The sequence below is a fragment of the Flavobacterium sp. AED genome, assembly GCF_000812945.1.
Taxonomy (GTDB): domain Bacteria; phylum Bacteroidota; class Bacteroidia; order Flavobacteriales; family Flavobacteriaceae; genus Flavobacterium.
This window is the reverse complement of sequence record NZ_JSYM01000002.1, coordinates 1-115343: the sequence shown is the minus strand read 5'-3', so window position 1 is coordinate 115343 and position 115343 is coordinate 1. Positions and strand designations below refer to the sequence as shown.

The following is a 115343-nucleotide window of genomic DNA, read 5'->3' as shown; positions in this document are numbered from 1 at the left end:
GCAAAACTAACTATTTTTGTATTGTCCAACAATAAAAAACCCCATAGATATGAAAACTAGTACTTTTTCCCTCAAAAACGCATCAATTTATTATATTGTTGGTTTTTTGAGCATTCTGTTAACCTCATGTGGCTCTTATCAAAACAGTTCTTACTATGATGGGGATGGAATTTATGGAAATAACAGCAAAAGAGTGATTGAAAGAGAGAATCAAAGCCCTCAAAATAATTATTATAAAAATTATTTCGGTTCTCTACAAGACAACGACCAACCCGTTGATGTTTTTACCGATATCGATAATTACAACACATATAACGACAGTATTCCAAATAACAATCAAAGCTATGGTGGCTGGGGAAGTAATTCTAACCAAACAATTATAAATGTATCTCCTAATTACTGGGGTCTTTCATTAGGATATGGGTACGGTTCACCTTATGGATATGGATATTCAAATTACGGTTATAGCTATCCAAATTATGGTTATGGTTATGGTTACGGTTATCCTTATAATAGTTATGGCTATTCTAGTTTCGGCTGGGGATTCCCTTATTATGGGTTTGGATTTGGATACTCAAATTACGGATATCCTTATTATGGTGGCGGATATTCTTCCGGATATTATAACAATAATAATTATTCTTACAACCCTAGCAGAAGAGGTTCCTCTTATTCTAACATCATAAACAGCAATAGAACATCTAGAGATTATTCTCAAAATCAGATAAACAATACCAATAGAAGAGGCAGTTATTCAGATTACGGAAGAAATTCTTCAAATCCTGTAACTAGAACAAGCCCTACTTTTACAAGAAATCAATTTCAGAATCAAAATAATTCTTATAACAATCCAAGCCGAAGAGCAAATACAAGCAACAATTACTCTCGAAGCGAAAGCAGCACTCCTACTAGATCCTACTCCCCTAATTCATCTACTTCAAGATCTTATAGTCCTAGTTCAAGTGGTTCCAGTTATGGTGGTGGCGGAAGATCATCTGGTGGCGGCGGTGGCGGAAGAAGATAATTCCCTTCTTAATAATTGAATAAAAAACTAAACTTTACCTGAAATAAAATGAAAAAATATTTATTCCTACTATTGACTGGCTTCACTTTTAGTGCTGTACAATCACAAGAAATAACAGATGCGATGCGATATGCACAAGACAACTTAAATGGTACTGCACGTTTTAGAGCTATGGGAGGTGCCTTTGGAGCACTTGGTGGAGATTTATCGTCTTTGAATATAAATCCTGCTGGTTCTGCAGTTTTTTCAAACAATCAAATAGGTGCTACTTTGAGTAGTTACAATACAAAAAACAATTCCAATTATTTTGGCTCTACTACAACTGATAAAAACAATTCCTTTGATCTAAACCAAGCTGGAGGTGTTTTTGTTTTTAAAAATCAGAATTCAAATAGCAATTGGAAAAAGTTTTCTTTAGGAGTCAATTATGACAACGTAAACAATTATAATAATTCTATATTTTCTGCAGGAACTAATCCAACCAACTCTGTTGACGGCTATTTTTTGAGTTATGCAAATGGAGTACCATTAAGCGACTTAAGAGATTCCAGTTATGGAAGTTTAAATCATGGAGCGCAACAAGCTTTTTTAGGATACCAAGGATATGTAATAAATCCAGAAAGCACAAATTCTAATAATACACAATACACTTCAAATGTTCCTGCGGGTGGAAATTATTATCAAGAAAACACCATCAGCACTAATGGATATAATGGAAAATTGTCATTTAATGCGGCAACTTCATACAAAGACAAACTATACATAGGACTGAATTTAAACTCTCATTTTACCGATTACAGACAATCTACCAGTTTTTATGAAGACAATAGTGCTCCATTGACTACTGATTACACAATAACGAGACTGCGTTTTGATAATGAATTGTACACTTACGGAACAGGATTTTCATTTCAAATAGGTGCTATTGCAAAAGTTACGAATGAAGTTCGCTTAGGACTGGCTTACGAATCATCAACTTGGTATCACTTAAGTGATGAGTTTTCTCAAAAACTAGTTGCTGTGAGTAGTGCTGCAAACCTACCTGATACGAACGATGTTGTTGATCCACAAATCACAAATGTTTATGCACCTTATAAGCTACAAACACCAAGTAAACTGACTGGAAGTTTTGCTTATGTTTTTGGTAAATCTGGGTTAATAAGTATTGATTACGCCATGAAAGATTACAGCAATACTAAATTCAAACCTGAAAATGATTCTTATTTCCGTGATGTAAACAGCTATATGAATTCAGTTTTAGACAAAACCAACGAAGTGAGAGTAGGTGCTGAATACAAAATTGAGCAATTAAGTTTAAGAGCCGGATACCGTTACGAACAGAGTCCTTATAAAAACAAAACAACCGTTGGTGATTTAACTGGTTATTCAGGTGGTTTAGGATATAATTTTGGTTCAACCAAAGTTGATTTATCCTATTCAACAGCAAAAAGAAATTCGCAACAAGGTTTTTTTAGTCAAGGTTTTACTGATGGAGCTAAAATAAATACTATGAATAATAATGTTTCTTTGACTTTATTATTCGAATTGTAATTCCTAAAACTACTATAGAAAATCCGTTTCGTTATTATGGAACGGATTTTTTTTAGCCCTGATGGCAGTGTAAATCCTCCCGATTTTTTTTCGGGAGATTGCAACGTACAGCAGGAATAGCTCCATAAAAAAATTGAAAAAAAACTGAAATAAGTTCAGTTTGAATAAAAAATTGTAATTTTGCAAAATTCCCAAATTATCGGGATTATAATGTTATGAGAACGAAGTCTTTAAAAAAGAATAAAATCAACGTAATCACTCTAGGGTGTTCGAAAAATGTATATGACAGTGAAGTCCTTATGGGGCAGCTTCGCGCAAGCGGAAAAGATGTTACTCACGAAGCTCCAGAAGCTGAGGAAGGCAATATTATTGTTATAAATACTTGTGGATTTATTGATAATGCTAAGGCAGAATCTGTAAACATGATTTTACAATATGCGGATAAAAAAGAAAGAGGATTAGTAGATAAAGTTTTCGTTACCGGATGTTTATCAGAACGTTACCGACCTGATTTAGAAAAAGAAATTCCAAATGTGGATCAATTTTTTGGAACTACAGAGTTGCCACAATTATTGAAAGCTTTGGGAGCTGATTATAAACATGAATTATTAGGCGAACGATTAACTACAACTCCTAAAAATTATGCCTATTTAAAAATTTCTGAAGGTTGCGACAGACCATGCAGTTTTTGCGCGATTCCATTAATGCGAGGAAAAAACGTTTCGCAAACTATTGAAAAATTAGTAAAAGAAGCGGAAGGTTTAGCTAAAAATGGCGTAAAAGAATTGATTTTAATTGCTCAAGATTTGACTTATTACGGTCTGGATCTTTATAAAAAGAGAAATCTTGGTGAATTATTAGAAGCTTTAGTAAAAGTGGAAGGAATCGAATGGATTCGTTTGCACTATGCCTTCCCTACCGGATTTCCTATGGATGTTTTGGAAATCATGAAACGCGAGCCTAAGATTTGTAATTATATTGATATTCCGTTGCAACACATTTCAGATTCTATTTTGAAATCGATGCGTCGCGGGACCACTCAAGAAAAAACAACAAAATTATTAAAAAATTTCCGTGAAGCAGTTCCCGGAATGGCAATTCGTACGACTTTAATCGTAGGTTATCCAGGAGAAACGCAAGAAGATTTCAACATATTGAAAGATTTTGTTCAAGAAATGAAATTTGACAGAATGGGTTGTTTTGCTTATTCTCATGAAGAAAATACACATGCTTACTTATTAGAAGATGATGTTCCTGATACCGTAAAACAAGAGCGTGCTAATGAAATAATGGAATTACAATCTCAAATTTCTTGGGATTTAAACCAAGAAAAAGTAGGTCAAACATTCAAATGTATCATTGACCGAAAAGAAGGTGGTCATTTTGTGGGACGTACTGAATTTGACAGCCCAGATGTAGATAACGAAGTTTTGATTGATGCTTCAAAACATTATGTAAAAACTGGTGAATTTGTAATGATAAAAATTATTGAGGCTACAGAATTTGATTTATATGGTGAGCCTGTTTAAATTTGTAATATAGTTTTTGAAACCCTGTTTAAAACATTAAATATGAAAATAGTTCCGTCTTTATTTGTGACCGCATTTATGTTATTGTCTATTAATACTATTTCAGCGCAATATGGAAATAGTGGTTATGGTGGAGGTGGCTATGGCAGAAATGGTTATGGTAGCGGCCGCATGAATAGCGGAATGGATCAAAATAGAACACCGGACAAACCAAGAGAAGTCCCAGTTGAAGAAACTGTAGGAAAAATCATGGAAAGACTAAAACCTGCACTGGTACTTGATGAACTTCAAGAAATTGCTATTGCAAACATATTGACAGAAAGCATTAAACAGCAAGGAGTCATATTAAAACAAGACACCAATCAAAGTGACCAAATGAAAGACATTCAAATACTTTCAGAAAATACAGAAAGAAAGGTTGTAGAGTTATTGAACGACGATCAAAAGGAAAAATACAAGGTTTTTAAAGAAGAAAGTAAAAACCCGAAAAAATCAAAAAGGAACAGATAATTTTTTGAATAAAAACTAAAGACAAAAGTATGACTAAACATTTTCAGATTTTAATTTTAGTTATTCTAATAACTTCCTGTTCCACTAACCCTTATAAAGCTAGTGAGAAAGTATACGATACGAAACTCAAAACATTAAAGGAAACTATTTCAGACAAAGAGCCACATGTTTTGCCTTCTGTTCCAGTGACATCAATAAGTATCGATACTTTATACGCAAAACAATTACATATTTTTAAAGATTCCATTTCAAAAATGGGTTCTACTCCTTTAACAAATGGAATTAACACCGAATGGATAGGCACCGTAAATTTTAATTTACGAAAACCTAATTTCATAATTATACATCATACTGCTCAAGATTCATTGAAACAAACCGTAAATACATTTACAAAAATAGAGTCTCAGGTAAGTTCTCATTATGTAATTTCAGATAATGGTAAAGTAGTTCAGATGCTAAATGACTATTTAAGAGCATGGCATGCAGGTATTGGTTCCTGGGGAAAAAACACGGATATCAACTCTGCGTCAATAGGAATTGAACTAGACAATAACGGAATAGAACCTTTTACTGAATTACAGATCAATAGCTTACTAGCCCTTTTGACTAAACTAAAAAAAGATTACAATATTCCTACTCAAAATATTATTGGTCATTCAGACATTGCTCCTACCAGAAAAAAAGACCCGAGTGCTTTATTCCCTTGGAAAATTTTAGCAGAGAAAGGATTTGGAATTTGGTCTGATGAACCCTTAGAAACTGCACCAGCTGACTTCAATATAGAACAAGGATTGCGTATTATTGGCTATGATACAAAAAACCTTTCGGCTGCTATAACAGCATTCAAATTGCATTATATCCAATCTCAAGTAGATGAAACAGTAGATGAAAACACCAAGAATATAATCTACTCGATATATAAGAAACAATAATTTATCAGTTTTAAGAAATAAAGAAATGGGCTTTTTGAATCTTTCAAAAAGTCCATTTCTTTTATACAGTTATTATTTTATAAACTGTACAAATCAATTAACTTATGGATAACTGATTTTCCTGAAAGCCTTTTTTTTACCTAATAGGTATGTAAATCTAAAGATGACACCTACAAGGTTTTAGAAACCTTGCAGGATTATAAATAAACAGTAATAAAAATAAATATTTTAATAATCTAACTATTAAACAACAACAAAATACTGCAAATGAGCTTTTATTGAAAGGTTCTATTTTTGGGCTATTAAAACATTACTCTTAACTCAACCACTTTTATTAAGAAATCCATTTTGATTCCATAAAAAAAGCTGCCAAAACACTTAAAAAGTATCTTGACAGCAAAAAAAAATATTGTCTTATTTAATTAGAAACTATAAGTTGTTCCTAATAAAAGATATGCATTAGAACTTGATGGGCTTGAATTACTATCCATAAATACATCTTCTGATGAAAGATCAACTCTAACCTCAGGAATAATCGTTAAATTCCCAACTTTGTAGTTTAATGAAAGTGTATTCCCTACAATACTAGATCCACCTAAAGCAGAAAGAGTAACAGCAGCATCTGTTGCATCAAAATATTCTAATCTGTATGCTAAACTAAGGTTATTTTTTGGAGCATATGTAGCATATCCAACTAAAGCAAACCATTTTTCGTCATTAGCACTAATTACATCATCGTTTATCAAAGCGTAAGTCCCATTAAATCCTAAAGAGAATTTATCAGAAATCTTTTTAGACGCTACTACATCAAATTGTGTTTTATTCACAGTAGTTGCAGGATTTGAGCTACCAGAAGTTACGTTAAAGTAAATACTTCCTGAATCTCCAACATAAGCAACTTGTCCGATGAAAGTTTTTTGAGTAGAACCCGCCTCAAGAGCAGTTTTGAAATCTGTAGGATTTGTTACTCCAGCCATAAAACTAACTTTACCTGAAGTATATTGCGCTTTTACACCTGTATTAAAAAATGGTCCGTTTGTAAAAGCATAAGACATACTATAGTTTTTATTATCTACAGCATCCAATAGTTCATATCCTATATGAGTACCAAAGCTACCTGCGGTAACTTTAAATTTATCTGTAATTTCATAAGTGAAATTCAATTGTTTAATCATAAATGAGCTTGCATTGTCATTATAGGTAAATTCTTTTGCTCTGTTTCCAAAACCTAAATCTACAAAAACAGATGCTTTACCCATTTTATGAGATGCCTCAATCGAAGCCATTCCTAACTCAAACGAGTTATGAGAATTAGTAAAACTAGTTTTTCCATTTCCTGCTAAGTTAGCAAAATCATATTTATAATACATATCAGCTGATCCTCCAAAAGTAGTTGCTGGTGCTGGCGCATCTTGTGCAAATGTCATGCTTGTCGTTAGTAAAATTACTAAAATAGTTAATGCTTTTTTCATGTTTAATTTAGTTTTAGTTATTAATCTGGTTGGGTATTACTTTGGTTAAATAGGTATTAAATATTTTGATTTGCCATTTTTATTATATGATCTAAAAAAGAAATAACGTCTTAATCATTGTTTTTTAGGAGTCAAATACTTTTTCCTTTTGGCGAATTTATTAACTTTTATCTTACTTGAATAATTAATAATTACTTTTTTGGCTCTTTTCGAGAAGAATTATTGATAACAAAAAATCATTAGAGAATAATAGATATTCCATATTATTACTGTAATATTTTAAAAATTTCATAATCAACAAATCTAACAACACCCCTGTTTTTTATACAATATATACAAAATACCTATAAAAAAAAGTTATTTTACTTGTATTTTAATCAAAAACAAACAACAACCCCCTAATATTAAACAGCATTTACACAAATAACTATTTTAAACACATTCGTTAATTACTCACATAAATCAACAAAACATAAAGATTGTAACAATTCTAATTACTCCTTCTATAAAAACAATACAGATGTTAATTTTGTTTTAAATTTCATAAAATAGTATTTATTTCATTTGTTAAATTCTACTTTTGCAGCAATGAAGCTAATTGCAAGAATATTATTGTTTGTTTTTATTGCTTTTCTTTTGACACCAACAATTGTTAGTGCTATAGAGAAAAGTACTGATACTTCTATTACCTATAGTTTTTTTGAAGAAGAACAATCACACAAACAGATTAAAGCAATTTTTCATTTTGAAATGGCATATGAAATAATCAATTTATCGGAGTTAACTTCAAGTCTTATTCTATCAGAGAACTTGTCTAAACACGATATAATTGCTTCTACTATATTCATTCCCCCACCTGACCAAGTTTAATACAACGTTGATTTTAAAATTTTAAAATCTAATTCTCACATTATAACAATGTGAACAAATTCTTTGTATTCAATTTTCAGTAAGGTATTATGACAAAAAAAATCAATCTTTTTGCTAACCTCAAATCCGATTTTGCATCAGGTTTAGTGGTTTTTTTGGTGGCGCTTCCATTGTGTTTAGGTATTGCAATGGCTTCAGGTGCACCGTTATTTTCGGGGATAATTTCAGGTATTATAGGTGGTATCGTGGTAGGTTATTTAAGTAAATCTCATTTAAGTGTCTCGGGTCCAGCTGCTGGATTAACTGCTATAGTTCTTACTGCAATAACGGATTTAGGTGCTTTTGACGTTTTTTTAACTGCAGTTTTTATTGCCGGTTTAATCCAATTAGTATTGGGATTTATCAAGGCAGGAACTATTTCAAATTATTTCCCAACCAATGTAATTGAAGGAATGTTAGCCGGAATTGGAATTATTATTATTCTCAAGCAACTGCCCCATGCTTTTGGTTATGATAGTGATTTTGAAGGGGATCAAGCCTTTTTAGAATTGGGAGGAAGCAATACATTTTCTGCGTTACTGGCCGTTTTTAATTACATTCAATTGGGTTCCATTATTATAACATTACTTTCATTGGTAATATTAATTGCTTGGGATAAAGTTCCTTTTTTGAAAAAATTAAAATTAGTTCCCGGTGCACTTGTAGCTGTAATTGTTGGTGTTATTTTGAACGAGATTTTCACATCAGCTGGAAGTTCATTAGCTATAGCCAAAGAGCATTTAGTTTCGTTACCAGTTCCAACGTCTTTAGAAGAATTCAAACAAATAATTGTAACCCCTAATTTTTCTGGAATTACAAATTCTAAAGTTTGGGTTGTTGCCTTTACCATTGCTATTGTTGCTTCGATAGAAACGCTATTAAGCATTGAAGCAGCTGATAGAATGGATGTCCAAAAACGTTATACAGATACCAATGTAGAGCTTAAAGCTCAAGGAATTGGAAATATGGTGAGCGCTCTTTTAGGTGGTTTACCATTAACATCTGTAATTGTACGTACGTCTGCAAATAGTAATTCGGGAGCCAAATCTAAAATGTCTACCATCATTCATGGTTTATTTTTATTGGTAAGTGTTGTAACTATTCCATTCATTTTGAATAAAATTCCATTGGCAACATTAGCAGCAATATTACTGTTAGTAGGATATAAATTAGCTAAGCCATCAACATTCAAACATTTCTGGGAAAAAGGAAAATATCAGTTTGTTCCTTTCATCGCTACTTTATTAGCAGTTGTATTTACTGATTTATTAAAAGGTGTTGCGCTAGGAATTATCATTAGTATTATATTTGTTTTGAGAGGAAACTTGAAACGAGCTTATCATTTTAGAAAAGAAGAATACGCGGATGGTGATGTCATTCATATCGATTTAGCACAAGAAGTATCTTTTTTAAATAAAGCGGCAATTAAATCTACACTGAATGATATTCCGGAAAACTCAAAAGTAATTATAGATGCAAAAGACACAGTTTATATAGCCCATGATATCTTGGATTTAATACATGAATTTAAAACTACTAGGGCAAAAGATGAAAATATAAAAGTGAAGCTTAGAGGATTTAAAAAAGCCTATCAGTTAGAAAATAGTGAAGAAACACCAAACAAAGTTACTTTCGAACATTATTATGATGTTGCAAAAAGAAAAACAATACAAAGAGAAATCAATTCTGAGGATTTTCAAAAATAATTAATCTTTAATAGAATCTGTTTAAGAGATTCTTAAAATTTAACAAAAACAAAAAATGAGCGATTTTTATAAAAAAATATTAGATAACAATAAAGAATGGGTCGAAACTTCTCTAGCTAAGGATCCAAATTATTTTCAAGATTTAGCCAAAGGTCAAACTCCACCCTTATTATGGATCGGTTGTTCAGACAGTAGAGTTCCTGCTAATGAGATAATTGGAGCTAAACCAGGTGAAGTGTTTGTGCATAGAAATATTGCCAATATGGTAGTCCATACTGATATGAATATGTTAAGTGTATTAGATTATGCTGTAAATGTTTTGAAAGTAAAACATGTCCTTGTTTGTGGACATTATGGTTGTGGTGGTGTAAAGGCTGCAATGGGAAATGATTCCATTGGTATTATTGACAATTGGATTCGACACATAAAAGATGTTTATCGATTACATGATCAATACCTAAATTCAATTACTGATGAGACAGAACGCTTCAATGCTTTTGTTGAGATCAATGTAAAAGAACAAGTTTTTGATTTAGCCAAAACATCCATTGTTCAGGCAGCATGGAAAAACGGGCAAGATTTAACACTTCACGGCTGGGTTTACGGATTAAATTCAGGTTTTGTAACTGATTTAAAAGTAAATATCAGCTCCGAAAAAGATTTAGATGAAGTATATCAATTGAGATTCTAAAATAAAAAAAATCGCCATATGGCGATTTTTTTTTTATAAAATTATTAAACTAGGCTATCAAAATAAAAAAAGGTAATCTGATAGAAAATGAATTATTTAATGTTAAAGGTAACACCCGCAGAAAAGAAATTTCGAACCGTTTTAGTCAGGTTATCATTACTATCAAATTTTTGAATTCCGTAGTCATTATTCGTATATCTGACAAAAACCGGCAAACTAAATTTCTCCGTAATTTTCAATTCTTTAGCAACATTTACCCCTACATTCGAGAAAGTAAATCCTGCTTTGCCACTCGCATCAACACCATAATACCCTCCATTAATGACTACAGCTCCTACAAAAGGTCTAATATCCAAACCTGCACTTTCTAAAGAATACGTATATCCTATTTCAGCATAACTAGAAAAAGCTCTTGATCTTTTACCATTATCATCATATTTATAATCTCCCCCTCCAATAAACGTGTTCCATTGAAAATCCAACGGCACCCCTTTTTCAGAAAAGTCTAACAATACAGAAAGATCTAAACTCTGTGCCGACCCTTCTGAATAATCAAAATAACTGCTTCTTTCCCAATCTGGATTATTTTTAGTAGCTGGCCAATAGTAATCACTCAACATTACTTTCACAACAGGAGATACTTGATAGGCTATATTCCAATCAAACTCGTTGTAAGCATCGGCAGCATTAGAAAAATTTGTTGTTGCCCATACTCCAACCGATAATTTATCTGTAATAGCATAAGCCATATATGGCTGAACAGCTATTTTATCTCCATAATATTTTATTCCTCTCCATAAGTAAGGATACACAACATCCACAGCGGCTGTGAATTTAGGTTCTGGAGCTTCTGGTTCAGCCACAGGAGTAGCAACTGGTGTGTCTTGTGCAAATGCCAAACCGCTTGTTAACATTAATGCTAAAATTAATACTGCTTTTTTCATTTTTTGGTTGGTTTTGGTTGTTAATTTTAATTTAATTTTTATTCTTAATTATAATTATTCGATAATTACCGATTTCATATTCATAAATTCTTTGATACCAATTTCAGACAATTCTCTTCCATACCCTGATTTTTTTGTCCCTCCAAAAGGAATTCTGGAATCAGAACGTACCAATGAGTTTATAAAAACATTTCCGGCTTCAATTTTTCGTGCCAATCGGTATGCATTTTCACGATCTTCTGTCCAAATAGCCGATGCTAAACCGTATCTGTGGTTATTTGCAATAGCGACAGCATCGTTTTCATCTTTGGCTCTTATAATTGTAGCCAATGGTCCAAAAGTTTCCTCTTGAAAAGCAATATTATTAGCATCCACAAAATCAATTAATGTCGGTTGGAAATTGCAATCTTCACGCTCTCCTCCCAGTACTAATTTTGCTCCTTGTCGCAATGATTTTTCTAATTGATGGCTTAGCTTTTCGGCCAAATCCAATCGGGCTAATGGTCCCATATTAATTCCGTCCTGCAAAGGATTTCCTTGATGTAAAGCATTTATTTTTTGGGCAAAAAGGGAAGCAAATTCATCCGCAACTTTTTCGGTAACGATAAAACGTTTGGCACAAATACAAGCCTGACCTGCATTTAGCATTCTGGATTGAGTAGCAACAGTAGCTGCTTTTTCAATATCGGCATCATTCAAAACAATAAATGCATCTGAACCACCCAACTCCATAACTGATTTTTTGATATGCTTTCCAGCCAATGAAGCCACAGAAGAACCTGCCATTTCACTACCAGTCAACGTAATTCCATGCACAATATCCGAAGCGATTACACTTTCGACTTGGGCAATATCAATGGTTATTTGTTGGAAAACACCTTCTGGAAAACCAGCTTCCAGAAATGCATTTTCGATAGCTTTGGCACAGCCAATAACGTTTGGTGCATGTTTTAATAGTGTCACATTCCCCGCCATAATTGCTGGCGCGGCATAACGCAATACTTGCCAAAAAGGATAATTCCAAGGCATAATCGCAAAAACTGCCCCCATCGGGTCATAGACAGACATGCTGGTAAAAGGCGTATCATACTTTTCGTCTTTCAGCATTTTCTCTGCATTCTCCGCATAGAAATCACAATTCCCTGCTGATTTTTCGACTTCACTAATTCCTTCAGGTAAAATTTTACCCATTTCATTAGTAATCAATAAACCTAACTCGTCCTTCTTTTCTCTCAGAATATTAGCCAGTTTTTTCATTTTATCAGCTCTTTCCTGAAAAGACGTATTTCGCCAATTTTTAAAAGCACTTTCTGACAGTTCCAATTTCTGATTCAATTGTGCGTTCGTCAACACTTCGTGTTCCGCAATAATTTCTCTTGAAAATGGATTTATTGATTTGAATATCATTTTGTTTTTTGTTTAAAATTTTTACTTTTGAACCATTAAGATAGTACCCTTATTAAGTTCAATAATAAATCGAAATTTGTTTAGCCGTTAACTGCGACTGAATACTTCGAACTGAACACTTTTTTAATGGTTCTCACTTAATTTAGTGTTTGAATCCAAAGGCCAATACATCAACACCGAACAATTTCCGCTTCTAGGATCATCTAAATAATCAAACAATGGTTCCACTAGAATGAATCCGCATTTGGTTTGAGCCGTAACAGTTGGGTCAATAATTTCTCCTTTGATTAATTTATCACAATATTCCGCAATAGTCATTTGATCTTTTACTTTGTCATAACCAATAGGCATCCCAGCCGTCATTTGTCCTTTGCAACCTAGCGATTTGGCAACGTCCTGACGGGCATTATAAATTTCTCTTCCAATACCTTTCCCTTGGTAATCCGGATGAACAGAAACATCCAACCCATAAATCCAATCGGCTTTAGGATCGTGAGTTCCCAACCATAAATCATCAGAAATCTCCAAAAAAGTATGATGTCCTTTGTGGTAATTTTGAAGTAAAGTTGTACAAGAAGCGATTACATTATCACCATCCAAAACAATAAATTGTCCCTCTGGAAAAATCTCCAAATGTCTTTTATATTTTTCTTCCGTAATTAATTCTTCCGCAGACAAAGTTGGAAAAACAATTTCTTGTAATTCCGCTTGCTGTTTTGCATGTTCCGGTAAAGGCGTTTGCAACGTATATTTACCTAAAATTTCTTTTTTCATGTGTTGGTTTTTGGGTGTTCCTTTTTGGTTATTAGTTTAAAATTTTATGACATATTGCCGTAACTGATTAGTTTCAATTCCATGTATTCTTTTAATCCTTCAGAACCGGACTCATGACCTATTCCACTACTTTTCCAACCTGAAAATGGCAATTCAGTTCCTTGAGGAGCCCATTCATTAATTCCTACCATTCCAAATTCAAGATTTTCAGCATAGAAATTAGCCGTTTTTATGTGATTGGTAAAGGCATACGAAGCCAAGCCGTATTCGGTATCATTTGCCCATTCGATCACTTGTTCTTTGGATTCAAAAGGAATCACAATCATCAATGGTCCAAACATCTCCGTTTTGATAAAAGATTGGCTTTGTCTTGCTTCAACCAAAGCTGGATGTACAAAAAATCCTTTCTCAGTTGGTTCACCGCCAATATGAATAGTTGCACCTTCGCTTTTCGCTTTTTCTAGCATAGCCAAGGAATGTTCCTGTTGTTTTTTATTAATAAGCGGACCCAGAAAATCAATATCACCACCGTTAATTCCTGTTTTCAATTTTGAAATATCATCCTTCACAATAGCAGTGAATTGCTCAAAAATGTCTGCATGAACATAAAACCGTTGCGGTGAAACACAAACCTGACCGCAATTTCTCAATTTGGCAACTAAAGCTTGATGAGCAATTACATCTACATCTACATCTTTTTCGATAATTACCGGAGCATTTCCACCTAATTCAAGTGATAATTTCGTCGATGTTTTTGAAGCACCGTCCATCAGAATCTTTCCAACTCTTGTGCTTCCCGTAAAACTTATTTTTTTCAATAAAGGATTATCAATCATTTCGGTTCCGGTAGAAACCGGTTCCGTGTTGATTAAATTGAAAACTCCTTTAGGAATTCCAGCTTCGTGTATGGCTGTAGCCAAATTAAAACTCGACAAAGGCGTAAATTCCGAACCTCTCATAACTACAGAACAACCGGCGGCCAAAGCAGCTGCAACAGCACGTGAGGGATTGTAAGCAGGAAAATTCCAAGCCGTAATCACTCCCACAACTCCTACTGGCTGATAAATAACCATCGCTCTTTTATCGGCTCTGTTCGTAGGAACTACTCGCCCATAATTTCTTTTTCCTTCCTCAGCAAACCATTCGAAAAGATTAGCCGAAACTTGCCATTCCCCTCTTGATTCCAGCATTGGTTTTCCAGTTTCCAATGAAGTTTCCTTTGCGAAAGTCTCTACGTTTGTCCGAATATAATTAGCTGCTTTTTTTAATATTTCAGCTCTAAAATATGATGTCGTACTTTTCCATTCTTTGAAAGAAGCATCAGCGGCTGCAATAGCTAACGTACAATCAGCAGTGTTTCCAAAAGGGACTTTATCAATTATTTCTTCGGTAGCCGGACTTTGTAGATCCCAAGTTGCGCCATCAATTGCGTCGCACCATGCTCCATTTATATATTGCTTTCTCATGATAGTATTTCTTCTATTGTTTCTTCCAAAATAGATAAGCCTTTTTCTAAAATTTCATCTTCTATAAATAATGGACTTAAAATTCGGATGCAATTTCCGTATGTTCCAGAAGTGATTACAATCAATCCTTTCTCTAAACATTTATTGACAATGGCTTTTGTGGCATCACCATCAGGCATTTTAGTTTCTGGATTAAAAAATTCTATAGCCAACATCGCTCCCAATCCACGGACATCCGTAATATTTTTAGGATACTTTACCTGCAACTGGTTGAATTTTTCTCTAACAATTTGTCCGACTTTTTCACCAGCAGCATTGATGTTATTTTTTTGCATGTAATTGATACTTGCTAATGAAGCCACGCAACTCAACGGATTTCCTAAATACGTTCCTCCGATAAGTCCCGGTTTAACGGCATCCATAATTTCCTGTTTTCCAATAACAGCACCAATAGGCATTCCGCCCCCCATAGATTTTGCCCAAGTCGACAAATCTGGAGTTACTCCATAATGTTCAAAAGCGGCCCATTTTCCAGTACGACCAAAACCGGACTGTACCTCATCAAAAATCAAGAAAATGTTATTTTCGGTACAGAATTTACGCAAGTATTGAACATATTTTTTGGAAGCAACAGTAAAACCACCTTCGCCTTGTACTAATTCCAAAATAATTGCAGCGGTTTGACTCACTGAAACGGTTGATGAAAAAGTTTTATGCAACTTCATAATCATCAAATCATCGAATTCGGCTTCAGTCATTCTGGCGCTCATACTCGGTTTGTAATACGGAAATTCAAGACGATATACTTCAGGAGCATAAGGTCCGGCACCTTCTTTGTATTTCACATTAGATGTCAAAGTCATCGCCATCATTGTACGTCCGTGAAAGGAACCGTCGTAACAGATAATTCCTGATTTTCCGGTTACGGCACGAGCAATTTTAATGGCATTTTCAACTGATTCAGCACCAGATAACGTCAGCATTGCTTTAGTAGATTCACCATGCGGCAAAATCTCACACAACTTTTCCGTTAAGTCTAAATATTGTTCGTAAACGGAAACATTGAAGGAAGCATGAATGAATTTATCTGCTTGACTTTTGATTGCTTCAATAATTTCTGGCACACCGTGTCCTGCATTATTTACCCCAATTCCTCCTGCAAAATCAATCAGCTCTCTACCATCAGCATCAATAATGATGGCTCCTTTGGCAGATTGAATGCTGGATGGATTGAAAATTCCTAAAGCGTTTGGAACACTTTTTTTTCTTCTTTCGTATAATTTGTCTGTATTATTCATTTTGCTTGCTTGATAATTTTGCTAATTCTAAATCGGGTTGCGCGAATTTGTAAATTTTCATATACATATTTGTTTTAGTGTCAAAAACACCTTCCATCGCATGAATTTTATCTCCTAATAATTCATTCAAATGCTCCATATCCCGACACATAATATTGGCTTCAATATCATAATCCCCCGAAACAGAAGCCAAGAAACTAATTTCAGGCAACTTTGCTAATTCCTCAAAAATGGTTTTCATGTATGATTTTGGTTTAACCGAAATCAAAACACTTGCATAAGCATTAAAACCAATTTTATTAGGATCGACCCTTCCAATAATTTGCAAAGTCCCATCTTCAATTAAGTTAATATAACGGTGTCTAATGGTACTCACAGCCACATTAATTTCTTTAGAAATTTCAGTAAACGACATTCTGCCGTCTTTTTGAAGGAGTTTCAATATTTGGTAATCTAATTCATCATCTAATGCACTCATCTTTTATTTTTTTTAAAACGGTATCAGGATTTAAAACCCTGATAACGTATGATTTTCTATTCTTTTTTATATTTTAATTCTCCATTTACCCAAGTTTCATTGGCTTCAACGGTAGAAACATCGTCTAATTTAAATGGATTTTTATTCAAAACAATAAAATCAGCATATTTCCCTATAGAAAGACTTCCTTTTATATTTTCTAAATTATCCGCAATCGCACTTCCTACAGTGTAAGCGCGTAATGCTTGCTCAAAAGTTATTTTCTGGCTTTCGCCAATGACAAAGCCATCCATCGCTTTTCGAGTTACTGCCGTTTCCATATTAACCCAAGGATTAATCTCTTTTACCACGGGACCATCGGTAGATAAGGCTAAATTTATTCCGTTATCCAAAACCGTTTTGCAAGGATAAACCACATCTAATAATTCGTCTGGCAAAGTGCTTTTGAAATTGTTTGCCAATTCGTAAATGAAAATGGGTTGCATCGCTGCAGTCATATTCATGTGTTTAAAATCTTTTATATTTTCATTGGATAAAAATCCAACATGCTCAATCCTGTGTTTTAAAGTATTATCAATTTTGAACAAATCACGATACACTTTCAAAGTCAAATCAACTGCTTGATGCCCAATTGCATGTGTGGCAACTGAGAATCCTTTTTCAACAGCTTCTTTGGCTGTTTGATAAAACTTATCGTAATCCAATCTCAAAACGCCTTTATATCCATCGGTATTTTTATAAGGAACATTTAATGCTGCTGTAGCCGAACTTAAACCACCATCAGAGAAAAACTTCACGGTTTTTATTTGTAAAAATTCCGATTCATATTGTTTCGGTAAAACCTGAATTTCATCGCTTCCGTCCGGAATTCTAAGCGGGAAAACATTCATTCGCACTTTCAATAATCCTTCTTGTTCCAATTTAATGTAAGCTGCCAATAATTCTTCATTTGCAGCCGGATCAGTCGCACTTGTAATTCCTAAACTCAATAAATACTTATGCGCTTCCAAAATCATGTTTTTATATTCTTCGAAAGTAAATGGAGGAATAGTATTCATGATTAATCCCAAAGCTCTTTCGGTAAAAATACCTTGCAAACTACCATCTTTATTTTTGCGAATTTCTCCTCCAAAAGGAACTTCAGTAGCTTCATCAACTTCTGAAATTGCTATGGCTTTTGAATTGGCAATTCCAATATGAGCACAAGTTCTAATTACAAAAACAGGCCTGTCAGAAATAATTTCATCTAAATCTTCTTTGGTTGGCAACCGTTTTTCTTCGAGTACCATCTCATTAATTCCACGAGCCATAATCCATTCGGAATTCGGGTTTTTCTCGGCAAACTCTTTTAATAATCTTTTGAATTCCACAATGGATTTCACACCCCGAACATCTAACATATACGTTCTAAGATGTCCAATTTTCCAAACATGGATATGTGCATCATTCAAACCTGGAACAACTGTTTGTTCTTTAAAATCAAATTCATTGGAAAAAGAACCAAATTGATTTCGCAATTCAGTTTCCGTTCCTATAGCTTCAATTTTTCCCAAATGGTTAATTACCATGGAATCCGCTTTTGCAAAAGCAGAATCCATAGTAATAATATTGGCATTATATATCAGTTTAAAAGTCATAAAGTCTAATATCATAAAGTCTAAATATCGAACTAGTCTTTATGACTTTCGACTTTTAGGCTTTCGTCAAAATTATTTTCTTTCGTTCAATACTTCTTGGATTGCATTTTCAATCACATCCAATCCTTCGTGCAATTGTTCGTCAGTGATAACAATTGGAGGTAAAAAACGAATACAATTGGTGTACAATCCTGCTCTGATTAAAATTAATCCATTTGCGACTGATTTTTTGATTACTGCCATCGCAAAATCCATATCAGGCTCTTTGGTTTTTTTATCTTTTACAAATTCAACTACCAGCATCGCTCCTATTCCACGCACATCACCAATACAAGAAAATTTATCTGCCATTGTATTTAATCGTGTTCTAATGGCATCTCCCACATGAACTGATTTTGCTAAAAATTCCGGTGTGTTAATTTGTTTCACAGTAGCAAGTGCAGCAACCACAGCAATTGGACTTCCAGAATATGTTCCTCCAACTCCACCTAAATGAGGAGCATCCATCATTTCTGCTCTTCCGGTTACAGCACTAATTGGCAATCCAGAACCTATCGATTTTGCCATCGTTACCATATCAGGAATCACTCCGCTGTGTTCGATAGAAAGGAATTTCCCAGTTCTTCCTGCACCTGCCTGAACCTCATCGGCAATAAAAACAATACCATGTTCATCACAAACTTTTCTGATTTTTTCCAAGAAACGTTTTGGAACAGGAATAAAACCACCTTCACCTTGAACAGGTTCGATAATAATTGCTGCAACTGATGAAGGATCTACGTGTGAAATTAAGTTCTGGTCGAAACGTTCGATACAAAAATCAATATATTCTTCTTCCGTAAAATTATCCGGTTTGCGATATACATTTGGAGAATGAAAACGATAGATATCCTGAGCATAACTACCAAACCCTTTTTTAAATAAAGCGTATTTACTGGTTAAACTCAATGTTAGTAAAGTTCTACCGTGATAAGCTCCTTCAAAACAAATAACTGCAGGTCTCTTCGTATAATATCTTGCAATTTGCACTGCATTTTCTACCGCCTCAGATCCGGAACAAGCCAATAATGTTTTCTTAGGAAAATCTCCCGGAGTAATTTTATTAAGTAATTCTGCAAACTCTAAATACGGTTCAAAAGTAGTTACCAATGCACCTGTATGAAGGTATTTATCCATTTGGTCTTTTATGGCATCAACAACTACTTGAGGTCTGTGACCCAAATTTACCATCCCAATTCCTCCAGCAAAATCAATCAATTGATTCCCATCTACATCCCACACTAAAGCGCCTTCAGCCTTTTCAACAACCACTTCGGTAGATTTTCCTAAACCGGCAGGTAAAGCAGCTGCTCTTCTTGCTAACATTTCTTTGCTCTTTGGTCCAGGAATTTCTGATACTTTTTTAATTTGAGTTCCCATTTTTTTTTATTTAATTATATTCTGAATTTTAATCTAACTTGTTATTCTTCTTTTTGCAGAGAAATTATAAACTATAATTTTCATCGACCGGATAGTACATTAAAATACTGGCATATCCCGCTTCTGGGTCATTGATATAATTGTATAAAATTCTTATCCATCTAAACCCTGCATTTCGTTGCGGTGTAATAGTTGGATCCGTAAATTCTTTTTTCTCCAATGCTTCGCAATATTCTGCAATGGTCATTTTATCTTTTACTTTTCCGTAACCAATAGTCATTCCCGCAATAATTTGTCCTTTGATTCCAAGTATTTTACACACTTCATGTCGCGCTTTATACAGTTCTTTAGAAAGTCCTAAACCTCTGTATTCAGGCAACACACCCATATCAATACCATACATCCAATCGCCATCCGGTATTTGAACATTAGTAAGCCATAAATTATCTGTTTCTTCCAAAAAAGTACTGTCGTGTTCCGGGAAATTGCATCTGAAAGTACTTGCTGACGCTACAATCTTTCCTTCTTTTTCCACTACAATTTGACCTTGAGGAAATATTTTAATATGATTCGCAAAATGATTTCTGTCCAATATCTCCGATTTATGCAACGTTGGATAACATTCTGATTGAACATATTCCATTTCAATAACATCATCAAGAATTGCATTTCTTATTATAAATTTATCGTTTAAAATTTTTCTATTTATCATCGATTTAATTCTAATTAATTAATACAATTCAATTTCAGATAGAATCCTATATTTTATAATCAACATCAACTGGAAAATACATCAGTATACTAGCATATCCAGCTTCAGGATCATTAATATGATTGTAAAGTGGCTTTATCCACCTGAATCCCGCTTTCTTTTGAGGTGTTACGGTTGGGTCAGTAAATTTCTTAATCTCCAATGCATAACAATACTCCTCAATTGTCATTTTATCTTTTACTCTGCCATAACCAATAGTCATTCCTGCGATTATTTGACCTTTCAATCCAAGTGATTTGCAAACTTCTTGTCTTACTAAATACATCTCTCTTGAAAGCCCCAAACCTCTATATTCTGGTAAGACTCCCATATCTATTCCGTACATCCAATCACCATCAGGTACATGCGCACTGGTTATCCATAAATTATCAGTAGTTTCTAAATAGGTTTTATCTGCAATTTGAAAAAAACTTCTCATTGTACTTGCTGAACCAACAATAATTCCATCTTTTTCGACTACTATCTGACCTTCAGGAAAAATTTTAATATGATTGATAAAATGATTCCTGTTCATTAATTCTGATTCATGCAAAGTGGGATAACACTGTTTTTGCACATACTCCATCTGAACAGCATCTTCTACCGTTGCATTTCTCACATGAAACTCATTGTTTAAAATGTCTTTTTTAATCATACTATCAAATTACATTATAAAATAAACCCTGCTATCAAATACATTATGGATGATATTCCAAATATTACTAACTGATATGGAAATTGTGAAATACCATGTTTCATCATATCTATTTTACAAGATTGCGCTGTAAGAACTCTATTATCTGAGAAGAAACAAGCTGCAGCTCCCCAAACAGTTCCAGAAGCCAACGCTCCTTGGGTTAGCCAAAAATCAGCTCCTATTGTACGTGATAAAATAGCAGTCGTTGGAACTAAAATCGCATATATTCCCCAGTTTGAGCCTGTAGCCCAACAAATCCATGCCACTAATGCAAAAACAACAAAAGGAAGTGTCGCACTATTCAACCAACTAATTCCTTGCAATTTCTCTGCTACAAATTCATTAAATCCCAATCCGTTTTGAACATCTTTTAATAAATAGGTCATTCCTAAAACCACTAATACGAAAGTGATTGATTCCATCCCTTTAACGAAGTTGTTTGATATTTTATTGAATTTAATTACCCCTAATACTAAATAAAACAAGTACGTAAAAACACAAGCGGTGGCTATTCCACGAAGTGCATCAATACTACTGAAAATTGATTCAGAAGAAAAAGTTACACTACCCCAATATTCTGAATCATACGGATAAGGAAAAATGGTACACCAGATTAGAATAACCAAAGGCAAAATGAAATAGACTAACTTCCCTTCTTTCGCTGGTTTTTTCTTAACTTTTACAACATCAGCATCAATTACTTTTACATTTGCCTCTGCTTCCTTTATTGCTTTTGAGTCCGGGATTAACTGAAACACTACTAATGCCCCAAGAATTAAAGAAATCCAAGCCGAAAAATTATACGGAATTGTTCCCAAAAATGCTTCGATAGGACTTGTTATAACTTTTCCCGCACTATTTAAAACACCTCCTTCAATAGCTGCTATTTGAGTTCCATAAAAAATAGTCCAAGTCGAAATTGGAAATATTATAGTCAACGGTACACAAACAAAACTCAAAACCAAGGCTAATTTTTCTCTTGAAACACCAAATTTATCTGTAATGGGTCTCATCGTATTACCAATAGACAATGCACTTAAGTAATCATCCAGGAAAAAGAAAAAACTTAGAAAATAAGTCATAATTAACGACTGTTTTTTATTTGTAACATGATTTTCAGAATATTTTCCAACTGCATTAATTCCACCGGAAGCCACTAATAATTGTACAAATGCGCCATATAATATACATACTAATATTACCCATATTAATCCTTGGTCATGTGCATCTCTAGAAATGGAAGAAAACATACCGTCAAACATATTCAAAGGAAAAATCATCCCTTCTCCTTCAGGAAAAAATTCTTTGGATCCACCTTGCATTGCTAATAAAACAAATCCCACAGCACAACCAATAATTAAAGGTTCTAATGCTTTTCTTGTCATTATTGCAATTCCTAATACAGTAAATGCAGGAACTAAAGCATGCCAATTAATAAAATAACAAAGTCCTGCCAGAAATAGTAAGGCGACTCCAATAATAGTTGAGATTGATTTCATTGATTTTGTTTTTGGTTAATAGAATAATTTAAACTGGTTAGTTTTAAACTTACACTTAAAACTAATTTAAATACACATTGTAAATAAATTAATAATTAGGTTATTATTTTGTAAATCTAACAATATTTTTAATACACACAAAAAATATTATTGTTTTTTTGATAAAAAGTGTATATTTGAAAAACTAAAAAAGTAAAATCATGGTATTTGATGAAGTAAAAAACTTTATAAATGGAGCTTTTAAGTCTGGCAGCTCCAGTAAAATTCATACAGTTATATCGCCATTAGACGGTAAGGAATTAACTACTTTCAATGAATCTACTATGGAAGATTTGAATGAAATTATCGATTTTGCTCAAAAAGCACAAAAAGCCTGGCAAAAAGTTACCTTAAAAGAACGCGTGCAAGTTTTCTATAAATACAAACAATTACTGGAACAAAACAGTACTGAACTCACCGAAATTATTTACCGTGAAAACGGAAAAATACACGGAGAAGCCAAAGCCGAAATTGACAAAGCAATTGAACTGACCGAATTTGCCTGCTCACTACCACAATTTGTAAATGGAGAGAATATGGAAGTCAGTAAAGGAGTTTATTGTTCTTCTACTAAATTACCATTAGGAATTGTGGCTTCGATTGTTCCTTTTAATTTTCCAACTATGGTTCCGCATTGGACCATTGTAAATGCAATTGCATTAGGGAATGCCTTTATTTTAAAACCATCCGAAGCAGTACCCATAAGTAGCCAATTCACTGCAAAACTATTGAAAGAAGCCGGACTTCCTGATGGTTTATTCAATATCATAAATGGTACACAATCTACTGTTGAAAATTTGTGTGATCATCCAGATATCAAAGCCATCACTTTTGTAGGTTCTACGAAAGTGGCAAAAATAGTGTATCAAAGAGCCACTCATAATTTGAAACAAGTTTTAGCACTTGGTGGAGCAAAAAATCATATCATTCTTCTTCCAGATGCGCATCCTGATATGGCGTCCTCAAATATTGTGGCTTCCATGAGTGGCTGCGCAGGACAACGATGCATGGCAGCGGCTACTTTAATAGCAGTAGGGAATTGCGATGCTATTTTAAACAAACTAATCGATGATGCCAATAAAATTCAATGTGGCACAACATTGGGTGCTGTAATTTCGAAAGCAGCCAAAGAAAAAATTGAAGCCTATATCACTGAAGCCGAACAACAAGGCGCCAAAATCATTTTGGATGGTCGAAACACTATTGTTCCCGGAAAAGAAAATGGTTTTTATGTTGGACCAACTATTATAGATTATGCTACTGCCGATATGCGTGTGGCAAAAGAAGAAATCTTTGGGCCAGTTCTTACTATTGTTCGCGTTAATACGATTGACGAAGCTTTAGCAATTGAAAACGCCAATCCTTATGGAAACGCCTGTTCCGTATTTACACAAAGTGGCGGTTTAGCCAATTATGTTACAGAGAATGCCTCCGCAGGAATGTGCGGTGTAAATATTGGTGTTCCTGTTCCTAGAGAACCTTTTGGTTTTGGTGGATGGAATGAATCAAGATTTGGTTCAGGAGATATTACAGGAAAAAGTGCTATTGGATTTTTTACAAAAGAAAAGAAAACGACAACCAAATGGAATCCTGAAGCAGGTACCAACTGGATGAGTTAAATCCTTCATTCAAGAAGTTATATGGACTCCCCAAAGGAGAAGAGGATGGAAATTAAATAATAATTTGTATTTTTAATGTTCAAACCATTTAAAAATAAACAATTATGATACGAAAAGCTACTTTACAAGATTTGGATCAATTGACGCCATTGTTTGATCAATATTTGGTTTTCTATAAAAAACCATCTGATACCGAAAAACACAAAACGTATTTAAAAGAACGATTAGAGAATGATGAAGCTATTATTTTTTTAGCTTTTGATGAAGATAATATCGAAAAAGCCATAGGTTTTACGTTAATCTATGTCACGTTCTCTTCTTTGGCATTGAATAAAATACTGATTTTAAATGATTTATTTGTTGATTCTACTATTCGAAAAAAAGGAATTGGAGAACAATTAATTCTAAAAACCGTTGATTTGGCAAAAGAATTAGGTTCCGATTTAATTCGATTGAGAACAGCAAAAAACAACATCACTGCACAAGGACTCTATCACAAAATGGGGTTCATAAGAGACGAATATCTTTACAGCTATGACCTTGTTGTAAAATAAACTAAAACTATATAAATAACGCATGTTGACTAAAGAACAAATAATAAGTGATAGTAAACAATACAGCTTGTTTACTTGGGTTGCCCAAAAAAATGTAAATCCTATTCCAATCGAAAGAGCCGAAGGCGTTTATTTATATGAAACTGGTGGTAAAAAAATTATTGATTTCTCCAGCGGATTAATGTCAGTGAATATAGGTCATTGCGACCAGCGTGTTACGGATGCCGTAGTCGAACAAATGCAAAAAGTGAGTTACGTGACGCCTTCTTGTACCACCGAAATTCGAGCCAAATTAGCTAAAAAATTAGCATCCATTTGCCCTGGAGATTTAAACAAAGCTTTTTTTACACTTTGTGGTGCTTCATCAATTGAAAATGCTATAAAACTAGCCCGTTTATATACTGGAAAACATAAAATATTTGGCAGATACAGAGGCTTTCACGGAAATTCATCGGCAAGTATGTCAGTGGGTGGTGATCCCAGAAAACAATATACGGACGCACAACAATCGACTAATATTTTTCATCTTGACGATCCTTATGATTTTTATGGTTTAAGCGATCAAGATGAAGAAACGAGATTAAAATGGAGCTTGGATTCAGTAGAACGAATTATTCGTTATGAAGGCGGTCATACCATTGCGGCTTTTATTTTCGAAGGAGAAAGCGGATCTTCGGGTTGCCTTCATTATCCAAAAGGATATTTAAAAGGCATTAAAGCTTTATGTGAAAAATATGAAATTTTATTTATTGCGGACGAAGTAATGAGTGGTTTTGGGAGAACAGGAAAATGGTTTGGATTTGAGCATAGTACTATTGTGCCCGATATGATTTGCATGGCAAAAGGGTTGACTTCCTCTTACCTTCCATTAGGTTGTTTGATGGTTTCGGATAAAATTGCCGCAAAATTCGACGATTCTCCATTATGGTTGGGATTAACATATAATTCTCATCCGGTTTCTTTAGCAGCTTCACTGGCGGTTGTCAACATTTACGAAAGCGACAACTTGATAGCAAACACAATTAAAATGGGAGCATATATGGAGAAACGCATCAATGAAATGCGCGCAAAACATCCTTCAATAGGTGATTTTAGAAACAAAGGATTATTAGGTTGTTTAGATGTTGTAAAAAGCAAAGAACCGTATCAATTGATGGCTCCTTTCAATGCTAATGCTGCCGAAATGGAAGTGATGAATAAAGTGGGTGCCAAATTAAGAGAACTAGGATTATATACGTTTGTGCGTTGGGGTTATATTTTTATTGCTCCACCTTTAATGATAAATGAAGAACAAATTGATGAAGGTTTAGCTATTATTTCCCAGGCATTAAGTATTGCTGATGAATATGTAATTTAGTCCATCTATTTTATATCATAAAAAAACTCCAAACTTGCGTTTGGAGTTTTTTATTCATGCACTACAATCTATTTCGGCTGAAGGATAAAATTAATTGCAATTTTAACGTTTTCAGCAATCTTATTTTTCACGAGACTAGGAATCTCAATATTGTAATCCTGCGGTTTTACTAAAAAATTACTTGTAACATTAACTTTATCTGCAGTTCCAACCAAAGTAATTTTAGTTTTGATTTTCTTAGTAACGCCATGCAAAGTTAAATCTCCTTCTAAATCATATACTGTCTTTGCTGCCGACAATTTTGAAGCATCAAAATTTAAAATTTTCCCTTTAAAAGTTGACTTGGGAAACTTAGATGATTCGATATAATTTTCATTAAAATGCTCTTCCATTAAAGGAGCTTTAAACTTAAATGCTTTCACCAAAGCCAATGCAACAAAATCTCCTGTAGATTCATCAAGAATACACGATACCGTATTATTTTTGGCGGCTATTTCTTCAAAAGCAGGCATTGAAGCTTCAAATTTTATTTCTCCTGTACGCGTCATCACTTTTTGAGAAAACATCACATTCCCTACAAAAACCAACAATCCAAAAAACGCTATTTTTTTCATAATTTTTATTGATTTATAAAACCATTAGCTGTCCATAACTTAATCATATCTATTGTTCCTTGTGGCATTTTACCTCCTGTAGGCATTATGGATCCGCATGAACCATCAATTTTACATATTACCTTTCCGGTTACAATAGCCGTCTTTAACTGGTCATAAGTTCCTAAATTAGGGAATTGACCACCTGAGTTATGGCAACCGGTACAATTTGCTCTAATCACTGGTTGCACATTTGCAACATAGGTTGGATTAGTAACAGGAACTGAAATCTGATCATACGTATTCGATTCGCATGAAACTACAAATACAGTACCAATAATCATTAAAAATATTTTTATCTTTTTCATAATTTATTCTTTTAACTTTTAAAAAACGCGGTACATATTAAATCCAAAATAAATACTTCCACCATTCCAATCTCCCGCTGTATTAGAGAATACCGCAACATCATTCATAGGTTGGCTATTGGAGAAAACCAGTTGAAAAACGTGACCTCCAGTTTCAATATCAAGACCTACTGAAAGTGGATTATGATAAGGAGACACAAAATTTTCAGGCATATTTACTCGTGCTGCATATTCCAGATTCACACTTAATCTTTTGGCTATTTTATATCTCGCACCAACACCTGCCAGCAAAAGATCTTTTTGTTCTAATCCTCCTTCATATAAGTTTTTATGAACATAAATTGGTGCCATTTCTAATGAAAACTTATCTGTAAACTTTCTGGAAACTAGTATTTGAGTTGTAAAAGCTAATCTGTTATTGAATTTTAAATACGGATATTGAGACGTTTTCAAAGCACTATTAATATCCATCGTATTATAACCAACTATAGTTACCGGAAAACCATTTATTTCTTGATTTGCCAATTTATATTTTGCGGTTAACTCATAGGTTTTATTATACGTTTGTCTTGAAAAACCTAATGATAACCAATCGGTTGCTCCATAGATTCCACCAATTTTTGTGTAGGCATTATCCAATCCAAAAAAATTATCCAGCCCTTTAGTCAAATCCCCAAAACGGTGTGAAACAACCATATACCACTCTCCTTTTGTCGGTAATTTGGTCGATTGCATGTTGACTATTTGTAACCCTTTGAAAGCGGACGTTTCAATTTGCTTTTCTTTTGATTTAACAGTATCCAACTGATTTAATAAATCATCTTGTGCAAAGACATGTCCAACCATAAAAAACATAAACACAAAACCTAAAAAGTTTTTCATTCTCATTTAATTTAATTATTAATTATTATAAAACATTGATCCAGTTTTAATTCTCCCATTAAATCATCATAGCCAACAATTCTACCTTTTACGGTTACAGTTTGGCCTTTTTTAGTGGAAGAATCCAGTTTTTTTAAATTACAAATAATAGTATTGTCTATTATAACCTCAGTTGCATTCACACTAGTAATTATTCCTGTTATTGCAACCGCTTTTTCTAGGTATTTTTTATTTGATGCATCTATATTTTTTGTGAATTCAGCAGTAATATCTGCAGAGGTAACAGTGAAATCAGTCTTTTCTGTAGTTAAATTTCTTTCGCCGCCATGCATTACATAATTATATCCCAATAATCCAACAACTGCAATTACAATCAGTGAAACAAAAATTATTTTTACTTTTTTACTCATCATTTTATTTAAATGGTTATTAATTCCTTGATTATTTTATTCAAAAATTAAAAAGATCGATTTTCGATAACCGAGAGTTATTATGAAAAAATCCTTAGCGTGCTTCCGCTTAATGAAGTATTGTATTTTGTCAAATTACGGGTTGCCGGACCTAAAGTTACAGTTCCTGTACTACTAAATTGTGCACCATGATTTGGACAAACAAATTTATTTCCGCTTGAATTATAATTCACACTTGTTCCCTCATGTGTGCATGAAGCCGAAACTGCTATAAAATCTCCTGCTAGTGTTCTGGCAATAACAATTCCTTGCGAAACCATAAATCCTCCATTCGTAGCCAAAGTTCCTGAACTCACATCCACAGTAAAATCTACTCCAGTTGTTGTCCCTGACGTTGTTCCATCGCTGGAACAACTTGTTGCTAATCCGGCAACACAAGCTGGCAATAAAACTGCAGCAGCTCCAAATCCTACTCTTGCAAAAAACTCTTTTCTATTCATAATTTAATTTTTATAATTCAATACTATTACTTATTTTTTATAATTATAAACTCAATTTCGTTAATAACGCTTCAAATTATCATAAATTACATATAAAATCATTTAAATTTAAAATCAATAATAATTTTACCAAATCTAATCAAACCGTTTACTTTTGAATCTTATATTCGCTTAAAAATTGCTTAAAAAAAAACTCCAAACTTGCGTTCAGAGTTTTAATGAATTATTTTTTGACAGCGTACTTTCGCAAAAGTTCCCGAACCTTTATTCCTGATTCTTTCAGGTCCTCCTCTTTCCAATTACCTTCTGAATTGGCAGATTTTTTTAGAATAGAACAACTCTCCTCTTTATCAGAAACGGACCAAGTAATCCAACTTAATTTTCTAGCTTCCATCCAATCAATATATTCTTGCCAAGACACGTAATTCAAAGGCCCGTCACCAGTAGCTTCCATTCCGGCAGATTCTGAAACAAAGACCGGCAATCCGCTTTTTATAGCTTCATCGGTTCTGTCCCGCAACCATTTTCCATGCGTGCCTGCATAAAAATGCATCGTGTACATTAAATTATCATAGCCCTTTATAGGATTTGCAGCAGGAAGATGAATATCCTGATCCCAATGCGGGCAACCCACAAGAATAATATTATCTGGGTCATTCTCCCTAATTACTTTGATCACTTCTTCAGAATAGCTTTTTACTTCCTCCCAAGTTTCATAATCCGGTTCATTGTAAACTTCATAAATCACATTTGGATATTTACCGTATTTCTTTGACATTTCTGCAAAAAATTCCTTCGATTCCTTTAGATTAATATTATGACTGTGCCAATCTATAATCACATAAATTCCAGATTTAATAGCGCCATTTACAACTGCTTCTATTTTTTCTTTCGAAAAAACGGGTTCTTTTATATAAGACCTATCTCCCACTTCAATGCCCATAGCAGCTCGTACTACATTGCATTTGAAATCTTTTTTCAACCAATTTACTGCTAGTTCATTATAGAATCTAGGCCAGAAACTATGCCAGCCAAAACTCAGACCGCGAAGCACGACAGCTTCTCCGTTTTTGTCTACCAATTGTGTTCCTACAACTTGCAACTGCCCATGATGTTTTACAAATTGAGCATTAGAAAAATAGCAACAAAACAAAAACAATAGTATTATAATTTTAGATTTTACATTCATCTTTATATTTTAATTAATTTCAAAGTAATTACATCGTGCGACGCTAAATTAGCAACAAAAGCTTTTTTAGTATTTCCTGCTTCTTTGTTTTCCCAAAGGTTTTTAATTTTATAAGAAGTGGTATTAAAATTTGCTTCTAAATTAAAATCGGCATCTTTTATGAGTTGTTTTTTCCAATCGAAATTTACTTTTTTAGTAACATCGCTTCTGTTTACAAAAGTGATTGCCCAATTATCATCAGATAGCGGTTTTACCCAAACTTCCAGTCCATCTTCTGATGAATATTTAAACCCTTGAATCCCTAATTTATCTTGGTTCACTGCAATCAATTCCTTGTTGGTTAAAATAGCCAATGTTTCTTTTGACATTTTTCTGAAATCATTTCCTGCAATAAGCGGTGAAGCCATCATCGACCACATCGTAAAATGAGCTTTGTCTTCTGTATTTGTCATTCCATCACCCACTTCGAGCATGTCAAAATCATTCCAATGATCTGGTCCGGAAAACTTACGAATGTCTTTGCGCATTTCGAGAATTTTCATAAATCCCCATGACGACCAATTTCCTTCTTCGTGGTGGAACTCACAATCAAAACAAGGATAAATATCTCCTGAAATTCGCCAGAGATTCCCAATTGGCTTCGCCCAATCCCATGGCTTGTTATCTCCCCATTCGCAAAGACTAAAAACTATAGGTCTTCCCGCAGTTTTAAGTGCGTTACTCATAGTGGCATAAGCTTCCGGAGCATTTATTCCTGCTGTATTACACCAATCGTATTTTAGGAAATCAATCCCTAAACTAGCATAAAACCTAGCGTCTTGGTATTCGTATCCTCGTGTTCCTGGATATCCGGCACAAGTGCTGGTACCTGCACAATTATACAATCCAAATTTCAATCCTTTCGAGTGAACATAATCAATTAATGCTTTTATACCGCTTGGAAATTTTACTGGATCAGCAACAAGATTGCCGTTTTTATCTCGTTCTTTTGCCATCCAGCCATCATCAAGAACTATGTAATTGTAACCGGCCGCTTCCATACCCGAAGTCACCATAATATCTGCCGTTTCTTTGATTAGTTTTTCATCAATATTGGTTTCGAAAGTATTCCAGGAATTCCATCCCATAGGCGGAGTCATAGCAAGACCATCGAATTTTCCACCAATTTGAGTAACTTTATTTCCTTGGCTAAAGCCTATAAAAGGGAGAAGTAATAATAGAAAATTTATTGTTGTTTTTTTCATCTTAAGTAGTGTTATTTAATTGTTTTAATAGAAATGACTGCTTGTTTTAATCCTTTTGAAGTAGCAGTAAGTTTAACTTCTCCTGCTTCTCCTGTCGTTTGAATAATTACTTGAGCCAAACCATTAAATAATTTGCGCTTATATTGTTCAGCCGAAGTAAGAATTTGAATAGAACCAGCATTTTGATTTATGACATCCCATGGTTTTACTTTTAATAATGGCTCGGTAAGAATTGCAATGGTATTTTTACCTGAACGCAGCATTGTTTTGTCCAAAACAAATGTGTCTCCATTTTTATTTTCAGGAATTGCATTTGCTATTTGTTTACCATTAATAAAAATAGATTGCCGTTTTCCCAAACTATTATAAAAGAATGTAATTATTGATTCCTTATAATTTGAGGACAATTCAAAATCAGTTCTATACAAGATTGCTTTTACTTTTTTTCCAAAAACACTATCTCTTTCCTCTCTAAAAGCATTTTCCCATGAAACAATCGCGATGTTATCTTTTATTTGTTCTAATGAACTAATACTTTCAACTTCTTTCTCTTTAAGATTTTCAATATTCAAAACTGTAATCGTTTCTAAAAATTTATCTGCTTCTAATGACGTAGGATTTCCGTTTCCAACACCAATTATTTCTGCAGGTCCAGTGATAGAAAAAGTTACTTCATCATCTGCAATAGGAACTTGCAATCCTTTTTTGTCCTGTGTACTTGCCTTGATTACAGCCACATCATTTTTATTGGCGTCAAGAACAATTTTATCCGATTCTAATTTTAAACTGACAGCAACTCCTGTTGTTTTTACAACATCGATTAGATTTTTTTTACCGTTTTTATATCCAATAGCTTCCAGAGTTCCTGGATTATATTTTACATTCCACCCTAAATGGCCGTCTTTTTCAACTGTTTTTTTACCTAAACTTTTTTTGTTTAAAAAAAGTTCTACTTCATCACAATTACTGTACGCCCAAACTTCTATATCTTGATTTTCTTTTCCAGCCCAATTCCAATGCGGTAATAGATGTAAAACTGGCTCGTCTTGCCACCATGCTTTTAAATACCAAGCAGTGTCTTTATAAAAACCACATTGGTCTACCATACCAAAATATGATCCTACAGAAGGATACTCAAAAGGAGTTGGTTCTCCACGATAATCAAAACCGGTCCAGATAAACATTCCCGCTAAATAAGGCCGTGAATTATAGTGTTTCCAGCCTTGTTCTATACTAATAAAACTACTGCTTGGCGCTTTATCATAAGCTGGCATAATGTGTTTTTTATTGTCTCGATAATACTCGCCACGAGTTGCATTAGTACTTCCTTCTTCGGTTCCCCAAATAAATTGATTGGAAAATAATTTGTGTTGTTCGTCAGTACTTTTATTCACGATATAATTGATTCCTAACAAATCCATAACAGTCGTAATTCCATCACTACCTATTCCTCCACTAAATGCTGCAGTTACATATCTGGTCGAATCAATTGACTTAACATAAGACTGCATCGTACTTGCAATTCTGGCTCCAACAATATTGTTTTCAATTCCCCACTCTTCATTTCCCACACTCCAGCTAATAATTGAAGGATGATTTCTATCTCGTTCAATCAACTTTTTCACATCTCCTAATTGAGTTTGAGTACTTCCCATGAGACGATTTTCATCAATAACAAGCATCCCTAAGCGGTCACAGATATCTAATAATTCAGGTGTTGGCGGATTATGAGAACATCTGTAAGCATTACTGCCAAATGACTTTAAGGTTTTAATTCTAAACTCTTGCAAAGCATCCGGTATTGCTGTCCCTACTCCTGCATGATCTTGATGATTATTGGTTCCTTTTATTTTAAGATGTTTTCCATTAAGAAAAAAACCTTCATTGGCATCAAACCGAATTGTTCTTATTCCAAAAGTGGTTTCGTAGTTATCTACTAATTTATCCTCCTCATAAATTGAAGTAACCATTTTATATAAATACGGATTTTCAATTGACCAAAGTCTAGCATCTTGAACCTTCATATCTGAAGTAAAGTCTTTTACTTCTCTAGGTTTTAAACTGCATGAGTTTATCGTATTTTCTGATATTTTCTTTCCTGATGCATCAAAAACAGTTTGAAGAATTTTGAAGAATTTTGGAATTTTATCTTCATTTGTAACCGAAACTAATGCATTTATTGTTGTTGCCTTATCTTTAGTTTTTGTTTGCACAAAAGTACCATTGACAGGAACATGCAGATTATTTGTTTTATTCAACCAAACATGACGATAAATTCCAGCACCCTCATAAAACCAACCTTCTTCCATGCTTGCATCGACGCGAACTGCAATTGAATTTTCTCCTCCATAATTAATATAATCGGTAATGTCGTACTCAAAACCTAAATAGCCACTATCTTGATTTCCTAAATAATGTCCATTTATCCAAACAATTGAATTTCGAAAAACCCCATCAAAAGCAATATAAATTCTCCTTCCTAAATCACTCTCAGGGATGGTTATTTTCTTGCGATACCAGCCAATAGTTTTGTTTGGAAAGTTTCTTCCAATCGCTTTAAACCCATGACTAAAACTGGCTTTACTACTAAAATCCTGTTCCACAGCCCAATCATGTGGAACATTTAAATTTCGCCAAGATCGATCATCAAAATTAGCACTAGCGGCTCCATCGCCAAAACCTGCTTTTGCTAAATAGGAAAAATAAGCCGTTCCGGTATTAAAATCTTTTTTTGTATCTGATGGATGACCAAATGCAAATTTCCAATTACGATCAATTGAGATATGTTCTCTTCCCTGTACTATTGCTTTAGATTGCGAGAACATTACAAAATGAAGTAAAAAGAACAATACTGTAATTTTTTTTCGTTTTTTCATTTTTAACTATTTATAACCCTATTAAAATTTAATAAAAAAATTCCCTAATTGCTCAATTAGGGAATCTTTTAAAACAAACTCAAAAAAACAAATTATTTTATTCTAATGTATCCCGAATACATATGCTTTTAAGAATGAATTCATGTTATAATCCAATTATTGAATCACAAATTCATTCAATGAAAAACTGTCGTTGCTTTTCTCAATTGTACAAAAGGGGATAAACTGTATTAATTCAACTTATAAAATAGGCTGTCTTTATGAAACAGCCTATCCCTAAAAAATATTTAGTAACTAGTATTTTGTACCAAATTTGGATTTGCATCAATTTGTGATTTTGGCAATGGCATCAATTCTCTACCAGCCGGTATTGTAATGTTATGTCTCAATTTGATATATTCAGTGGCCTTTCCAGATCTTCTATACAAATACCAAAGTGTAAATTCTCCAGCCATTTCATGACGGTATTCATCCAATATGTTTGTCGTTGTAATAGCAGTAAGAGAAGCTAAACCAGCTCTGGTTCTAATCTTGTTTATAGTTGTAATCGCTTCCGCAGTTTTACCTAAATTCAAATAACATTCTGCTAGACTTATCAATGATTCTCCGTAACGAGCCAGAATAAGATTTTGACCACCAAATATTTTTCCATTTCCATTTCCTGTTAACGCTGGATCTCTCCATGTTTTCACACAAAAATAACCTGCATTACTTACAGCAGTCCAAGGTTTTGCAACTGTACCGGCAGTGTTCATTTTTATTGTATTTGCGGGAGCATCAGTATAAATATTGTTATTTGGAAAATCTTTTATTTGGCATAATGGATCTGGATGTACATCTCCAGGACCAATTACAGTTGCAAATTTTCTTTTATCACCAGATTCAAAAGAATCATAAAGTACTTTGGTAGCGTTAATATAACCTCCCCAACCACTAATTTCATTTGGCATACAGAACGATTGCAAAGCAGTAACGTTATCATTACGTCCCCAACCCATATCCGATGCTTTATCATAAAACTGAATTTCAAATAAGGATTCTTTCCCATTTCTATTTGCAGCAGCATGAACGTTTAAAAAATCTGCCTCTAATTGTGCATGACCATCAAGAGCTTCAAATGCTTTTGCAGCTTTATCGTATTGTTTCATCCACATATAAGCATTTCCTAAATAATGGTATGCTGTAGCTTTAGTCGCTCTACCTTTATCTTCCGGACCATAACTCCAAGGTAAATTTGGAATTGCAGCTTCCATATCAGCAGCTACTTGAGCAAATGTCTCATCCTGTGTATTTCTAGGAGCATAATCATCTACTGCAACATCACCACCAGACGGATTTACCACAACTGGTACTCCTCCAAAATTTTGTGCTAACATAGTGTACAACAAACCACGAAGAAATTTACTTTCCGCAATAAGTCTATTTCCTAAATCTTTACTAATTGAACCGCTTTCAATAGATTTTGGTAATTTTTGTAAAGCAATATTAGCTCTTCCAATACCTTTGTAATTTATAATCCATAGGTTATTAAATCGTCCGGAATCAGTACCTATATTGTAGGTTTTAAATTCAGTATCCGCACCAGAATCTTCATAATCTTGGGTCGTATAATTTGCAGGTACAAATAGTGATTTTGTATCGTATTCTCTACCGTCAGAATCTGATTGCAAGACATCATAAATCCCACTTATTGCTGCAGTTGCAGTAAGATCACTCCCAAAAACAACTTCGTCAGTAATCCCTTTAGTATTTTTATCTTGTAAAAATTCGTTAGAACAGCCAATTGCTATCAATATTGCAAATCCTGCAGTAATTTTTAAAAGATTTATTTTATATGATTTTTTATTCATGACTAATAATATTATTAAAATTGTAAATTAACTCCAACGGTTAGAGATTTAGAAACTGGATAAGCTCCTATATCAATTCCTGTTGCTTGAACAGTATCAAGTGTTTTTCCATCTATATTAGATCCAAGTTGTCCTACTTCTGGGTCAATACCACTATATTTTGTAATGGTAAGTAAGTTTTGAGCACTTACAAAAACATTTAAATTCGTCATCCCAATCGTTTTAATCATTGAAGAAGGGAATGTGTAACCAAATTTCACATTTCTTAATCTTACATAAGAACCATCTTCAACAAAGTGGTCAGACACTCTATTGTTTTTAGTATCTACATCATCAACAATTGCTCTTGCATATTCATTAGAAGGATTTGCAACAGTCCAACGGTTGTTATAGTAATCTTTACTAACGTTTGTGTAGGTTTGACCTAAATTAAAACCACCTGCAGTCTCTTGTTCAACTCTTGAATAATTCAAGATATCATTTCCAAAAGTTCCATAAATATCTATCCCTAAATCAAAAGATTTATATTTAGCATTAAAGTTAAAGTTCCCAAAAACTTTTGGTATTGGACTACCAATAACAGTTCTATCTGCATCAGTGATTCTACCGTCTCCATTCAAATCTTTAAATTTTCTATCTCCAGGAGATGTTTTTGGATTTTGATATGCACCACCTGGAGCATTTGCATTAAGAGCATCAATTTCTCCTTGTGTTTGGAAAATTCCATCCGCTTTGTAACCATAGAAAGTACCTACATTACCCCCAACATAAGATCTTGTAACATCTTTCCAGTTAGTTGCCCAAGTTGGTATAAAGTTTTCTTCCAATAAAACAAACTTGGTATTCTCATCCGCTAGTTTATCGATATTATTTTTGATTGTCGTTAGATTCACAGAAGCATCCCATGTAAACTCTCCTTTAGTTTTTCTATATCCAACTAAAAGCTCCAAACCTTTATTTGAAATTTGACCTGCATTTACAGCTCCTGTAGAAAATCCGCTTTGAGCTGGAGTAACTTTGTTAAACAAGAAATCAGACGATTTTTTAACGAAGTAATCAACAGTAAAATAAAGGCTATTATTAAACAATTCTCCTTCAAAACCTACGTTCGTTTGAACTTGTTTTTCCCATGTTAAACTTTTATTCTGTGTATTATCAGGAGTCAAACCTGAAGACAAGTACGGTGAATCACCCAAAATATATCCTGAATCATCTGTTCCGCTTGTTCCATTGCTGTAATTAGCAAGATATTGAAAAGGAGAAACACCCAATGCATTACCAGTTTGTCCCCAAGAAGCGCGTAATTTTAATACATTAAAAACACTTCCATCCATAAATGCTTCTTCATCAATATTCCAACCTCCGGCAGCAGAAAAGAAATTAGCTCTTGAATTTTCTATAACAAAACGATTTCCAATTCCATCGTTTCTCCAAGTACCTGTAATATAATACTTGCTATCATAATTATAGTTTAATCGTGCCAATGCTCCTACTAAAGTTTGCGTTGAAGAATACCCTTGATTGCTATCTACTGTTTGTGCTTGTGACAAATCTCTAATGTTATTGGTTAAGAAACCAAGTCCTCTAGCTGACACTATAGAAGCAGCCTCTTTTTGCGCAGTATAACCAGTCAACACAGAAAACTTGTGCTTGTTGAATGTTTTAGTATATTCTAAAAATGCTTCCGCTAACCATTCCTTTGAAGTATTTTGGCTTACATTATATATCGCTTTGTCACGTTGGTCATTATTTATAACAGATCTTTTATATTTTGGAAGAAATGAAGATCCTGCATAATTTCTAGTTGTAAAACCAAGATTCGTTTTAGCAACAAGACCTTTCAATATATCATATTCTAATCCTAAACTTCCTTGAAATGTGTTTCTACCATTGTTATTTGATTGCTCTAACGCCTGTGCAATATAATTTGTACTGGTTGAAGTTGCATCAGCATCTGGAAATGCTCCATATAAACCATTACTAACAGGTAAATTAGTTCCAGTAGTGTTTGATAAATAAGGAACGTTTGTATACATTTGAGATAATCCAAAATAACCAGGACCTAATGGTTGGTACGTTTCTTGATATCCGTATTTCAAACTGGATTTAGCTCTGAATTTGTCAGAAATCGTAAAATCCCCTTTCATCCCAACATTATATCTTTTTGAAGAAGAACCAATTACCGTACCCTCTTCATTTAATACTCCAGTTGTAAAAGCTAATTTTGACATTTCATTTCCACCTCTGATGCTTATGTTATGCCCAGAACGTATAGCAGTTCTAAATGTAGCATCTTGCCAATCTACATTAGTTAATGCACTTGGATTATCCCATTCCGGTAAATAAGAATCTTTTAAGGCTGTACCTTTAATTTCTTTAGCAAATGCTGCAAATTCGTTAACATTTAATAATTGGATTTTTTTAGGAACTGTATTTGAACTCATCCATGAATTAACATCAACCGTAATAGCGCCTTTTTTACCACTTTTAGTTTCAATAATCACAACACCATTACTGGCTCTCATACCATACAATGCAGAGGCAGAGGCATCTTTCAAAACAGTTAATGATTGTACATCATTAGCATTTAGATACGAAATATCAGTAGTTGGAAAACCATCAACAATATACAAAGGTGTAGTTTTACCAAAAGTACCCACACCACGGATATTAACCTGCATCGAAGAACCAGGAGCTCCTGAATTATTAGTCACCTGAACTCCAGACACTTTTCCTTGCAAAGCTTGATCTATCGAAGAAACTGGGATTGCATTTAATTTCTCTGCACTTACTGATGAAACGGCTCCAGTCAAGTCTTTCTTTCTACTTGAACCATAAGCTACGACAACAACTTCATCTAAATTTGCTGAACTTGATTGAAGTTTTAAATTAATGATTGATTTTCCTGCAACTTTTATTTCTTGGGAAACATAACCAAGATACGAAAAGATTAAAATATCATTATTTGTAACGTTATTCAACTTGAATTTCCCATCCAAATCTGTTGAAGTTCCATTAGTTGTTCCTTTCACCAAAACGTTTACCCCTGGTAAATTACCGCTAACATCCGATACTGTACCTGAAACACTTTGGGCCTGAATGAAACCGCAAATCATAAAAGCTCCAAATAGGAGTAAATTTCTAAATAAATAGTTTTTCATAATTAATTTTTAGTTTGTTAAATGGTTAATTGATTAGTTTGTTAATAGTCTTCTAAATATACTTTTGGTAAAAAATTTATTCTTTTTTTATACATAATATATTTTTAAATAGATATAAAAACAGATTTTCAAATGTAATAACAATGAAAACCTTTGATTAATACAAAATTATCTTTTGTTAATAGTATTTTAGCATTGTTAAAATAATCCATCAGTTATTTTTTTACGCAACTGAAAAACATAACATTACCTCTAAAAACAACTAACCGAAGATTTATTAATTTACTGTACAGAATTGAACCAGGCATTTATAAATAAAAAAAGAGTTCAAAAAACTATTCTTTTTTATAAATACCTGTACGGTTTAAAAAAAACTTATTCTTTTTTAATTTTTAAAGACCAAATAGTAACAAAACACATAGTTTTAAAGAAATATTTTATGCTTTAGAAATACTCCTATTTTCATGTGCATACAAATTGAAATTCATTTCAAATAGCAATAGTTGTACTGAAATATCAATAAAATCGAAGAAACTAATCCTAGTAATTCCAAATCGTACTTTTTTTAGAAAACAAGACAAAAAAGATGGGACTGTAATTATTTAACTGATTTATGAAAAAAAAGGATCAGTTTTTTTAGCGGCAAAATAAAAGCTTAAGTAGTCTCAAAAATAAATTTATTGCCTCAAAGCGCTAAGTTTATTATTAACCAATATAGTTTCTGCAAAACAAATTCTATTCTAAAAATTATTTATTAAGTTTAAATATTTTAGGAATATTATCATTTATAACAGCCAATAAAGAAATAGTATTGTTTTTATTTTTTATTGTCCTAACATGTTTCACTTCTCCTTTGACAAAGAAACCTGATTTATTATAAGGCAACCATGAAAAAATTCCATTTTTAGCACCTAGAAGAATACTTCCATAATTAGAATCTAATCTTGAAAATTGTGGTTTAAATTCATATTGATTGCCACCTAGAATAATATCTAAAATTCCATCATGATTTACATCCAAAGTACAGATCGTATTAACACAAGAAAACTGAACTTCTTTTGGTAAAACTTTCACTTTAAACATTCCATTTCCAGCATTAATTGCAATTATACTTTCCTGAATAGTAGCGGTTTTTTGTATGGTTTTACTCAGGATTTCTGGTGCAAATAATTCTTGAAATGTCTTTTTTGAATAGTCTAAATAGCTTAGATTTTTCTTTTTCAACATTGGAATTTGAGTTGTTATTTCTTTTTTTAGATGGATTGGAAAATCTTTACCATTAATCGATCGAGTGGCTACTTGCTCAATAGTTCCGTTATCATCAAAATCATTAATAAACAATCGCATCGGGTTTGCATTGGATGCTTTATAAGAAGTATTGATCCCTTTATTCCCCAGAATTAAATCTTTCTTGCCGTCATTATTGACATCTACACAACTAACTGCATTCCAAAAACCGGAGTATTCTGTTAAATTAGATTTGTATTCAACCAATCGTTTCCCCGTATTTTTTAAAATTTTTGGTGCCATCCAATCACCTACAATAATTAAATCTTTTTTGCCATCATTATCAATATCTTCCCAAACTGCATCCGCAATCATTCCTAATTCATTCCCTTTGAAAACTTTTTTATCTGTAGCATTGCTAAAATTACCTTTACCATCATTCTCTAATAATAATTGTTTTGGATCTACACCGTAAATACCTGGAACACTTCTGCTTCCTATAAAAACATCTATATCACCATCATTATCAAAATCATTTGGAGCTATTACGGAGACATTCGAATTGGCTGTTGGAATAATTGTTTTACTTTTTATAAAAACTCCTTTCCCATTATTCAAATACAATCGATTTTTATAATTTGCTTGGTCCTCTTTTTCATTTCCACCGGAACCAACGAATAAATCTTGGTCTCCATCACCGTCAACATCAAAAAAACTAGCCGCAGTATCTTCATAATTAGCATCGCTGTCTATATCCTTTTGATCACTAATTGTATAATTATCATTTCCATTATTCAAATAGATCTTTCCAGCCTGCCCTTTCGCCCCACCAATAAAAACATCATCATTACCATCACCATTAATGTCTGCTACAGCAAGACTAGGTCCTTCTTGTGAAAGCTCTTTAGAAATTAAACCTTCATAATCAAAATCGATATAATCATTTTCTTTATGCGCTAAAAAGGTCGCTTTCTTTTCAGAAAAAAACGGTTTTGATTCCTGTTTTTTCAAGCTATAATTTAATTTTGCATCAGTAACATTTAAATTATAAGTAGTGTTATTAACCACCTTTTTTATAGTTTGAAATTTGCTGTTTGGCCAAATTACCCGTAAAGAATCGATTTTCTTAGAACCGATACCAAAAGTCATTGCATAATCTACAGACGACTGAAAACCTCTTGACGGAACTAATTCTTGTCTTATTATTTCTTTCCCGGAAAATAATTCTACCACGCTTCCTATTGCAAATTTATTTTGATTATCTCCTTTTAATTTTACTTTAACAAAATGATTTTTTGGATTTTTTTCTGAATTATTTTTATAAACAAAAGCTTCCATATTGACATTATTGACAATCAAATCTAAATCTCCATCATTGTCAAGATCTCCATAAGCAGATCCATTTGAAAAACTTGGTGTATCTAATCCCCAATTTTGCGCCTCATTTGTAAAGGTTATATTTTTATTATTTTTATAGGCATAATTTGGGATTGGAGTGGAAGGCATTTTAGCAATAATCATTTCCATCTCATCTTTTTTACCTGATGTTGCCAATTTTTGAAAAAAACTATTCGCAAAAAAGTCCATAAAATCTTGATTGGTCAGATCATTGTAAATCCCGTTACTTACAAAAATATCTTTATATCCGTCATTGTCCATATCAAACAGTAACGCTCCCCAACTCCAATCGGTTTTCGCAACACCCGCATAATGAGCAATTTCGTTAAATTGATTGTTTCCGTTATTGAGTTGCAATGTGTTTTGCATGTATTGATAATAGAAATCTAGATTTAACTTTCTGGAAAACAAATCATAGTTATCAAAACTGGTTACGTTTTTAGTACGTTCATCATTTTCTGGAAGCATGTCTGTAACAAATATATCGGCTTTACCATCATTATTAATATCCGCCATATCTGCACCCATGGAAGACTGGCTTGTGTGGCTTGCCCAATCTTGTATTTGTTCTGTGAAAGTCCCGTTTTTATTATTAATGTATAAATAATCTCTCTCAAAAAAATCATTAGATATATAAATGTCCGGGTATAAATCTCCATTTACATCCCCAACGGTTACTCCTAAACCAAATCCTATAAGACTGCTATATATTCCGGCTGATTCACTTACGTCGTTAAATTTACCGTTATCATTACGGAGCAATTTATCGCCTCCTCCTTTTAAAGCTTCAGGAACATTCCAATCTTTGTCGCGTAATTCTCTTTTATTCGAATAATTCAAACTACTTACAGGAATGAAACTATTATTCAAAATATAGCAATCTAAATCTCCATCCTTATCATAATCAAAAAAAGCGGCATGCGTAGTTATTCCTGTATTTGCCAGATTATATTCTGCAGCTTTTTCAGTAAAAGTAAGGTTCCCATTATTGATAAAAAGCTCGTTTTCTTGATTTTTACTTTCGGTATTCCCAGCATTACAAACATAAATATCCAGTAAACCATCTGCGTTAATATCAACCATTACAACTCCTGTTGACCAAGATTTAGTTCCTTCAATTCCAGCCGATTTAGAAATGTCTTGAAATTTAAAGTCTCCTTTATTGAGATATAATTTATTAGAACCCTGATTAGACGTAAAATAGACATCTGACAATCCATCATTATTAATATCCCCAATTGCAACTCCTCCCCCATTATAAAAATTTCTGTATTTAAACAGATTCATTTTTGGGCCATTCAATACTTTATTTACAAACTTAATTCCTGTATCGTCTGATTCTTGTTTAGAAAACAAAGCATCATTGTTGAACTTTGAGCAATTGGAAAAAGAAACAATAAATAATAAAAAAACAACAATTCGTTTTAACATAATTAAACTACTATTTGGTTTGCAACTAGATGTTGATTGATAAACCTTTCTTTTTCAATTTTCAACCGAATCAAGAAAGTTTTTATAAAAAATACAAGGATTTTTAACCCTATTAATTGAAATCATTACTAATCAACAAATCTATACCAGATGCAAACATCTAATTAATAGTATTATGTCATTTTATGATAATATTTTTACTTTTTACCCAATAAGCAATTAATTCATAAAAAATAACAACTTTAAATTACACAAAACGCAATTTATTCTCACAAAAAATTACGATAAAACAAATACAAATACAAGCTCCTGAAAGGAATTTAAACCATAGAACTAAAAACATCCGTAAGAAACAACAGCAACTCCAAGAAGCAGAAAATCCATAAACAATCCAAATAGATTATCTATAAATCAATTTAAAAGAAAAAACAAGAATCATAAACTTTAGGTAGTTTACAATATTCTTTTCAAGCCAGAAAAATCTTCTCTATATTGACTTGGGGTACATTTTTTTATAGACTTGAAACTTCTATTAAAATTAGCAATATTATTAAATCCGGATTTGAAGGCAATTTCCGAGATACTCAAATCTTTTTCAACCAACCATCTGGCAGCATACCCAATTCTGATATCATTTATATAATTAACAAAGGTTTTTCCAGTTCTCTTTTTGATAAATCGGTTAAACGAAATACTGGTCATACTCGCCACACTAGAAACGTCTTCTAATGTTATTTTCTCAGCAAAGTTTTTTTGCACATACTCATAAACCAATTTCATTTTATCGTAATCATCAAACGTATCATAATCAACAGTGAATGTTGACAAAAGCCTTTGATTTCTGGAAATAGCTAAATCATATAGTATGGAAATAATCTCAAGAAAATAATCCATCCCGTCCAATTTTGAAATTTTAATCAGCCGTGGTGCCAGTTCTTCTGTAATTTTTTTTGAAAATAAAATCCCATGAATAGATCGATTGAACATATCTCTGATAGGATGCATCAATCTTCTTGACAATAAGGCTTCATCAAATAAATCGTTATGAAATTGAGTTGTTATTTCGTGAATTTGTGCATTTGTGCATTTATTTAGCTCCCAACCGTGGTACAAATTAGGACCAACCAATACCAATTCTACATCATCAATTTCTTCTATATTATCTCCCACAACCCGCTTTACACCTTTGCCATTTTGAATAAAATTGAGTTCAAATTCAGGATGATAGTGTACTGGAAAATCAAAATTATCTTTAACCCTATCAAAAACTAAAAAACTATCTCCGGAAGAAAGTGGTGGTATCTCTCTGTAAAAATTTTTCAAATTGCTCATAGTACCTTTTTTATTTGCAATAATATGATATATAATTGATAAAATAATATTAATTAAAAGCGAGTCATCCAATTATCTTTGAAAAATACATTTATCAATATTTTAAAAACAACATCAATATTAAATACGAATCATTTTTAATACTTACTATTTTTATAGTTTTGACAATAACAAAGCCAAAATGATCTTTTTTTTTATTTTTGATATCATAATGGATTATAAATGCAATTTTCAAATAAAACGTACTTCTAAAATTTAGGTACTCAAATTAATTACCACTAAATGAAAAAAACTCTTTTCGCCCTAATAACCTTCTTTTATGTTGGTATTTCATGTTCTTCTAAAGCACAAACCATTGATACAAAATCGTCTCTTTCTGATAAGAAATCTACTCCAGAAACCATAATCTTATACAAAAAACTAAAACAATTGACTCAGAAAGGAATCCTTTTTGGTCATCAGGATGATTTGGCTTACGGTGTAAACTGGAAATATGAAGCTGGAAGAAGCGATGTAAAAGAGGTTACTGGAGATTATCCTGCAGTTTATGGATGGGATCTTGGTGGATTGGAAAAAAAATCACCAAACAATATTGACGGTATCCCTTTCGACAAAATGAGACAATTTATTAAAGAGGCTCATGCAAGAGGTGGTATTATAACCCTCAGCTGGCATTTTGATAATCCTTTGACCGGAAAAAATGCGTGGGATACTACTCCAAAATCATTGGCTTCGGCTTTACCGGGAGGAGAAAGTCATGAAAAATTTAAATCTTGGCTAGATGAAGCTGCAAAATATATTTTAACTTTAAAAGATAAAAACGGAAAATTAATTCCGATGCTATATCGCCCTTATCACGAACTTACAGGAAACTGGTTTTGGTGGTGCAAAAATAATGGAAGTCCTGAAGAATTCAAGCTTTTATGGAAATTCACTATTGATTATTTGCAAAAAAAGGGCGTTCATAATTTAATCTATGTTTATAATACGGCTGATTTCAAAACGAAAGAAGAATTTTTAGAATACTATCCAGGTTCTGATTATGCGGATATTTTGAGTTTTGACAATTACCAATACAATGATCCTACAAAAGACAATTCTTTTGTAGAAAATTGCCAAAGACAATTCAAGATAATGGATGAAGTTGCCAAAGAGCAAAATAAAATTATGGCTTTTGCCGAGACCGGTTATGAAGCGATTCCTTATGATAAATGGTGGACCAATACACTAATGAAAGCGATTGGGGATTATAAAATTTCCTATGTGCTAGTTTGGAGAAACCACGGATGGCAGGAAAAAGAAAAGAAAATGCATTATTACGCCCCTTTCAAAGGGCAAGTGAGCGAAAAAGACTTCGTAGATTTCTATAATCTTGACAAAATTTTATTCGAAAAAGATGCTGCAAAAGAAAACCTATATAAAAAATAATTAATTAACCTTTAGACCTTTAAACCCCAAAAAATGCATAATAAAATAAGTATAAAAGAAAAAGTTGGTTACGGCTTGGGAGACGCTGCCTCATCCATGTTCTGGAAAATATTCAGTATGTATCTTATGTTTTTTTACACCGATGTTTTCGGTTTGGCACCTGCTGTTGTGGGAACTATGTTTCTGATTACAAGAATCTGGGATTCTTGTTTTGATCCATTGGTAGGAATTATTGCTGACCGCACAAAAACACGTTGGGGAAAATTCAGACCGTATCTTTTGTGGACAGCCATACCATTTGCCATTATAGGAATACTAACCTTTTACACCCCTGATTTTGATGAAAAAGGAAAGATAATCTACGCCTATGTAACCTATTCGTTAATGATGATGGTGTATTCTATAATCAATGTTCCTTACGCATCTCTTTTGGGCGTACTATCTTCGGATAGAAAAGAACGCACTACGCTTTCCTCCTATCGAATGGTTTTTGCGTTTGGCGGAAGTTTATTAGCCCTTTGGTTAATTGAGCCATTGGTAAATCATTTTGGAGGAAACATGAATTCAAAAACAGGTTGGTTGTACACCATAATCGTTTTTGGAATTATAACTACTCTATTTTTCTGGGGCTGTTTTTTCCTGACCAAAGAAAGAGTTCAACCCATTTCAGATGAGAAAACTGATTTGAAGGAAGACTTGAAAGACCTTTGGAAAAACAAGCCTTGGTGGATTTTACTTGGAGCAGGAATTGGAACGTTAGTCTTCAATTCAATTCGTGATGGTGCAGCTGTGTATTACTTTAAATATTATGTGAGCAATACAGTAAGTTACAGTTTCAACCTTTTTGGAGAAACCTTTGCCATGACACCCACTTCTTTGTACTTAGTTTTAGGTCAGGCAGCAAATATCATTGGTGTGATAGCGGCAACTCCAATCGCGAATAAAATTGGTAAAAAAAACACCTTTTTCGGAGCGATGTCTTTAGCGGCTATTTTGAGCGTTATTTTCTACTTTTTCGGAAAAGAAGATGTGCTGCTCATTATGGTTTTCCAAGTTTTAATCAGTATTTGTGCAGGTTGTGTATTCCCATTAATATGGTCGATGTATGCTGACAGCGCTGACTATTCAGAATGGAAACAAGGAAGGCGCGCTACTGGACTCGTATTCTCCGCTTCTTCGATGTCTCAAAAATTTGGATGGACTATTGGAGGCGCCGCAACAGGATGGCTTTTGGGATATTACGGTTTTCAGGCAAATATTGAGCAAACTGCAGTTACCCAAAACGGAATTCAACTGATGCTAAGCATTCTTCCAGCGGCCGCCGCAGTCATTTCAGTACTTTTTATCTTGTTCTACCCGCTTACTGAAGAAAAACTGCAGACTATTGAACAAGACCTTAACAACAAAAGAAATTTAACTAATTAATACTTGATTTAGAACTTTCAATCATGAATACAAAAACAATAAATACCGATTTCCAAAAAAGAAAAATTGAAATTGAAAATGAATTTCAACAACTAATTGAGCAAAAAAATGAGCCTCAATCTTCTGTTGGGAACGGTATATTCGAACGCTATAAAAACCCTGTTTTAACAGCCAAGCATGCTCCAATTGAATGGCGATATGATTTAAATGAAACTACCAATCCTTTGCTAATGGAACGAATTGGTGTTAATGCCACTTTAAATTCCGGGGCAATGAAATGGAATAATAAATACATTCTGGCTGTTCGTGTAGAAGGTTTTGACCGAAAATCATTTATTGCTATTGCCGAAAGTCCAAATGGAGTCGATAATTTTAAATTTTGGGATAAACCTTGTGTCTTACCACAAACGGAAGAACCGGATACGAATGTGTACGATATGCGTTTGGTAAACCACGAAGATGGTTGGATTTACGGTATTTTTTGTACCGAAAGAAAAGACCCAAAAGCTCCTAAAGGAGATACTAGTTCCGCAATTGCCAATGCAGGAATTGTTCGTACCAAAGATTTAGTGAACTGGGAACGCTTGCCTGATTTGATTTCGAATACAGGACAACAAAGAAACGTAGTATTTCATCCTGAATTTGTAAACGGAAAATACGCCGTTTATACACGTCCGCAAGATGGATTTATCGACATCGGAAATGGTGGTGGTGTAGGACTTGGTTATATTGATGACATGACAAATCCAATTGTACAAGAAGAAACCATCATCTACGGAAAACAATACCATACTGTTTACGAACTTAAAAATGGTCTAGGACCAGCTCCTATAAAAACTGCTAAAGGATGGTTGCACTTGGCTCATGGTGTTAGAAATACTGCTGCCGGGTTGCGTTATACCTTGTATATGTTCATGACGGATTTAAACGATATTTCAAAAGTAATCCATAAGCCTGCCGGACATTTTATGGCTCCAGAAGGAATAGAAAGAGTGGGTGATGTTTCGAATGTGTTGTTTTCAAATGGCTGGATTGAAGACGAAGACGGAACTGTATTTATCTATTATGCTTCTTCAGACACAAGAATGCATGTTGCCGTTTCATCCGTTGAAAAACTGGTTGATTATGTCATGAACACACCTGAAGACACCTTTACATCAGCAGGTTCTGTGAATACAATCATTAAACAAGTAAATAAAAACAAAGCAATTTCATAAGCGTGTCCATACCATTAAAACAACTAAAATCAGAGCTTACAACTGAACTCGATGCTATTCTTGAGTATTGGTCGAAGTTTACTATGGACACCAAAAACGAAGGTTTCATTGGTCAAATAGACCACAATAATCAAATTATTTCGCAAGCAGAAAAAGGTTCTGTTTTAAATGCACGAATATTATGGACTTTTTCATCAGCATACCAACTGACCAAAAACGAAGAACATAAAAGTATAGCAAAAAGAGCTTTTGATTATATTGTATCCTATTTTTATGATACGGAATTTGGAGGAATTTTTTGGAGTCTCCAACCCGATGGAACTCCAAAAGACACCAAAAACCAAATCTATGCAATTGCATTTGTGATTTATGGTATGACTGAATATTATGCTGTTTCCAAAGATGAAAAAGCACTGGAAATAGCCATTAATTTGTACAAAAAGATTCAAGAGCACAGTTATGATCCAATCAACAAAGGATATCTGGAAGCTTTTACACGGGATTGGAGAAACATTGATGATTTACGCTTGAGCGATAAAGACGCCAACGAAAAGAAAACAATGAACACTCATTTGCATATTGTGGAAGGCTATGCCAATTTATATAAAGTGTGGAAAGATGAAACCTTACGTAATGACATCATTGAATTACTACAAGTAATCGATACTCATTTTATAAATGAAGAAACGGGACATTTAAGACTGTTTTTTGACGAAAACTGGATAGAAAAACCAGATGTTATTTCGTATGGTCACGACATCGAAGCGGCTTGGCTCCTATTGCAATGCGCCGAAATTTCAGAAAATGCAGCATTGATTGCACGTTACAAAAAACACGCCATTCAACTTACGGATGTCACAAATGAAGGAATTGATGAAGATGGGGGTTTATGGTATGAATTGGACCCGGAAAGCAATGAATTAATTGCCGAAAAACATTGGTGGCCACAAGCGGAATTGATGATTGGTTTTTTTAATGCCTATGAATTAACCGGAGATAAAAGCTATTTAGATGTAGTCCTAAAGAATTGGGAATTTATAAAGAAATACATTGTAGACACAGAAAACGGGGAATGGCACTGGGGTGTAAATGCAGATTATTCTTTGATACAAAAAGACAAAGCCGGTTTTTGGAAATGTCCGTATCATAATGGTCGTGCTTGCATTGAAATCATTAATCGAATTAAAAAAATAGAGAAATAGAGAATAATGCGAATCAAGGGTTGAAAGTTTTTTTTGTGCCGTTAGGCACTAAATATAGGTAGTAATTAGGTTTTAAATTCGTTAGCGTACCGTAGGTACGCAACAAAACGATAAATGTTGCGTACCTACGGCACGCTAAATTTCGTTCCAATTCATGTTTTCTACCTATATTTAGTGCCTAACGGCACATTCCAACCCTTGATTCGCATGAATAAATAATTTATATGGTTTTGGAATAATCCAATATGCCTTAGATTTGCAATTCTAGCACACATAGATTGAACCCTATTGGAGTCAAATTACTCCTTTATCAGAAAGACAAATGGACAAGATAATCGTTCCGTTATAACAATAGCCCTAGCCCAGATAGCAGTGAAAATCCTTTTATTTTTTTCTTTAAAAAATAAAAGATTGCAACGTATAGCTGGAAATAGCTCCTAAATAAAAAAAATATGAAGAATTTAGTTTCAAAAATAATGCTGCTCGCTTTTTGTGTTTCGGCAACTGTTTGTTCGGCACAAAAACAAGCGCCAATAACCGTAAAAGGGACGCAATTTTACAAAGGTGATAAACCGTATTCGTATGTTGGCACCAATTATTGGTATGGCAGTTTATTAGGTTCCAAAAAAGTGGGTGATCGTAAACGATTGCTTCGCGAACTGGATTTAATGAAGAAAAACGGAATAGACAATCTTCGAATTTTAGTAGGAGCTGATGGCGGAACGTATGATTATACCGTTAGTCCGGCTTTGCAATACGAACAGGGAAAATACAATGCCGATTTATTGGATGGGTTGGATTTCTTGATTGCTGAAATGGGAAAACGCAACATGTATGCGGTTTTGTACCTCAACAACAACTGGGAATGGTCTGGCGGAATGTCACAATATTTAGAATGGAATGGCTACGGAAAAATTCCAAATCCGAATATAAAACCCAACACTTGGCCTCAATTTATGGATTATATAAAGCAATACCACAGTTGTGAACCGTGTATGTTGGCTTTTGAGAATCATATCAAGTATATTTTGGGCCGAACAAATGCCTATAATAATAAGAAATATACCCAGGACAATGCGATTATGGCTTGGCAAGTAGGTAATGAGCCTCGCGTACAAAGTATTGAAAATGAAGGGAAATTTACACTTTGGCTAAACAAAACTGTTGATTTGATTGATAGTTTAGATCCAAATCATTTGATTTCGACAGGTTCTGAAGGAAAAGCAGGTTCTAATGATGATTTAGCAACTTTTGAGCGCACTCATAACAATCCAAAAATTGATTATTTGACGATGCACATTTGGCCGAAAAATTGGGGTTGGTTCAAGGCTGATGATGCCAAAGCCACTTTACCTATTGCCATTGAAAAAGCTACACAATATATTAATGACCATATTGCAGTAGCAAAAAAATTAGGAAAACCTATTGTAATTGAAGAATTTGGATTACCAAGAGCCAATGAAAGTCTATTACCTAAATCCTCAGTAGTGGATAGAAACACATTTTACAAAGCTTTCTTTGAAAGATTAGTAAAAAGCCATAACAATAATGAGGCGTTACAAGGGATTAATTTTTGGGGCTTTGGTGGCGAAGGAAAAGCCGTTAACAATACAGGAAAATGGAATATTGGAGACACTTTTACTGCAGATCCTCCACAAGAACCACAAGGTTTGAATACTGTTTTTTCTTCAGATAAATTGACATTGGAATTGGTGAAAATGTATAATTTGAAATTGAAATAATTTTTTAATTCTATATGTAAAGATTCACAGCAGTGCATCTCTATTATGGTGCATCACTAAAAACCATATTTAAAATTAACCGCAGAAATTTCATTAAAACTACTGGAATTACTTTGTAGGGAGCTTTAATTAACTACTTTTTTAAATTAACTCAAATGAAAAAAATTATCATATTACTATTCATCAGCTTTGCATTTTCAACCAATGCACAAACTTTTGATATTACAAAGTACGGAGCAATTGGCGATGCCAAAACAATAAATACCAAAGCAATTCAAAATACAATTGACACTTGTTTTAAAAACGGTGGAGGAACCGTTTATGTGCCTGCAGGTATTTTTATGATGGGGACGGTAAACTTAAAAAGCAATGTAAATCTACATCTTGAAAGCGGTGCAATTTTAAGAGGAAGTGCTGACATTAATGACTATCTTCCTGTAAACGGAGTGCATTACGGAATGTTTTTTACTGAGAATTCAGAAAATATTACCATTTCTGGAAGTGGAAATATTGATGCAAATGGCGGTGTCTTTTTTGATGCAACTAAAGCTAAAAAAATTGAATGGGGCGGCGTTACTGGCACGCGCCAGAAAGAAAATTTCAGAAAAGTGGTGGATGGAACTATTGGTGACGGGCCAATTGTACCAAAAGAAAGGCCTTATCAAACCATCATTTTCAGTAATTGCAAAAGAGTCACTATAAAAGATGTTTTCATAACACAATCTACATTCTGGACTATTTTGATAGCCGATTGCGACAGTGTTTTAATTGACGGAATACGTCTTTGGACCAATATGCTGGCGCCAAATGCAGATGGAATTGATATTACTTCAGGAAAAAATATCACGATTAGTAATTGTGATGTTCGCACAGGAGACGATGCAATTATTGTTGTGGGGTATGCTTCGCATTTTGAAGTTCCCGGTTTTAAAGATTTACGCCATTCTTCAGAAAATATTAATATTATAAATTGTAATCTTCAATCTTCTTCAAGTGCTATTAGAATAGGTTATTTCGATCATAATTCGGTTCGAAATATCAATATTTCTAATTGTAATATTACAAATTCAACTAGAGGAATTGGGATATTCCTGAGAGATCAAGGTTCCTTAGAAAACATAAATGTATCGAATGTAAATATAGAAACCAAGCTTAGAACCGGCGATTGGTGGGGAAATGGAGAACCGATTCATATTTCGGCAGTTCGCGGAAAAGTAAAAGTAGCTGGTACAGAAACAGAAAAATTAGGCGTAATCAAAAACGTGACTTTTAACAACGTAAACTGTAAAGCCGAAAACGGAATTTTAGTGTATGGTTCTGAAGAAAGCCGACTTCAAAACATCAATTTCAAAAATGTAACTTTTGATTTTATAGACAGCAAACTAAACGATGTAGCCGGCGGAAATATTGATTTAAGAGGATGTCTGGATGAAAAACAACAGCTTTTTCAACGTGACATTCCGGGTATTTACGGACAATACGTTGACAACTTAACTATTGAAGACTTCAAATTAACTTGGACAGGTACCAGAATGCCTTACTTTACTAATGGTATCGAAATTAATAATTTCAACGATGTGCGCATTGCAAATTTTAAAGGATCCGGGTCTCCAATAAATAAAATGGCTGTTCCTGTTTTACTTGAAAATGGTACAAATACCGACTTAGTTTTAGATAAAAAAATTATTGCAAAAAAGATTAACGTAAAAAATTAAAAATCATTTTAATAGCTAAAACTTTCTCTTTTCAAAAATTTATAAATTTTATAATTGCATCGTTCTCATATAACTTTAAAATGAAAAAAATAGCCCATTTAATTCTAGCTTTATTTCTTTTTAACACTGTAGTCTTTTCACAAAAGAAACAAAACTTCCAATTAGTTTCACCAAACGGAAAAATTGAAATCAACATTTCTCTTTCCGATAAAATTACTTGGACAATTGTCCACGAAAAAGACAATATACTAATTGCTTCACCTATGTCGATGACATTAAGTGAAGGAGAAATATTAGGAAAAAACCCAAGACTTTTAAATGCTAAAAAAGAAAGTATAAGAACGCAATTTGAATCGCCATTATACAAAAAGAAATCAGTTGAAAACAATTACAATCAATTGATTTTAAATTTCAAAAGCAACTATAGCATTGAATATCGTGCATTTGACGATGGTGTTGCCTATCGATTTAGCACTAAAAAGAAAGGTGCTATTACCGTAAAATCAGAAGAAGTGGTTTTGAATTTTGACAAAGATTACAACTCTCTCATGCCTTATGTTCGTGATTTAAGGAATCCTAAAGACCCCTATATTTCTTCCTTTGAAGCACATTACGAGAACAAAAAAATTAGTGAATTTGTTAAAGATACCTTGGCCTTTTTACCTTTTTTAGTTGATTTTAAAAACAGCAAAAAAGCCGTTTTTCTGGAAGCTAATCTTCAGGATTATCCGGGCATGTTTGTGACTAATACCAATTCTAAATCTGGTTTTGAAGCCCGATTTCCTAAATACCCATTACAGGAAATTAACGGTGGTTTCAATAATATCAATAGATTAATTACTCAAAGAGCCGATTATTTGGTAAAAACAAAAGGAACTCGAAATTTTCCTTGGCGAATTGTGGTTGTTTCAGAAAATGACAAGGATTTAGCCAATAATGATATGGTTCAAAAATTATCCGAACCTTCTAAAACAAAGGATATCAGTTGGATTAAACCCGGAAAAGTAGCTTGGGATTGGTGGAATGACTGGAACATTTACAACATCAATTTTAAAGCAGGAATCAATACCGAAACCTACAAATACTACATTGATTTTGCTTCCAAAAACAAAGTGGAATACATCGTTCTTGATGAAGGTTGGAGTCAGGAAGACAACATTATGGAACACAATCCTAATGTCGACTTGAAAGCCTTAATCAGTTATGGAAAAGACAAAAATGTGGGTATCATATTATGGAGTTCATGGATGGCTTTGACCAAAAATACAAACGGTGTTTTCAAGAATTATTCTTCTATGGGCATTAAGGGATTCAAAGTAGATTTTCTGGATAGAGATGATGCAAAAATGGTCCATTCGGTTTATGATATTGCCCAAAAAGCAGCCGATAACAAATTGCTTTTAGATTTTCATGGCATGTACAAACCAACGGGAATACAACGAACGTTTCCAAACATCTTGAATTTTGAAGGCGTAAAAGGTCTTGAAAATAACAAATGGACACCTAACGATGATGTTCCTACTTATGATTGCTCGATTCCTTTTATTCGAATGATGGCCGGGCCAATGGATTATACGCCCGGTGCTATGCGAAACGCCACAAAAACAGAATTCAAACCAAGTCATTCTAACCCTGAAAGTCAAGGAACACGATGTCATCAACTGGCTTTGTACACGATTTTTGAAGCACCTTTACAAATGATGGCTGACAGTCCGACGGCTTATATAAAGGAACAAGAATCCACTGATTTCATTGCAAAAATTCCAACGACTTTTGATGAAACAGTAGCTTTAGATGGTTCAGTAGGGAAATTTATAGTCTTAGTCCGAAAAAAAGCAAATACATGGTATCTAGGCGCTATAACCAATTGGGATTCGAGAGAAGTAACGATTGATTTCTCCTTTTTAGAAAAAGGAAAGCAATTCGAAGCTGATTTATTTACAGATGGAATCAATGCAGATAAAGCAGCAGTTGATTACAAAAGAGAAAAAATAACCATTGATTCTACTACCAAAATGACTTTCCATTTAGCAAACGGAGGAGGATTATCCGCAATTATTTCGCCTAAATAATAATACACTTTAAAAAGAAAAAGGGAGCAAATTTAAAAATTGCTCCCTTTTTTATTATCCCAAAATACTTTCAATCTCGGCTAATTCTGCTGCGGAGAAATCCAAATTTTGCAAACTGTCTATATTGTTATTTAATTGTCCTACAGAACTCGCGCCAATCAAAACCGAAGTGATTCGCTTGTCTTTTAATAACCAAACCAAAGCCATTTGAGCTAACGATTGATTTCTTTGCTGTGCAATGGCATTCAATTGTATGATTTTCTGGATTCTTTCCTCCGAAACTTCATCCGTTCTTAAATGTCCATTTGGATTGGAAGCTCTTGAATTTTCTGGAATCCCTTTTAGGTATTTGTCCGTCAAAAGTCCTTGTGCCAAAGGGGAGAAAGCGATACAGCCCACTCCTTTTTCTTCCAGAACGTCTAATAAACCTGCTTCAGGTTCCCTAACAAACATCGAATATTTCACTTGATGAATCAAGCAAGGCGTTCCCAATCGTTTTAGAATTTCGGTAGCTTCTCTGGTTTGTTCCGCATTATAATTAGAAATTCCCGCATACAATGCTTTTCCGCTTCGTACGGCATAATCAAGCGCCATCATGGTTTCTTCCAAAGGCGTTTCCGGATCAAAACGATGCGAATAAAAAATATCCACATACTCCAAATTCATACGCTTCAAGCTCTGGTCTAAACTCGATAATAAATATTTTCGGGAACCCCAATCCCCATAAGGACCGTCCCACATCGTGTAACCGGCTTTGGTCGTAATTATGATTTCATCGCGCAGGTTTCCTTGAAAATTATTCTTCACGATTTTACCAAAATTAGTTTCTGCTGAACCCGGGACCGGTCCATAATTGTTGGCCAAATCAAAATGCGTAATTCCTTTGTCAAAAGCGGCTTTGACAATGTTTTCCCCATTTTCGAAATTATCCACTGAACCGAAGTTATGCCATAAGCCAAGAGAAATTTGTGGCAATAATAAACCACTTTTCCCACATTTGTTGTATTTCATTATATCAATTTAAAGATTTGATTTTCAATTTTATAATTGGTAAAGTTCGCATTCGAAAGCATATAATGCAAATAAACCCGACCTGTTTTAATAACAAGTCGGGTTTAAAATTATCAAAAACTTCTAGCGTTGTCATTTCGACGAAGGAGAAATCACATAACGAGAGATTCTGATGTGATTTCTCCTTCGTCGAAATGACAAAAAACTGGGCTTATTTCAACTCAAAACCACTTTCCAATCCTTTGTCTGAGCTTCCTCCTACCATGATTTTGAAAGTTCCAGGTTCAACCAAATAATTTCCGTCGTTGTCATAAAAACCAAGTTCCTTATCGGTTAATGTCAACGTAACTGTTTTCGTTTCCCCTTTTTTCAAGTTGATTAGTTCAAATCCTTTTAGTTCTTTTACCGGTCTGGCTAAACTTGCTGCATCATCATGAATATACAATTGCACCACCTCTTTTCCGTCATAATTTCCGGAATTGGTAACGTCTACTGAAACCACAACCGACTCCCCTTTTGCGAAAGCAGGTTTATTAATTTTCAGGTTTTCATAGTCAAAAGTAGTGTAACTTAATCCGAAACCAAAAGGAAATTGTGGTGTTTTTTCTACATCACTATAATGCGACCAAAACACATTTCCCTCCCCATTAGTTGGTCTTCCTGTACTGTAATTGTTATAATAAATGGGGCATTGACCTACATTTCTTGGGAATGATATCGGCAATTTTCCGCTTGGGTTGTAATCGCCATACAAGACTTGCGCTACGGCATTTCCAGTTTGTGTTCCCAGATGCCAAGCTTCAACAATAGCAGGAATATGTGCTGCTGCCCAAGGCAAAGCCAATGGTCTTCCGTTGTTTAAAACCAAAACAATATTTGGATTTACTTTATAGATTTCTTCCAACAATTCTTGTTGCACACCCGGCAAATCGAGATTTGTTCTGCTGCGCCCTTCTCCTGATTGAAATCCATGCTCTCCAAGGACCATAACCACCACATCAGCGCTGGCAGCTACTTTTTTGGCAGCATCAAATCCGCTTTTATCCTTAGTATTGAAAACCAATTCATCTACAAAAGCTGTTTTCCCAACCGTCAAATCAGCTCCTTTTTCAAAAGTCAATTGATTCCCTTTGTATTGTTGCATTCCTTCCAAAACGGAAACTGCGGTATTATCATCTGAAGCAATTCTCCAACTTCCCAAAGGGCTGTTTTTATCATTTGCCAAAGCACCGATTAAAGCAATTTTTTGCCCAGATTTTTGTAGCGGAAGCAAGTTTTTTTCGTTTTTCAACAACACGATAGATTTTTTGGCCATGTCCAAAACACCATCATTATTAGCTTTGCTCCCAATAGTTGCTTTTTCACGCTTTTCGTCACAATATTTATAGGGATCATCAAACAATCCCAACTCAAATTTCACTCTTAGAATTCGGCGAACCGCATCATCAACCAAAGCTTCTTTTACTTTACCAGATTTAACCAAATTTGCTAATTCAACCACATACAAATACGATTCCATATCCATATCAGAACCCGCAATTACTGCTTTTTGAGTCGCTTCTGCACCATCTTTGGCGTAACCATGCGCTATCATTTCACGAACCGAAGCCCAGTCTGAAACCACAAAACCGTCAAAATTCCATTTCCCTTTCAGGATGTCTCTTTGCAAGAAACTGTTTCCCGTTGCAGGAATTCCATTCAGGATATTAAAGGAGTTCATAAACGTACGAACTCCCGCTTCTGTAGCCGCATGAAACGGAGGCAAAACTTCATTATACAACCTTGAATTACTGATATCTACCGTATTATAATCCCTTCCTGCTTCGGCAAAACCATAGGCTGCAAAATGTTTGGCGCAAGCCGCAATCGTATTTATTTTGGCCAAATCTGCTCTTGTATCGCCTTGAAAACCAGTAACTCGGGCAATTGCCACTTTACTTCCCAAGTACGCATCTTCTCCCGCACCTTCCATCACACGACCCCAACGCGCATCATGCGAAACATCTACATTTGGACCAAAAGTCCAGTTAATTCCAACGGCCGAAGCTTCGTCTGCCGCCACTTGAGCCGATTTCTTTATTGCTTCCATATCCCAACTCGCCGCTTCTGCCAGCGGAATTGGACTCAAGGTTTTATATCCGTGAATCACGTCAAATCCAATGATTAAAGGAATCCCCAAACGCGTTTCTTCCACCGCAATTTTCTGTACTGCTTTTACTTCCTTCACCCCACGAACAGATAGCATCGATCCTACCCAACCGTCACGCAAGTGTTTGTATTTCAATTCGGCATTCCCTTCTTTTGGCGCCGGTCCGGTCACTTCCCAAAAGCCGTTATACTGGTTCATCTGCCCCACTTTTTCCTCCAGTGTCATTTGTTTCATCAACAAATCAATGCGCTCTTCAATCGGTTTCGTCTTATCTAAATGTGGTTTTTTCTGTGCATTCATAGTTGAAATGGTAATCAGGGTAAAAACCCCTGCAGTAATTAATTTTTTAGTGTTCATAATTTGGTTTGGTTTTTTAATTTTTGGGCGTGACCCTTTCCCTGAAAAAAATCAGGAAAAGCGTCGGGCTATACGGCTTTATCTCTCCGCTACGCTACGAGGATACCGCCTTCTATCCCTCACGCGGCATCACAATAACATTCTGATTTCAAAATTGTAATCTCTTTATCATGACACATAATCGTAACAAATGGGTATTTATTTCTTATGTGCCGTAGGCACTACATATTGGTAGCCATACAGTTTATGTTTGATTAGCGTGCCGTAGGTACGCAACAAGATTATTAATGTCGCGTACCTACGGCACGCTAAAATTGGAACCCATTAACATTTCTACCAATATGTAGTGCCTACGGCACATTTCTTTCGAAAAACATATCTTCCTACTTAAATGCCCTTATATTCCTTATATGGTTAACTTGTTTAAAATTTTATCATTCACTCACAAATGACGAAGCAGGTAAATTCGCTTTATTAAACAACTCTGATTGTGCCGTGTTTGTCCATGCAAAACGAACTTTGACAGGATGCGCTACTTTATCCGATTTTAAAATCACTGTATTTTTTTTAATCACGGCTTCCGCCTCATAAAACACATTATCAGTTCCGGCAATTTCAAATTGATTCGATTTTTTAATCGTAAAATACAATCCATCGGCATAATCAAAAGCAACAACAACTTTATTTTTATCTATTTTTATTGCTTTGTAAAGCGGTCCGTTAACCACATCCGAATTGGTTTTATACGTATTCACCAAAGCCAAATTCGCCAATCTTGTTCCAACTGATTTCTTGTCTTTTGGGTGAATATCATCTATAGGAGAAATATCGCTGGTTATCGCCATTCCGGTATTGGGAACTTCTTGCAATACTTTGCGTTGTGCATTTCTAATTTCAGCACCTCCAAAATGATTTTCTCCATATTTATAAGGCGCAATCTGAACGTAATAAAACGGAAATTCATAATTCCATAATTTCCTCCAAGAAGTAATTAAAGCCGAAAAGGTTTTGTCATAAACCGGTGAACCCACATTCGATTCGCCTTGATACCAAATCACACCTGCAATTTTAAATCCCACCAAAGGATAAATCATTACATTAAAAGCGCGTCCCGGTTGGTTGGGTCCATAGGATTCTTCTTTTCGGGTTTTGGCACTTTCCATTAAAACCGAATCTTTTTGAATGACTTCTTCCGGCATCCAAATCTCCGCTGGCGTTCCACCCCAATTCGAGCCAATCAAACCGATAGGCACATTTTTCAACTGTTCTTGTAAACGTTTGGCAAAAAAATAACCCGTTGCACTAAAATATTTCATTGTCTCTGGCGTGCATTCCGTCCAGTTTCCCGACACATTATTTTGTGGTGTAGTTGCTGTTAATTTTGGAATCATAAAAAAACGGATATTCGGATTCGTGGCATTTTTCACCACTTCATCCCCGTTTTCAATCCCCCAACTCGCCGACATTTCCATATTGGATTGTCCCGAGCAAATCCACACTTCGCCAATCAAAATATTCTTCAATACAATCTCATTGTATCCTTTTATGGAAATCGTAAATGGTCCGCCTTCTTTTGGAGTTGGTATATTTATTTCCCATTTGGCCTGATTAGTGGCTTTGATTTTATATTCCTGATGATTCCAACTTGGAATTATAACGACCTCTTCCTGTGGATTCGCCCAACCCCAAATTGTAACTTCGGAATTGCGTTGTAAAACCATATTGTCCGAAAGTACATTTGGAAGCGTAACATTTGCAACAGCAGTATTACAAAGTATCAGAAAGAGAACAATGGCAATTATATTATTTTTCATCTAGTATTTTTTTAAAGAAAGGAGTTAATTGGGCAGCCATGATTTTGTCATCGGCTATATCTGGATGGGAACCGCAACCGTTAGGTTTCATCGATTGAAATTCGAATAAGGCTATAGTTTTGTGTTCCGTATCATTTTCAAAAGCATGAATCACTTTTTTCAAACAGCGCACCAAAGTCACATTTCTGTCACCCGAAACCATTGGACTGTTCAACAATACTATTCTGGTATTTGGCGCATGTTTATAAACCGTTTTGATAAAATTGATGTAATTCGAAACATATTTTTCTTCGTTAAAAGGCAATCGCTCTTTTTTTCCGTCTCCATCCGAAAGGTCATTCGTTCCCAAACAAATACTTACCAAATCCGGCTGAAAAGCAAAATCATACGGTTTAGAATTATCTTTATTCAAATACAAATTTTCGTAAACATCAGGAATAATTGCTTCGTCTTTGTGCTCATCATTCCAGTTGCGATACATCCCAAATCCAGAAACGGAACTCAACACATAATCCACATTAAGGCTACGAGAAACGATAGGTCCATACGCCCAATACGCATTATGCTGGTCATACCATTCCCCTGTTCCACAAGGAATTGCAGCCGTATCGTTACCAAATCCACACGTAATGGAATCGCCTATGAGTTCAATTTTCTTTTTGTTTTCAGGAGTGATTTGGGTTAGTTTGGCTGTAGTTCCACCAAATAAAACCCCGCCATTTGTAGCTTCTGTAGCTTTATAAATCGTGAGACGGTGCATTTTTTTCTTTTTGGAAATTACAATGGGAAAGGACTGCAACGCTCCTTTTTCAATTCGAACTCTTCCAATATAGTTACCATCTAATTCTAATGAAACATAATTTTGGTGTTCTTCAACACTTTGTAACGAAATCGAACACAAATTCCCTTTAAAATTAAACGAAACGGACGATGCCGAACCTATCAAAACCACTTTATTATCGGCTAGATGCTCCACTCTTCCTGAATAGAGAAAGAAACTGTTTTGCTCCGCTACATTTTGAGCAAAGGAAATAAAGGAAAGGAATAGTAATACAAGTAAAAGTGATTTCTTTTTAAACATTATGGTTGGTTGGTTAAAATAAAACATAGAAAGCAAACCTATGCTTTTAAATGCTATTAGAAAGATACTAAAATGTCAAATGATAATAAAAAAACACCAACCGGTATTTTAAAAGGACAAAACCATGTTAATAAGATAATTCTTAAGATAGGATTCTTTTAGTTATTTTTACAATACTAATAGGTACAGTTTGACAAGAAATATATTTTATAGACAATTTTTGGACAATGACAATTAAAAAAAATAGTATGAGAAGTATTAAAACAACCCTTTATTTTAGTTTGATATTAGCAATTTTTCTTTTAGCTTGTTCTTCTAAAAAAGCTATTCTGCAGCACCTTTATACAAATACATTCCTGACAATCTAGAATTATACAAAACTATCGTCGCTATGGACAGTGTGTTTTTTGAAGCCTATAATACTTGTAATCTTGACAAGCAAGCAGCTATTTATTCAGATAAAATAGAATTTTACCACGATAAAGGTGGACTAATGACATCTAAACAGGAAATTTTAGATGGTACTGAAAAATACGTTTGTGGTAAAGTGACAAGGGAATTAGTAAAAGGAAGTATTGAAGTATATCCAATTAAGGATTTTGGAGCTATCGAAATGGGACTTCATAAATTTCATAACAATACTGAAAAGTCAGGAACGCTATCTCATGTCAGTAAATTTATAATCTTTTGGCAAAATGATAATAACAATTGGAAAATAACAAAAGTGGTAAGTCTTCATTAGCCTTCTTTTTATATAATTCACCGCTGGTATGATTGTCTCTTTCGTGTTACCAAAAATTGTAAAAAACTAACTAAATTAACCAATTAAATGAACATTCAAGTATCTAACAATTTTAAAAAAATGACAGCAAAAGCAATTGTTTCAATTGCTTTATTTATACTTTCTTACATCCTTTTATTAATCTTAGGTATTGGTTTAACTATTTTGAGTGTAATCGGTGGGATTGCAATTATTATGGCAAAACCAATGCTTGCAACTCTTGCTTTAGGAATTGGCTTAGCCAGTTTAGGTTTTTTTGTAGTTGTCTTTTTGTTTAAATTTATATTTAAGAAACATAAAATAGACAGAAGCCATTTGACCGAGATAACAAAAGATGAAGAACCAAAACTGTTTAAATTTATTGAAGATATTGTAGTGGCAATAGATACAAATTTCCCAAACAAAGTGTATTTATCAACTGATGTAAATGCAAGTGTATTTTATGATTCCAGTTTTTGGAGCATGTTTTTTCCAATTAAGAAAAATTTACAAATTGGTTTAGGACTTGTTAATACTATTACAGAGCAAGAATTTAAAGCAATTTTAGCTCATGAATTTGGTCATTTCTCTCAAAGAAGCATGAAGGTTGGAAGTTACGTTTACAATGTTAATCAGGTTATTTTCAATATGCTTTATGACAATGAATCATTCGATAAAATGATTCAAAAATGGGCTAGTATTAGTGGCTACTTTTCAATTTTTGTCATGATTTCTCTAAAAATTATTCAAGGAATACAATGGATTCTGAGAAAAATGTATGATTATGTGAACTTAAATTATATGGCGCTTTCAAGGGAAATGGAATTTCATGCAGATGAAGTTGCAGCAAATATAGCAGGATATCCACCTCTTAAACATTCACTTTTAAGAATGGATTTAGCAGATCATTCCTATAATTCAGTTTTAAATTTTTATGGAGATAAAATATCCGAAAATATTAAAAGTGATAATATCTACAAAGAACAAAGCTATGTAATGAATTTTTTAGGAAAAGAGAGTTCTTTAAACTTTAAGGATAATTTACCCTTAGTTACTGAATTAGAAACAAGTAAATATAATAAGTCCAAACTTAATATAAAGAATCAATGGGCTTCACACCCAAGTGTAGAAGAGCGGGTTTTAAATATTGAGAAAACAAATATCATAAAAGAAAATCCAAGTAATTTTCCGGCAATTGCGTTATTTAATAATCCTGAAGAGCTACAAATAAACCTTACTGCAAAATTGTTTTCAAATATAGAATATAACGATAAAATCACCTCTTTTAAAATGGATGAATTTAAGAGTGAATACGTCAAGAGCTTTAAAAAAAATACATTTAATAAAATTTTTAATGGATATTATGATAATAAAAATCCAAATTATTTTGACTTAGCTACTATTGAAGCAGCAAATAAATTAGAACCTTTTGAAACGCTTTTCAGCAAGGAAAAAGTAGACATGGTTTACGATTATATTGGTTTAGAAAATGATAAAAACACATTGACAAGCATATCAAATAAAGATTTTTCAATTAAAACATTTGACTATGACGGACAAAAATACAAAGCAAATGATGCCAATGAACTTTTGCCAAAACTGGAAAAAGAAATTGAAAATTTGAAAACTAAAATCACTGAAAATGATATAAAAATTTATAATTATTACTATCAAATATCTTTAAATAATGGTACCAACGAAGAATTAAAATTAAGATATAGTAACTTTTTCAAATTTGACAAAAAGTTTGATCAACAAATTGAATTGTATTCCAATCTTTTAAATTCGACACATTTTTTTCATATCGTTACACCTATAGAACAAATTAATTCTAATTTAATAGAATTAAAAAAACTGGAAAAAGAATTAAAAAAGGAAATTTCTAATATTCTAAATCAAGAAATTTATAGCACCGAAATAACGGAAAGAATCAAAGAAAACTTTGAAAAATACCTTGCTGAAGATTGGGTCTATTTTAGTAATCAGAAATATATTGAGCATGAATTACAAATCTTATTTACTTCAATAAATGATTATAATTATCTGCTTTCCAGAGGGTATTTTCTAACAAAAAAGGGTCTATTAAATTTAAAAAATAAACTATTCGAAAATGAAAACCATTTTGCATAGACAGATGTAATTGCAATTTTGAGCTCGTAAAAAGTATTTAATAACAAATAATTAAACCAAAAATAAATGAATAATTTTTTAAGAAAAATAAATCTAATCAAAGATATTAACATAGAATTACAAATTTCAAAAATTGATTTCACAAAGAAATTCAGAGAAAATGTTGACGAGTCTAATTTAGGTTTTGAGCCTTTTGAAGTTTTTACTTCCAGTAAAAATGAATACAAAGGAACTATTGAAAACAATGGTTTTGAATTAAAAAAGAGACGAAAATTATTTGATACTAGTCATTCTTTTGCAAAAGCAACAGGGAAATTTACTCAGGAAACGGACAAATTAATTATCAAAACTGAAGTTAACGGATTTCAAAGAAAAATGATTTTCTTTTTAGGCTTTTTCCTTTTGTTTTACGCTATCTTTTTTAGTGTTTTTTTATTTACTGATGCTGGAGATGCCACATTATTTGTTTTTCCGTTTTTAGTATTACATATGACATTTATGCTTGGAATACCCTATTTTATTATGAGAAGAAGTGTAAACAGGATGACTTATGATTTAGAAAGAGATTTTCATTATTGGGTTACCAAAAATTAAAATCTCTTTCTTCTATAAAACAAAAAAACCACCCAAATCAGGTGGTTTTTCTATTTCTATTTCTTACTGAAAGATTACAAAGGAATATTCCCGTGTTTTCTATTTGGGGTTACACTCACTTTATTTTCAAGCATACTAAAGGCCTTTATCAGTTTCCGTCTTGTATCTTGCGGGAGGATTACCTCATCCACAAAACCACGTTGCGCTGCTGTGTATGGATTCGCAAACAAATCAGCATATTCTGCTTCTTTTTCCAAGAGTTTGGCTTCATGGTCTTCGGCCTCGTTTATTTCTTTCTTGAAGATAATTTCAGAGGCACCTTTGGCTCCCATAACGGCAATTTCGGCAGTTGGCCAAGCAAAATTCATGTCGGCACCAATGTGTTTTGAGTTCATTACATCATACGCGCCACCATAAGCTTTTCGAGTAATCACGGTCACTCTTGGCACGGTTGCTTCGCTCAAAGCGTATAGCAATTTTGCACCGTGAACGATAATCCCGCTCCACTCTTGATCGGTTCCCGGTAAAAAACCTGGTACATCCACCAAAACCAATAACGGAATATTAAAGCAATCGCAAAAACGGGTAAATCGAGCCGCTTTTTTCGAACTGTTCACATCGAGACAACCGGCTAAAATCATCGGTTGGTTCGCAATAATTCCAATGCTTTTTCCTCCCAATCTGGCAAAACCCACTAGGATATTTTCGGCATAATTTTTATGAATTTCAAAAAACGAATCTTCGTCAATAATCCCACCAATCACCTCGTGCATATCGTAGGGTTTGTTTGGATTATCGGGAATAATTGTCGCTAATTTAGTACGCACCTCATCATTGAGTTCGTAGGGTAAATTGTGCGCTTTCTCTTTATTGCTTTGTGGCAAATAACTTAACAAGCGTTTCAAATCTTCAAGACATTCCACATCATTTGCTGACGTGCAATGTGCCACACCGGATTTAGTAGAATGCGTGCTCGCCCCTCCCAATTCCTCAGAAGTCACGGTTTCATTGGTCACGGTTTTTACCACATTAGGTCCTGTTACAAACATATAACTGGTGTCTTCGACCATCATCGTAAAATCGGTCATAGCAGGAGAATACACGGCTCCACCGGCGCAGGGTCCCATAATCGCAGAAATTTGCGGAATCACGCCACTGGCTTGTACGTTTCTGTAGAAAATATCGGCATAACCGCCCAAAGAACGAACACCTTCTTGAATACGTGCTCCACCAGAATCATTCAGTCCAATCATGGGTGCTCCCATTTTGACCGCCATATCCATTACTTTACAGATTTTTTCGGCATGTGTTTCAGATAACGAACCACCAAAAATGGTAAAATCCTGCGCAAAAATATAAACCAATCGTCCGTTTATAGTTCCGTATCCTGTAATGACTCCATCACCATAATACAGCTCTTTTTCCATTCCAAAATCAGAAGTTCGGTGCGTTACCAACATCCCGATTTCTTCAAAAGAACCTTCATCCATCAAATAATTGACGCGTTCTCTTGCAGTCAGTTTTTTATTGGAATGTTGTTTTTCGATGCGTTTTTTACCGCCTCCTAAATGGGCTTCAGCAATTTTATCGTTTAATGTTTTTATTTTAGATTCCATACTTTATTGAATTGGTAAGCGTACGATTTTTTGATCTTCAAAATACTGTTTCAACGCTACCAAAGCAGCGATTTCGGCTTCTTGCACCATTTGGTTTTTCAATACATCGGCATTGTAATAGTTTTTTACGAAATGCGTGTCAAATTTCCCGGAACGGAACGCCTCGTGTTCAAAAACAAATTTCCCGAAAGGCAAAGTCGTTTGTACACCTTCCACTTGGTACCCTTCAATGGCTTTGAGCATAATTTGAATTGCCTCTTCTCTAGTTTCTCCGTAGGTGATTAATTTTGCCAACATTGGATCGTAATAAATAGGAATATCCATGCCTTGTTCAAAACCATTATCTACCCGAATTCCTTCGCCAACTGGCAATTGATATACATCCAAATGACCTACACTTGGCAGAAAATCATTCATCGGATCTTCAGCATACACACGCAATTCCATTGCATGTCCTTTTATTTTCAAATCGTCTTGTTTGATTGTCAATGCTTCTCCCCTTGCCACTCTTATTTGCAATTCTACCAAATCAGTTCCAGTAATCCATTCCGTAACGGGATGTTCCACCTGCAAACGGGTATTCATTTCTAGGAAGTAGAAATTATTGTTTTCGTCCAATAAAAATTCGACGGTTCCAGCTCCCAAATAATCACAGGATTTGGCCACCAAAACGGCTGCTTCACCCATTTTTTTACGCAATTCCGGTGTTAAAACCGAAGAAGGCGCTTCTTCTATCACTTTTTGGTGACGACGCTGGATGCTGCATTCTCTTTCGAATAAATACAGTACATTGCCGTGACTGTCTGCCATAACTTGAATTTCGATATGCCTTGGCGAACCCACATATTTTTCTATAAAAACGGAACCATCTCCAAATGCGGAAATTGCTTCACTGATGGCTCGATCCATTTGGGATTCGAAATCCGCTTCACTTTCTACGACTCGCATTCCTTTTCCACCACCTCCTGCTGAAGCTTTAATCAAAATTGGAAAACCAATTTCCTTGGCAACTACTTTTGCTTTTTCGACATCGGTAATCGCTTCATCAAAACCGGGAACCATTGGAATATTGTATTGCTTAACGGCATCTTTGGCCGCTAATTTACTCCCCATGATTTTTATCGCTTTCGACTTAGGACCAATAAAAATGATGTTATTTTTTTCGGCCTCTTCGGCAAAATCAGCATTTTCACTCAAAAATCCGTAACCGGGATGAATCGCATCTACGTTTAAGGATTTGGCCACTTCAATGATTTTGCTACCTAATAAATAGGATTGACTCGAAGGTGCTTCTCCAATCCAAACGGCTTCATCGGCAAATTTTACATGAGGTGCATTTCTATCCGCAGTTGAATATACCGCCACGGTTTTAATGCCCATTTTCTGTGCGGTTTTCATCACCCTGATGGCAATTTCCCCTCTATTGGCAACTAATATTTTTTTCATAGTCTTATTCAAATTCAATTAACAACTGTCCTTTATCTACGGCATCTCCCATCATTACTGAAATCGTTTTGATAACACCGTCACGAGGGGAAAGAAAACTGTTTTCCATTTTCATGGCGCCCAAAATAATTAGGTTGTCATTCTCTTTTACCGTTTGCCCCACCACAACACTGATTTCCAGAATCAATCCGGGTATTGGTGCTTTGATAAAATTGACTTGCTTGGTAAGTCCCACTTCAAACCCCATTTCTTTGATGAGAATATCCAATGGATTTGAAATTGCCACAACGTAAGTGTTGTTATTTACCTTTACCGTATAGCTTTTTTGAATAAAATCAGAAGTTAGGATTTCCGCTTTATAAGGGGTATTTTGATGTAGTATATGAAATTTATTAGCTTCCACACTAACTGCATCCAGTTGTGAAATACTTTCCTTTTCCAAATCAAAATGGAACGTATCATTTACATTTACTTTATAACCAATACTCATACGTGTATTTATTTAATTGGTTGTAAAAATAAGTAAAGAAAACGTTTTCGTAATCTAAAAATAAAAGTTTTATGCTAATTTGATATAGTTATCATAAAATAAATTTACAACACTAACAATCCAAATTCTCTAAGAGTTTTAATTGGTTTCGAGTACCAAAACAATTCAAAGTCTTCAAACTGTGTTTCAAAATTTGATTTTACTTCTTGAAACGTGTAGATTTTAGCATTCGAAACTGCTATTTTTTGCAGTATTTCCACTAACCATTCTCCTTCCTTTTTATTGGTTTGAATGGAGAAACTTTCTTTTTTATCATGGAAAGTCAAGGTCATCAACTCCCAAGAATTTCCTTTTTTGGATTTGGTAAAATGCTCAATAAATGGCTTTCCTCCTAACCAAACAATTTTGGCAGTGGGTTTACTATTGAAATCATTGTCTTCTTGTAAAGCATCAAAAATAAAATCAGGTGAAATTTTAGTCTTTGGAATTTTAAATTCAAACCAATCCTGCAACTCATAATCAAAACAGATTCCGTGCATGAAATTGAACAAGGATTTCTTGAGTCCAAAACTGAATTTATCATGGTCGATTCCTGTTGAATCCGTATAGTTAATATCATTGTTGGCAAAAGTTCCCAAGATTTCGGTTTCTTTTACCACACCAAATTTCTCTGGATATAAACCCACAGGACTGTGTGCCGTCATGGCAAACTGGTGCCAAAATCCAGATTGCAAAACGCCAACTTCAAATAATTGACGTACCATTTCTAGGCTGTCGACGGTTTCCTGAATGGTTTGTGTAGGATAACCGTACATCAAATAGGCATGAACCATTACGCCGGCTTCGGTGAAATTTCGGGTTACTTTAGCAACTTGTTCAACTGTTACACCTTTGTCAATCAGTTTTAATAATCTATCGGAAGCGACTTCGAGTCCGCCAGAAACTGCTATACAACCAGATGCTTTTAGAAGTAAACATAAATCTTTAGTAAAACTTTTTTCGAATCGAATGTTCGTCCACCACGTTACCGCTAATTTTCTGCGAAGGACTTCGAGTGCAAGTGCGCGCATCAAAGCAGGAGGTGCCGCTTCATCTACAAAATGAAATCCATTCTCGCCTGTTTGGGCAATCATTTCTTCCATTCGGTCGCACAATAAACTGGCAGCAACGGGTTCGTATACTTTGATATAATCTAAAGAAATATCGCAAAAAGTGCATTTCCCCCAATAGCAACCGTGCGCCATGGTGAGTTTATTCCAGCGTCCGTCGCTCCACATACGATGCATTGGATTCACAATTTCAATAACCGAAATGTATTTATCCAATAGCAAATCCGAGTAATCAGGCGTTCCCACTTGCGATTGTTTGTAATCGTGTTTTAGGGAATTATTTTTATAAACCACTTTTCCGTCTTCCAACAGAAAAGTTCGTTTATAGGAATTATAATCTGTATTTTCAATATTGGAAATTAATTCTTCAATTGGTGTTTCGCCATCATCCAACATAATAAAATCGAAAAACTCAAACACACGAGCATCCGAAAGCGAACGCAATTCAGTATTTGGGAAACCGCCACCCATTGAAATTTTAATTTCAGGATAATGCGTTTTCACCCATTGTGCGGAACGAAAAGCCGAATATAAATTCCCTGGAAACGGAACCGAAATAAGGAATAACGTAGGTTGAATGGTTTCTATTCTCTCTTTTAGAATCGAAAGCAAAATTCCATCAATATACGTTGGTTCTTGTTGCAAGGCTTCGTACAATTCGTCAAAAGAATTAGCACTTCGTCCCAAACGTTCAGCATAGCGACTGAATCCAAAATTAGCATCGACACATTCCACAATAAAATCGGAGATATCTTCCAGATACAAAGTCGCCAAATGTTTCGCTTTGTCCTGTGTCCCCATAGTACCAAAAGCCCAATCCAATTCTTCCAATTGTGCAAATCGTGATGCTTCAGGTAAGAAATCTTCCTGACAAATTTGAAGTGCCAATGTTGGATTTTTTCCTTGTAAAAAAGCAATAACGGCATCAATAGTTTTTAGATATTCGTCTTGTAAAGCGAAAATACGTTTCGAATTATCTGAAATTTCTTCAACTTGTAATTTGAAACCTGCAACTTGATACAAACTTTGCAAACCTTCTTTCGAAAACAGTTTCAAAATTACTTCGATACCCAAATCCGCTTGAACGGACTCAATATTTTTGGTATTCAGAAACCCTTTGATATATGCAGTTGCTGGATACGGTGTATTCAGTTGGGTAAAAGGAGGCGTAATGAGGAATAGTTTCGTTTTCAAAAGAAATAAGTTTGGTGCAAAAATAAGGGATAATTCTATTCTTTCCACAAAAGTAAAAGGAGACCTTTTTTATTTATTCTTTGGATTTAACATAAAATATAGCCTTTTTCAATTTTTATGAAATTTGTAGATATTTAATTACATTTACGCTTGTTTAAATCATTTCCATGAAACATAAATTACTCTTACTACTACTATTAATCATTGTTCCATTATTTGCCCAAAATAAAAATCAATCAATTGGTTTTAAAGAAAATAAAGGTCAAATTATTGATCAAAAAGGGAAACCGAATACGGCGGTAAAGTATTTATTAAACTCAAAAGGATTAAATGTTCAGCTAAAAAAGAATGGTTTTTCGTATGATATTTATGAAACCAAAAAGCATCCGATAAAACATCCAAAAGAAGAAAGACTTAGTTCTTCTCCTTTAGAAAATAATAAAGACAAGACTCCTGAGTACACGTTAGAATACGTATTTCATAGAATAGATATCGATTTTGTTAATGCTAATCCTAATATAGAATTAGTTACAGCCGAAGAATCTAAGGATTACGACAATTATTACAATGTCCCCAATAAACCCGAAGGTATTATTAACGTGCATCAATACAAGCAAATAACGTATAAAAATATTTACCCCAACATTGATGTAGTTTTTTCTGTTCCAAAAGACACTTTAAAAACAGTGGAATACAATTTTGTAGTGCACCCAAAAGGCAAAATATCGGATATTCAATTAAAATTTAATGGTGCTAAAACAGATTTAGTTGATAATAAAATCCGAATGAATGTTCGTTTTGGTGAAATGGAAGAAACCCTTCCCGCCAGCTGGACGGAAGACGGAATGAGTAAAAAGGAAATCACTGTTGGTTATACCAAAATTAAAAAGAATGTTTATGGATTTGAAACTGCAAATCCCATTTCTAATGAAACGGTAATTATTGATCCGGTTCCTGTGAGGTTATGGGGGACATTTTATGGAGACGAAATGAATATTAATAATCTAAGTTTTACCGATATAGGAACGGATAGTTTTGGAAATATTTATTTCACAGGATATACAGCAAGTCCTTCCAGCAGTTATGCTACGTCAGGAACACATCAAACATCCATTGGTAATCCATCAACAATAATGTATGATGGAATAATTGCCAAATTTAGTTCCTCAGGGAATCGCCTTTGGGGAACATTTTATGGTGGCGAAAGTTGGGACAAAATTAATGGACTGAAAGTTGATACACAAAATAATATTATCATTACTGGAGTAACGTCCAGTAAAACAAACATTTCTTCTAATGGTTCTTACAAATCCAATTTTTCAGGAAATGAAGATGATGTATTTTTAGCTAAATTCACCCCTTCAGGAACTAGAATTTGGTCCACTTATTTTGGAGGGAATGAAGGAGATGGTGCATCTGATATTGATATCGACAGTAACAATAATATTTATATTGTGGGTTATACGAGGAGTTATTCTGGAATTTCAATTAATAATAATTTTCAAACTTTATTAAACCAAGACGGAAATCAATTTCATTCAAGTTTTGACGGTTTTTTATCTAAATTTAATTCAAATGGTGATATTATTTGGAGTACCTATATCGGTGGTGAAAATAGTGATTATCTCGAAACCATTAAAATAGCATCAGACCATATAGTTTTAGGAGGAAAGACTTTCAGTTTAAATTATATATCTACACCTGGTACTTTTCAGGAAAACAATTATAAAAATACTGTCAACGGAAGTGTTTATAAATTTACATTAGATGGGAACAGGGTTTGGAGCACTTACTATGGCTCGGGAGATAATATAAAAGCTATTGAAATTGATACCGAAAATAATATTTACATTGGAGGAGAAACTTGGGGTACTGATAATGACGATAATATTGCTTCTTCTGGAAGTTTTGATGATTTTAATCAATGGACAGAAACTGGTTTTTTAGCAAAATTAGACCCAAATGGTAAGCGAATTTGGGGTACTTATATAGGAACTGGAGCTAAAATATATTCTATAATTTTCAAAAATAATTTTATCTATATTGGGGGAATGGGAGGGATTGACACCACAATAACAACTTCTTGTGCATACAAAAAAAATGGATTTGCTGAAGGTTATATAGGGAAATTTTCTAAAACAGGAAATTTAGTGCTAGGTACTTATGTCGGCGGATTTGACCAATATTCAGAAAATAAAATTTGTTTTGAAAATAACAATATTATTATCGGAGGAACTGCGAGTCAAAATAATGGAATAGCAGATTCAAATTCCTATCAACCAACTATTTTAGGAAGTAGAAATTTCTATTTAATTAAATTTTCAGAAGAGAATAACTGTAACATTAATGTAAATCCTGTGAGCAATTCGCCCATTTGTTTGGGAAATAAATTAACCTTTAACGTAGATTCTGGTTATAATTATTCTTGGACCGGTCCAAATGGATTTACTAGTAATTTACAAAATCCGTCAATAAATAATGTAACAATTGTAAATCAAGGTACTTATAATTTAATCGTTAGTGATAATTGTAGTTGCCAAAAAAATTATGATATTAATGTAATTGTTGGAGATATAGAACCGCCTATTCCTAACCTGACAATTCTTCCAACAATAAATGGCGATTGTCATACTATAATTACAATAATACCAACAGCAACGGATGTATGTACCGGAGCAATTACAGCAACTACCTCAAGTCCGCTTTCGTATAGCCTACCAGGAACCTATACAGTTATTTGGAAATACAATGATGGAAACGGAAATACATCAACACAAAACCAAACCATTACAATTAATAATCAGCCTTTACCAACTGTAACTTCTCCCCAAACGTTTTGCATCGAACAAAATGCAAAATTAAACAATATCACAATAACTGGTCAAAACATAAAATGGTATGATGCTTTAACAAATGGAACTCTTTTATCAAACACAACTTCACTCCAAAACGGAATCACTTATTACGCTTCGCAAACCATAAACGGTTGTGAAAGTGATAGAATCCCCGTTTCAATAAACATAATAAACACTCCGAGTCCTACCGGAAATGCAACTCAAACTTTTTGCTCGAGCCAAAACCCAAATTTAGATACCATCGAGATTTCAGGTAATGAAATAAAATGGTATACTAGTGCTGGAGCTCTTTTGTCTAATTCAACTCCTTTACAAGATGGTTCTACTTATTATGCTTCGCAAACGGTAAGTGGATGTGAAAGCACCACAAAACTCACTGTTACCGTTTCTTTAATAAGTACTTTACCCGCAAATAATTATGCTGAATTATTATGTGATGATTTGAATGATGCATCCGAAAAAGTAAATTTATCCGATTATAATTCGCTGCTAATTTCGAATGCTTCAACTTATAACTTTTCTTATTATTCTACTTTTACAGCGGCAGAAAATCAATTCACAGCCAATCAAATTGTTAACTTTTCAAATTACAACTTGGTTTTAGGCGATAACAAAATCTATGTTCGCATCAATTCTAATAATCCGTGTAATGCAATTGTTGAATTAAAATTAACTCTTCTATCAAAACCGATTATTCCAATTCCAGATGTTGTACCCATTTGTGAAAACAACATTATCACGATTGATGCCGGTTCTGGCTATGATACTTATTTATGGTCAAATGGTGCCACTACTGCATCAATACAGGTTGCTAATCCTGGTGATTTTTCCGTAACTGTTACTAATAATTACAGTACTATTTCTTGTTCGAGTACAAAGAACTTCAAAGTAAAAACATCAACTATAGCTACAATTACTTCTATTGATACCCAAGACTGGACGGATAATCAAAATACGATTATAGTTTATGTAACCGGTACAGGTGATTTTGAGTATTCAATAGACGGTATTCATTTTCAGGATAGCAATCAATTTTCAAACATCATTAGCGGACAATATACCGTTTCTGTAAGAGACAAAAATGGTTGCGGAACTGTAACTGATGAAGTCTATTTGTTTATGTACCCTAAATTCTTTACCCCAAACGGAGATGGTTATAATGACACTTGGAAAATCAAATTCTCCGATTTTGAAGCGGGAGTAACCATTAAAATATTTGATCGTTATGGAAAATTCATTACAGAATTACAAAATAATATCGGTTGGAATGGAACTGTCAATAGTCATGAACTTCCAGCTACTGATTATTGGTTTGTTGTTACCAGAGCAAATGGAAAAGAATATCGAGGTCATTTTAGTTTGAAGAGATAAAATAAAAACTATTTTGTTTGTTTTATCTTTTCAAACTAAAATAAAAAAACCATAATTTCTAATTTGTACATATTTAATTACATTTACGCTTGTTTAAATTAAAAAAATGAAACAAAAATTACTTTTACTTTTTTTATTGTGCTCTATACTTTGTTCTGCTCAAGAAGTTTGTAATAATGGAATTGATGATGATGGAGATGGAAAAATAGATTTAAATGATAGTGATTGTATCTGCAATAACAGTGCAATAACGTCCATTATACCAAACGCTTCATTTGAAACTCTTTTAGGTTGTCCTTCTTCTTTTTCTCAATTAAACAATGCAACACCTTGGATCCAAGCAACTCAAGCAACAACTGATTATTTTAACACGTGTGGTTTTATGTTGCCAGCCATGAAAGATTTGAATCTTTTGGATGTTCCTGATGGAAAAGGTTTGACAGGTGCTCTTTTTTTAAGAGATTGGAATGAATATTTAGGAACTACCTTATTATCCCCAATGAAAGCAGGGACTGATTATCAATTAACTTTTAATATTGCTTCATTAAAAATATTTAATAATGGAACCTGGACAGGAACCAGTGTAGATTTATTAGAACCTGTTAACGTGACATTATACGGCTGTAATAATGGGGCTAATTTGCCTTTGAATATCGTTAGTAGTCCTAATTTGGCTGACCCAACTTGGATAGAAATTGGGCATGCCAGTTATGTTCCTGTTTCCGCTTGGGGAGAAATCACGATATCATTTACACCTACAATAGATGTAAATGCAATAATGTTAGGATCGCCCCCAGTTTTACCCGCTTCCTATCCGTCTATGTCTTCCTCTAACGAATATCCTTATTTTTTATATGATAATTTGTTATTGAATACTGCTGCAGCCTTTGGAGTAAATATTACACAGACCGGTAATTTTTGTGATAATAATTTAGTTTTGAAAGCTAATTTGACAACAACAGTAAATGCAAATGCCACTTATCAATGGTATCATAATGGCATCGCTATTATTGGTGAGACTAAAATAAACTATAATGTTCCTTCTTTTGAATCCAGTCTGGGGAATTATACAATAAAAGTTACTGATGGAAGTAATTGTTTTACGAGCACCAAAGTAACTGTAAACAATACTATTCCGGGGCCAACATTCACTTCTGTTCAGCCCACCTGTATTGTAACTACTGGATCTATAAAAATTACTTCGCCTGCTCAAGAATATAGTTTTGATAATGGAGCGACATGGCAAACTAATCCGCAATCAGGAATACTTAAAATTGGAACTTATTATATCCGAATAAAGACACCAAGTGGATGTATTTCTTCTGCTACCGGAGTGACTATTGTTGAACCTCAACTTCTGGGTGCATCTGGCTATACAGTTGAGCAACCGGCGACCTGTGATGCGACCGGCACTATAACGATAACTTCGCCTGATGCCGTTTCATTCAGTTTTGACAATGGAGATACTTGGACAACCAATCCTAAAATGAGTAACCTGCAACCCGGTTCTTATTTCATCAAAATAAAAGATGCTGTAGGATGCCAGTCTGCATCTCAAAATGTAATTATAAATAGAATATATTTAGATTATCCTATTTATTCTGTAGTTCAACCCGTTTGTGGTACTGGAGGAACAATAAGCATTTCAACTTTGGCAGCACAATATAGTTTTGATGATGGACTAACTTGGACTACTAATCCTATTGCAACTAATTTAACTCCTGGCTATTATGCAATAAAAATAAAAAATAGTTTGGGTTGCGAATCTTTCACTCAATACGTAAACATTCAAACTTTTTATCTATCAGAAAATCCTACTTATACCCGAAAACAGCCAGTTTGTGGTGATGGTGGGACCATAACCATTACTAATAACGCTGCTGAATATAGCTTTGATGGAGGTTCTACTTGGACAACAAATCCTGTCGCAACAAATCTTCCGCCTGGATATTACTATATTATGTATAAAAATGATTTGGGATGCATTTCATATTCACAATATGTATCTCTTGACTATTTTTATTTACCTCAACCAACATATACGTTCGTTCAACCTATTTGTGGAACGGGGGGAAGCATCACAATAACTACTCCAGCTGCCCAATACAGTTTTGATGGCGGAACCACTTGGTCATCAAATGCTACAGCTTCAAATCTTGCTTCTGGAACGTATTATGTCATGATTAAAAATAGTTTAGGCTGTGTTTCAAATTATCAATATGTAAATCTAAATCCTTTTTATTTGCCAGATCCTACGTTTCTAGTTGTCAACCCTTCCTGTGGAAATATAGGAAGTATCACAATAACCACTCCAGCTGCTCAATACAGTTTTGATGGTGGTAATACATGGACTGCAAACCCGGTTGCTACTAACTTACAACCAGGCACCTATTATCTTAAAATAAAAAATACTTTAGGTTGTGAATCTAATTACGTTTATGTATATCTTGATTCAAATTATTTAGCCTATCCAAATTATAGTGTTATTCAACCGGGTTGCGGAACCAATGGAAGCATTACAATAACAACAGTTGCTGCACAATATAGTTTTGACAATGGAAATACCTGGACTACTAATCCTATAGCTTCAAATCTTAGTCCTGGGTATTATTATATTTTAATAAAAAATAATTCTGGATGCGTATCCAGTTATTTAGGTATAAATCTGGAAACTTTTTATTTACCTAATCCTAATTTTACTGTAATACAGCCAAATTGCGGTGTTGCCGGAAAAATTTCTATAACAACAACGGCAGATCTGTATAGTTTTGATAATGGAGCAACTTGGACTACTAATCCGATAGCCAGTAATTTACAACCTGGATATTATTATATTCTAATTAAAAACAACTTAGGCTGTATCTCTAATTACCAATATACTTACATTGAGCCTTTTTATTTACCTAATCCTACTTTTACAGTAACTCAACCTATTTGCGGAACGGGTGGAACAATTACAATAACCACAACTGCTGCTCAGTATAGTTTTGATAATGGAACAACTTGGACAACTAATCCAGTTGCATCAAACTTAGCAGCTGGAACGTATTATATTCTGATAAAAAATAATTTAGGATGCGTATCAAACTATCAATATGCAAGTATAAATACATTTTATTTAGACAATCCTACTTTTTCGGTTGTTCAGCCTACTTGTGGAACAGGCGGAACAATTACCATAACAACAGTAGCTGCTCAATATAGTTTTGATAATGGAACGACTTGGACTACTAATCCTGTCGCTTCAAATTTAGCAGTGGGAACGTATTATATTCTTATAAAAAATAATTTAGGATGTGTTTCAAATTATCAATATGTAAATCTAAATGCATTTTATTTAGACAATCCTACATACACAGTTGTCCAACCTTCATGTGGAATAGCAGGAAGCATTTCGATAACTACAATTGCAGATCAATATAGTTTTGATAATGGAAGTACTTGGACTAGTAATCCTAAAGCTATAAACCTATTGTCCGGTTATTATTATATTAAAATAAAAAATGCTTTAGGTTGTCAATCTAATACTCAATATGTTTATATAAATTATTCTCCAATCATACCTTCAGCTCCTTTAGTAACTAGTATAAAACCTACCGCTTGTGGCACTAAAAGTGGGAGCATAACCATTACAAGTTATGCAGCTAATTACAGTTTTGATAATGGTGCAACATGGGTAACTACCCCAACTTTAAATTCTTTGGAAGCAGGTACTTATTTAGTGAGAACAAGAGACAACTATTCGGGATGTCCATCAGAAGCAACAACAGTAGTTCTAAACAACCTGAATAGTCTACTGATTGCCCCAACTTATTCAGTAGTACAGCCTACTTGCTCTATTAATGGGACAATAACAATAACTACTGCAGCATCCCAGTATAGCTTTGACAACGGAATCACGTTTATAAGTTCTAACTCCCGTTCGAACCTATCACCAGGTATTTATTTAATAAAAATAAAAAACAGTGATGGTTGTATCTCTGATCCAGCATCAGTAACTATCTCAACAATTCCTACTTTTAAAATTCAATCATCTGGCTCTACCCAATCATCATGTGCAGGAGAGTTGACAACTGGAATCGAAATGCATATTGACACTCCCGCTGCTGCATATAGTTTTGATAATGGGGTAACTTGGTCAACAACCTCTTACATGACTAATTTAAAAGCAAATACGGAATATTGTTTAAGGATTAAAAATGCTGCAGGATGCATATCAGAACCTACCTGTACAACAACTATTCAACAAATACCAGTTCCAAATGCACCACTCATATCTGTCAGTCAGCCTATAAGTTGTAGTGCCAAAACAGGAACAATTACAGTAACCACCTTAAAAGCCGAATATAGCTTTGACGATGGGGTAACTTGGAGTACAAATCCAACTTCCAAACCATTGCTTCCTGGAACTTATTTCATTAGAACAAGAGAGTTTAGCAGTTCTTGTGTTTCTTATGCTACAACTACGGTAATAAATGCTCCACCAAATGCTCCAGCAAGTCCTAGTCTAAATGTCGTACAACCGATAAGTTGCGTGAATCCTTTTGGAACAATTGACATAACAAGTACTGCTTTTCAATATAGCTTTGATAATGGAATTACTTATTCCTCAAATTCAAATTCTGGTCCATTAGCAGCTGGTACTTATCAGATAAAGGTAAAAAACAGTTCCAATTGTGAATCAAATGCAGTTACTGTAAAAATAAATGCACCAACAGATTATCCTAATGCACCAGCTACAAACATTCTACAACCAGACTGTTCAAACCCAAAAGGAATTATAACTGTAACAAGTGTTGCTGCAAAATATAGTTTTGACAATGGAGTAACATGGAGCACAAATCCAACTTCTGGTTATTTGAATTCTGGCAGTTACTTGGTTAAAATTAAGAACACAGATGGATGTATCTCTGAAGCATCAACAGTAATAATAATTCCATTTACTGATTTTCCTCCAGTGCCAACTGCTACATCTCCTCAAACGTTTTGCATTCAACAAAATGCAACAATTAAGGATATTGCAATTACAGGACAAAATGTAAAATGGTATAATAGTTTAACTGCAGGGACAATTTTGTTAAATACAACTTCATTACAAAATGGAGGTACTTATTACACTTCACAAACTGTAAATGGGTGTGAAAGCAAAAGAAATCCTATACTGATAAACATTCAAGATACACCTAAACCAATAGGAAGTGCGAGTCAAACTTTTTGCTCGAGCCAGAATCCAACTTTAGATACTATCGTAGTATCGGGAACTGCAATAAAATGGTATACTAGCACTGGAGTACTTTTGTCTAATTCAACACCTTTGCAAGATGGAGCGATTTATTATGCTTCACAAACGGTGATTGGATGTGAAAGTACCACAAAACTGACTGTTACCGTTTCTTTAATAAGTACTTTACCCGCAAATAATTATGCTGAATTATTTTGTGATGATTTGAATGATGGATCCGAAAAAGTAAATTTATCCGATTATAATTCAAAGCTAATTTCGAATGCTTCAACTTATAACTTTTCTTATTATTCGACTTTTTCGGGTGCAGAAAATCAATTCACAGCCAATCAAATTGTTAACTTTTCAAATTACAACTTGGTTTTAGGCGATAACAAAATCTATGTTCGCATCAATTCGAATAATCCGTGTAATGCAATTGTTGAATTAAAATTAACTCTTCTATCAAAACCGATTATTCCAATTCAAGATATTGTACCCATTTGTGAAAACAACATTATCACGATTGATGCCGGTTCTGGCTATGATACTTATTTATGGTCAAATGGTGTCACTACTGCATCAATACAGGTTGCTAATCCTGGTGATTTTTCCGTAACTGTTACTAATAATTACAGTACTATTTCTTGTTCGAGTACAAAAAACTTCAAAGTAAAAACATCAACAATAGCTACAATTACTTCTATTGATACCCAAGACTGGACAGACAATCAAAATATGATAACAGTTTATACATCTGGTACTGGCGATTTTGAGTATTCAATAGACGGTATTCATTTTCAGGATAGCAATCAATTTTCAAACATCATTAGCGGCCAATATACAATTCATGTAAGAGATAAAAATGGTTGCGGAACTGTAACCGATGAAGTTTATTTGCTGATGTACCCCAAATTCTTTACCCCAAACGGAGATGGTTATAATGATACTTGGAAAATCAAATTTTCAGATTATGAGTTAGGGATAACCGTGAAAATATTTGATCGTTATGGCAAATTCATTAAAGAATTATTTGAAAATGCCTCTTGGGATGGAATGCTCAATGGACATGAATTGCCTGCAACAGATTATTGGTTTGTTGTTACCAGAGCAAGTGGAAAAGAATATCGAGGGCATTTTAGTTTAAAGAGATAGTATCGATAATAACATCATTAGCAAAATTATAAGCTACTAAATCAATGCGAAAAAATATAAAAATCATTTATTTCTCTTTAATAATCACAATCTTTTTTTCTTTGAAAATGGTTTCGCAAACTATTCAATGGCAAAATACAATTGGAGGTAATGATTACGATTGGAGTGATTTTATAGAAGTATCAAATGATGGAAATTATATTTTGGGAGGGTATTCGTATTCAAATATTTCTGGTGATAAAAGTGAAAATTCAAGAGGTCTTAATGATTATTGGCTCCTAAAAATTGATGATATATCAGGAGGTTTATTATGGCAAAAAACAATTGGCGGAAACGGTAACGAACATTTAATTTCAGCCAAAGAAACACAAGATGGTGGTTACATTCTTGGCGGTTACAGCTCTTCAGGAATATCAGGGGAAAAAACTCAAAGTTCAAGAGGAAATGATGATTATTGGATAGTAAAACTAGATGCTAATAGAAATGTTATTTGGGATAAAACGTATGGTGGAACTGGCGTGGATCGATTGACATCAATAATGCAAACTACCGATGGTGGTTATCTTATAGGAGGTTCATCAGATTCTAATATCTCAGGGGAAAAAACGGAGAATTCTAGGGGAAATCTTGATATGTGGATTATTAAAACTGACCCATCCGGAAATATATTGTGGCAAAAGACATTTGGAGGAAGCAATTTTGATTGGGTCCAATCTATGGTAAAAACACCCGATGGAGGTTATCTATTAGCAGGGTCTTCCGATTCAAATATTTCAGGGGATAAAAGCCAAAACTCAAGGGGCGGGGGCGATTATTGGATTTTAAAAATCGATAGTTTAGGAACTATTGTCTGGCAAAAAACTATTGGTGGAGATAATGGAGATTATGCAAAGTCTATAATAGCTACCTCAGATGGAAACTACATTATAGGAGGAGATTCCTCTTCTACTATTTCTGGTGAAAAAACAGAGAAAACATTTAATAACTCTAATGATGTTTGGATTCTTAAATTAAATAACATCGGACAAATTCTTTGGCAAAAAGATATTGGGGCAAATGATACTGAAACGTTTGCTGATATCCGAATGACTTCAGACAACGGTTTTATTCTCGGCATAATGTCTTATTCAGGAATTTCGGGTTACAAAACAGAAGTATCAAGAGGAGACCGGGATTATTGGATAGTGAAACTCGATACAACCGGTAAATTTGAATGGGATAAAACTGTAGGCGGTGATAGTCTTGACCAAACTCAATCTATAGTGCAAGCCAAAGACGGAGGTTATGTTACATTAGGTTGGTCACAATCTAATATATCCGGAGATAAAACAGAAAACAAAAGTGGATTACAAGACTTTTGGGTGGTTAAACTCCAATTGTGTTCTCAAAATCTTTCTGCTACCAGTAATTCTCCAATTTGTCAAGGTAATACGATACAACTTTCTGCAACTGGTGGGACTAATTATGCTTGGACTGGACCAAATGGTTTTACTTCCTCAGAACAAAATCCATCTATTTTAAATGCAAATACGTCACAAAGTGGTCAATATAGTTGTAACATCACTGGAACTGGTGGCTGTAATGATATGAAGTCCGTAGATGTTGTGATTAATGTTCAACCATTACCAACAGCAAATTCTCCACAGGAATTTTGTGCGCAACAAAATGCGACTTTAAGTGATTTAATTATTATTGGTGAGAATATAAAATGGTATGATTCACTAACGGGAGGTTCAGTATTACCTAAAACAACTTTACTTCAAGACGGAATTAATTATTACGCATCACAAACTATAACTGATTGTGAAAGCAATCGCATTTTAATAAACACCCAAATTTTAGCAGACGTAAATTGTCACCCAATAATTGATGCTGATTCATTACTAACATACCCCAAATTCTTTACCCCAAACGGAGATGGTTATAATGACACTTGGAAAATCAAATTTTCAGATTTTGAGGTTGGTCAAACCGTTAAAATATTTGATCGTTATGGGAAATTCATTAAAGAATTAACCCAAAACACCTCTTGGGACGGAACCCTCAATGGACATGAATTACCTTCCACAGATTATTGGTTTGTAGTTTCAGAAACAAATGGAAAAGAATATCGAGGTCATTTTAGTTTGAAGAGATAGCACATTATCAAAACTTATGCTCTTCTTTGCTAATCATCAACAACGAAAATAAAGAGATACAGGCTGCGGTACTCAAATAAAAACCAACATAGGTCAAACTATATTGCGTCGCCAACCAAATCGCAATCATAGGCGCAAAAGCCGCTCCGATGATACCTGCCAAATTAAATGCCAAGGAAGTTCCCGAATAACGAACGGTAGTAGGAAACAATTCCGACAGGAAAGTACCCAAAGGACCATACGTAAATCCCATCAAAGCCATTCCAACACATAAAAACAAAGTCACTAGAATAGGACTGCCTGAGTTTAAGAAAAAAGAAAATGCAAAACCAAAAATAGCAATAGCTGTCGTGGCATAAACTAGCATCTTTCTACGCCCAATACGATCCGCAATTAGGGCCGAAACAGGAATGAAAAGTGCAAAAAACAATACCGAAAACAACTGCATTAATAGAAAATCTCTTTTGGAATAACCCAAATCAGAAGTTGCCCAACTTAACGTAAATACCGTCATGAGATAAAACACTAAGAAAGTAGTAATAGCAGCAAATGTGCCAAAAATCAACTGGTTTTTATAAAATTTCAATAAAGTAAAAAATGGGATTTTCACTTCTTCTTGTTCTTTTTTAGAATTTTCAAAAGCGGGAGTTTCGGTGATTTTTAATCGGATATAAAAGCCTACGCCAACCAGTAACGAACTCGCTATAAACGGAATCCTCCAGCCATAATCCAGAAAAGCATCGGCACTCATCGTATCAGTCAAAATCAAGAAAGTCCCTCCCGAAAGCAATAAGCCTATTGGAGCTCCCAATTGAGGAAACATACCATACCAGGCGCGCTTATTAGGTGGAGCATTTTCGATGGCCAATAATACGGCTCCACCCCATTCGCCACCTAAACCAACTCCTTGACCAAAGCGACACAACATTAATAATAAAGGAGCCGCAATTCCAATACTGGCATAACTCGGTAAGAAACCAATACTCACCGTTGAAATTCCCATCGTCAACAAAGCGATTACTAAGGTAGTCTTGCGACCAATTTTATCTCCATAATGACCAAAAACGGCCGACCCAAGAGGTCGAGAAAGAAATGCTATCGAAAACGTTGCGAGGGATAGCAAAACCGAATTAGTACTGTTAGTTGAAGGAAAAAACAATTGAGGAAAAACCAAAACAGCAGCATTTGCATAAATGTAAAAATCGAAAAATTCTATAGTTGTACCAATTAAACTGCCAAAAAGAACATGTTTTAATGAATTTTCTTTATTAGGATTTGAATTATCTTTCATAGGAATGTTAAAATATTTCGATAAAATTGATACTATTTTTCGAAAGTAACAAATATTATAGTTCCAATTATTATTGGTAAATTAGCAACATATAAAAATTTATTATGCCAACCGACTGTATCAGCTATCAGAATTCCGGATATTTCTCTCCTTTGATGAATGATTATTTAGAACAAAAGACAAACTTACAACCCCTATATAACAGATTCCCAACGCTTGAAAACTTTGAAGAACAAATTCTGGAGAAGCAAGCAAATTTTGATGATACTTCCCGAAAAACATTAGTTTCTGTTTTACAAAAACAATATTTAAATGTTGAAACTTCGGCTTTGATCAAACAAAATATTGATGCTTTAAGCAATACAAATACATTTACTGTTACTACAGGACATCAATTAAATTTATTCAGTGGTCCTTTATATTTCTTGTATAAAATTATTTCGACAATTAATTTGACAACCGAATTAAAAGCGAAATATCCAACGTATAACTTCGTTCCTATTTATTGGATGGCAACCGAAGACCATGATTTTGAAGAAATAAATTATTTTAATTTTAAAGGGAAAAAATTCCATTGGAATAGAGAAAGCACAGGTCCTGTTGGGAGATTATCCACTAAAGGCTTGGAGGATTTTCTGGAAATATTTGCACTGGAAATTGGTTCCAGCTTGAATGCAAATGCCATAAAAAAATTATTTGAGGACTCTTACATCAAACATGATAATCTAGCCGATGCTACAAGACATTTAGCTAATGTACTTTTTGGAACCTATGGCTTAGTCATTCTGGATGCTGATGATCACGATTTAAAACGCAATTTTATTCCTTTTGTAAAAGAAGAATTACTGCACCAATCTTCTCATTCATTAGTACTTGAAACTGCCGAAAAACTAAAAGAGTATACCATTCAAGTAAATCCTCGTGAAATCAATTTGTTTTACCTCGAGGATAATTTACGCGAACGTATCGTTTTTGAAAACGGGAAATACAAAGTAAATCATACCAAAATTGAATTTTCGGAGACTGAAATTCTGACACTTTTAGAAAACCATCCTGAAAAATTTAGTCCTAATGTGATTATGCGTCCGTTGTATCAGGAAGTCATTTTACCCAATTTATGTTACATTGGCGGTGGTGGAGAAATTGCGTATTGGTTGGAATTGAAATCATTTTTTGCTTCCGCAAAAGTGACTTTTCCAATGCTTTTACTAAGAAATTCAGTATTGCTGACAACAGAAAAACAAGCCAAAAAAGCAGATAAATTAGACTTGACTTGGAACGATTTATTTTCAAAACAAACCGATTTAATCAATAACAAAACCAAACAATTATCGGAGTTTCCAATCGATTTGACCAATCTGAAAGAACAATTGCAAAAACAGTTTGAAGCACTTTATGACATTGCAAACAAAACAGATGAATCTTTCATAGGAGCGGTAAAAGCGCAGGAAGTAAAACAAACTAAAGGATTGGAAAATCTCGAAAAACGATTACTGAAAGCGCAAAAAAGAAATTTAAGTGCTATTTTACAACGAATTATTGACTTACAAAACGAATTGTTTCCCAACCAAAGTTTACAGGAACGCCAAGCGAATTTTTCGGAATTCTATTTGGAAAACGGTGAAAATTTAATTCCTGCATTGGTAAAAAAATTAAAACCTTTACAATCTAATTTTGATATAATTATACTTCCTTAAAACCAATAACTGCATAAACCAAACCAAAAACTAATGACCAAAGAACGCTTAATTTCACTGGATGTATTTCGAGGATTTACTATTTTATTAATGACCATAGTCAACAATCCAGGAAGCTGGGCAACCGTATATCCTCCTCTATTACACTCGGATTGGAATGGCTGTACACCTACTGATTTGGTTTTCCCTTTCTTTATTTTTATTATGGGTGTAGCGGTATCGTTCGCAATGCCAACCAAAACTTTTGACAGCACTACCTTTAATAAAATAATGGTTCGTTCATTACGCATGTTTTGTTTGGGAGTATTTTTTAATTTTTTTGGAAAAATACAACTATATGGATTGCAAGGAATTCCTTTATTAATAGGACGATTAGCCATTACAATTGGAGTGGGCTATGCACTAATGGGTAATTTTTCTTTAAAAAACAAAACCTATTTAATGCTTTCAATTCTTGGCGCGTATCTATTTCTGGCTTTTAGCGGTATCGAAGCCTATCACGACGTTAGACTTCCAGGCGTTTTACAACGCATTGGAATTGTTTATTTTGTAATAACTCTTTTGTATTTAAAAACGACGCAAAAAACGCAATTTATAGTCGCATTAGTTATTTTATTAGGATATTGGGGAATAATGACCTTGGTACCGGTTCCTGGAATTGGATTAGCAAACCTTGAAAAAGGCACTAATTTGGCATCTTGGATGGATGGCATTTTATTAAAAGATCATGTGTGGGCAGTAACAAAAACCTGGGACCCAGAAGGAATTCTAAGCACTATACCCGCAATAGCTTCAGGAATAATAGGACTACTGATTGGCCAATTATTAAATCGTCCTTTACCAAAGATTGAAATTGCAAAAAAAATGGGAATCGCAGGTATCAGCCTTATCATTCTGGCGCTTTTATGGTCAATTGTATTTCCACTTAACAAATCATTGTGGACCAGCTCTTTTGTTTTATATACATCCGGTTTAGCGATACTTTCTTTAACGCTTTTTTATTATGTAATTGATATTACAAACTATAAAAAATGGACCAAATTATTTCTTGTTTGGGGTGTAAATCCCATGATTGTCTTCTTTTTTTCGGAGATAATTCCTCAAGGATTAGAAATGATTCAATTCAAAAATCCAGAAATTCCTTCAAAGCAAATCAATCTTCAAAGCTATCTTTATGAATTTTGGATAGCTCCTTTTTTCAATAATCCAATGACAGCATCATTGGCTGGAGCTTTAATTTATGTAACAATTTGGTCTTTCATTTTATGGACATTTTATAAACATAAACTAATCTTTAAGGTCTAAATCTCAAAAAATAAACGTTAATCTTAAACAAACACCTTTTTATTGGTGATTTATTAAAATATACACATAAAAAAAGGCTACTTTTGCACCCAAATATAAAAAACACAAAAAATGGCTACGAATAGAACTTTTACAATGATTAAGCCTGATGCTGTTGCTAACGGGCACATCGGAAACATACTTGCTATGATTACTACTGCAGGTTTCAAAATCGTTTCTTTGAAATTAACACAATTAACTGTAGCTGATGCTCAAGCATTTTATGAAGTTCACGCTGCAAGACCATTTTATGGTGAATTAGTGGAATTCATGTCAAGAGGACCAATTGTTGCTGCTATTTTAGAAAAAGACAACGCTGTTGAAGATTTCAGAACTTTAATAGGTGCTACAAATCCTGCTGAAGCTGCTGAAGGAACTATCCGTAAAGCATATGCAACTTCTATTGGAGAAAATGCAGTTCACGGTTCTGATAGCGATGAAAATGCAGCTATCGAAGGTGCTTTCCATTTTGCTGGAAGAGAGCAGTTTTAATTATAGACTTCTTAGATTCTTTAAAAATAAAACCCGCTTCAATGAAGCGGGTTTTATTTTTTATCTAATTTTTGTTTTCTTTTAAAATGTTGTTTTTCTAAAAATCTTAATATCTAACAATCGAAAATATCTAATCTAATATAAAAATCTAATCTAATATAAAAATCTAAGAAGTCTAACGCAAAACAACATCTTTAACCACATCACGACGCAGTTCCTCATTAATCATGGCGACGATTTTTGACCTCCCATGACTTAATTCTTCCCTTAATACTGACGACGTTAACTCCACATACAACGTACTACCTTTCAAAACCACATTATTAGTATAACTGTTCACCCCGTTCCCCATAAGATTTTTCCATGCGTCTTTAACGTCAATCTGATCCATTCCGGGTTGCAGTTTATTTACTTGGATAATTTGTTTCAAAACATCCCCTATCGTACTTTGATTATTTAGCCTTTTTGCCATCGCCCAGTAAATTTATTGGTCCCGTTTTCTTGTAATGATACTCCTTTTTCTCTGCATTCAGCAATACTAATTCATCATCCTTTAACGTAATTAATTCCTCACTCCATTTTGTAAAAGGAGTCGAATAATCGATATAAGCTTTATCGTCTTTGAATCGTACCGTCACGTTTTCATAAGCATCATTCACTAAAAAAGTCCCGTCCAATTGTGGCATCACTTTCTTCCGAATCCCTTTATTATTTTTATCAATTTTGAAATAATCATAACTTTCATTGATGCTATAATCCTTATCTTTTTCCTTCTCAAAAGAAACCTTCTCGATTTCCCAATATCCATTTAATTTCTCAACATCGACAGGCTTTATCTTTTGCTGACAAGCCACAAAAAAGAGTGCAATAAAAAGAATGCTGAATGTGTTTTTCATATTTAATTTATTTTTTAGGAGCTATTTCCTGCTGTCCGTTATATCTTTTTCTTGAGCTTCTTCCTTCGTCAGAAGTTCAAGAAAAAGGATGCCACTTCCATCAGGGCTATGCCATTCGGATTAAAAAGAAGTATATTTCCAAGGACAAAGTTAAACTTAATAAATTCAAACAAAAACAAAAAATTCAAAACCCATTAAACTATTTTCTATATTTTTGGTCTTATCTACAAATAGCCAGAACATGTCAAAAATAATCTACAGCCTGCTTTTCGCGTTTTTATGCATGAGTTGCAGTTCCGAATCTACTGACCCAACTCCCACACCTACACCAACAGAAACACTCTATTTTCCACCTTTAACAGGAACAACTTGGGAAACAAAATCAATTGCAAGTTTGGGTTGGAAACAAGCCGCTGTTCAGCCACTTTTGGATTATCTAGAACTGAAACACTCCAAAGGTTTCATTATTCTGGTTAATGGCCGAATTGTAATGGAAAATTATTTCAATGGACATGCAGCAACGACAAATTGGTATTGGGCAAGCGCAGGAAAAACATTGACATCAACAATAACGGGGATTGCGCAACAAGAAGGATTTTTGAACATCAACAATAAAGTTTCACAATACATTGGAACTGGTTGGACAAGTGAAACATTAGCCAAAGAAAATTTAATTACCTGCAAAAACTTACTCACCATGACTTCCGGTATCGAAGACATTGCTAATGGTGATGATGTCTCTCCGGCAAGTCTGCAATACAAAGCTGATGCAGGAACGCGATGGGCCTATCATAATGTATATGTAAAATTACAAGATGTGGTTGCTCAAGCAAGCGGTCAAACTTGGAGCACTTATTTCAATACAAAATTAAGGGACAAAATAGGAATGGACGGTGCTTGGTTTCAGTCTGGTAATAATTCTGTTTATGGAAGTACAACTAGAAGCATGGCGCGTTTTGGATTACTGATGTATAACAAAGGAAAATGGGACAACACCGTAATTCTAAATGAAAACTACTTTACCGAAGCAACAACTACTTCACAAAACATTAATTTAGCATATGGGTATTTATGGTGGCTGAATGGTAAAGCCAGTTATCATTTACCGCAATCACAACTTACGATTCCCGGAAGTATTATACCATCTGCACCAAACGATATGTTTATGGCTTTAGGAAAAAATGACCAAAAAATCTATGTCATTCCAAGCAAGAAAATGGTCGTTATCAGAATGGGTGACGCAGCCGATAATGTCAATCTGGCCTTATCTGATTTTGATGATGTTTTATGGCAAAAAATCAATGCCTTGTATCAATAAATCTATTTTGTTTTCAATCGTTTCATAAAACCTAAAACGAAGAAAACCAAACCAATTACCAATAAGAAATAATAGAAACCAATACTTTTATCTCGGATAAGATTTGCCAATATAAAAGAAATAATACTTACAAAGTAAAAATAAATGGGATTGCTATTTTTGATGGAAGAAAAATTCATTACCTAAATTATTATTTAAAAAAACTGTCAACAAACTCGTATTTATTAAAAACCTGAAGATCTTCTATTCCTTCTCCAACACCAATGTATTTTACAGGAATTTGAAATTGATCCGAGATTCCTATGACAACACCACCCTTGGCCGTTCCATCCAGTTTAGTAACCGCTAAGCAAGTAACCTCTGTAGCAGCAGTAAATTGTTTTGCTTGCTCAAAAGCATTTTGACCGGTAGAACCATCTAAAACCAACAATACATCGTGTGGTGCATCACCAACAACTTTTTGCATTACCCGTTTCACTTTGGTCAATTCGTTCATTAAATTAATTTTATTATGCAAACGTCCCGCAGTATCAATAATTACAACATCAGCATTTTGTGCCACCGCTGATTGTAACGTATCAAAAGCTACTGAGGCTGGATCACTTCCCATATCTTGACGAACAATAGGTACTCCTACTCTATCCGCCCATATTTGCAATTGATCAATCGCTGCTGCACGAAAAGTATCCGCAGCACCGAGAACTACTTTATAACCTGCTTTTTTGAATTGATATGCTAACTTACCAATTGTGGTAGTTTTACCAACACCGTTTACACCAACTACCATTAAAACATAAGGTTTTGTTTCAGTCGGAATTACAAATTCAGTAGCTTCACCTGTATTGGTTTCAGATAACAAAGCGGCAATTTCTTCTCGTAGGATTTCATTCAGTTCCTCTATTCCAAGATACTTATCTGAGGCAACGCGGTTTTCTATTCGGGTGATTATTTTCAGTGTGGTATTCACACCCACATCTGAGGCAACAAGGATTTCCTCTAAATTATCTAAAACTTCATCATCAACTTTTGACTTTCCGGCAACGGCTTTAGTTAGTTTTGAAAAGAAATTTGTTTTTGACTTTTCAAGACCTTTGTCTAATGTTTCTTTTTTCTCTGAAGAAAATATTCTTTTAAAAAAACTCATTGTATTTGTGGTATAAAAAATGATGCATGAGTCCTAAAAACCCATACGTTTTTCTAATCGGTAAATATAGAAAATAAAAAAGCTACTTCCGAATGAAAGTAGCTTTTCTATATAATATGCTTGTGAATTATTTCTTTTTCAAGAATTCATCAACTGCTTCTGGAGTCATAATAGATTCTACGAATGTATATGCTCCTGTTTTAGGAGATTTCACCATTTTGATGGCTTTTGATAATCTCTTAGAAGATGTTTGTAACGATGCTACGGTTTTCTTTGCCATGATTCAAATGTTATTTGTATTTTAATAAAATCTCCAAATGTGACCATTTGAGATTTTTATTAAAATCTCTAATTATTACTTAATTTCTTTGTGAACAGTTACACGTTTCAAGATTGGATTAAATTTTTTAATCTCTAATCTGTCTGGAGTATTTTTTTTGTTCTTTGTTGTTATGTATCTTGAAGTTCCTGCAACACCTGATGTTTTGTGTTCAGTACATTCTAAAATTACCTGGATTCTATTACCTTTCTTTGCCATCTTGCTATTTATTTATTTTGGAAAAGATTATTTAATAAATCCTTCTGACTGCGCTTTTTTCAAAACTGCAGCGATTCCATTTTTGTTAATTGTTTTTATCGTAGATGCTGCTACTCTAAGAGTAATCCATCTATCTTCTTCTGGAAGATAAAAACGCTTTTTTACTAAGTTTACAGAAAATTTTCTCTTAGTTTTATTCATAGCGTGAGAAACGTTATTTCCTACCATCGCTCTTTTACCTGTAAGGTCACAAACTCTTGACATTATGCTTATCTTTTATCGTTATTCAAAATCAGGGTGCAAAGAAAAGAAAAATAAACCTATTAAGCAACATATTTATCGCACATTTTTCAAAATTTCTTTCTGCAACAGCTCTAAACTTTTAATTACCGCTCTATCTATCACTTTTTCACGGGGTTGACCAAAATTAAATTCTTCTACAATTACTTCAGTTGGTGTAGCCAATGCGATAAAAACACTACCAACTTCCGCATTAGAATCTCCTTTTGACGGTCCTGCGTTTCCTGTTGTTGCAATTGCATAATCTGTTTTCATCATCTTTTTAATGCTCAAAGCCATAGCCAAAACTACTTCACCACTCACAACAGAATGTTCTTTTATGAGGCTTTCTGAGACCCCTAAAACGTCAATTTTAACATCCGTAGCATAAGAAACCACACTACCTTTAAAATAATTTGAAGCTCCAGGAACCGATGTTAACACCTGTGCGATTTTTCCTCCTGTGCAACTTTCAGCAGTGGAAAGGGTTTTATTTTGTTTTGTCAGCATTTTCCCCACTACAACCTCCAAGGTTTCATCATCATCAAAACCAACGATAATATCATGGATTATTGCATCCAATGATTTTACATTTTCTTCAATGGCAGCTTCTAATTTTTCTTTATCAGTTCCACGAGCTGAAAGACGCAAACGAACTCTTCCCGGCGCAGGCAAATAAGCCAATTTTATAGATTCCGGAAGGTTATTTTCCCATTCTTCAATACGTTCAGCAACCATACTTTCGCCTTGACCGTAAGTAAGAATTGTTTTATGAAGAATGTAGGGGCGTTTGTATTCACGGACAACTTTGGGAATTATCTCCTGTTCTACTAAATATTTCATTTCATAAGGAACTCCAGGAAGCGAAATAAATACTGTATTTTCCTTTTTCATCCACATTCCAGGCGCAGTACCTACCTGATTATTAAGTACGGTACATCTTGACGGAACCAGTGCCTGATCTTTATTAATTTGGGTAATAGTTCGCTTATAAAAACCTTCAATAAGTTGCGTAACATGAGCAAGTACCTTTTGATCGACAACTAATTCATCCTCAAAATAATCACAAAATGTTTTCTTGGTAACATCATCTTTTGTTGGTCCTAAACCGCCGGTAATAATAACTAAATCTACTGTGTTTTGAAGCTTTGCAAACGTATCTAAAATGTGCTTTTTATCATCGCTTATCGAAATCATTTCATTGATTTCAACTCCAATTTTATCCAAAGATTTGGCAATAAAACCAGAATTTGTATCGACAATTTGGCCTATTAAAATTTCGTCACCTATAGTAATTATGGTTGCTTTCATTTTTTTAAGTGAAGTTTTTTTGTGAGATTGTAATCTAAAAGAGGAACATAATAAATTAATACATTCCGTTTTTGCCTAAGGGATAATAGTAAAAATTCTCTCGAAGAAAAATCGGGAGAATTTTTACATAATAGTTATTTTTAAAGAATTCAGCGAACTTCTTTTGCAACGGATAACCCAACCTACCTTTTAGCAGGTCACGCCCAAATTTTACAAATCAAAGTCCTTTTTTATTTCTTTGATCGCATCATTGACTTGATTTTTAACGCTCTTGAAAGTTTCTTTGATATCTTTCTTTTTACCTTCGCCTTTAGTCCAGGCTTCGATTTGAAGAATCTCTTCGAAAGCCACGTTTAAGCCCATTAAATCAAGTGTTGGCTTTATCTTATGTGCATAAGAATACGCGTGCTTATGATCTTTCTTTTTTATTCCTTCTTTGATTTGCAATAAATCGTCTGGAACTTCAGTAACAAACAAAGTCAAAATTTCATTTACAAATTCTGGATCGTTGTCTGAAAGTGCGTACACTTTTGAAAGGTTGTAATTTATAGCCATTATTTTACTTGTATTCTAAATAGTTGTTGTCCTTCTAAAAATCCTTCCAAAACGTCATCCGGTTTTACAGCAGCTACCCCTTCAGGAGTTCCCGTAAAAATAATATCCCCAATTTTTAAGGTGAAATACTGAGAAACATAAGAAATAAGTTCGTCAATTTTCCACAACATATGACTGGAATTACTGATTTGTACCGTTTTATTGTTGTTGGTTAATTCAAAAGTAATATTTTCTAATGAACTAAATTGATTTTTAGGTAAAAATTCTCCTATAACCGCTGAACCGTCAAATGCTTTCGCTTTTTCCCAAGGCAAACCTTTCGCTTTTAATTTATCTTGCAAATCACGAGCGGTAAAATCGATTCCTACACTAATTTCGTCATAATATTTATGCGCAAACTTAGGTTCAATGTATTTTCCAACTTTACTTATTTTGACAATAATTTCAATTTCGTGATGAATATCTTCCGAAAATTCCGGGATTACAAATGGATGTTGTTTTAATAAAATAGCCGAATCCGGTTTCATAAAGACCACTGGCTCAGTAGGTCTTTCATTGTGTAACTCCTCTATGTGGTTCGTATAATTTCTACCAATGCAGATTATTTTCATAACTTGTTTTTTGGGTTTTGGATTTTAGTTTTTGGGAATACCTTTCACCCAATACTTATTTAGTATTTAGCTTTCGAAGTTTAATTGCCGTTAAGACTTTCTTAGTATACAAAGGAAAATCAGCATTTTGCATCCAACTGAAATAACCGGGCTCAGTTTCGAGAATTTTATCTACTTTCACTCCTTTGTGTTTTCCAAAAGCAAAAATTTCCTCATTGTCTTTGTCAAAAGCAATCATTCCGGCAAAATCAGCAATTTTCTTTCTTGTAGTAAATTCCGATAATGATTTCATATCATTTTCCAATTCAGGATAACGGTCCAATTGCGCTTTTAATATTTCGTAAGTGGCCATGGTATCCGCTTCAGCAGAATGTGCATTTTCGAGTGTTTTTCCACAATAAAATTTGTGCGCAGCACCTAATGTACGTTCTTCCATTTTATGAAAAACGGTTTGCACATCTACAGAAACCCTGCCTTTCATATCAAAATCCACTCCGGCTCTCAACATTTCTTCGGCTAACAATGGAATATCAAATCGATCTGAATTAAATCCAGCCAAGTCGCTGTCTTTAATCATATTATAAACTTGCGTCGCTAATTCATTAAAAGTAGGTTCATTAGCCACTTTTTCATCGGTAATTCCGTGAACAGCGGTTGTTTGAGGTGGAATTGGAATGGTTGGATTCACTAACCAAGTTTTACTTTCTTTATTTCCGTTCGGAAAAACTTTGAATATTGAGATTTCTACAATCCTATCTTTTCCGATATCAATTCCTGTGGTTTCAAGATCGAAAAAGCAAATTGGTTTATTGAGTTTAAGTTCCATTTTTAAATTTTGTGTGACTACAAATATAGAAATTTGGGTTTAATTTTGTTTAAAGTTCCAGAAAATATCAAAAAAAGAAAACCCGACTAATTTTTAAAAACTAGTCGGGTTTGAATTGTATGTATGTACCTTTAAAAATCTCTGTCGATATCAAAAGCTTCAAGATATTCAGCCACTCGTTTTACAAAACTTCCTCCTAATGCTCCATCTACAACTCTGTGGTCGTAACTGTGCGACAAGAACATTTTCTGACGAATCCCAATAAAATCTCCTTCTGGTGTTTCGATTACCGCCGGCATTTTTCGGATTGCTCCAAGAGCTAAAATTCCCACTTGCGGTTGATTAATAATTGGCGTACCAAAAACACTTCCAAAAGTTCCCACATTCGTAACGGTATAGGTTCCTCCTTGCGTATCATCTGGCTTTAATTTACCTGCTTTTGCACGACCTCCTAAATCGTTTACCGCTTTTGCCATTCCAACTAAATTCAATTGATCTGCATTTTTAATAACTGGAACAATTAAGTTTCCGTTAGGTAATGAAGCCGCCATTCCAAGATTGATATTTTTCTTCTTGATGATAAAATCGCCATCTACAGAAATATTCATTCCTGGGAAATCTTTCAGTGCTTTTGCAACTGCTTCCATGAAAATTGGCGTATAAGTCAATTTCTCTCCTTCTCTTTTTTCGAAAGCAATTTTATGTTTTTCTCTCCATTTTACAATATTCGTCACATCGACTTCAATAAACGATTGTACGTGAGCTGATGTTTGTACCGAAGCGACCATATAACCCGCAATTAACTTGCGCATTCTGTCCATTTCTATAATTTCATCACCACCACTTACAGATACTGGAGCCGCTTTTTGAGCAACTGGGGCTGCAACTATTTTTTGAACTGCTGGAACCGGAGTCGAAACTACAGGTTGGCTTGTTCTATTTTTTACGTACTCTAAAATATCATTTTTAGTAACTCTTCCTTCTTTTCCTGTTCCTGAAATTGCTTCCAATTCTACAACAGAAACCCCTTCTTCTTTGGCAATATTTTTCACCAAAGGCGATAAGAATTTTTCAGAATTTGAAAAATCTGTTGGAACTGCAACTGCTTCTTTGGCTGCATCAACTGTTTTTTCAATTAATGCTGCTTCAACCGGAGCTGCAACTTCTTTTACTGTTTCAGTAATAGTAGCGCTATCCGTTTCAATAATAGCGATGGTTTGCCCTACTTGAACCAAATCATCCTTACCAAACAATTGTTCCACTAAAACACCCGAAACCTCACTTGGCACTTCGCTATCGACTTTATCAGTAGCAATTTCAAGTACCGCTTCATCGGCTTCAATTTTGTCTCCAACTTGTTTCAACCAATTTGTAATGGTCGCTTCTGCAACGCTTTCTCCCATTTTTGGAAGTTTTAATTCAAATCTTGCCATATTGTTAACCTAAAAGGTGATTTTGATTTTCAGTTTGCGAAATTACTAAATATTTTAAATATAAATTACATTTAATGTAATTTTTCATTCTATTTTTATAATCTCACCTCTTTCGTTACTATTATTACTTCCAATTAAAAAATTGGCGTTTTTTGGTATGATTTTAAAGGTAATCCCGACGCTTCGGGGCTTATTCCTTGAAGATTCGAGAATTGCGATGCTTTCTTTGAAAGAAACGAATTCGTTATCCAAAATAATTTCGGTTTCATCTCCACTTCTAAGCGAAGACGAAATTACCATTTTTTCTGTTTTCAAATCATGAAATGAGACTTTTTTTTGCAAAATCAAAGTCAATTTGTTTGCTAATTTTTCATTCGAAGAATAAAGCAGATATGATTTTGGAGGAATTTTTATTTTGGGTTTTCCTTGAAACATTTTCACAAAAGAAAAAAAGACAATTCCTATTTTCATAAAAAGCGAGAATAATACAGATATACGAAAATGCTTTTTGTAAAAGAAATTCATGGCTTCCTGAAAACGTTTCATATAGGTTTCGTCCTTAACGGTGCTTTCTCCTTTATAATGTATAACAGTAGTTTCATGGAAATAATAATTGGATTTTCCTTTTTGTAACATCCTATAAGACAAATCAATATCATCTGAATACATAAAACAATCTTCATCAAATCCGCCTACTTCAAAATACAAATCTCGTTTCATGAACATAAAAGCACCTACGAGAATATCTACTTTCCCTGTTTCGTTTTCCCTTAAATGCTGCGCATAGTATTTCCCGAATGTTTCTGACTTGGGAAACAATTTGTACAAACCCGTTATTTTGGCAAAAGCTACCCAAGGTGTAGGAACACCACGTTTGCTTTCCGGCAGAAAATTTCCGGCGCCATCAATGAGTTTGCAACCTATAATTCCCATTGAATCGTTTGCTGGCGAAGAATGAAGCAATCTGGCGAAAGCCAATACTTTAACAAACGTATCTTCGGCAACAACTGTATCCGGATTGAGAATGCAAACGTATTCGCCTTGAGCTTGAGCCACTCCTATATTATTACCTTTTGGAAAACCTAAATTTTCATTATTTTCAATGAGTTTTACCTTTGGAAAACGCTGTTTCATCATTGCACAACTGTCATCAGAAGAATTATTATCAATTACTATAATTTCGCTGTCAATGGTCTCTAAAGCATTTTGAACGCTTAACAGACATTGCTCTAAAAAGAAACGGACATTATAATTAAGGATGATGACGGATAGTTGCATTGAATATAAATTGAAACTTTGGTAAGATAAAAATTTTCGGATAAACTTATTCGTAAACTCCAATCATTTTTTCCCTCAACTAACATCTAAAGAAATAATTCTTAATTACTTTAGCAAAATCTAAACAACTGCATGATGAGAAATAAACGATTTGGCAATTGGTTGCAATATATTGGTTTGATTATAACCTTATGCTTGATTTCAAGTTTCAAAACGGATGTAAAAAAGAAAACTAACAACGATAACAATCTCGTTACTTCTAGCGTTTGGTACGTTGCAGGACCTACAATTGAAAACCAAGAAGTCATCAATACCATCCGTAAAAAAAATAGCATTATTCGTGTAACGGCTACTAATTCTCCTATTGGTGAAATTGAATTGAATGTATTGATAACACCATCTCAATCAAATGACGGGTCTCCAACAAATTTACCCGAAGATTCCAATTTTGTCAGCATTACCTATAAATCCTCACATCTCATTAAACTACAAGCTCGTGAAGGAAATGAAGAAGGAACTGGTTGCGTGCATGGAGGTTCTCATCCAAGAGTTGATTTACCTATTTCCCCAGATAAATTTACAACAATAAAAATTCCGTGGTCTGATTTTAAACAAGACGGATTACCAAATGGCAAACACTTAAATATTCACAATCTTTGTAAATTTAATTTTGTGAACTACAAGCCTGTTGCTGGTGCTACATTAGAAATAACTACAGTGCTGATTCAAAACTTAAAACAATCAAAAAATTAAAAACAGCATCATTTTCAAAATGCTAAAAACATTTTTATCGAATCATTACCACTAAATTCTCCATATATTTCATTTCATTTTGCACTCAAAGTCATGTGATTGCAACAACTTCGTTTAAATAGCTTACTTTTGCAAAAAATTACACTTGTGAATTACTTATCTGTAGAAAATATATCTCATACTCTACAAACTCCCTAAAACAGCCTTAACCACTGCAAAATAAGGCGTAAGCTTAAAAACGAAAAAATAAATCAATCATTATTTATCAGTATATTTCATCTTTTATCATAAAATTAGAGACCTAATTAGAGACCAATTGAATTTAAATCTATAACTTTGCTTTTATGAAAGCACTGACCTATAGATATAAACTCAAAGCTAAAAGTAAATCTTTGGATGAGCGCACTAGCCCTGAATTGGTATTGGTAGAAATCAGCGGAGCATTTGTGAATAAAGTAGATGATATAGTCAAATACAAAAAATTTCAATACTCTTTAGAGGTATCAGTTTTACCAAAATACTTCGGAATTGTACGCGAAAAAAGAGGTGTATTTAATTTTGTTTATAATGCAACCACAGTTAAAGCAAATGAAAAGTACAATAAATTATTTAGAAATAAAATAACCGATTTTGAATCAAATATAGAAACAACTGCAACACATTTTAAAAATCAAGAACCAACATCTGAAGAAGTTAAAAACTATTTACTTTCTATTAGCGGTAGAGAAAAAAGAAAACCAGAGGAAACTTTTGCAGTCATAACTTTTCTAAATAGTCATATTACCCATCTGGAAAATCTTATAGGTAGTAGTCGTAAAGATGAAGTTAAAGACACTACCATCAACTCCTATCGAAATCTAATTCCAATAATAAAACGCTATCAAGAAGCCAAAAAAATTAAATTAACATTTGAAAAACTCAGTGAAGAACTTTATCGAGAAATTTGGGAAGTAGTAAATGATATTAGGACTGGTAAAATTAAAATAGATAGCTACCAACAAGATCCAAAAAAAGTACTTGCAACAAATACTTTAAAAGCATACCAAACATATTTTATACAACTTTGCAAAGTTGCTAAAAAACAAGGCATCAAAATCCCACTGGATTTGACAGACACCAATCTAATTAATGTAGCAGAAAAAAATAAGTCTGAAAAAACGGAAGCATTTCTCAAAGAAAATGATATTCTTAAAATAATAGAATATGTACCTACTTCAAAATATTTAGAATTAGCAAAAAAGTACATACTCATAGCTAGCCAAACTGGCATGCGTCTACAGTCGATGCGAGAAGCAAAAGGTCGAACAACTCAAATATGCAACGAGTATACTAACGCTTTTCATTATATACATACAATTCAAGCTAAAACCGAAACAGAATGCTATACACCTTTATTCTCAACCGCATTAAAAATTATTCAAAAAAACGACGATACTTTTCCTGATTTTTCCAATATTGCATTAACCAATCTCAATAACAACATCAGAAAAGTACTAAAATCAGTTGAAATTGAAAATAGCCATTTGTTCAGCACTCATAACTTACGAAGTTCTTTTGTTAGTAATCTATCATTACTAAGACTCTCCGAGAAAATCATAAGCTATGTTACGCATCCGGCAAAAAAGAATAGTTCTTCAAGCGTACACATTTATGACAGAAGAGATATGCTAGATAAAGCCAAAATGTTTGTTGAAGAAGTCAATTGGATTAACAAAATTAAATCTTCAAAACTGTATACATTTGATTAAATACTATAAACACCGCTCTGATTCTATTTATAACATACATCTTTTAATCAGACTGTAACTACAGTCCCAACAGCTGCCCCTGTCGGGACAATTTTCGAACCATTTTTTAAAAGATTTAAAGCTTTTGAGCCAGCTATCATCGATTTTATAAAGCTAACGAAAATATTAAATTTTATTCTTAACTACATATCCACTTTAACTTAGTATTTCCAAATTTAAAAAAACTCCCAAGTTAGGAGAATTCGCAAAGCAGGTTTATAAATAAGTGTTTAGTTTATATTTTCTTTTTTCCCAATCAGGGGTCATCAAAGTAAGTAGTTTAAAAAAATTATCATTATGATGTTTATGAATCATATGACATAATTCATGCATAACAACGTACTCAATACAACGCTTAGGTGTGTGAATTAATTTAGGATTAAAAATTAATTTGTCTTTTATTGTGCAACTCCCCCAACGCGTAGGCATATCTTGAAAGAATATTTGTGATGGTGTGAAAAAATGATTGACAAATTTTTTGATAATTGACTTCGCTATTTCAGTAATTCTATGGTACATTTAAGGAAACTGGTGGTAACATTGGCGAAGATATTTTGGAGTATAATGCCTGCAATCAGTTTTAAACCGACATCACAAACTGTGATTAGATTTAATTATCGTTTTCAAGAACAAAGAGATACATTTGGTAATCCACCAGCTGCAACAGACGGAATGAGTTTCGGGCTTTCAACCTATTTTTAGGTTATTTTTTACAAAAATACGCTCCAAATAAAGTGTTTAATAATTTAAAGTTGATCCAAAACAAAGCCCTATTTCACATTCATAACGAATTGAATCCAAAATGGATTTTTGTCTATTATTAATTTTTCATTTGCGTACAATTTCCACAGAACATTTTGCATGTAACGCCACTGCCTGGGAAACCGAGCCAAGCAGAAAGCCTTCTAAAGCCCCGTGACCAGAAGAGCCAACGACAATCAAATCAGCACTAAATGTTTCTGCTTCTTTGAGTATTGCACTTTTTGGAGAACCTTCAATAACCATTGTAGTTACAATTAAAGTTGGGTTTTTAGCATGCAGAATTTTCGCTGCATTTATCGTAATTTTCTCTGCGGCTTTAAAAGCGTTGTGGTCAATTTCTGCAGAGTATTCATGTGAAACTCCCATTGGTCCAAGAGCATTTATTAGTGACATTCTTTCATAAACAGAAACAATATGCACTTTAGTGTTCACTGGAAATGGTCTGTTTGCAACCTCCTCAACCGCTACTTTGCTATGCACAGAGCCATCTGTAGCTAAGAGTATCTTCATAGCGCTTTGTTCTTTTTGATTTTTCATAATTAGAATAATTATTGTTAATTATTTTTTTACAAGAGCCATGCCGCATTTAGGGCAATTGCCTGGCTTATCTGATTGCACTTCGGGGTGCATTGGGCAGGTATAGACACCAGTATTTTGCAAATTGTTTTTTTTGTGTCTCATCCTCATTATAGGGAAAACGCAGCAAGCAACTAGAATAATTGCGAATATTATCCATATATAATTATTCTGGGCCTGTAATAATTGTGTTAAAATGATAATTGTTGTCATCGTGGTTTGTTTTTATTTTTACTATTCTTTTGAATGCGGATAGATTTATCTATAAATATCCAATAAGAATTACAATTAGCAGTAAGTTGAATAAAGTCCATATAAAAATACTAATCCCCCCCGGATGATAGCTTCTGTTTTTGTCATTGTTTTTGCTACTTCTTGCTAATAAGACGAATCAGCTAAAAAAGAAATAGAATCACTTCACTGCATACTCTGAATACTGCTTCGATACAATTTTTAAGTTTTTGATGATTCATCTTAATAAATTTTAATTATGAATTAATTTCCTCAGTATAAAGATAGCTTTTTAAGTTGTAAAGGTGATGTGGTTTCGATAAAATAGATGCTATTTATAGTTGTTAAAAACTTAAACTACAATTACTTACAATTGTAAATCGAACGGTTTTTTGAGCTTTTACAATTAATACAAAAAAACAATAGTATACTGGTTGATTTAATTTCTATTTTTTAAATTTGGTTTTTAACAACATTTGTCACCGGCTTGAATTGGGGGGCATTTTACAGTTCCGTAACTACAGTAAACACAGCAATCGCCATGTTTGGGTTTTAATATCGTCTTACAATTCTCGCATTCATAAAAGAATTGGCAAGCATCGGTAGGCATTGTTTCGTCTTTTTTATATCCACAATTTGGGCAAGTTAAAGTTGATTTTAGTTCTACTGACTTACCGTTATAAATTGCACAAGTGTTACAGGTACCATGCAATTTATTTCTATAATAATTTACTCCTGTTGCTAGCAATAATCCAAACATACCTATGTAAATAAAATAAGGGTTGCTGTTAAAATAGTATCCGTAATAAATTAATAGAACCGATGGTACCGCTATCAATAAAGGATAAATACTATGATGTTTGCGATAAGAAATGATTAAACCTAAGATAGAAATTAAAACCATTGCCAGAAATATCCACATTGTCCATCCGCCAAACAGCTCAAAACTACCCAAGCCAAATGTTGATGCTCCAAATGCAAAAAGCGGAAAACAGCAAGGTGAAAATAGTGCTGTTGTAAAGAGACCTATTGTTCCTAATTTATCAACGTTTAGTTTTAATTCCATATTTGTTAATTTAATATTTTTTTTTATCATTACATTTCCATTCCCTCCATGGGGTCACTCCCTTTTCGGAATTTATATTCACTGTTTATGGCGTAGGCTCCTGTTATCACTACTTTTTTTGTTGGATTCAATTCTGATTTAATTTCAATCATTCCATTGGTTTCTGCTCCCGTTTCCACCATTAAGCTTTCAAATACGCCTGGTCTTTTTTCAATCCAGATGTACGAAGCATTTTCTTCTCTGATAACCGCATCACTAGGTACGAATATCCCTTTTATATTGGATTGTGTCAATTTTACGATTGCCTGCATTCCGGGTTTTAACAGCAAGTTTTGATTGGGCACTTCCATTCGAATTAAAAGCAGTCTGGTATCTGGATTTATTTCAGGATTGATAAATGAAACTTTCGCATTTACTGTTTTATCAGGAAAATCGGAAAATGAAACTTTTGCGTTTTGGCCCAGGCGCACGCTTTTTGCATAGTTTACATTTACTTGTGTTTCAAGCCAAAGACTATTTAAATCCGCTAATTTAATTATAGCGGAACCTTCCATCATATAACTGCCTTCTGTGGCTAATATTTCAGAAATATAACCACTATAGGCGCTGTAGAAAGTGGTGTAAGGCGAAACTTCATTAGTTGTTTTTAGAGCTTCAATTTGAGTGTTTGACAAACCAAAGAACACCAATTTTCGTTTGGCTGCATTGAGCATACTTCTTGCATTTTTACCAAAATCACCGGGCATGGCAAGTTGTTTGTAAGCTGTAAAATAATCTTGTTTGGCTATCGCAATATCTTCACTATATAATAAATAAACGGGGTCGTTTTTCTTAATATAATCCCCTGTGGTTTTAAAATATAACTTTTCAATTCGTCCCATTGCTCTTGCGGAAACAGTTTTTGTTTTTTCTTGATTAATAATCAAAACCCCTGTGTAATTTTGCTCTAAACTAGCTTGAGTTTCTGCGATCGTTTGTGTGAAGATGTTTCCTAATTGTATTTGCTGTTTACTCAAGCTTATTTCGTTAGCCTCTGTATCGTTGCTTTTTATTGGGGTTAAAGACATATGACAAATGGGACATTTACCCGGTTTATCTTCCTTTACCTGTGGATCCATAGAGCAAGTGTAGAAAATATTTTCTTTTGTTTGGTGTTTGCTATGATCCTCCTTATTTTTAGTATTACAAGCTATAAAAGCAGTAAATAGTAAAAATAGAAGCCCTGTTTTTTTTAATGTTTTCATGGCTATTCCGTTTTTATAAAGCTTTCGCTATCGATTAAATATTCAGCATTTTTGGCAATAGTATCTTTTACAGAAATGCCCTCTATAATTTGAATGAAATCATTGATTTCAATTCCAGTTTTTATTGCTACTGCCTTAAAGCCATTGTCCATTTTTATAAAAACTATTTTTTTATTACCAATACTCACTAATGCTTGTTTTTGCAACCAAGTGGACTTAATGGGATTTGTTTTCAATATGCCTTGTAATCGGATACCAATAGGTAATTTTAATTTATTGTTGTTTAAATAAACTCTAATTCTATTGGATTTATCAGTTGGACTCAACTGTGTTTCTATAAAATTTATTTGTGCATTGATGATTTCATTTTCGTCTAATTCTGATGTGATAGCAATAGATTGATTTGTTTTTATTAGGTTATTGTATCCTTGTATGACATTAAAAATGCCCCATACTTTATCGGTATTCACTAATTTAAAAACAGTTTCCCCTTTTTTTATATAATCGCCTTCTTTAATAGTTAAAAATTCTGTAGTTGCAGTAGCGTTTTGCATTGTTACATTTGCGTTTTTGGTCATATTTTCCGTTCCCTGAATAATTCCGTAGGCAGGGCTATAAATAGAAATTACCGGGTTTGCCCTTTTGGCTGAAACCAATGCATTTATTTGATTAACAGTCATTCCATATAGCAGTAATTTTTGCTTTGTGGCTTTAATAATTGACGCATTATCGGAATCATTGGAAACTAAATAAATGAAATTTTGCTGTTCCGTCAATAATTCCGGACTGTACAAATCAAAAAGCTTTTGTCCTTTATTAACTTTTTGGTATTTATAATTTACATACATTTTTTCTATTCTGCCACTTATTCTTGCCGCGATATTTACAGACGAATTTGGGTCGTATGCTATTAGACCGGGCAAGTTTATTTCACTACTGATGGTGGTATCTTTTGGGGTTGTGGTTTGGTAATTTCCCACTATAAAATTATCGGTTGGCTTTAAAAGGTTTTCAATTAAGTTGCTTTCCACAACATGATTTTGGATTGTTTTTTTTACCAATGCCATTCCGCAAATTGGGCAATTACCGGGTTTATCCCTAATAATTTGCGGATGCATAGGACAGGTGTACAGTTCTTTTTGCTGCTGATTATGTGTTGGTTTATTTGACAAAGCAAAGAAGTATATGGACAATCCAATAATTGAAATTATCATAACTACCAAACTATATTTTAAATATCTTTTCATAATTATTTGATTTCTAAATGTTTTTCAATTTCCACTTGTGCAATCAAAATAGCTTGCAATTTGTCTAAAGTATCTATTTGAGCCATATTTAATGCCTCCCATGCATCCAGAACAACAAACAAATCACCGGTGTTATTTTGCCAGGCAAGTATTGCCGTATCATAATTTTTTCTCAGCGCTGGAATAATACTCTTTTCAGCAATATCATATTGCGCCTTGAGATTGGTAAGTTCGGTATTCATTCCTGAAACCATTCCATGAGCTTCATTCAAAACCATTTGTTTTTGCCAATTAAGGCTTTCATTTTTTATTTGAAAGCTATTGACATTTGCCTTACTCATTTTTGAAGCCCAAGGAGCAAAGGGAATAGTAACCATAAGCATTAAAGTGAATTGTTGTGGTTGTTGCCCAAAAGCAAACATATGTTCGTAATTAATTCCAAATTCCGGTAATAGTTTTGCTTTTTCAGCTTCTATTTTTAATTGATTTAATGCCATTGTTTGTTCAATAGCTTTAATATCACTTCGGCCTTGTATATTGAATGTTGTATGCAGTTTTATCAAATCAAAAACTTTTAATTGATAGGTGGTATTTATTTCAAAAGGGATATTAGTGTCTCTTGCCATCAAGGTATTAAGCATAATTCGCTTTTGAGAAATATCATTTTGAAGCATTACTATCATGCTTTGTAATGTGCTATATTGTGATTTTGCTTTGTAATAGGTGGGCAATTTATCCATATTGTATTGGTAGCGGATCTCCATGCTCTTAATCATATAGTCAAGAAGCAATAAATTATCGTTGGCAAGTTGCATTTTTTTATTCAGGACCAACCATTGGTAATAATTCGTTTTTGCCAAAGCATTTAATTGATTAATCGTATAGTTTTTGTTTTCTTTCTCAACTGAAGACATTGCATTCATGTAGTTGTAATCTGCCTTTAGTTTTGATGGGTTAGGTATCATTTGCGTAACACCTAATGTATAAAACCCCATACCAAGGCTATTATCACCAGCTTTCCATAATTTGGTATTGTAAGGGGTCATAAAGAAACCTGAATTTACTTGTGGCGGCATCCAGCTTTTAGCGCCTTTTGCTGCTGCATCCATGCTTTGAATATCAGCATCATACATTTTCAACTGTGGATTATTTGTTTTGATAGTAGTCAAAATGGTATCCAATGAAAGTGTTTGTGCTACAATAGTAGTACTACTTAAAATCAAATAACTTATTGCGATATAATATTTAATGTTTTGCATCTATAAGATCTATTTTACCTTTTGTTTTTAATTCACGAAGTTTTGACATTTCGAAAACAACAGGTGTTACTAATAATACATAAATAGTCGAGGTGATTGTACCACCAATGAGCGGAACCGTGATAGGAAGCATCACATCGGCGCCTGTTCCTGTTGCCCAAAGAATTGGTATTAATCCAAATAAGGAAACGGAAACAGTCATTAGTTTTGGTCGCAACCTTTTGGCTGAACCATCAATAATATATTCTCTCAAAATAGCTTCTGTAATTGTTGCTGCACTGTTCCCATGTTTTGCCACCATTTTGTTCATCGCCTCATTCAAATAAATGGTTATTAGCATAGCTGTTTCGACAGCCAAACCAAACAATGCAATAAAACCGACGGCTACGGCTACCGATAAATTAATACCATAAAAATACACCATAAAAATACCTCCAATTAAAGCAAACGGTACCGTTATCATGGTTATCAAAGCTTCTTTCATGGAACGATACGTAAAGTATAAAACAAGAAAAATAATAACAACGACAATAGGCAATATCATACCTAATGTTTTGTTGGCTCTGATTTGATTTTCCCATTGTCCGCTCCATTCCACATAATATCCTTTTGGCATTTTAGTCATCATAGTATCCAATTTTTTCTGCGCCTCTTTTACGGTACTTCCTAAATCACGGTCCCGAACATTAAACAATACGCTACCACGAAGCATTGCATTTTCGCTGTTTATCATGGGCGGTCCATCACTTATTTTCACATCAGCAACCGTTTCTAACGGAATTGGTCCAAATTGCATTGTTTGTACTTGCAGTTTTTTTAGGGCTTCTAAACTATTTCGATATTCCTGTGCATATCTCGCATTTACCGAAAAACGTTGCCTTCCTTCGATAGTTGTCGTGAGTTTCATCCCTCCAATAGCCGCTTCAACAACAGTATTTATATCGTCAATTGAAAGCCCATATCTACCAATCACCTCCCGTTTTGCTTCTATGTCAATATATTTCCCTCCGGTTATGGGTTCGGCATATAAATCTTTTACTCCAGCTGTGCCTTCGAGTGCTTTTTTAATTTTTTGGGATAATGCGTTTATGGTATCTAAACTTGCTCCATAAATTTTAATTCCAACATCGGTTCGGATACCCGTTGAAAGCATATTGATACGATTGATGATGGGTTGGGTAAAGCCATTAGTTACTCCGGGTATTTGCAGTTTGTTGTTTATTTCGTTAACAATATCATTTTTCGTTTTGCCTGCTCTCCATTCTTGTTGGGGCTTTAACAAAACAATGGTTTCAATCATACTTATCGGGCTGTTATCGGTTGCTGTATTTGCTCTCCCGGCTTTTCCTAAAACGTGTGCCACTTCGGGTATCGATTTTATTAATTTGTCCTGAACTTGTAATATTCGTTTTACTTCAGAATTGGATACATCCGGCAAGGTTACCGGCATAAACAAGATGGAACCTTCATCTAATGGAGGCATAAATTCTGAACCTAAACGCGTAAACATTAAAACTCCTATCAAAAGTGCAATGATATTGATACCCAATACTGTTTTTCTCCATTTTAAACAAAGGGTTAAAATAGGCGTATAGATGCTTTCCAGTTTTCTATTAATTGGATTTTTTTCTTCCACTCGAAGTCTGCCTTTAAGTAAAAAACTAATTAACACAGGGGTAAGTGTTATAGCAAAAAATGCATCAACAATAAGTATTAACGATTTTGTCCATGCCAATGGACTAAAGAGTTTTCCCTCCATGCCTGTAAGGAGAAAGACAGGTAAAAAAGAGGTAATTATAATTACGGTTGAATAGAAAACACCTGGTCCAACTAATTTAGAAGAGGATTCAATTAGCTGCAATTTTTCATCAGATGATAATGGATCGTGTTGTTTTTTGACTATTTTTTTAAAAAAATTCCTCATCGCTACAAATTATTTGTTGTTATCCATTTCTTCTTGTTTCTCCGAAATTGTCCTATAAGCATTCTCTACCATCACAATTCCGTCATCAACAATAACACCTATTGCCAGCGCAATACCCGTTAGTGACATAATATTGGAAGATATTCCAAAAGCTTGTAGAAAGATAAATGCAACCGCAACGGATATTGGTATTTGGATTAAAATGATTAAGGCACTTCGCCAATGAAAAAGAAAAAGAAGAATTATTATAGAAACGGCAATCATTTCTTCGATTAAAGTTCCTTTAACCGATGCAATAGCTTTTTCTATCAATTCGCTTCTGTCATAAGACGTTTTAAAAGTAACGCCTTCGGGTAAGCCTTTTTCGACTTCTTTCATTTTTTCTTTAACCGCTGTGATTATTTTATCAGCATTTTCGCCATAACGCATCACTACAATTCCGCCAACCACTTCGCCAGTTCCATTTTCATCAAAAATCCCTAATCTCAAATCGCCCCCCATTTGTATCGAACCAATGTCTTTTACTTTTACAGGAACGGAATTATAGTTTTTAATGGCAATGTCTTCTACATCTTTTATGTTTTTTATGTAGCCTAAACCTCTTACGATATAGGACATATTACTCATTTCAAATTTCCGTCCTCCAACATCATTATTATTTGCCTTGACAGCATTCATCACTTCCATCATGCTTACATTGTAGTATTGCATTTTTAGGGGGTCTAACACCAATTGATATTGTTTTTCAAAACCTCCAAACGAGGCCACTTCTGCCACGCCCGGTACGGTCTGTAATGCGAATTTCACATACCAGTCTTGCAATGCTCTTAGCTCTCCCAAATCCATACCGTTGGCTTGCAAATGATACCAAAAAATATGTCCCACACCAGTACCGTCTGGACCTAATGTTGGTACAACATTTTGTGGCAACAACCGTTGGGCATAATTTAACCTTTCCAAAACCCGGGTTCTTGCCCAATAGACATCGACATCATCTTCAAAAACGATGTAGACAAAACTCATCCCGAACATGGAGGCACCACGAATATTTTTAATTTTTGGAATGCCTTGCAGGTTAGAGACCAAAGGATAAGTTACTTGCGCTTCTATAACCTGCGGGCTTCTCCCCATCCATTCCGTAAAGACAATGACTTGATTCTCTGACAAATCGGGAATGGCATCTATCGGATTTTGTTGTACACTATAAATACCCCAGCCAAATAAACAGGCCGAAACTAGTAGTACAACAAATCGGTTTTTTAATGAAAATGATATTAATTTTTCGACCATACTATTTAGTTTTTTGATGAAAGGCTATCTTTTGTTTTATTAATCCAATTGATTACTTCCTGTTTTTGAGTAGGTGTTAGTATAGCATTTTTATGAATGAAAGTATATGAAGACAAAGGCATTTCATCTGATTTTATTTGCTTGACTATAGCTTCTAATTTACTTTCTTGCTTTCGCTTGGAGTAATTTCCGAATTCATAAAAATTTAAATCTTTCTTTCCGTCTTTAATGTGACTTTCCATAAAAGAACGCCCTGGTTGAACGTATGAATACCAAGGATAATTTGTGTTATCACTGTGACAATCGTAACAGGATGTTCGTAAAATGGTTTCCACATTTTTGGGAACATTGTAGATTTTTGTAAAATTTCCAATTAAATCCTGCCCATAACTTTTATTACGAGCAGGTTGATACAATTGCATTAGCAAAAAAATAATTAACCCAATAAACAGTGTTTTTTGGATGATTTTTTTCATCTTACAATTCCTTTTGTATTGAACCACATGTAAGCATTTTATTACCGTAATATGGATTCTTGATATCTTTGGTTTCACTTATCCAAATAGCCCCTTTTCCATTATCTGCCATAGGGCAAAAATCTTGATAGACTTTTTGATCAGATCCGAAAGTTTTGATTAAATCAGTTACATCTTTACTTAAAAGTACAAAATGTTCTCTTTGATGCTCTAATTTACCAGCGTTATCTCCAATATGTTCTGCGTGTTCTTTGGCATCATCGGCAATATCAAGATATTCCTTTTTCAATTTTGCATTTGGTATTGTATTGGAATTTATTTTATTGAAAGTTACATATAATGCTTTACCCGCATTGGCTGCACCTTTTGTGTCGTCTTTAGTCAGTGCATTTTTCAGTTTCAAATAGTTACTCACAATTTCATTGATTGAAAATTTAGTTTGTGTAACTGGTGCAACAGTTGTTTCGGTTTTGACTTCAGTTGAAGTACCGGAAGTAGTTTTGGTAACTTCATTTACCGGCTCTGTGAGTTCCATTCCACATTTAGAGCATTTCTCTCCCTTTTTTCCTGCAATTTCTGGATGCATAGAACACGCATATATTTGAGAAGTGCTCTCTGTTGTTTCTGAATTAGTTGTTGCAGCTTCTTTGTTTTTTTGGTTACAAGAAACCATTACGAATGCCATCACAATGGCAGAAAGAATTACATTTTTCATTTTTTTCATTTATTAATTGGTAGAAATAATGTTGCTGTTAGCAACATTTTCTGATGAATATTTTTTTTAAAATCCACTTTAATACGGATACTACTTTTCATTTTAGTATTGATTATATAACAAGCGCATCGCAAATAATTGTTTACAATGCGTATCTAATTGAAATAAAAAGAGATTCAAATTTTACATAATAAAATTATTTTTTATTATCCTCTTTTTTAGTCATTTCCATTCCGCATTTAGGACAATTTCCTGGCTTATCAGAAGTTGCTCCATCCATTGTACAAACATATTTTGTAACAATCTCACTACTGGCTTGACTACCTTTAACAGCGTGGTTGTATTCTCTAGTTTTAACCATTTTCATTCCGCATTTGCTACATCCACCTTCAATTAAACTTATTTCTTCAGGATGCATCGGACAGGTATAAGTTACTTTTTGAACTTCTTTTTGTACCATATCCATCCCGCATTTAGGGCATTTTCCTGGTTTGTCAGAAGTTGCACCATCCATTGTGCAAACATATTTTATAATAACCTTACTGCTTGCTTGACTTCCCTTCACAGCGTGATTGTATTTTCGTTCCGTGGTTTTTACCATTTTCATTCCACACTTGCTACAGTCCCCTTCCATTGAACTCACCTCATTAGGATGCATAGGACAAGAATAAACGGTAGTATTTACTTCATTTTTAGAAGTATCTTTTGTTTTTTGAGCCAAAATAGCTGTGTTGGCCGCAAAAAATAAACTTAAGGCAATAATTAGAGTTTTCATTTTTTCTATATTTAAAATTAATAATACAAAGGACATTAATTTACTAAAGAGAATAGCTGTAATATTTTACAACAGATTTGTAATATTTACAGATTCTCTAATCCAACTCTTTTATTATCATTTAATGATTTAAATTGAGAAGGTGTATATCCAGTTTCTTTTTTGAATTGATTTGACAGATAAGAAATACTGCTATAGTTCATTTTATATGCTATTTCTGATATAGAAATTTCATTATCAGAAAGGTATTGCTTTATTTTTTCAATCTTATGGCCAATATAAAAATGTTCAATGGTTTTGTTTTCAGTTTCAGAGAACACATTACTCAAATAATTATATTCTTTATTAATATTTGACTGAATATAAGTTGATAAATTCAAATGCTGTAATTCTTCGTGTTGATTAACAAAAGTATTTACTAATAATTTGATTTTTTCGACTACTTTATCATTTCCTTTTTTAATAATTGTAAATTCAAATTGGGAGAAAGCCTTTTGAATTTCATCAATTTGATGTTTTAAAAGTTCTTCTTTAATTTCAACTTCACCTAGTTGAATAGCAATAATGGTATAGCCGAATCTTTCTAACTCTGATTTGACTATCATAGTACATCGATTACAGACCATATTTTTGATATAGAGCTTCATTTACTTAATTGTTTTAATGTGACTCAATATTTTTTTGAGCCTTAGTAGGGATTTAATCTGTTTTCTTTGCTTTACTCAACCGAGAGTTCCTTATATAAGGCAATATTTGATAATAAATCGTTACGTATTGGATACCAACAATAGTTATATTGTCCTTGCAATTAAAGAGTCCACTGTGTGTTAAGTCATTTTAAATTAACTAAACAATCGCAAAATGACAGCATAAAAGAGCCGTACTTTTGAAAATTACATTAGTCGAGAAATACAAGGATTTTAAAGTAAAGAATACTTTTTATTTGACACACTTATGGCTGTCAAATTTAAAATTCAGCCTATTTTTGGTATAAGCCATAAAGAATTGAAACCAGAAGAAATAAAGGTTTCATAATTGTTGAATTTTTGTTTTTCTGAAGAGAAATCAAAAATAGTACTATTAAAGTTCAATTCATCAATTGTAATAGAGGTTTTGCAAGAAGACGCACAACCGCACTTAGAATGGTTACATTTTCCTCCGCAACCATCGTGGTTTTTATTTTTTGAATGATTGTCATTTTTGCAACAATCATCTTCGTCCATTTTTGAGGAAGTCTCTTTTTTACAAGAATGTTTTGCTGAATTGTTTTCACACGCAAAAGAACTACTTGGAATCAGTAAGAAACCAAATAATACGATTACTAAAATGTGAAATTTGTTCATTAGAATTTTAATTTATATCTAAATTAATCAAATTATATTGATTGAGTGCTAATAATGTGTTAAAAACATATTGCTATAAACATTGAAGAGAGCTATATACTTAACTGTACCAATGACAAATTTATAATTAAGTCATATAAACATTGAGATTTGTAATAGCTGTATAACAGTCGATTTTTCAATATGCTTACTTATTGCTATTTTACCTAATTATCTGTTTTCTATATGTTTGATTGAAACAAAATGGAAAAATTATTTAGATTTTATTTAATTCATTAAAACGAAGAAACTTATAGTAAAAGGAGCTTTTTGAAAAAATATACATTAAAATTAAAGACTGTTAAAATTAATTTAAAAACACTGTTAATATTTAGTCTAAATAAACTTGCTGGTTTGAAAATGGAATTTTATATTTGCGCCATTATTTTTAATTATTCTAAATAAATGAGCAAAAAAAACTTTTTAATTAGCTTTATAGCTGCGATAATGTTATCGAGCTGTACTGACGATTCCGAATATGTGCCTGTTATTAGCAATAAAACAGCAATCGGAAAATTAATTTTTTTTGATAAAAACCTCTCCAATCCTATCGGTCAAGCGTGTGCTTCTTGCCATGCGCCTGAAACTGGTTTTAGTGACCCTCTACACAGAGACATTTCGGAAGGAGCTGTAACTGGTACTTTTTCGAACATCAATTCTCCAAATTTAGCTTACAATGTATTTTCCCCAGAGCGTACCTATAATACAACCGATGAAACTTATATTGGAGGTCTTTTTCTTAATGGACGATCTCCAAACCTAAAAGAACAGCTCATTCATCCCTTTATTGGTGCAGTAGAAATGAATAATGGCACTATTGCAAATGT

The 115343-nt window shown here is 33.8% G+C and carries 89 protein-coding genes and 2 pseudogenes; 32 read left to right on the top strand and 59 right to left on the bottom strand.

Annotation, left to right across the window (positions count from 1 at the left end; translation table 11 throughout):
• The first annotated feature begins 49 nt into the window (after positions 1-49).
• The 5 genes from OA85_RS09745 to OA85_RS09725 all read left to right on the top strand — a co-directional run bounded on the left by OA85_RS09745 (position 50) and on the right by OA85_RS09725 (position 5546).
• Entirely contained in the window at positions 50-1024 is a 975-nt protein-coding gene (locus tag OA85_RS09745; protein ID WP_039109571.1) for a hypothetical protein, read from the top strand.
• Between the two features lie 48 nt (positions 1025-1072).
• Positions 1073-2575: an OmpP1/FadL family transporter gene (locus OA85_RS09740; RefSeq protein WP_039109570.1), complete on the top strand. Its 1503-nt coding sequence runs from the start codon at positions 1073-1075 to the stop codon at positions 2573-2575.
• Between the two features lie 215 nt (positions 2576-2790).
• Positions 2791-4104, top strand: coding sequence for a 30S ribosomal protein S12 methylthiotransferase RimO (rimO, locus tag OA85_RS09735; RefSeq protein ID WP_039109569.1), 1314 nt, complete (start codon positions 2791-2793; stop codon positions 4102-4104).
• A 42-nt stretch (positions 4105-4146) separates the two neighbouring features.
• Positions 4147-4614 carry a hypothetical protein gene (locus OA85_RS09730; protein ID WP_039109568.1) on the top strand — a complete coding sequence of 156 codons (468 nt, stop codon included), beginning with the start codon at positions 4147-4149 and terminating at the stop codon, positions 4612-4614.
• Positions 4615-4643: 29 nt separating this feature from the next.
• A complete protein-coding gene (locus OA85_RS09725; protein WP_039109567.1) occupies positions 4644-5546 on the top strand; it encodes an N-acetylmuramoyl-L-alanine amidase in 903 nt (300 codons plus the stop codon).
• A gap of 422 nt (positions 5547-5968) precedes the next feature.
• Here OA85_RS09725 and OA85_RS09720 read toward each other — a convergent pair whose 3' ends face one another.
• Positions 5969-7018, bottom strand: a complete 1050-nt coding sequence (locus OA85_RS09720) for a porin (protein WP_039109566.1) — start codon at positions 7016-7018, stop codon at positions 5969-5971.
• A 588-nt stretch (positions 7019-7606) separates the two neighbouring features.
• Here OA85_RS09720 and OA85_RS09715 point away from each other — a divergent pair.
• The 3 genes from OA85_RS09715 (at position 7607) to can (ending at position 10324) form a co-directional block, all read left to right on the top strand.
• Positions 7607-7888 (top strand): hypothetical protein, encoded by a 282-nt coding sequence (locus tag OA85_RS09715; RefSeq protein WP_039109565.1) that lies wholly within the window; start codon positions 7607-7609, stop codon positions 7886-7888.
• Positions 7889-7977: 89 nt separating this feature from the next.
• Complete coding sequence (locus OA85_RS09710; protein ID WP_039109564.1) at positions 7978-9633, top strand: SulP family inorganic anion transporter; 1656 nt, start codon at positions 7978-7980, stop codon at positions 9631-9633.
• Positions 9634-9688: 55 nt separating this feature from the next.
• Complete coding sequence (can, locus tag OA85_RS09705) at positions 9689-10324, top strand: carbonate dehydratase (RefSeq protein WP_039109563.1); 636 nt, start codon at positions 9689-9691, stop codon at positions 10322-10324.
• Between the two features lie 92 nt (positions 10325-10416).
• Here the strand turns inward: can and OA85_RS09700 are convergent, their stop codons facing one another.
• From OA85_RS09700 to OA85_RS09650, 11 genes are all read right to left on the bottom strand, one after another.
• Complete coding sequence (locus tag OA85_RS09700) at positions 10417-11268, bottom strand: TorF family putative porin (RefSeq protein WP_039109562.1); 852 nt, start codon at positions 11266-11268, stop codon at positions 10417-10419.
• Between the two features lie 54 nt (positions 11269-11322).
• Positions 11323-12675 (bottom strand): NAD-dependent succinate-semialdehyde dehydrogenase, encoded by a 1353-nt coding sequence (locus OA85_RS09695; RefSeq protein ID WP_039109560.1) that lies wholly within the window; start codon positions 12673-12675, stop codon positions 11323-11325.
• 123 nt (positions 12676-12798) lie between these two features.
• The gene (locus OA85_RS09690; protein ID WP_052257201.1) at positions 12799-13449 is read right to left on the bottom strand and encodes a GNAT family N-acetyltransferase; all 651 of its coding nucleotides are present in this window, start codon (positions 13447-13449) and stop codon (positions 12799-12801) included.
• Between the two features lie 44 nt (positions 13450-13493).
• Positions 13494-14915: an aldehyde dehydrogenase family protein gene (locus tag OA85_RS09685; RefSeq protein ID WP_039109559.1), complete on the bottom strand. Its 1422-nt coding sequence runs from the start codon at positions 14913-14915 to the stop codon at positions 13494-13496.
• A complete protein-coding gene (locus OA85_RS09680; protein WP_039109558.1) occupies positions 14912-16213 on the bottom strand; it encodes an aspartate aminotransferase family protein in 1302 nt (433 codons plus the stop codon). The genes OA85_RS09685 and OA85_RS09680 overlap by 4 nt, the downstream gene beginning before the upstream one ends.
• Positions 16206-16691, bottom strand: a complete 486-nt coding sequence (locus OA85_RS09675; protein WP_039109557.1) for an Lrp/AsnC family transcriptional regulator — start codon at positions 16689-16691, stop codon at positions 16206-16208. The genes OA85_RS09680 and OA85_RS09675 overlap by 8 nt, the downstream gene beginning before the upstream one ends.
• Positions 16692-16747: 56 nt before the next feature.
• Positions 16748-18343 carry an amidohydrolase gene (locus OA85_RS09670; protein WP_082014153.1) on the bottom strand — a complete coding sequence of 532 codons (1596 nt, stop codon included), beginning with the start codon at positions 18341-18343 and terminating at the stop codon, positions 16748-16750.
• A gap of 57 nt (positions 18344-18400) precedes the next feature.
• Positions 18401-19747, bottom strand: a complete 1347-nt coding sequence (locus OA85_RS09665) for an aspartate aminotransferase family protein (RefSeq protein WP_039109556.1) — start codon at positions 19745-19747, stop codon at positions 18401-18403.
• Positions 19748-19811: 64 nt separating this feature from the next.
• Positions 19812-20459 carry a GNAT family N-acetyltransferase gene (locus OA85_RS09660; RefSeq protein ID WP_039109555.1) on the bottom strand — a complete coding sequence of 216 codons (648 nt, stop codon included), beginning with the start codon at positions 20457-20459 and terminating at the stop codon, positions 19812-19814.
• 46 nt (positions 20460-20505) lie between these two features.
• Complete coding sequence (locus OA85_RS09655; protein ID WP_052257199.1) at positions 20506-21153, bottom strand: GNAT family N-acetyltransferase; 648 nt, start codon at positions 21151-21153, stop codon at positions 20506-20508.
• Between the two features lie 14 nt (positions 21154-21167).
• On the bottom strand, positions 21168-22694 hold the full coding sequence (locus OA85_RS09650) for a Na+/H+ antiporter NhaC family protein (RefSeq protein ID WP_039109554.1): 1527 nt from the start codon (positions 22692-22694) through the stop codon (positions 21168-21170).
• A 200-nt stretch (positions 22695-22894) separates the two neighbouring features.
• On the opposite strand from OA85_RS09650, the gene mmsA reads away from it, so the two are divergent.
• From mmsA to OA85_RS09635, 3 genes are all read left to right on the top strand, one after another.
• A complete protein-coding gene (gene mmsA, locus OA85_RS09645) occupies positions 22895-24352 on the top strand; it encodes a CoA-acylating methylmalonate-semialdehyde dehydrogenase (RefSeq protein WP_039109553.1) in 1458 nt (485 codons plus the stop codon).
• A 104-nt stretch (positions 24353-24456) separates the two neighbouring features.
• Positions 24457-24906 carry a GNAT family N-acetyltransferase gene (locus OA85_RS09640; protein WP_052257198.1) on the top strand — a complete coding sequence of 150 codons (450 nt, stop codon included), beginning with the start codon at positions 24457-24459 and terminating at the stop codon, positions 24904-24906.
• Between the two features lie 22 nt (positions 24907-24928).
• Positions 24929-26263, top strand: coding sequence for an aspartate aminotransferase family protein (locus OA85_RS09635; RefSeq protein ID WP_039109551.1), 1335 nt, complete (start codon positions 24929-24931; stop codon positions 26261-26263).
• A 68-nt stretch (positions 26264-26331) separates the two neighbouring features.
• On the opposite strand, the gene OA85_RS09630 is transcribed toward OA85_RS09635, so the two are convergent.
• The 12 genes from OA85_RS09630 to OA85_RS09575 form a co-directional block, all read right to left on the bottom strand.
• Positions 26332-26877 (bottom strand): YceI family protein, encoded by a 546-nt coding sequence (locus OA85_RS09630; protein WP_039109550.1) that lies wholly within the window; start codon positions 26875-26877, stop codon positions 26332-26334.
• Between the two features lie 5 nt (positions 26878-26882).
• A complete protein-coding gene (locus tag OA85_RS09625) occupies positions 26883-27224 on the bottom strand; it encodes a hypothetical protein (protein WP_039109548.1) in 342 nt (113 codons plus the stop codon).
• An 18-nt stretch (positions 27225-27242) separates the two neighbouring features.
• Complete coding sequence (locus tag OA85_RS09620; protein ID WP_039109547.1) at positions 27243-28106, bottom strand: DUF5777 family beta-barrel protein; 864 nt, start codon at positions 28104-28106, stop codon at positions 27243-27245.
• Positions 28107-28117: 11 nt separating this feature from the next.
• Positions 28118-28519 (bottom strand): hypothetical protein, encoded by a 402-nt coding sequence (locus OA85_RS09615; RefSeq protein ID WP_039109546.1) that lies wholly within the window; start codon positions 28517-28519, stop codon positions 28118-28120.
• A gap of 77 nt (positions 28520-28596) precedes the next feature.
• On the bottom strand, positions 28597-29016 hold the full coding sequence (locus OA85_RS09610) for a ubiquinol-cytochrome c reductase iron-sulfur subunit (RefSeq protein WP_039109545.1): 420 nt from the start codon (positions 29014-29016) through the stop codon (positions 28597-28599).
• A gap of 223 nt (positions 29017-29239) precedes the next feature.
• Positions 29240-30205, bottom strand: a complete 966-nt coding sequence (locus OA85_RS09605; protein ID WP_039109544.1) for a glycoside hydrolase family 5 protein — start codon at positions 30203-30205, stop codon at positions 29240-29242.
• A 2-nt stretch (positions 30206-30207) separates the two neighbouring features.
• Positions 30208-31449 carry a glycoside hydrolase family 27 protein gene (locus OA85_RS09600; RefSeq protein WP_039109543.1) on the bottom strand — a complete coding sequence of 414 codons (1242 nt, stop codon included), beginning with the start codon at positions 31447-31449 and terminating at the stop codon, positions 30208-30210.
• Positions 31450-31460: 11 nt separating this feature from the next.
• Positions 31461-34325, bottom strand: a complete 2865-nt coding sequence (galA, locus tag OA85_RS09595) for a beta-galactosidase GalA (protein WP_039109542.1) — start codon at positions 34323-34325, stop codon at positions 31461-31463.
• A 287-nt stretch (positions 34326-34612) separates the two neighbouring features.
• The gene (locus OA85_RS09590) at positions 34613-36175 is read right to left on the bottom strand and encodes a RagB/SusD family nutrient uptake outer membrane protein (RefSeq protein ID WP_039109541.1); all 1563 of its coding nucleotides are present in this window, start codon (positions 36173-36175) and stop codon (positions 34613-34615) included.
• Positions 36176-36189: 14 nt separating this feature from the next.
• Entirely contained in the window at positions 36190-39336 is a 3147-nt protein-coding gene (locus OA85_RS09585) for a TonB-dependent receptor (protein WP_035673598.1), read from the bottom strand.
• 747 nt (positions 39337-40083) lie between these two features.
• Positions 40084-43392 carry a VCBS repeat-containing protein gene (locus tag OA85_RS09580; RefSeq protein ID WP_039109540.1) on the bottom strand — a complete coding sequence of 1103 codons (3309 nt, stop codon included), beginning with the start codon at positions 43390-43392 and terminating at the stop codon, positions 40084-40086.
• Between the two features lie 453 nt (positions 43393-43845).
• Positions 43846-44724 carry an AraC family transcriptional regulator gene (locus tag OA85_RS09575; RefSeq protein WP_039109909.1) on the bottom strand — a complete coding sequence of 293 codons (879 nt, stop codon included), beginning with the start codon at positions 44722-44724 and terminating at the stop codon, positions 43846-43848.
• 282 nt (positions 44725-45006) lie between these two features.
• On the opposite strand from OA85_RS09575, the gene OA85_RS09570 reads away from it, so the two are divergent.
• The 7 genes from OA85_RS09570 to OA85_RS09540 all read left to right on the top strand — a co-directional run bounded on the left by OA85_RS09570 (position 45007) and on the right by OA85_RS09540 (position 55525).
• Positions 45007-46152 (top strand): glycoside hydrolase family 26 protein, encoded by a 1146-nt coding sequence (locus tag OA85_RS09570; protein WP_039109539.1) that lies wholly within the window; start codon positions 45007-45009, stop codon positions 46150-46152.
• A 33-nt stretch (positions 46153-46185) separates the two neighbouring features.
• Positions 46186-47577 (top strand): MFS transporter, encoded by a 1392-nt coding sequence (locus OA85_RS09565; RefSeq protein ID WP_039109538.1) that lies wholly within the window; start codon positions 46186-46188, stop codon positions 47575-47577.
• A 23-nt stretch (positions 47578-47600) separates the two neighbouring features.
• Positions 47601-48794: a glycosidase gene (locus tag OA85_RS09560; RefSeq protein ID WP_039109536.1), complete on the top strand. Its 1194-nt coding sequence runs from the start codon at positions 47601-47603 to the stop codon at positions 48792-48794.
• 2 nt (positions 48795-48796) lie between these two features.
• Complete coding sequence (locus OA85_RS09555; protein WP_039109535.1) at positions 48797-49996, top strand: AGE family epimerase/isomerase; 1200 nt, start codon at positions 48797-48799, stop codon at positions 49994-49996.
• 452 nt (positions 49997-50448) lie between these two features.
• Positions 50449-51738 carry a cellulase family glycosylhydrolase gene (locus tag OA85_RS09550; RefSeq protein ID WP_039109534.1) on the top strand — a complete coding sequence of 430 codons (1290 nt, stop codon included), beginning with the start codon at positions 50449-50451 and terminating at the stop codon, positions 51736-51738.
• Positions 51739-51893: 155 nt separating this feature from the next.
• Positions 51894-53453, top strand: coding sequence for a glycoside hydrolase family 28 protein (locus OA85_RS09545; protein WP_039109533.1), 1560 nt, complete (start codon positions 51894-51896; stop codon positions 53451-53453).
• 80 nt (positions 53454-53533) lie between these two features.
• Entirely contained in the window at positions 53534-55525 is a 1992-nt protein-coding gene (locus OA85_RS09540; protein ID WP_039109532.1) for a glycoside hydrolase family 97 protein, read from the top strand.
• Positions 55526-55579: 54 nt separating this feature from the next.
• Here the strand turns inward: OA85_RS09540 and OA85_RS09535 are convergent, their stop codons facing one another.
• The 4 genes from OA85_RS09535 to OA85_RS09520 all read right to left on the bottom strand — a co-directional run bounded on the left by OA85_RS09535 (position 55580) and on the right by OA85_RS09520 (position 61937).
• Positions 55580-56536 carry an aldo/keto reductase gene (locus OA85_RS09535; protein ID WP_039109530.1) on the bottom strand — a complete coding sequence of 319 codons (957 nt, stop codon included), beginning with the start codon at positions 56534-56536 and terminating at the stop codon, positions 55580-55582.
• Between the two features lie 211 nt (positions 56537-56747).
• Positions 56748-59042, bottom strand: a complete 2295-nt coding sequence (gene bglX / locus OA85_RS09530; RefSeq protein ID WP_039109529.1) for a beta-glucosidase BglX — start codon at positions 59040-59042, stop codon at positions 56748-56750.
• 434 nt (positions 59043-59476) lie between these two features.
• Positions 59477-60856, bottom strand: coding sequence for a sialate O-acetylesterase (locus tag OA85_RS09525; protein WP_039109528.1), 1380 nt, complete (start codon positions 60854-60856; stop codon positions 59477-59479).
• Positions 60846-61937, bottom strand: coding sequence for an SGNH/GDSL hydrolase family protein (locus OA85_RS09520; RefSeq protein WP_039109527.1), 1092 nt, complete (start codon positions 61935-61937; stop codon positions 60846-60848). The genes OA85_RS09525 and OA85_RS09520 overlap by 11 nt, the downstream gene beginning before the upstream one ends.
• Positions 61938-62328: 391 nt before the next feature.
• On the opposite strand from OA85_RS09520, the gene OA85_RS09515 reads away from it, so the two are divergent.
• The 3 genes from OA85_RS09515 to OA85_RS09505 all read left to right on the top strand — a co-directional run bounded on the left by OA85_RS09515 (position 62329) and on the right by OA85_RS09505 (position 65421).
• Positions 62329-62679 carry a nuclear transport factor 2 family protein gene (locus tag OA85_RS09515; RefSeq protein ID WP_039109526.1) on the top strand — a complete coding sequence of 117 codons (351 nt, stop codon included), beginning with the start codon at positions 62329-62331 and terminating at the stop codon, positions 62677-62679.
• Positions 62680-62766: 87 nt separating this feature from the next.
• A complete protein-coding gene (locus tag OA85_RS09510; protein WP_039109525.1) occupies positions 62767-64827 on the top strand; it encodes a M48 family metallopeptidase in 2061 nt (686 codons plus the stop codon).
• A 66-nt stretch (positions 64828-64893) separates the two neighbouring features.
• Complete coding sequence (locus OA85_RS09505) at positions 64894-65421, top strand: hypothetical protein (RefSeq protein ID WP_039109524.1); 528 nt, start codon at positions 64894-64896, stop codon at positions 65419-65421.
• A gap of 74 nt (positions 65422-65495) precedes the next feature.
• Here the strand turns inward: OA85_RS09505 and OA85_RS09500 are convergent, their stop codons facing one another.
• The 4 genes from OA85_RS09500 to OA85_RS09485 form a co-directional block, all read right to left on the bottom strand.
• Positions 65496-67037 carry an acyl-CoA carboxylase subunit beta gene (locus OA85_RS09500; protein ID WP_039109523.1) on the bottom strand — a complete coding sequence of 514 codons (1542 nt, stop codon included), beginning with the start codon at positions 67035-67037 and terminating at the stop codon, positions 65496-65498.
• A gap of 3 nt (positions 67038-67040) precedes the next feature.
• The gene (accC, locus tag OA85_RS09495; RefSeq protein ID WP_039109522.1) at positions 67041-68483 is read right to left on the bottom strand and encodes an acetyl-CoA carboxylase biotin carboxylase subunit; all 1443 of its coding nucleotides are present in this window, start codon (positions 68481-68483) and stop codon (positions 67041-67043) included.
• A 4-nt stretch (positions 68484-68487) separates the two neighbouring features.
• Entirely contained in the window at positions 68488-68973 is a 486-nt protein-coding gene (locus tag OA85_RS09490) for an acetyl-CoA carboxylase biotin carboxyl carrier protein subunit (RefSeq protein WP_039109521.1), read from the bottom strand.
• A gap of 104 nt (positions 68974-69077) precedes the next feature.
• Complete coding sequence (locus OA85_RS09485) at positions 69078-71276, bottom strand: radical SAM protein (RefSeq protein ID WP_039109520.1); 2199 nt, start codon at positions 71274-71276, stop codon at positions 69078-69080.
• A gap of 167 nt (positions 71277-71443) precedes the next feature.
• On the opposite strand from OA85_RS09485, the gene OA85_RS17010 reads away from it, so the two are divergent.
• The 3 genes from OA85_RS17010 (at position 71444) to OA85_RS17005 (ending at position 84016) form a co-directional block, all read left to right on the top strand.
• Positions 71444-75502, top strand: coding sequence for a T9SS type B sorting domain-containing protein (locus OA85_RS17010; protein WP_052257197.1), 4059 nt, complete (start codon positions 71444-71446; stop codon positions 75500-75502).
• A gap of 106 nt (positions 75503-75608) precedes the next feature.
• On the top strand, positions 75609-81878 hold the full coding sequence (locus OA85_RS09475) for a T9SS type B sorting domain-containing protein (RefSeq protein ID WP_039109519.1): 6270 nt from the start codon (positions 75609-75611) through the stop codon (positions 81876-81878).
• 44 nt (positions 81879-81922) lie between these two features.
• The gene (locus OA85_RS17005; RefSeq protein ID WP_052257196.1) at positions 81923-84016 is read left to right on the top strand and encodes a T9SS type B sorting domain-containing protein; all 2094 of its coding nucleotides are present in this window, start codon (positions 81923-81925) and stop codon (positions 84014-84016) included.
• A gap of 7 nt (positions 84017-84023) precedes the next feature.
• On the opposite strand, the gene OA85_RS09465 is transcribed toward OA85_RS17005, so the two are convergent.
• Positions 84024-85307 (bottom strand): MFS transporter, encoded by a 1284-nt coding sequence (locus OA85_RS09465; protein WP_039109517.1) that lies wholly within the window; start codon positions 85305-85307, stop codon positions 84024-84026.
• A 104-nt stretch (positions 85308-85411) separates the two neighbouring features.
• Here OA85_RS09465 and bshC point away from each other — a divergent pair, with 104 nt between their 5' ends.
• The 3 genes from bshC to OA85_RS09450 all read left to right on the top strand — a co-directional run bounded on the left by bshC (position 85412) and on the right by OA85_RS09450 (position 88840).
• The gene (bshC, locus tag OA85_RS09460; RefSeq protein WP_039109516.1) at positions 85412-87004 is read left to right on the top strand and encodes a bacillithiol biosynthesis cysteine-adding enzyme BshC; all 1593 of its coding nucleotides are present in this window, start codon (positions 85412-85414) and stop codon (positions 87002-87004) included.
• A gap of 33 nt (positions 87005-87037) precedes the next feature.
• Positions 87038-88309, top strand: coding sequence for an acyltransferase family protein (locus OA85_RS09455; RefSeq protein WP_039109515.1), 1272 nt, complete (start codon positions 87038-87040; stop codon positions 88307-88309).
• 111 nt (positions 88310-88420) lie between these two features.
• Positions 88421-88840, top strand: a complete 420-nt coding sequence (locus OA85_RS09450; protein ID WP_039109514.1) for a nucleoside-diphosphate kinase — start codon at positions 88421-88423, stop codon at positions 88838-88840.
• Between the two features lie 175 nt (positions 88841-89015).
• On the opposite strand, the gene OA85_RS09445 is transcribed toward OA85_RS09450, so the two are convergent.
• Both OA85_RS09445 and OA85_RS09440 read right to left on the bottom strand, forming a co-directional pair.
• A complete protein-coding gene (locus tag OA85_RS09445; RefSeq protein ID WP_035673647.1) occupies positions 89016-89312 on the bottom strand; it encodes a DUF721 domain-containing protein in 297 nt (98 codons plus the stop codon).
• On the bottom strand, positions 89293-89736 hold the full coding sequence (locus tag OA85_RS09440; protein ID WP_039109513.1) for a hypothetical protein: 444 nt from the start codon (positions 89734-89736) through the stop codon (positions 89293-89295). Before OA85_RS09440 ends, OA85_RS09445 begins: the two co-directional genes overlap by 20 nt.
• A 241-nt stretch (positions 89737-89977) precedes the next feature.
• Here OA85_RS09440 and OA85_RS09435 point away from each other — a divergent pair, with 241 nt between their 5' ends.
• Positions 89978-91054, top strand: coding sequence for a serine hydrolase (locus OA85_RS09435; protein WP_039109512.1), 1077 nt, complete (start codon positions 89978-89980; stop codon positions 91052-91054).
• Positions 91055-91244: 190 nt separating this feature from the next.
• Here OA85_RS09435 and ftsY read toward each other — a convergent pair whose 3' ends face one another.
• The 10 genes from ftsY to OA85_RS09390 form a co-directional block, all read right to left on the bottom strand.
• A complete protein-coding gene (ftsY, locus tag OA85_RS09430) occupies positions 91245-92198 on the bottom strand; it encodes a signal recognition particle-docking protein FtsY (protein ID WP_039109511.1) in 954 nt (317 codons plus the stop codon).
• Between the two features lie 127 nt (positions 92199-92325).
• Positions 92326-92478, bottom strand: coding sequence for a DUF4295 domain-containing protein (locus OA85_RS17210; protein ID WP_082014152.1), 153 nt, complete (start codon positions 92476-92478; stop codon positions 92326-92328).
• A 75-nt stretch (positions 92479-92553) separates the two neighbouring features.
• Complete coding sequence (gene rpmG, locus OA85_RS09425) at positions 92554-92736, bottom strand: 50S ribosomal protein L33 (RefSeq protein ID WP_017495179.1); 183 nt, start codon at positions 92734-92736, stop codon at positions 92554-92556.
• A gap of 27 nt (positions 92737-92763) precedes the next feature.
• Entirely contained in the window at positions 92764-93000 is a 237-nt protein-coding gene (gene rpmB, locus OA85_RS09420; RefSeq protein WP_024980263.1) for a 50S ribosomal protein L28, read from the bottom strand.
• A 72-nt stretch (positions 93001-93072) separates the two neighbouring features.
• Entirely contained in the window at positions 93073-94326 is a 1254-nt protein-coding gene (locus OA85_RS09415) for a CinA family nicotinamide mononucleotide deamidase-related protein (protein ID WP_039109509.1), read from the bottom strand.
• Positions 94327-94536: 210 nt separating this feature from the next.
• The gene (locus OA85_RS09410; RefSeq protein ID WP_039109508.1) at positions 94537-94881 is read right to left on the bottom strand and encodes an Hpt domain-containing protein; all 345 of its coding nucleotides are present in this window, start codon (positions 94879-94881) and stop codon (positions 94537-94539) included.
• Complete coding sequence (locus OA85_RS09405; RefSeq protein WP_039109507.1) at positions 94881-95492, bottom strand: fumarylacetoacetate hydrolase family protein; 612 nt, start codon at positions 95490-95492, stop codon at positions 94881-94883. The genes OA85_RS09410 and OA85_RS09405 overlap by 1 nt, the downstream gene beginning before the upstream one ends.
• A 55-nt stretch (positions 95493-95547) precedes the next feature.
• Positions 95548-96318: a 3'-5' exonuclease gene (locus OA85_RS09400; RefSeq protein ID WP_039109505.1), complete on the bottom strand. Its 771-nt coding sequence runs from the start codon at positions 96316-96318 to the stop codon at positions 95548-95550.
• Positions 96319-96449: 131 nt separating this feature from the next.
• Positions 96450-97751, bottom strand: a complete 1302-nt coding sequence (locus OA85_RS09395) for a dihydrolipoamide acetyltransferase family protein (protein ID WP_039109504.1) — start codon at positions 97749-97751, stop codon at positions 96450-96452.
• 84 nt (positions 97752-97835) lie between these two features.
• On the bottom strand, positions 97836-99029 hold the full coding sequence (locus OA85_RS09390) for a glycosyltransferase family 2 protein (protein WP_039109503.1): 1194 nt from the start codon (positions 99027-99029) through the stop codon (positions 97836-97838).
• Positions 99030-99161: 132 nt separating this feature from the next.
• On the opposite strand from OA85_RS09390, the gene OA85_RS09385 reads away from it, so the two are divergent.
• Both OA85_RS09385 and OA85_RS09380 read left to right on the top strand, forming a co-directional pair.
• Positions 99162-99782 carry a hypothetical protein gene (locus OA85_RS09385; protein WP_197056070.1) on the top strand — a complete coding sequence of 207 codons (621 nt, stop codon included), beginning with the start codon at positions 99162-99164 and terminating at the stop codon, positions 99780-99782.
• A gap of 344 nt (positions 99783-100126) precedes the next feature.
• Positions 100127-101530: a hypothetical protein gene (locus tag OA85_RS09380; protein WP_039109502.1), complete on the top strand. Its 1404-nt coding sequence runs from the start codon at positions 100127-100129 to the stop codon at positions 101528-101530.
• Positions 101531-101785: 255 nt separating this feature from the next.
• Here OA85_RS09380 and OA85_RS17770 read toward each other — a convergent pair whose 3' ends face one another.
• On the bottom strand, positions 101786-102088 hold the full coding sequence (locus OA85_RS17770) for a M48 family metallopeptidase (RefSeq protein WP_052257195.1): 303 nt from the start codon (positions 102086-102088) through the stop codon (positions 101786-101788).
• Between OA85_RS17770 and OA85_RS09370 the strand changes: the two genes are divergently transcribed.
• The gene (locus OA85_RS09370; RefSeq protein ID WP_039109501.1) at positions 102080-102271 is read left to right on the top strand and encodes a hypothetical protein; all 192 of its coding nucleotides are present in this window, start codon (positions 102080-102082) and stop codon (positions 102269-102271) included. The genes OA85_RS17770 and OA85_RS09370 overlap by 9 nt on opposite strands.
• Positions 102272-102397: 126 nt before the next feature.
• Here OA85_RS09370 and OA85_RS09365 read toward each other — a convergent pair whose 3' ends face one another.
• The 13 genes and pseudogenes from OA85_RS09365 to OA85_RS09310 all read right to left on the bottom strand — a co-directional run bounded on the left by OA85_RS09365 (position 102398) and on the right by OA85_RS09310 (position 114477).
• The gene (locus tag OA85_RS09365; protein WP_039109904.1) at positions 102398-102841 is read right to left on the bottom strand and encodes a universal stress protein; all 444 of its coding nucleotides are present in this window, start codon (positions 102839-102841) and stop codon (positions 102398-102400) included.
• Positions 102842-102889: 48 nt separating this feature from the next.
• On the bottom strand, positions 102890-103012 hold the full coding sequence (locus tag OA85_RS17710; protein ID WP_255350539.1) for a heavy metal-binding domain-containing protein: 123 nt from the start codon (positions 103010-103012) through the stop codon (positions 102890-102892).
• Positions 103013-103604: 592 nt separating this feature from the next.
• Positions 103605-103823, bottom strand: a complete 219-nt coding sequence (locus OA85_RS17620; RefSeq protein ID WP_039109903.1) for a GDCCVxC domain-containing (seleno)protein — start codon at positions 103821-103823, stop codon at positions 103605-103607.
• A 51-nt stretch (positions 103824-103874) separates the two neighbouring features.
• A pseudogene (locus tag OA85_RS17615) lies at positions 103875-104204 on the bottom strand (MerC domain-containing protein); the annotation flags it as partial.
• Positions 104205-104233: 29 nt separating this feature from the next.
• Positions 104234-105448 (bottom strand): efflux RND transporter periplasmic adaptor subunit, encoded by a 1215-nt coding sequence (locus tag OA85_RS09355; RefSeq protein WP_039109500.1) that lies wholly within the window; start codon positions 105446-105448, stop codon positions 104234-104236.
• 2 nt (positions 105449-105450) lie between these two features.
• On the bottom strand, positions 105451-106695 hold the full coding sequence (locus OA85_RS09350; RefSeq protein WP_039109499.1) for an efflux RND transporter periplasmic adaptor subunit: 1245 nt from the start codon (positions 106693-106695) through the stop codon (positions 105451-105453).
• A 2-nt stretch (positions 106696-106697) separates the two neighbouring features.
• The gene (locus OA85_RS09345; RefSeq protein WP_039109498.1) at positions 106698-107954 is read right to left on the bottom strand and encodes a TolC family protein; all 1257 of its coding nucleotides are present in this window, start codon (positions 107952-107954) and stop codon (positions 106698-106700) included.
• Positions 107941-111168: pseudogene (locus OA85_RS17610) on the bottom strand (efflux RND transporter permease subunit). Before OA85_RS17610 ends, OA85_RS09345 begins: the two are co-directional and overlap by 14 nt.
• A 5-nt stretch (positions 111169-111173) precedes the next feature.
• Positions 111174-111644 carry a heme-binding domain-containing protein gene (locus OA85_RS09330; protein WP_039109495.1) on the bottom strand — a complete coding sequence of 157 codons (471 nt, stop codon included), beginning with the start codon at positions 111642-111644 and terminating at the stop codon, positions 111174-111176.
• Position 111645: 1 nt separating this feature from the next.
• Entirely contained in the window at positions 111646-112359 is a 714-nt protein-coding gene (locus OA85_RS09325) for a DUF3347 domain-containing protein (RefSeq protein ID WP_039109902.1), read from the bottom strand.
• Between the two features lie 196 nt (positions 112360-112555).
• Positions 112556-113134, bottom strand: coding sequence for a heavy metal-binding domain-containing protein (locus tag OA85_RS09320; protein ID WP_156129446.1), 579 nt, complete (start codon positions 113132-113134; stop codon positions 112556-112558).
• A gap of 86 nt (positions 113135-113220) precedes the next feature.
• The gene (locus tag OA85_RS09315; RefSeq protein ID WP_052257193.1) at positions 113221-113739 is read right to left on the bottom strand and encodes an AraC family transcriptional regulator; all 519 of its coding nucleotides are present in this window, start codon (positions 113737-113739) and stop codon (positions 113221-113223) included.
• Between the two features lie 369 nt (positions 113740-114108).
• The gene (locus OA85_RS09310) at positions 114109-114477 is read right to left on the bottom strand and encodes a hypothetical protein (protein WP_039109491.1); all 369 of its coding nucleotides are present in this window, start codon (positions 114475-114477) and stop codon (positions 114109-114111) included.
• A 444-nt stretch (positions 114478-114921) separates the two neighbouring features.
• On the opposite strand from OA85_RS09310, the gene OA85_RS09305 reads away from it, so the two are divergent.
• The coding region (locus tag OA85_RS09305; RefSeq protein ID WP_039109490.1) for a cytochrome-c peroxidase at positions 114922-115343 on the top strand (422 nt) is incomplete at its 3' end.

Bases quoted from the DNA above. Each gene is read 5' to 3' on its own strand.
- OA85_RS09745 (WP_039109571.1), top strand. From the start codon at position 50: ATGAAAACTAGTACTTTTTCCCTCAAAAACGCATCAATTTATTATATT.
- OA85_RS09740 (WP_039109570.1), top strand. From the start codon at position 1,073: ATGAAAAAATATTTATTCCTACTATTGACTGGCTTCACTTTTAGTGCT.
- rimO (WP_039109569.1), top strand. From the start codon at position 2,791: ATGAGAACGAAGTCTTTAAAAAAGAATAAAATCAACGTAATCACTCTA.
- OA85_RS09730 (WP_039109568.1), top strand. From the start codon at position 4,147: ATGAAAATAGTTCCGTCTTTATTTGTGACCGCATTTATGTTATTGTCT.
- OA85_RS09725 (WP_039109567.1), top strand. From the start codon at position 4,644: ATGACTAAACATTTTCAGATTTTAATTTTAGTTATTCTAATAACTTCC.
- OA85_RS09720 (WP_039109566.1), bottom strand. From the start codon at position 7,018: ATGAAAAAAGCATTAACTATTTTAGTAATTTTACTAACGACAAGCATG.
- OA85_RS09715 (WP_039109565.1), top strand. From the start codon at position 7,607: ATGAAGCTAATTGCAAGAATATTATTGTTTGTTTTTATTGCTTTTCTT.
- OA85_RS09710 (WP_039109564.1), top strand. From the start codon at position 7,978: ATGACAAAAAAAATCAATCTTTTTGCTAACCTCAAATCCGATTTTGCA.
- can (WP_039109563.1), top strand. From the start codon at position 9,689: ATGAGCGATTTTTATAAAAAAATATTAGATAACAATAAAGAATGGGTC.
- OA85_RS09700 (WP_039109562.1), bottom strand. From the start codon at position 11,268: ATGAAAAAAGCAGTATTAATTTTAGCATTAATGTTAACAAGCGGTTTG.
- OA85_RS09695 (WP_039109560.1), bottom strand. From the start codon at position 12,675: ATGATATTCAAATCAATAAATCCATTTTCAAGAGAAATTATTGCGGAA.
- OA85_RS09690 (WP_052257201.1), bottom strand. From the start codon at position 13,449: ATGAAAAAAGAAATTTTAGGTAAATATACGTTGCAAACGCCTTTACCG.
- OA85_RS09685 (WP_039109559.1), bottom strand. From the start codon at position 14,915: ATGAGAAAGCAATATATAAATGGAGCATGGTGCGACGCAATTGATGGC.
- OA85_RS09680 (WP_039109558.1), bottom strand. From the start codon at position 16,213: ATGAATAATACAGACAAATTATACGAAAGAAGAAAAAAAAGTGTTCCA.
- OA85_RS09675 (WP_039109557.1), bottom strand. From the start codon at position 16,691: ATGAGTGCATTAGATGATGAATTAGATTACCAAATATTGAAACTCCTT.
- OA85_RS09670 (WP_082014153.1), bottom strand. From the start codon at position 18,343: ATGATATTAGACTTTATGACTTTTAAACTGATATATAATGCCAATATT.
- OA85_RS09665 (WP_039109556.1), bottom strand. From the start codon at position 19,747: ATGGGAACTCAAATTAAAAAAGTATCAGAAATTCCTGGACCAAAGAGC.
- OA85_RS09660 (WP_039109555.1), bottom strand. From the start codon at position 20,459: ATGATAAATAGAAAAATTTTAAACGATAAATTTATAATAAGAAATGCA.
- OA85_RS09655 (WP_052257199.1), bottom strand. From the start codon at position 21,153: ATGATTAAAAAAGACATTTTAAACAATGAGTTTCATGTGAGAAATGCA.
- OA85_RS09650 (WP_039109554.1), bottom strand. From the start codon at position 22,694: ATGAAATCAATCTCAACTATTATTGGAGTCGCCTTACTATTTCTGGCA.
- mmsA (WP_039109553.1), top strand. From the start codon at position 22,895: ATGGTATTTGATGAAGTAAAAAACTTTATAAATGGAGCTTTTAAGTCT.
- OA85_RS09640 (WP_052257198.1), top strand. From the start codon at position 24,457: ATGATACGAAAAGCTACTTTACAAGATTTGGATCAATTGACGCCATTG.
- OA85_RS09635 (WP_039109551.1), top strand. From the start codon at position 24,929: ATGTTGACTAAAGAACAAATAATAAGTGATAGTAAACAATACAGCTTG.
- OA85_RS09630 (WP_039109550.1), bottom strand. From the start codon at position 26,877: ATGAAAAAAATAGCGTTTTTTGGATTGTTGGTTTTTGTAGGGAATGTG.
- OA85_RS09625 (WP_039109548.1), bottom strand. From the start codon at position 27,224: ATGAAAAAGATAAAAATATTTTTAATGATTATTGGTACTGTATTTGTA.
- OA85_RS09620 (WP_039109547.1), bottom strand. From the start codon at position 28,106: ATGAAAAACTTTTTAGGTTTTGTGTTTATGTTTTTTATGGTTGGACAT.
- OA85_RS09615 (WP_039109546.1), bottom strand. From the start codon at position 28,519: ATGATGAGTAAAAAAGTAAAAATAATTTTTGTTTCACTGATTGTAATT.
- OA85_RS09610 (WP_039109545.1), bottom strand. From the start codon at position 29,016: ATGAATAGAAAAGAGTTTTTTGCAAGAGTAGGATTTGGAGCTGCTGCA.
- OA85_RS09605 (WP_039109544.1), bottom strand. From the start codon at position 30,205: ATGAATGTAAAATCTAAAATTATAATACTATTGTTTTTGTTTTGTTGC.
- OA85_RS09600 (WP_039109543.1), bottom strand. From the start codon at position 31,449: ATGAAAAAAACAACAATAAATTTTCTATTATTACTTCTCCCTTTTATA.
- galA (WP_039109542.1), bottom strand. From the start codon at position 34,325: ATGAAAAAACGAAAAAAAATTACAGTATTGTTCTTTTTACTTCATTTT.
- OA85_RS09590 (WP_039109541.1), bottom strand. From the start codon at position 36,175: ATGAATAAAAAATCATATAAAATAAATCTTTTAAAAATTACTGCAGGA.
- OA85_RS09585 (WP_035673598.1), bottom strand. From the start codon at position 39,336: ATGAAAAACTATTTATTTAGAAATTTACTCCTATTTGGAGCTTTTATG.
- OA85_RS09580 (WP_039109540.1), bottom strand. From the start codon at position 43,392: ATGTTAAAACGAATTGTTGTTTTTTTATTATTTATTGTTTCTTTTTCC.
- OA85_RS09575 (WP_039109909.1), bottom strand. From the start codon at position 44,724: ATGAGCAATTTGAAAAATTTTTACAGAGAGATACCACCACTTTCTTCC.
- OA85_RS09570 (WP_039109539.1), top strand. From the start codon at position 45,007: ATGAAAAAAACTCTTTTCGCCCTAATAACCTTCTTTTATGTTGGTATT.
- OA85_RS09565 (WP_039109538.1), top strand. From the start codon at position 46,186: ATGCATAATAAAATAAGTATAAAAGAAAAAGTTGGTTACGGCTTGGGA.
- OA85_RS09560 (WP_039109536.1), top strand. From the start codon at position 47,601: ATGAATACAAAAACAATAAATACCGATTTCCAAAAAAGAAAAATTGAA.
- OA85_RS09550 (WP_039109534.1), top strand. From the start codon at position 50,449: ATGAAGAATTTAGTTTCAAAAATAATGCTGCTCGCTTTTTGTGTTTCG.
- OA85_RS09545 (WP_039109533.1), top strand. From the start codon at position 51,894: ATGAAAAAAATTATCATATTACTATTCATCAGCTTTGCATTTTCAACC.
- OA85_RS09540 (WP_039109532.1), top strand. From the start codon at position 53,534: ATGAAAAAAATAGCCCATTTAATTCTAGCTTTATTTCTTTTTAACACT.
- OA85_RS09535 (WP_039109530.1), bottom strand. From the start codon at position 56,536: ATGAAATACAACAAATGTGGGAAAAGTGGTTTATTATTGCCACAAATT.
- bglX (WP_039109529.1), bottom strand. From the start codon at position 59,042: ATGAACACTAAAAAATTAATTACTGCAGGGGTTTTTACCCTGATTACC.
- OA85_RS09525 (WP_039109528.1), bottom strand. From the start codon at position 60,856: ATGAAAAATAATATAATTGCCATTGTTCTCTTTCTGATACTTTGTAAT.
- OA85_RS09520 (WP_039109527.1), bottom strand. From the start codon at position 61,937: ATGTTTAAAAAGAAATCACTTTTACTTGTATTACTATTCCTTTCCTTT.
- OA85_RS09515 (WP_039109526.1), top strand. From the start codon at position 62,329: ATGGACAGTGTGTTTTTTGAAGCCTATAATACTTGTAATCTTGACAAG.
- OA85_RS09510 (WP_039109525.1), top strand. From the start codon at position 62,767: ATGAACATTCAAGTATCTAACAATTTTAAAAAAATGACAGCAAAAGCA.
- OA85_RS09505 (WP_039109524.1), top strand. From the start codon at position 64,894: ATGAATAATTTTTTAAGAAAAATAAATCTAATCAAAGATATTAACATA.
- OA85_RS09500 (WP_039109523.1), bottom strand. From the start codon at position 67,037: ATGGAATCTAAAATAAAAACATTAAACGATAAAATTGCTGAAGCCCAT.
- accC (WP_039109522.1), bottom strand. From the start codon at position 68,483: ATGAAAAAAATATTAGTTGCCAATAGAGGGGAAATTGCCATCAGGGTG.
- OA85_RS09490 (WP_039109521.1), bottom strand. From the start codon at position 68,973: ATGAGTATTGGTTATAAAGTAAATGTAAATGATACGTTCCATTTTGAT.
- OA85_RS17010 (WP_052257197.1), top strand. From the start codon at position 71,444: ATGAAACATAAATTACTCTTACTACTACTATTAATCATTGTTCCATTA.
- OA85_RS09475 (WP_039109519.1), top strand. From the start codon at position 75,609: ATGAAACAAAAATTACTTTTACTTTTTTTATTGTGCTCTATACTTTGT.
- OA85_RS17005 (WP_052257196.1), top strand. From the start codon at position 81,923: ATGCGAAAAAATATAAAAATCATTTATTTCTCTTTAATAATCACAATC.
- OA85_RS09465 (WP_039109517.1), bottom strand. From the start codon at position 85,307: ATGAAAGATAATTCAAATCCTAATAAAGAAAATTCATTAAAACATGTT.
- bshC (WP_039109516.1), top strand. From the start codon at position 85,412: ATGCCAACCGACTGTATCAGCTATCAGAATTCCGGATATTTCTCTCCT.
- OA85_RS09455 (WP_039109515.1), top strand. From the start codon at position 87,038: ATGACCAAAGAACGCTTAATTTCACTGGATGTATTTCGAGGATTTACT.
- OA85_RS09450 (WP_039109514.1), top strand. From the start codon at position 88,421: ATGGCTACGAATAGAACTTTTACAATGATTAAGCCTGATGCTGTTGCT.
- OA85_RS09445 (WP_035673647.1), bottom strand. From the start codon at position 89,312: ATGGCAAAAAGGCTAAATAATCAAAGTACGATAGGGGATGTTTTGAAA.
- OA85_RS09440 (WP_039109513.1), bottom strand. From the start codon at position 89,736: ATGAAAAACACATTCAGCATTCTTTTTATTGCACTCTTTTTTGTGGCT.
- OA85_RS09435 (WP_039109512.1), top strand. From the start codon at position 89,978: ATGTCAAAAATAATCTACAGCCTGCTTTTCGCGTTTTTATGCATGAGT.
- ftsY (WP_039109511.1), bottom strand. From the start codon at position 92,198: ATGAGTTTTTTTAAAAGAATATTTTCTTCAGAGAAAAAAGAAACATTA.
- OA85_RS17210 (WP_082014152.1), bottom strand. From the start codon at position 92,478: ATGGCAAAGAAAACCGTAGCATCGTTACAAACATCTTCTAAGAGATTA.
- rpmG (WP_017495179.1), bottom strand. From the start codon at position 92,736: ATGGCAAAGAAAGGTAATAGAATCCAGGTAATTTTAGAATGTACTGAA.
- rpmB (WP_024980263.1), bottom strand. From the start codon at position 93,000: ATGTCAAGAGTTTGTGACCTTACAGGTAAAAGAGCGATGGTAGGAAAT.
- OA85_RS09415 (WP_039109509.1), bottom strand. From the start codon at position 94,326: ATGAAAGCAACCATAATTACTATAGGTGACGAAATTTTAATAGGCCAA.
- OA85_RS09410 (WP_039109508.1), bottom strand. From the start codon at position 94,881: ATGGCTATAAATTACAACCTTTCAAAAGTGTACGCACTTTCAGACAAC.
- OA85_RS09405 (WP_039109507.1), bottom strand. From the start codon at position 95,492: ATGAAAATAATCTGCATTGGTAGAAATTATACGAACCACATAGAGGAG.
- OA85_RS09400 (WP_039109505.1), bottom strand. From the start codon at position 96,318: ATGGAACTTAAACTCAATAAACCAATTTGCTTTTTCGATCTTGAAACC.
- OA85_RS09395 (WP_039109504.1), bottom strand. From the start codon at position 97,751: ATGGCAAGATTTGAATTAAAACTTCCAAAAATGGGAGAAAGCGTTGCA.
- OA85_RS09390 (WP_039109503.1), bottom strand. From the start codon at position 99,029: ATGCAACTATCCGTCATCATCCTTAATTATAATGTCCGTTTCTTTTTA.
- OA85_RS09385 (WP_197056070.1), top strand. From the start codon at position 99,162: ATGATGAGAAATAAACGATTTGGCAATTGGTTGCAATATATTGGTTTG.
- OA85_RS09380 (WP_039109502.1), top strand. From the start codon at position 100,127: ATGAAAGCACTGACCTATAGATATAAACTCAAAGCTAAAAGTAAATCT.
- OA85_RS09370 (WP_039109501.1), top strand. From the start codon at position 102,080: ATGGTACATTTAAGGAAACTGGTGGTAACATTGGCGAAGATATTTTGG.
- OA85_RS17770 (WP_052257195.1), bottom strand. From the start codon at position 102,088: ATGTACCATAGAATTACTGAAATAGCGAAGTCAATTATCAAAAAATTT.
- OA85_RS09365 (WP_039109904.1), bottom strand. From the start codon at position 102,841: ATGAAGATACTCTTAGCTACAGATGGCTCTGTGCATAGCAAAGTAGCG.
- OA85_RS17710 (WP_255350539.1), bottom strand. From the start codon at position 103,012: ATGAGACACAAAAAAAACAATTTGCAAAATACTGGTGTCTATACCTGC.
- OA85_RS09355 (WP_039109500.1), bottom strand. From the start codon at position 105,448: ATGAAAACATTAAAAAAAACAGGGCTTCTATTTTTACTATTTACTGCT.
- OA85_RS09350 (WP_039109499.1), bottom strand. From the start codon at position 106,695: ATGAAAAGATATTTAAAATATAGTTTGGTAGTTATGATAATTTCAATT.
- OA85_RS09345 (WP_039109498.1), bottom strand. From the start codon at position 107,954: ATGCAAAACATTAAATATTATATCGCAATAAGTTATTTGATTTTAAGT.
- OA85_RS09330 (WP_039109495.1), bottom strand. From the start codon at position 111,644: ATGAAAAAAATCATCCAAAAAACACTGTTTATTGGGTTAATTATTTTT.
- OA85_RS09325 (WP_039109902.1), bottom strand. From the start codon at position 112,359: ATGAAAAATGTAATTCTTTCTGCCATTGTGATGGCATTCGTAATGGTT.
- OA85_RS09320 (WP_156129446.1), bottom strand. From the start codon at position 113,134: ATGAAAACTCTAATTATTGCCTTAAGTTTATTTTTTGCGGCCAACACA.
- OA85_RS09315 (WP_052257193.1), bottom strand. From the start codon at position 113,739: ATGATAGTCAAATCAGAGTTAGAAAGATTCGGCTATACCATTATTGCT.
- OA85_RS09310 (WP_039109491.1), bottom strand. From the start codon at position 114,477: ATGAACAAATTTCACATTTTAGTAATCGTATTATTTGGTTTCTTACTG.